At 69.9% G+C, this 112870-nt stretch carries 103 protein-coding genes, 15 pseudogenes and 2 riboswitches (2 of these 120 running past the window's edge); of the genes and pseudogenes, 78 read left to right on the top strand and 40 right to left on the bottom strand.

Annotation, left to right across the window (positions count from 1 at the left end; all coding sequences use genetic code 11):
- From rocD to BTZ20_RS07100, 10 genes and pseudogenes are all read left to right on the top strand, one after another.
- On the top strand, positions 1–689 hold the 3' portion of the coding sequence (rocD, locus tag BTZ20_RS07055) for an ornithine--oxo-acid transaminase (protein WP_077040867.1). 538 nt of this gene lie to the left of the window's left edge; the window shows 689 of its 1227 coding nt (coding positions 539–1227); its start codon lies off the left edge, out of view; the stop codon is at positions 687–689.
- Between the two features lie 240 nt (positions 690–929).
- Positions 930–1372 (top strand): annotated as a pseudogene (rplM, locus tag BTZ20_RS07060) (50S ribosomal protein L13).
- Positions 1369–1893: a 30S ribosomal protein S9 gene (rpsI, locus tag BTZ20_RS07065; protein WP_077040868.1), complete on the top strand. Its 525-nt coding sequence runs from the start codon at positions 1369–1371 to the stop codon at positions 1891–1893. The pseudogene rplM and the gene rpsI overlap by 4 nt, the downstream one beginning before the upstream one ends.
- A 118-nt stretch (positions 1894–2011) precedes the next feature.
- Positions 2012–3352 carry a phosphoglucosamine mutase gene (glmM, locus tag BTZ20_RS07070; RefSeq protein WP_077040869.1) on the top strand — a complete coding sequence of 447 codons (1341 nt, stop codon included), beginning with the start codon at positions 2012–2014 and terminating at the stop codon, positions 3350–3352.
- 184 nt (positions 3353–3536) lie between these two features.
- Complete coding sequence (locus BTZ20_RS07075) at positions 3537–3740, top strand: PspC domain-containing protein (RefSeq protein ID WP_077040870.1); 204 nt, start codon at positions 3537–3539, stop codon at positions 3738–3740.
- An 88-nt stretch (positions 3741–3828) separates the two neighbouring features.
- On the top strand, positions 3829–5661 hold the full coding sequence (locus BTZ20_RS07080) for an acyl-CoA dehydrogenase (RefSeq protein WP_077040871.1): 1833 nt from the start codon (positions 3829–3831) through the stop codon (positions 5659–5661).
- Positions 5662–5681: 20 nt separating this feature from the next.
- Positions 5682–5861 (top strand): hypothetical protein, encoded by a 180-nt coding sequence (locus BTZ20_RS27150; protein ID WP_189636608.1) that lies wholly within the window; start codon positions 5682–5684, stop codon positions 5859–5861.
- 77 nt (positions 5862–5938) lie between these two features.
- A complete protein-coding gene (locus BTZ20_RS07090; RefSeq protein WP_077040873.1) occupies positions 5939–6184 on the top strand; it encodes a hypothetical protein in 246 nt (81 codons plus the stop codon).
- The gene (locus tag BTZ20_RS07095; protein WP_077040874.1) at positions 6181–7416 is read left to right on the top strand and encodes a hypothetical protein; all 1236 of its coding nucleotides are present in this window, start codon (positions 6181–6183) and stop codon (positions 7414–7416) included. Before BTZ20_RS07090 ends, BTZ20_RS07095 begins: the two co-directional genes overlap by 4 nt.
- On the top strand, positions 7413–7604 hold the full coding sequence (locus tag BTZ20_RS07100) for a hypothetical protein (protein ID WP_077040875.1): 192 nt from the start codon (positions 7413–7415) through the stop codon (positions 7602–7604). The genes BTZ20_RS07095 and BTZ20_RS07100 overlap by 4 nt, the downstream gene beginning before the upstream one ends.
- Here the strand turns inward: BTZ20_RS07100 and BTZ20_RS07105 are convergent.
- Positions 7580–8404 (bottom strand): chlorophyllase/cutinase-like alpha/beta fold protein, encoded by an 825-nt coding sequence (locus BTZ20_RS07105; RefSeq protein WP_077040876.1) that lies wholly within the window; start codon positions 8402–8404, stop codon positions 7580–7582. The two genes, BTZ20_RS07100 and BTZ20_RS07105, sit on opposite strands and share 25 nt — an antisense overlap.
- 66 nt (positions 8405–8470) lie before the next feature.
- On the opposite strand from BTZ20_RS07105, the gene BTZ20_RS07110 reads away from it, so the two are divergent.
- The 3 genes from BTZ20_RS07110 to glmS all read left to right on the top strand — a co-directional run bounded on the left by BTZ20_RS07110 (position 8471) and on the right by glmS (position 12703).
- Complete coding sequence (locus BTZ20_RS07110) at positions 8471–9532, top strand: alpha/beta fold hydrolase (protein WP_077043545.1); 1062 nt, start codon at positions 8471–8473, stop codon at positions 9530–9532.
- A gap of 202 nt (positions 9533–9734) precedes the next feature.
- Entirely contained in the window at positions 9735–10769 is a 1035-nt protein-coding gene (locus tag BTZ20_RS07115; protein WP_223263666.1) for a sialidase family protein, read from the top strand.
- 68 nt (positions 10770–10837) lie between these two features.
- Positions 10838–12703 carry a glutamine--fructose-6-phosphate transaminase (isomerizing) gene (gene glmS, locus BTZ20_RS07120; protein WP_077040878.1) on the top strand — a complete coding sequence of 622 codons (1866 nt, stop codon included), beginning with the start codon at positions 10838–10840 and terminating at the stop codon, positions 12701–12703.
- 15 nt (positions 12704–12718) lie between these two features.
- Here the strand turns inward: glmS and BTZ20_RS07125 are convergent, their stop codons facing one another.
- Positions 12719–13063 carry a plastocyanin/azurin family copper-binding protein gene (locus BTZ20_RS07125; RefSeq protein ID WP_189636609.1) on the bottom strand — a complete coding sequence of 115 codons (345 nt, stop codon included), beginning with the start codon at positions 13061–13063 and terminating at the stop codon, positions 12719–12721.
- A 47-nt stretch (positions 13064–13110) separates the two neighbouring features.
- On the opposite strand from BTZ20_RS07125, the pseudogene BTZ20_RS07130 reads away from it, so the two are divergent.
- The 9 genes and pseudogenes from BTZ20_RS07130 (at position 13111) to BTZ20_RS07165 (ending at position 20080) form a co-directional block, all read left to right on the top strand.
- Positions 13111–14555 (top strand): annotated as a pseudogene (locus tag BTZ20_RS07130) (NAD(P)H-hydrate dehydratase).
- Between the two features lie 100 nt (positions 14556–14655).
- Positions 14656–15813, top strand: coding sequence for an alanine racemase (gene alr / locus BTZ20_RS07135; protein WP_077043546.1), 1158 nt, complete (start codon positions 14656–14658; stop codon positions 15811–15813).
- Entirely contained in the window at positions 15810–15956 is a 147-nt protein-coding gene (locus tag BTZ20_RS27155; protein ID WP_189636610.1) for a hypothetical protein, read from the top strand. The genes alr and BTZ20_RS27155 overlap by 4 nt, the downstream gene beginning before the upstream one ends.
- Complete coding sequence (locus BTZ20_RS07140) at positions 15956–16885, top strand: alpha/beta fold hydrolase (RefSeq protein WP_083742569.1); 930 nt, start codon at positions 15956–15958, stop codon at positions 16883–16885. The genes BTZ20_RS27155 and BTZ20_RS07140 overlap by 1 nt, the downstream gene beginning before the upstream one ends.
- Entirely contained in the window at positions 16878–17360 is a 483-nt protein-coding gene (tsaE, locus tag BTZ20_RS07145) for a tRNA (adenosine(37)-N6)-threonylcarbamoyltransferase complex ATPase subunit type 1 TsaE (RefSeq protein WP_083742570.1), read from the top strand. The genes BTZ20_RS07140 and tsaE overlap by 8 nt, the downstream gene beginning before the upstream one ends.
- Positions 17361–17375: 15 nt before the next feature.
- Positions 17376–18020, top strand: a complete 645-nt coding sequence (gene tsaB / locus BTZ20_RS07150) for a tRNA (adenosine(37)-N6)-threonylcarbamoyltransferase complex dimerization subunit type 1 TsaB (RefSeq protein WP_077040881.1) — start codon at positions 17376–17378, stop codon at positions 18018–18020.
- Positions 18017–18499, top strand: a complete 483-nt coding sequence (rimI, locus tag BTZ20_RS07155; protein ID WP_077040882.1) for a ribosomal protein S18-alanine N-acetyltransferase — start codon at positions 18017–18019, stop codon at positions 18497–18499. The genes tsaB and rimI overlap by 4 nt, the downstream gene beginning before the upstream one ends.
- A complete protein-coding gene (tsaD, locus tag BTZ20_RS07160; protein WP_077040883.1) occupies positions 18496–19548 on the top strand; it encodes a tRNA (adenosine(37)-N6)-threonylcarbamoyltransferase complex transferase subunit TsaD in 1053 nt (350 codons plus the stop codon). Before rimI ends, tsaD begins: the two co-directional genes overlap by 4 nt.
- The gene (locus BTZ20_RS07165) at positions 19538–20080 is read left to right on the top strand and encodes a potassium channel family protein (protein ID WP_077040884.1); all 543 of its coding nucleotides are present in this window, start codon (positions 19538–19540) and stop codon (positions 20078–20080) included. Before tsaD ends, BTZ20_RS07165 begins: the two co-directional genes overlap by 11 nt.
- 9 nt (positions 20081–20089) lie before the next feature.
- Here the strand turns inward: BTZ20_RS07165 and BTZ20_RS07170 are convergent, their stop codons facing one another.
- The 3 genes and pseudogenes from BTZ20_RS07170 to BTZ20_RS07180 form a co-directional block, all read right to left on the bottom strand.
- The gene (locus BTZ20_RS07170) at positions 20090–20533 is read right to left on the bottom strand and encodes an RrF2 family transcriptional regulator (RefSeq protein ID WP_077040885.1); all 444 of its coding nucleotides are present in this window, start codon (positions 20531–20533) and stop codon (positions 20090–20092) included.
- A gap of 43 nt (positions 20534–20576) precedes the next feature.
- Positions 20577–22305 (bottom strand): annotated as a pseudogene (locus BTZ20_RS07175) (TIGR03767 family metallophosphoesterase).
- Between the two features lie 96 nt (positions 22306–22401).
- Entirely contained in the window at positions 22402–22752 is a 351-nt protein-coding gene (locus BTZ20_RS07180; RefSeq protein WP_189636611.1) for a DoxX family protein, read from the bottom strand.
- 229 nt (positions 22753–22981) lie between these two features.
- On the opposite strand from BTZ20_RS07180, the gene groES reads away from it, so the two are divergent.
- Together groES and groL are read left to right on the top strand one after the other, a co-directional pair.
- A complete protein-coding gene (gene groES, locus BTZ20_RS07185; RefSeq protein ID WP_027501788.1) occupies positions 22982–23281 on the top strand; it encodes a co-chaperone GroES in 300 nt (99 codons plus the stop codon).
- 87 nt (positions 23282–23368) lie between these two features.
- Positions 23369–24985: a chaperonin GroEL gene (groL, locus tag BTZ20_RS07190; protein WP_077040887.1), complete on the top strand. Its 1617-nt coding sequence runs from the start codon at positions 23369–23371 to the stop codon at positions 24983–24985.
- A 72-nt stretch (positions 24986–25057) separates the two neighbouring features.
- Here groL and BTZ20_RS07195 read toward each other — a convergent pair whose 3' ends face one another.
- The 4 genes from BTZ20_RS07195 to BTZ20_RS07210 form a co-directional block, all read right to left on the bottom strand.
- Positions 25058–25798 (bottom strand): anti-sigma factor domain-containing protein, encoded by a 741-nt coding sequence (locus tag BTZ20_RS07195; protein ID WP_077040888.1) that lies wholly within the window; start codon positions 25796–25798, stop codon positions 25058–25060.
- Positions 25798–26448 (bottom strand): ECF RNA polymerase sigma factor SigK, encoded by a 651-nt coding sequence (gene sigK, locus BTZ20_RS07200; protein WP_411269110.1) that lies wholly within the window; start codon positions 26446–26448, stop codon positions 25798–25800. Before sigK ends, BTZ20_RS07195 begins: the two co-directional genes overlap by 1 nt.
- A 31-nt stretch (positions 26449–26479) precedes the next feature.
- The gene (locus BTZ20_RS07205) at positions 26480–27133 is read right to left on the bottom strand and encodes a fasciclin domain-containing protein (protein ID WP_077040889.1); all 654 of its coding nucleotides are present in this window, start codon (positions 27131–27133) and stop codon (positions 26480–26482) included.
- 126 nt (positions 27134–27259) lie between these two features.
- Positions 27260–27553, bottom strand: coding sequence for a WhiB family transcriptional regulator (locus BTZ20_RS07210; protein ID WP_027501783.1), 294 nt, complete (start codon positions 27551–27553; stop codon positions 27260–27262).
- Positions 27554–28037: 484 nt separating this feature from the next.
- Between BTZ20_RS07210 and BTZ20_RS07215 the strand changes: the two genes are divergently transcribed.
- The 4 genes from BTZ20_RS07215 (at position 28038) to BTZ20_RS07225 (ending at position 30516) form a co-directional block, all read left to right on the top strand.
- Positions 28038–28832 (top strand): hypothetical protein, encoded by a 795-nt coding sequence (locus BTZ20_RS07215; RefSeq protein ID WP_077040890.1) that lies wholly within the window; start codon positions 28038–28040, stop codon positions 28830–28832.
- A gap of 88 nt (positions 28833–28920) precedes the next feature.
- On the top strand, positions 28921–29499 hold the full coding sequence (locus tag BTZ20_RS07220; RefSeq protein WP_077040891.1) for a sigma-70 family RNA polymerase sigma factor: 579 nt from the start codon (positions 28921–28923) through the stop codon (positions 29497–29499).
- On the top strand, positions 29492–29887 hold the full coding sequence (locus tag BTZ20_RS27825) for an anti-sigma-D factor RsdA (protein WP_223263668.1): 396 nt from the start codon (positions 29492–29494) through the stop codon (positions 29885–29887). Before BTZ20_RS07220 ends, BTZ20_RS27825 begins: the two co-directional genes overlap by 8 nt.
- On the top strand, positions 29842–30516 hold the full coding sequence (locus BTZ20_RS07225) for a type IV secretion protein Rhs (protein WP_223263669.1): 675 nt from the start codon (positions 29842–29844) through the stop codon (positions 30514–30516). Before BTZ20_RS27825 ends, BTZ20_RS07225 begins: the two co-directional genes overlap by 46 nt.
- 73 nt (positions 30517–30589) lie before the next feature.
- On the opposite strand, the gene BTZ20_RS07230 is transcribed toward BTZ20_RS07225, so the two are convergent.
- Complete coding sequence (locus BTZ20_RS07230; protein ID WP_027501780.1) at positions 30590–30994, bottom strand: DUF5319 domain-containing protein; 405 nt, start codon at positions 30992–30994, stop codon at positions 30590–30592.
- A 225-nt stretch (positions 30995–31219) separates the two neighbouring features.
- Here BTZ20_RS07230 and guaB point away from each other — a divergent pair, with 225 nt between their 5' ends.
- The 4 genes and pseudogenes from guaB (at position 31220) to guaA (ending at position 37528) form a co-directional block, all read left to right on the top strand.
- Complete coding sequence (gene guaB / locus BTZ20_RS07235; RefSeq protein WP_077043548.1) at positions 31220–32743, top strand: IMP dehydrogenase; 1524 nt, start codon at positions 31220–31222, stop codon at positions 32741–32743.
- A 65-nt stretch (positions 32744–32808) separates the two neighbouring features.
- Positions 32809–33948: a GuaB3 family IMP dehydrogenase-related protein gene (locus BTZ20_RS07240; RefSeq protein ID WP_077040892.1), complete on the top strand. Its 1140-nt coding sequence runs from the start codon at positions 32809–32811 to the stop codon at positions 33946–33948.
- Between the two features lie 131 nt (positions 33949–34079).
- Positions 34080–35821: pseudogene (locus tag BTZ20_RS07245) on the top strand (GMC family oxidoreductase N-terminal domain-containing protein).
- Positions 35822–35941: 120 nt separating this feature from the next.
- The gene (gene guaA / locus BTZ20_RS07250) at positions 35942–37528 is read left to right on the top strand and encodes a glutamine-hydrolyzing GMP synthase (protein ID WP_077040893.1); all 1587 of its coding nucleotides are present in this window, start codon (positions 35942–35944) and stop codon (positions 37526–37528) included.
- 58 nt (positions 37529–37586) lie between these two features.
- On the opposite strand, the gene BTZ20_RS07255 is transcribed toward guaA, so the two are convergent.
- From BTZ20_RS07255 to BTZ20_RS07270, 4 genes are all read right to left on the bottom strand, one after another.
- Positions 37587–37991, bottom strand: a complete 405-nt coding sequence (locus BTZ20_RS07255) for a PspC domain-containing protein (protein WP_077040894.1) — start codon at positions 37989–37991, stop codon at positions 37587–37589.
- A 112-nt stretch (positions 37992–38103) separates the two neighbouring features.
- Positions 38104–39033: an aminoglycoside phosphotransferase family protein gene (locus tag BTZ20_RS07260; RefSeq protein WP_077040895.1), complete on the bottom strand. Its 930-nt coding sequence runs from the start codon at positions 39031–39033 to the stop codon at positions 38104–38106.
- Positions 39033–39248: a hypothetical protein gene (locus BTZ20_RS07265; RefSeq protein WP_077040896.1), complete on the bottom strand. Its 216-nt coding sequence runs from the start codon at positions 39246–39248 to the stop codon at positions 39033–39035. The genes BTZ20_RS07260 and BTZ20_RS07265 overlap by 1 nt, the downstream gene beginning before the upstream one ends.
- On the bottom strand, positions 39241–40626 hold the full coding sequence (locus BTZ20_RS07270) for a PspC domain-containing protein (protein ID WP_077040897.1): 1386 nt from the start codon (positions 40624–40626) through the stop codon (positions 39241–39243). Before BTZ20_RS07270 ends, BTZ20_RS07265 begins: the two co-directional genes overlap by 8 nt.
- A gap of 144 nt (positions 40627–40770) precedes the next feature.
- Here BTZ20_RS07270 and BTZ20_RS07275 point away from each other — a divergent pair, with 144 nt between their 5' ends.
- Positions 40771–42144 carry an ATP-binding protein gene (locus tag BTZ20_RS07275; RefSeq protein WP_083742573.1) on the top strand — a complete coding sequence of 458 codons (1374 nt, stop codon included), beginning with the start codon at positions 40771–40773 and terminating at the stop codon, positions 42142–42144.
- Complete coding sequence (locus tag BTZ20_RS07280) at positions 42141–42797, top strand: response regulator (protein ID WP_077040898.1); 657 nt, start codon at positions 42141–42143, stop codon at positions 42795–42797. Before BTZ20_RS07275 ends, BTZ20_RS07280 begins: the two co-directional genes overlap by 4 nt.
- 26 nt (positions 42798–42823) lie before the next feature.
- On the opposite strand, the gene BTZ20_RS28950 is transcribed toward BTZ20_RS07280, so the two are convergent.
- Both BTZ20_RS28950 and BTZ20_RS07285 read right to left on the bottom strand, forming a co-directional pair.
- Positions 42824–42952 (bottom strand): hypothetical protein, encoded by a 129-nt coding sequence (locus BTZ20_RS28950; protein WP_262982553.1) that lies wholly within the window; start codon positions 42950–42952, stop codon positions 42824–42826.
- Positions 42949–44028 (bottom strand): serine/threonine-protein kinase, encoded by a 1080-nt coding sequence (locus tag BTZ20_RS07285; RefSeq protein WP_083742574.1) that lies wholly within the window; start codon positions 44026–44028, stop codon positions 42949–42951. The genes BTZ20_RS28950 and BTZ20_RS07285 overlap by 4 nt, the downstream gene beginning before the upstream one ends.
- Before the next feature lie 210 nt (positions 44029–44238).
- On the opposite strand from BTZ20_RS07285, the gene BTZ20_RS07290 reads away from it, so the two are divergent.
- The 4 genes and pseudogenes from BTZ20_RS07290 to BTZ20_RS07305 all read left to right on the top strand — a co-directional run bounded on the left by BTZ20_RS07290 (position 44239) and on the right by BTZ20_RS07305 (position 49607).
- Positions 44239–45036, top strand: coding sequence for a hypothetical protein (locus tag BTZ20_RS07290; protein WP_077043549.1), 798 nt, complete (start codon positions 44239–44241; stop codon positions 45034–45036).
- Positions 45033–46598 (top strand): annotated as a pseudogene (locus tag BTZ20_RS07295) (DNA polymerase Y family protein). The gene BTZ20_RS07290 and the pseudogene BTZ20_RS07295 overlap by 4 nt, the downstream one beginning before the upstream one ends.
- Positions 46599–46650: 52 nt before the next feature.
- Positions 46651–48804: a copper-translocating P-type ATPase gene (locus tag BTZ20_RS07300; protein ID WP_083742575.1), complete on the top strand. Its 2154-nt coding sequence runs from the start codon at positions 46651–46653 to the stop codon at positions 48802–48804.
- A 59-nt stretch (positions 48805–48863) separates the two neighbouring features.
- Positions 48864–49607 (top strand): alpha/beta fold hydrolase, encoded by a 744-nt coding sequence (locus BTZ20_RS07305; RefSeq protein WP_145982453.1) that lies wholly within the window; start codon positions 48864–48866, stop codon positions 49605–49607.
- Positions 49608–49622: 15 nt separating this feature from the next.
- Here BTZ20_RS07305 and BTZ20_RS07310 read toward each other — a convergent pair whose 3' ends face one another.
- Complete coding sequence (locus tag BTZ20_RS07310) at positions 49623–50195, bottom strand: hypothetical protein (protein WP_077040899.1); 573 nt, start codon at positions 50193–50195, stop codon at positions 49623–49625.
- A 41-nt stretch (positions 50196–50236) separates the two neighbouring features.
- Positions 50237–50926, bottom strand: coding sequence for an AraC family transcriptional regulator (locus BTZ20_RS07315; protein ID WP_223263670.1), 690 nt, complete (start codon positions 50924–50926; stop codon positions 50237–50239).
- 155 nt (positions 50927–51081) lie between these two features.
- On the opposite strand from BTZ20_RS07315, the gene BTZ20_RS07320 reads away from it, so the two are divergent.
- From BTZ20_RS07320 to BTZ20_RS07335, 4 genes and pseudogenes are all read left to right on the top strand, one after another.
- On the top strand, positions 51082–51597 hold the full coding sequence (locus tag BTZ20_RS07320) for a hypothetical protein (RefSeq protein WP_077040900.1): 516 nt from the start codon (positions 51082–51084) through the stop codon (positions 51595–51597).
- 49 nt (positions 51598–51646) lie between these two features.
- A pseudogene (locus BTZ20_RS07325) lies at positions 51647–52250 on the top strand (YdeI/OmpD-associated family protein).
- Positions 52251–52271: 21 nt separating this feature from the next.
- Positions 52272–53159, top strand: coding sequence for a sucrase ferredoxin (locus BTZ20_RS07330; RefSeq protein ID WP_077040901.1), 888 nt, complete (start codon positions 52272–52274; stop codon positions 53157–53159).
- Positions 53160–53188: 29 nt separating this feature from the next.
- On the top strand, positions 53189–53365 hold the full coding sequence (locus tag BTZ20_RS07335; protein ID WP_077043552.1) for a DUF1737 domain-containing protein: 177 nt from the start codon (positions 53189–53191) through the stop codon (positions 53363–53365).
- A gap of 15 nt (positions 53366–53380) precedes the next feature.
- Here the strand turns inward: BTZ20_RS07335 and BTZ20_RS07340 are convergent, their stop codons facing one another.
- Together BTZ20_RS07340 and BTZ20_RS07345 are read right to left on the bottom strand one after the other, a co-directional pair.
- Positions 53381–55372 (bottom strand): SDR family oxidoreductase, encoded by a 1992-nt coding sequence (locus tag BTZ20_RS07340; RefSeq protein ID WP_077040902.1) that lies wholly within the window; start codon positions 55370–55372, stop codon positions 53381–53383.
- 80 nt (positions 55373–55452) lie between these two features.
- Complete coding sequence (locus BTZ20_RS07345) at positions 55453–57564, bottom strand: MMPL family transporter (RefSeq protein WP_077040903.1); 2112 nt, start codon at positions 57562–57564, stop codon at positions 55453–55455.
- Positions 57565–57686: 122 nt separating this feature from the next.
- Between BTZ20_RS07345 and BTZ20_RS07350 the strand changes: the two genes are divergently transcribed.
- On the top strand, positions 57687–58688 hold the full coding sequence (locus BTZ20_RS07350) for a zinc-binding alcohol dehydrogenase family protein (protein ID WP_077043553.1): 1002 nt from the start codon (positions 57687–57689) through the stop codon (positions 58686–58688).
- On the opposite strand, the gene BTZ20_RS07355 is transcribed toward BTZ20_RS07350, so the two are convergent.
- Positions 58678–59412, bottom strand: coding sequence for a DUF4386 domain-containing protein (locus BTZ20_RS07355; RefSeq protein ID WP_077040904.1), 735 nt, complete (start codon positions 59410–59412; stop codon positions 58678–58680). The two genes, BTZ20_RS07350 and BTZ20_RS07355, sit on opposite strands and share 11 nt — an antisense overlap.
- Positions 59409–60077: a DUF4386 domain-containing protein gene (locus tag BTZ20_RS07360; protein ID WP_077040905.1), complete on the bottom strand. Its 669-nt coding sequence runs from the start codon at positions 60075–60077 to the stop codon at positions 59409–59411. Before BTZ20_RS07360 ends, BTZ20_RS07355 begins: the two co-directional genes overlap by 4 nt.
- 89 nt (positions 60078–60166) lie before the next feature.
- Between BTZ20_RS07360 and BTZ20_RS07365 the strand changes: the two genes are divergently transcribed.
- The 5 genes from BTZ20_RS07365 to BTZ20_RS07385 all read left to right on the top strand — a co-directional run bounded on the left by BTZ20_RS07365 (position 60167) and on the right by BTZ20_RS07385 (position 68338).
- Entirely contained in the window at positions 60167–60838 is a 672-nt protein-coding gene (locus tag BTZ20_RS07365) for a TetR/AcrR family transcriptional regulator C-terminal domain-containing protein (RefSeq protein WP_077040906.1), read from the top strand.
- Between the two features lie 109 nt (positions 60839–60947).
- Positions 60948–64256: an error-prone DNA polymerase gene (locus tag BTZ20_RS07370; protein ID WP_077040907.1), complete on the top strand. Its 3309-nt coding sequence runs from the start codon at positions 60948–60950 to the stop codon at positions 64254–64256.
- Between the two features lie 60 nt (positions 64257–64316).
- Positions 64317–65717, top strand: coding sequence for a hypothetical protein (locus BTZ20_RS07375; protein ID WP_077040908.1), 1401 nt, complete (start codon positions 64317–64319; stop codon positions 65715–65717).
- A 64-nt stretch (positions 65718–65781) separates the two neighbouring features.
- The gene (locus BTZ20_RS07380) at positions 65782–66612 is read left to right on the top strand and encodes a DUF4349 domain-containing protein (protein ID WP_077040909.1); all 831 of its coding nucleotides are present in this window, start codon (positions 65782–65784) and stop codon (positions 66610–66612) included.
- Between the two features lie 88 nt (positions 66613–66700).
- The gene (locus BTZ20_RS07385; protein WP_077040910.1) at positions 66701–68338 is read left to right on the top strand and encodes an FAD-dependent oxidoreductase; all 1638 of its coding nucleotides are present in this window, start codon (positions 66701–66703) and stop codon (positions 68336–68338) included.
- A gap of 117 nt (positions 68339–68455) precedes the next feature.
- Here BTZ20_RS07385 and BTZ20_RS07390 read toward each other — a convergent pair whose 3' ends face one another.
- Both BTZ20_RS07390 and BTZ20_RS07395 read right to left on the bottom strand, forming a co-directional pair.
- Positions 68456–68770, bottom strand: a complete 315-nt coding sequence (locus BTZ20_RS07390; protein ID WP_077040911.1) for a hypothetical protein — start codon at positions 68768–68770, stop codon at positions 68456–68458.
- Between the two features lie 152 nt (positions 68771–68922).
- Entirely contained in the window at positions 68923–69357 is a 435-nt protein-coding gene (locus BTZ20_RS07395) for a MarR family winged helix-turn-helix transcriptional regulator (protein ID WP_077040912.1), read from the bottom strand.
- Between the two features lie 140 nt (positions 69358–69497).
- Here BTZ20_RS07395 and BTZ20_RS07400 point away from each other — a divergent pair.
- Positions 69498–70664: pseudogene (locus BTZ20_RS07400) on the top strand (MFS transporter); the annotation flags it as partial.
- A gap of 343 nt (positions 70665–71007) precedes the next feature.
- Here the strand turns inward: BTZ20_RS07400 and BTZ20_RS27830 are convergent.
- The 5 genes and pseudogenes from BTZ20_RS27830 to BTZ20_RS07425 all read right to left on the bottom strand — a co-directional run bounded on the left by BTZ20_RS27830 (position 71008) and on the right by BTZ20_RS07425 (position 74904).
- Complete coding sequence (locus tag BTZ20_RS27830; protein WP_077040913.1) at positions 71008–71481, bottom strand: hypothetical protein; 474 nt, start codon at positions 71479–71481, stop codon at positions 71008–71010.
- A 93-nt stretch (positions 71482–71574) separates the two neighbouring features.
- A complete protein-coding gene (locus BTZ20_RS07410; protein ID WP_077040914.1) occupies positions 71575–72414 on the bottom strand; it encodes an ABC transporter ATP-binding protein in 840 nt (279 codons plus the stop codon).
- Positions 72407–73176: pseudogene (locus tag BTZ20_RS07415) on the bottom strand (ABC transporter permease). Before BTZ20_RS07415 ends, BTZ20_RS07410 begins: the two are co-directional and overlap by 8 nt.
- The gene (locus BTZ20_RS07420) at positions 73154–74176 is read right to left on the bottom strand and encodes an ABC transporter substrate-binding protein (protein ID WP_411269111.1); all 1023 of its coding nucleotides are present in this window, start codon (positions 74174–74176) and stop codon (positions 73154–73156) included. The pseudogene BTZ20_RS07415 and the gene BTZ20_RS07420 overlap by 23 nt, the downstream one beginning before the upstream one ends.
- Positions 74173–74904, bottom strand: a complete 732-nt coding sequence (locus tag BTZ20_RS07425) for a TenA family protein (protein WP_148663859.1) — start codon at positions 74902–74904, stop codon at positions 74173–74175. The genes BTZ20_RS07420 and BTZ20_RS07425 overlap by 4 nt, the downstream gene beginning before the upstream one ends.
- A riboswitch (TPP riboswitch) is annotated at positions 74873–74969 on the bottom strand. (Overlaps the previous gene by 32 nt.)
- 110 nt (positions 74970–75079) lie before the next feature.
- Here BTZ20_RS07425 and BTZ20_RS07430 point away from each other — a divergent pair.
- Positions 75080–75349: a metal-sensitive transcriptional regulator gene (locus BTZ20_RS07430; RefSeq protein ID WP_027501746.1), complete on the top strand. Its 270-nt coding sequence runs from the start codon at positions 75080–75082 to the stop codon at positions 75347–75349.
- Between the two features lie 447 nt (positions 75350–75796).
- A complete protein-coding gene (locus BTZ20_RS07435) occupies positions 75797–76648 on the top strand; it encodes a hypothetical protein (protein ID WP_411269112.1) in 852 nt (283 codons plus the stop codon).
- Positions 76649–76695: 47 nt separating this feature from the next.
- On the opposite strand, the gene BTZ20_RS28955 is transcribed toward BTZ20_RS07435, so the two are convergent.
- Complete coding sequence (locus BTZ20_RS28955; protein WP_262982554.1) at positions 76696–77226, bottom strand: hypothetical protein; 531 nt, start codon at positions 77224–77226, stop codon at positions 76696–76698.
- 127 nt (positions 77227–77353) lie between these two features.
- Positions 77354–77782, bottom strand: a pseudogene (locus BTZ20_RS28960) (C4-dicarboxylate ABC transporter); the annotation flags it as partial.
- Positions 77783–77873: 91 nt separating this feature from the next.
- Here BTZ20_RS28960 and BTZ20_RS07445 point away from each other — a divergent pair.
- The 3 genes and pseudogenes from BTZ20_RS07445 to BTZ20_RS07455 all read left to right on the top strand — a co-directional run bounded on the left by BTZ20_RS07445 (position 77874) and on the right by BTZ20_RS07455 (position 79794).
- A complete protein-coding gene (locus BTZ20_RS07445) occupies positions 77874–78761 on the top strand; it encodes a LysR family transcriptional regulator (protein WP_077040915.1) in 888 nt (295 codons plus the stop codon).
- A gap of 8 nt (positions 78762–78769) precedes the next feature.
- The gene (locus tag BTZ20_RS07450) at positions 78770–79006 is read left to right on the top strand and encodes a DUF167 domain-containing protein (protein ID WP_077043556.1); all 237 of its coding nucleotides are present in this window, start codon (positions 78770–78772) and stop codon (positions 79004–79006) included.
- Positions 79007–79009: 3 nt separating this feature from the next.
- Positions 79010–79794 (top strand): annotated as a pseudogene (locus BTZ20_RS07455) (class I SAM-dependent methyltransferase).
- On the opposite strand, the gene BTZ20_RS07460 reads toward BTZ20_RS07455, so the two are convergent.
- Positions 79791–80255 (bottom strand): tRNA (cytidine(34)-2'-O)-methyltransferase, encoded by a 465-nt coding sequence (locus BTZ20_RS07460; protein ID WP_077040916.1) that lies wholly within the window; start codon positions 80253–80255, stop codon positions 79791–79793. The pseudogene BTZ20_RS07455 and the gene BTZ20_RS07460 overlap by 4 nt on opposite strands.
- 93 nt (positions 80256–80348) lie before the next feature.
- On the opposite strand from BTZ20_RS07460, the gene BTZ20_RS07465 reads away from it, so the two are divergent.
- Together BTZ20_RS07465 and BTZ20_RS07470 are read left to right on the top strand one after the other, a co-directional pair.
- Positions 80349–80759 carry a pyridoxamine 5'-phosphate oxidase family protein gene (locus tag BTZ20_RS07465; protein ID WP_077043557.1) on the top strand — a complete coding sequence of 137 codons (411 nt, stop codon included), beginning with the start codon at positions 80349–80351 and terminating at the stop codon, positions 80757–80759.
- Positions 80760–80843: 84 nt separating this feature from the next.
- Positions 80844–81452 (top strand): pentapeptide repeat-containing protein, encoded by a 609-nt coding sequence (locus tag BTZ20_RS07470; RefSeq protein ID WP_077040917.1) that lies wholly within the window; start codon positions 80844–80846, stop codon positions 81450–81452.
- A 15-nt stretch (positions 81453–81467) separates the two neighbouring features.
- Here the strand turns inward: BTZ20_RS07470 and BTZ20_RS07475 are convergent, their stop codons facing one another.
- Positions 81468–81989 (bottom strand): GNAT family N-acetyltransferase, encoded by a 522-nt coding sequence (locus BTZ20_RS07475; protein WP_189636612.1) that lies wholly within the window; start codon positions 81987–81989, stop codon positions 81468–81470.
- 31 nt (positions 81990–82020) lie between these two features.
- Here BTZ20_RS07475 and BTZ20_RS07480 point away from each other — a divergent pair.
- Positions 82021–82880, top strand: a pseudogene (locus BTZ20_RS07480) (bifunctional methylenetetrahydrofolate dehydrogenase/methenyltetrahydrofolate cyclohydrolase).
- A gap of 8 nt (positions 82881–82888) precedes the next feature.
- Positions 82889–83200 carry a DUF3017 domain-containing protein gene (locus BTZ20_RS07485; protein ID WP_077040918.1) on the top strand — a complete coding sequence of 104 codons (312 nt, stop codon included), beginning with the start codon at positions 82889–82891 and terminating at the stop codon, positions 83198–83200.
- A 79-nt stretch (positions 83201–83279) separates the two neighbouring features.
- On the opposite strand, the gene BTZ20_RS07490 is transcribed toward BTZ20_RS07485, so the two are convergent.
- The 3 genes and pseudogenes from BTZ20_RS07490 to BTZ20_RS07500 form a co-directional block, all read right to left on the bottom strand.
- Positions 83280–84440: a homoserine O-acetyltransferase MetX gene (locus BTZ20_RS07490; RefSeq protein WP_077043559.1), complete on the bottom strand. Its 1161-nt coding sequence runs from the start codon at positions 84438–84440 to the stop codon at positions 83280–83282.
- 307 nt (positions 84441–84747) lie between these two features.
- Positions 84748–85839: a homoserine O-acetyltransferase MetX gene (locus tag BTZ20_RS07495; RefSeq protein ID WP_077040919.1), complete on the bottom strand. Its 1092-nt coding sequence runs from the start codon at positions 85837–85839 to the stop codon at positions 84748–84750.
- Positions 85840–85927: 88 nt separating this feature from the next.
- A pseudogene (locus tag BTZ20_RS07500) lies at positions 85928–87237 on the bottom strand (bifunctional o-acetylhomoserine/o-acetylserine sulfhydrylase).
- A gap of 136 nt (positions 87238–87373) precedes the next feature.
- A riboswitch (SAM riboswitch) is annotated at positions 87374–87491 on the bottom strand.
- Positions 87492–87672: 181 nt separating this feature from the next.
- On the opposite strand from BTZ20_RS07500, the gene BTZ20_RS07505 reads away from it, so the two are divergent.
- The 5 genes and pseudogenes from BTZ20_RS07505 (at position 87673) to BTZ20_RS26670 (ending at position 91776) form a co-directional block, all read left to right on the top strand.
- Positions 87673–89064, top strand: coding sequence for an amino acid permease (locus tag BTZ20_RS07505; protein WP_077040920.1), 1392 nt, complete (start codon positions 87673–87675; stop codon positions 89062–89064).
- 77 nt (positions 89065–89141) lie between these two features.
- Positions 89142–89951 (top strand): annotated as a pseudogene (locus BTZ20_RS29725) (aromatic amino acid lyase); the annotation flags it as partial.
- Positions 89952–89979: 28 nt separating this feature from the next.
- Positions 89980–90686: pseudogene (locus BTZ20_RS29730) on the top strand (aromatic amino acid lyase).
- A gap of 104 nt (positions 90687–90790) precedes the next feature.
- On the top strand, positions 90791–91600 hold the full coding sequence (locus BTZ20_RS07515; RefSeq protein ID WP_189636613.1) for a DUF4231 domain-containing protein: 810 nt from the start codon (positions 90791–90793) through the stop codon (positions 91598–91600).
- Positions 91597–91776, top strand: coding sequence for a hypothetical protein (locus BTZ20_RS26670; RefSeq protein ID WP_145982243.1), 180 nt, complete (start codon positions 91597–91599; stop codon positions 91774–91776). Before BTZ20_RS07515 ends, BTZ20_RS26670 begins: the two co-directional genes overlap by 4 nt.
- Here BTZ20_RS26670 and hutG read toward each other — a convergent pair.
- Genes hutG through hutU form a run of 3 tightly spaced genes read right to left on the bottom strand, consistent with a single transcriptional unit; the run spans position 91773 to position 95588 of the window.
- Positions 91773–92735 (bottom strand): formimidoylglutamase, encoded by a 963-nt coding sequence (gene hutG / locus BTZ20_RS07520; protein WP_077040922.1) that lies wholly within the window; start codon positions 92733–92735, stop codon positions 91773–91775. The two genes, BTZ20_RS26670 and hutG, sit on opposite strands and share 4 nt — an antisense overlap.
- Complete coding sequence (gene hutI, locus BTZ20_RS07525) at positions 92732–93907, bottom strand: imidazolonepropionase (RefSeq protein WP_077043560.1); 1176 nt, start codon at positions 93905–93907, stop codon at positions 92732–92734. The genes hutG and hutI overlap by 4 nt, the downstream gene beginning before the upstream one ends.
- A gap of 10 nt (positions 93908–93917) precedes the next feature.
- Positions 93918–95588: a urocanate hydratase gene (gene hutU, locus BTZ20_RS07530; protein ID WP_077040923.1), complete on the bottom strand. Its 1671-nt coding sequence runs from the start codon at positions 95586–95588 to the stop codon at positions 93918–93920.
- 321 nt (positions 95589–95909) lie between these two features.
- On the opposite strand from hutU, the gene BTZ20_RS07535 reads away from it, so the two are divergent.
- The 15 genes and pseudogenes from BTZ20_RS07535 (at position 95910) to yhjD (ending at position 112053) form a co-directional block, all read left to right on the top strand.
- Positions 95910–97127, top strand: a complete 1218-nt coding sequence (locus BTZ20_RS07535) for an NADP-dependent isocitrate dehydrogenase (RefSeq protein WP_077040924.1) — start codon at positions 95910–95912, stop codon at positions 97125–97127.
- Between the two features lie 146 nt (positions 97128–97273).
- A complete protein-coding gene (locus BTZ20_RS07540; RefSeq protein ID WP_145982244.1) occupies positions 97274–97924 on the top strand; it encodes a hypothetical protein in 651 nt (216 codons plus the stop codon).
- Positions 97879–100326, top strand: coding sequence for a non-ribosomal peptide synthetase (locus BTZ20_RS07545; protein WP_077040926.1), 2448 nt, complete (start codon positions 97879–97881; stop codon positions 100324–100326). Before BTZ20_RS07540 ends, BTZ20_RS07545 begins: the two co-directional genes overlap by 46 nt.
- Complete coding sequence (locus tag BTZ20_RS07550; RefSeq protein WP_077040927.1) at positions 100323–101036, top strand: formyltransferase family protein; 714 nt, start codon at positions 100323–100325, stop codon at positions 101034–101036. The genes BTZ20_RS07545 and BTZ20_RS07550 overlap by 4 nt, the downstream gene beginning before the upstream one ends.
- A gap of 61 nt (positions 101037–101097) precedes the next feature.
- On the top strand, positions 101098–102147 hold the full coding sequence (locus BTZ20_RS07555) for a 3-oxoacyl-ACP synthase III family protein (RefSeq protein ID WP_077040928.1): 1050 nt from the start codon (positions 101098–101100) through the stop codon (positions 102145–102147).
- A 5-nt stretch (positions 102148–102152) separates the two neighbouring features.
- A complete protein-coding gene (locus BTZ20_RS07560) occupies positions 102153–103055 on the top strand; it encodes a hypothetical protein (protein ID WP_077040929.1) in 903 nt (300 codons plus the stop codon).
- Positions 103052–104746 (top strand): fatty acid CoA ligase family protein, encoded by a 1695-nt coding sequence (locus BTZ20_RS07565; protein ID WP_223263671.1) that lies wholly within the window; start codon positions 103052–103054, stop codon positions 104744–104746. The genes BTZ20_RS07560 and BTZ20_RS07565 overlap by 4 nt, the downstream gene beginning before the upstream one ends.
- Positions 104743–104994: a hypothetical protein gene (locus tag BTZ20_RS27835; protein WP_077040931.1), complete on the top strand. Its 252-nt coding sequence runs from the start codon at positions 104743–104745 to the stop codon at positions 104992–104994. Before BTZ20_RS07565 ends, BTZ20_RS27835 begins: the two co-directional genes overlap by 4 nt.
- Before the next feature lie 8 nt (positions 104995–105002).
- A pseudogene (locus BTZ20_RS07575) lies at positions 105003–106030 on the top strand (NAD-dependent epimerase/dehydratase family protein).
- Between the two features lie 36 nt (positions 106031–106066).
- Entirely contained in the window at positions 106067–106870 is an 804-nt protein-coding gene (locus BTZ20_RS07580) for an exodeoxyribonuclease III (RefSeq protein ID WP_077040932.1), read from the top strand.
- A 36-nt stretch (positions 106871–106906) separates the two neighbouring features.
- Positions 106907–109024 carry an MMPL family transporter gene (locus BTZ20_RS07585; protein ID WP_077040933.1) on the top strand — a complete coding sequence of 706 codons (2118 nt, stop codon included), beginning with the start codon at positions 106907–106909 and terminating at the stop codon, positions 109022–109024.
- A complete protein-coding gene (locus tag BTZ20_RS07590) occupies positions 109014–109409 on the top strand; it encodes a ribonuclease domain-containing protein (protein ID WP_077040934.1) in 396 nt (131 codons plus the stop codon). Before BTZ20_RS07585 ends, BTZ20_RS07590 begins: the two co-directional genes overlap by 11 nt.
- Complete coding sequence (locus BTZ20_RS07595) at positions 109409–109888, top strand: barstar family protein (RefSeq protein WP_077040935.1); 480 nt, start codon at positions 109409–109411, stop codon at positions 109886–109888. Before BTZ20_RS07590 ends, BTZ20_RS07595 begins: the two co-directional genes overlap by 1 nt.
- 77 nt (positions 109889–109965) lie before the next feature.
- Entirely contained in the window at positions 109966–111018 is a 1053-nt protein-coding gene (gene trpS, locus BTZ20_RS07600) for a tryptophan--tRNA ligase (protein ID WP_077040936.1), read from the top strand.
- A gap of 6 nt (positions 111019–111024) precedes the next feature.
- On the top strand, positions 111025–112053 hold the full coding sequence (yhjD, locus tag BTZ20_RS07605) for an inner membrane protein YhjD (RefSeq protein ID WP_077040937.1): 1029 nt from the start codon (positions 111025–111027) through the stop codon (positions 112051–112053).
- 39 nt (positions 112054–112092) lie between these two features.
- On the opposite strand, the gene BTZ20_RS07610 is transcribed toward yhjD, so the two are convergent.
- A protein-coding gene (locus BTZ20_RS07610; protein ID WP_077040938.1) for a D-alanyl-D-alanine carboxypeptidase family protein crosses the window boundary here: on the bottom strand, positions 112093–112870 show its 3' portion. It continues 521 nt past the right edge of the window; the window shows 778 of its 1299 coding nt (coding positions 522–1299); its start codon lies off the right edge, out of view; it ends in the stop codon at positions 112093–112095.

Consider the following 112870-nt stretch of genomic DNA (forward strand, 5'->3'; position numbering starts at 1 on the left):
ACGGCGACCTCGACGCGCTCGCCGCCGCGGTCACCCCGAACACCGTTGCCGTCCTGATCGAGCCGATCCAGGGTGAGGCAGGGGTGCTGGTCCCGCCCGACGGCTACCTCGCCGCCGTCCGGGCGCTGTGCGACGAGCACTCGATCCTCATGCTCGCGGACGAGATCCAGAGTGGGCTCGGCCGGACAGGTGACACCTTCGCCTGCGATCACGAAAACGTCGTTCCCGACGTCTACATCCTCGGGAAGGCGCTCGGCGGTGGGCTGATCCCGGTATCCGCCGTGGTGGCGGACCGGTCGGTGATGGAGGTGATCCGCCCCGGTCAGCACGGCAGCACCTTCGGCGGGAACCCGCTCGCCTGCGCGGTCGGCAGCGAGGTGGTCCGGCTGCTGGAGACGGGGGAGTTCCAGCAGCGCAGCCGCGAACTGGGCGCCCATCTGCACGATCTGCTCGGGCAGCTGCCTCAGGAACAGGTCTCGGAGGTGCGCGGGCGCGGGTTGTGGGCAGGCGTGCAGCTGGCGGCTGGTCAGCCGGGCGCGCGGGTCGTCTGCGAGCGCTTGCTCGCCCGCCGGGTACTCGCGAAGGACGCGCACGAGGGCACCATCCGGATGGCGCCGCCGCTCGTCATCGAGCGCGACGAGATCACCTGGGCGGTCGAGCAGCTGGCGGACGCGCTCGGCGAGCGGTGAGCCACCGGGTCGGTGGGCGGCGTCACACCGTCACCGGTGTGCGTTCCCCGCCGCGGTCCCGCCGTCGAGACCGACTTTGACCAGGCCCTGACCTGCGCGGTATGGTTCTACGTCGGCGTGCGGTACGGCGCGGCACTCACGTGCCCGTTGTAGTGCGGGTTCTCGGGTCTCCACTGGCCGCCGAGATCATCCGGACCACACGCTGTGGCCAGCAGCTACACGATATGACGAGGAAGTTCTGTGTCTACGTACACCCCGAAGGCCGGAGATGTGACCCGCACGTGGCACGTCATCGACGCCACTGACGTGGTGCTCGGCCGACTTGCCGTGCAGGCAGCGAACCTGCTCCGCGGCAAGCACAAGCCCACCTTTGCACCGCACGTTGACGGCGGCGACTTCGTCGTCATCATCAACGCCGACAAGGTCGCGATCAGCGGCAACAAGCGCGACGGCAAGCTCCTCTACAACCACTCCGGTTACCCGGGTGGCCTGCGGTCCCGCACCGTCGGCGAGGTCCTCGAGCGGACCCCGACCGCCTCGTGGAGAAGGCCGTCGTCGGCATGCTCCCGAAGAACAAGCTCGGCAGCGCCATCGCCGGCAAGCTGAAGGTCTACGCAGGCCCGAATCACCCCCACGCCGCGCAGCAGCCGGTTCCGTTCGAGATCAAGCAGGTGGCCCAGTGACCGAGCAGAACGAGACCGCTGAGGTCGTTGTCGAGGAGACCGTGGTGGAGGAGTTCGACTCCGCGGATCAGCCCGAGATCGTCGAGGAGTTCGAGGCCGAGGCGGCAGTCGCCCCCGCAGCCCCGATCTACATCGACCGCCCGATCCAGACCGTCGGCCGTCGTAAGGAGGCGGTCGTCCGCGTCCGCATGATCCCCGGCACCGGCGAGTTCAAGCTCAACGGCCGCACCATGGAGGATTACTTCCCCAACAAGGTGCACCAGCAGCTCATCAAGGCCCCGCTCGTCACCGTGGAGCGCACCGAGTCCTTCGACATCGTTGCCCTCCTGCACGGCGGCGGACCGTCCGGACAGGCAGGCGCCCTGCGTCTGGCCATCGCCCGCGCCCTGATCGAGGTCACCCCCGAGGATCGCCCCGCCCTCAAGAGCGCCGGCTTCCTCACCCGTGACGCCCGCGCCGTCGAGCGCAAGAAGTACGGCCTGAAGAAGGCCCGTAAGGCATCTCAGTACTCGAAGCGCTGATGTGTCGCCGATGCCGGCCCCCAGGGTCGGTATCGGCACCTGTTCACCAACAAGAGCAGGCGTCCAGCAGTACCGGACGCCTGCTCTTGTCGTAGCAAAGACAGAGGGGTCTGTTTACATGGGTCGGATGTTCGGTACGGACGGCGTGCGTGGCTTGGCGAACGCGGAGCTCGACGCCGAGTTGGCGCTGCGGATCGCGGGGGCGGCAGCCTCGGTGCTGGCGCTCTCCGAGCGGGGCGCGCCCCGACCGACCGCCGTCCTCGGACGAGACCCCCGCGCGAGCGGTGAGATGCTCGAGGCGGCCGTCACCGCCGGGCTCACCGCGGCGGGCGTCGACGTCATCAACGTCGGCGTGCTGCCCACGCCTGCCGTCGCCTTCCTCACCGGCGCCTACGACGCCGCGCTCGGCGTGATGATCTCCGCCTCGCACAACCCCATGCCGGACAACGGCATCAAGATCTTCGCGGCGGGCGGGCACAAGCTCGACGACGAGTCGGAAGACCGCATCGAGGCCGCCATCGCCGACCGCGACCTGATCCCGCGGCCCACCGGCGCCGGGATCGGTCGCGTCCGCACCGCGACCGACGCGGCCGAGCGGTACCTCGAGAACCTCGCTCGCGCCACCACCCACCGTGTCGACGGATTGACCGTGGTGGTGGACTGCGCGAACGGCGCCGCCTCGGCGGTTGGACCGGAGGCCTACCGGGCGGCAGGCGCGCGGGTCATCGCGATCCACGCCGATCCCGACGGCCTGAACATCAACGACGGCTGCGGTTCCACGCACCTCGAAGAGCTCCAGGCCGCGGTGCTCGCACACGGCGCTGACCTGGGCATCGCGCACGACGGGGACGCGGACAGGTGCCTGGCCGTCGACGCCACCGGCGCAGTGGTCGACGGCGACGCGATCATGAGCGTGCTCGCCCTCGCGATGCGCGAGTCCGGCGAACTGGCCCAGAACACCCTTGTCGCGACGGTGATGAGCAACCTCGGCCTGCACATCGCGATGCGTGAGGCGGGTATCGAGGTCCGCACGACGGCGGTCGGCGACCGGTACGTCCTCGAGGAGCTGCGCAGCGGTTCGTTCAGCCTCGGCGGCGAGCAGTCGGGACACGTGGTGCTGCCCGGCTTCGGGACCACCGGCGACGGCGTCCTCACCGGGCTCCGGCTGATGGGCCGGATGGCGCAGACCGGCAAGTCGCTGCGTGAGCTGGCGGCGGTGATGCGCACGCTGCCGCAGGTGCTGGTCAACGTCCAGGTCACCGACAAGGCCGCGGTCGCTTGCGCGCCCGCAGTGCTCGAGGCGGTTGCCGAGGCCGAGGCGTTGCTCGGCGAGGCCGGTCGCGTGCTGCTCCGCCCGTCCGGTACCGAACAACTGGTGCGGGTGATGGTCGAGGCCACCGAGATCGAGATCGCGCAGAAGCTGGCCGACGGGCTCGCGGACCGCGTCGCCTCGGTCTAGGGCGCAGCCTCCGCGGTCACGTACTAGGGGTGAACCCCGAACCGGACTGGGGTTTCGACTCATCCTCCAAGGGGATACCCCGAGGCCGAAATCAACCCTCAGCGCGATGCGGTGAGGACATCGACTCCCGAATAGTGGAGGACAACGCAGCGAGCCGCTGCACCGTCCGACGAAAGGGAGCACCATGACCACCCAGACCACCAGCCGTCGCCTGACCCGTGCCCGTACCGGGAACATCTTCGGCGGCGTCTGCGCCGGCCTCGCCCAGTATCTCGGCTGGAAGCCGTGGCTGGTGCGAGCACTCTTCGTCGCCTCCTGCCTGCTGCCGGGCCCGCAGTTCCTCATCTACCTGGCGATGTGGATCTTCATCCCGAAGAGCGAGTTCTGAGCGGGGGTCCCGCTACCTACGGTTGCGTACTGAATCTCTTGTCGGGCAGGCTTCTTTGCGAATCGACGACTAGGGAGGGTTCGGCGAGATGGGTCACTACAAGAGCAACGTGCGCGATATTGAGTTCAACCTGTTCGAGGTGCTCGGGATCGGAAAACTGCTCGACGGTGGTGCCTACGGTGACCTCGACGCCGACACCGTGCGCAACATCCTCGCGGAGGTCGCGAGGCTGGCAGAGGGCCCGGTCGCCGCGTCCTTCGCCGACGCGGATCGCCATCCCGTCGAGTTCGACGCCCAGAATCACGCGATCGTCGTCCCCGTTCCACTGCGCAAGACGGTCGAGGCGGTGAACGAGGCGGGGTGGTCGCGACTCGGCCTGCCCGAGGGCATGGGCGGTGTGCCCGCTCCGGCCCCGCTGGTCTGGGCGATCGGCGAGATGCTGGTCGCCGCGAACGGGTCGGCGAGCTTCTTCAACATGGGACCGTTGATGGCCAGCGTGCTCTACACCGTCGGGACCGAACGGCAGAAGCATTGGGCCAAGGCCGGATTCGAGCGTGGGTGGGCCGGCACCATGGTGCTGACCGAACCGGACGCCGGATCCGACGTCGGTGCGGGCCGCACGAAGGCGATCCAGCAGGCCGACGGCACCTGGCACATCGAGGGCGTCAAACGGTTCATCTCCGGCGGCGACGTCGGTGACACCGCCGAGAACCTGTTCCACCTGGTGCTGGCCCGTCCCGAGGGTGCGGGCCCGGGAACCAAGGGGCTGAGCCTGTTCTACGTCCCGAAGGTCCATTTCGATCCGGACACCCTCGAACTCGGCGAACGCAACGGCGTGTACGTCACCGGTGTCGAGCACAAGATGGGCATCAAGTCCTCACCCACGTGCGAGCTGACCTTCGGAGCCACCGTACCGGCCGTCGGCTGGCTCGTCGGCGACGTACACGATGGCATCGCCCAGATGTTCCAGGTGATCGAGAACGCTCGAATGATGGTGGGCACCAAGGCAGCAGGGACGCTGTCCACCGGATACCTGAACGCCCTGGCCTACGCCAAGGAGCGCGTGCAGGGCGCGGACCTCACCGAGATGACGGACAAGTCCGCACCCCGGGTGACCATCACCCACCATCCCGACGTCCGCCGCAGCCTTGCCATGCAGAAGGCGTACGCGGAGGGCCTGCGCGCCGTGTATCTCTACACCGCGGCGCATCAGAACGCCGATGTGGCCGAGTTGGTGTCCGGTGCCGACGCCGAGCTCGCCGAGCGGGTGAACGATCTGCTGCTGCCGATCGTCAAGGGCGTCGGCTCCGAGAGGGCCTACGAGCTGCTCACCGAGAGCCTGCAGACCCTCGGTGGTTCCGGCTACCTGCAGGACTATCCGATCGAGCAGTACATCCGCGATGCCAAGATCGACACCCTCTACGAGGGCACAACGGCGATCCAGGCACAGGACTTCTTCTTCCGGAAGATCGCCCGCGACCGCGGGGTCGCGCTCGCCCACGTGGCGGGCCAGGTGCGCCAGTTCATCGACAGCGCCGCGGGCAACGGCCGCCTCAAGACCGAACGGGCGTTGCTCGAGACCGCGCTGACCGACGTGCAGGAGATGGCGGGGATCCTGACCGGCTACCTGATGGCCTCCCAGCAGCAGCCGTCCGAGTTGTACAAGGTCGGACTCGGCTCGGTGCGCTTCCTGTACGCCGTGGGAGACCTGCTCATCGCGTGGCGTCTGCTGGCGCAGGCCGAGGTGGCGCTGGCCGCCCTCGACGGCGACGCACCGGCCAAGGACCGGTCGTTCTATCGCGGCAAGGTCGCGGTCGCGTCGTTCTTCGCCAAGAACGTGCTGCCGCACCTGGCCGCGACGAAGGTGATCCTCGAGACGATCGACAACGAGATCATGGAGCTGGAGGAAGAGGCGTTCTAGAGCCATCGGCAGGAGGCGTGATGCCCGATCGGCTGATCACCGTCACGGCGCCGACCAAGGCCGCGCGCTTCGCCCACCCCGAGCAGTCGTCCTCCGACGTCGTATACGCGCCGTTGCACGATCTGGTGGGTGGCGCGACGGCTCGCTATCTTTGTGCCCGCATGAGCAGCCCGGCGGGTACCGCGACGCTCGAGTTGTGAGCCTGCCGCCGGAGGGAACCGAACGGGCCTCGGCTGCGTCTGTACTCCTGACAGGTGTATTCGGCGGGGGAGTCGTGGTGGGGGAACGCTTCGAACTGGACGCGGCGGCGCTGCGAACCGTCACGGCGGGGTTCCTCACCTCCGCGGCAGCGCTGGACGCGGCGGTGGCGGCGCTGCGGAGCCGTGACGAACGGCTCGCCGGTCCCGTGCTGGCCTGGGCGGAGGCGACGAGGTCGAACGCGCACCGGCTGGAACGGACGACCGCAGCGTATGCGTGGCAGGAACGAGAGAACGCCTGCACCGTCGGCGGGGCGGACCGATGAATCCGGCCGCGTCGGACGAGCTGGCGTACTTCGCCCGGTTCCTGCCGCGGCTGGGGTCCGTGACCGAGCCGTCGATCGACTATCACCAGCTCAGCGAGCGGTATTTCGGACTCACCGTGAGCGATCTCGCGGCGCTGCGCGCGGACGCGGACGTCGTCGGGGCCGCGGTCGACACGATGCGCGCGCAATGCGACGCCCAGCATCAGCTGATCCTCGGCCTCGCGGCCGGGTGGGAGGGCGCCGCTGCCGACGCGGCGCTGGCGTCGCTCCACGCCGACCTCGATCGCGCCCGCGCCAGCACCGAGGCCATGGCAGGCGTGCACGCCGCCCTGCTTGCGGCCTCCGATGTCATCGCGACGGTGGTCGCCGCGAACGCCACCGTGATGGGCGAACTCGACGCGACGCAGATCGGCGGGCGCACCCCGGCGGAGGTCGACCTGATGATCGCGCTCGCGCGGCTCGAGCCCGGCGACCACGCGTGGGGTCTGTTGCGGCAGGCAGCGGGTCTGTTCTCCGAGCTGACCCCGATGATCCCGTCCGTGATGCGATCCGGGGCGCTGGTCGGCGACCGGCTTCTCGACGTCGCCGTCGACCTTGCCTCGACGTGGCTGAGTGAGGTGTTCGTGCCGCACGTGCAGGCGCAGCTCGCGGGCGTCCTCGAGCTGTGCGACGCGACGGCGAGGGCGATCGACGGCGCGCACCGGTTGGTCTCGGACGCAATGGAACTCGCCGTTTCCGATCCGGACGGATTCGGTGCGGTCGACCGGGTGGCCGATCCCGTCGCCGGATTCACCCCTGCGGCTCCCGCGCAGTCGCCCGTTGCGCTGGTGACGGCCGCCGAACCGACGGTGACGATGGTCGTCGTCGAGACCGCCGAGGGCCAGACCCTGCAGCTGGTGCGGGACGATGGCGAGCCGAGGACCTTCCGTGTCGAGATCGGCGCCGACGGTGAGCCGTACCTGTGCGAATGCGGTTCGCGGGCACACGAATCCGCGCCGCTCACGGACCCGCAGGAACCGCATGCGTCCCCCGATCTCGCCGCGGACCAGGAGGATCACCCGGTGCCCGAATCCCCGGTGTCGGAGGCCCCGGCGCCCGCATTGCCGCCCGCACCCACCCCGCGTGAGGCCCGCGACGGCAGGTCGAAGGCCCCCGCGTCGACCATCGACGAGCACCCGGCAGGCCCGGTGCCGGAATCGGGGGCCGAACTGGCCGAGGCCGGTCCGCTGTGAGGAACCGGCTCACGGCGGAGTCGGTGCTCGCCGAGCATTCCGCCGCGCTCGAGCGGATCCGGGGCGGCATCGCGGACGCGAACCTCGCAGCCGAGGCGCGTTCGCGTCAATTGTGTTCCGCGGCAGTGGGCTCACCGGCCGCGGAGACGGATCCGGCCGACGGCTACCCGGTGAGCTGGCTCGTCTGATCGGCGGCCAGCTCGACGGCCAGGGAGCCGGGGAGGTGGGCGCCGGGCAGCGCGAACTGTTCGTACTGGGTCTCGCCGAGCAGGTGGTAGAGCAGGTATCCGGTCAGCAGCGCGCGGGTCGTCTTCTGCGTCCTGCGCTCGGATCCGCCGAGCCCGAGCGCGCCGAGCAGCCTGCGGCCCTCGGGGAGGCCGCTGGCGGAGCCGCCGTCGACCGTCCGCAGGATCGCTTGACCGCCCCAGGCCTCGGCGATCGAGCGGGCATTGCAGTTCAGCGAATCGATGTCCTCGTCGCCCGCGATGATCAGCCCGGGACCGGCGAGTGCGGCGGCAGATTTCTCGGCCGACGGCGAGGTCGGTGCCGGGAACAGTGCGGCGACGGCCGCGGCGGGGCCGTGCTGGGCGGCCGCGATCACCGCCGCGCTCGCCCCCATGCCGTGGCCGGCGTAGGCGACCCGGGTCGCGTCGACGCTGATCTTCCCGGGGCCGAGGCGGACGCCCGCACAGATGTCGACCGCGGTCCGCAGATCCGCGGCGAGGCCAAGGTGTGAGGGGACCGGCGTGCGCTGGGTGGCGGGTGCGGCCACGACCAGGCCCCAGGACGCGAGGTGGGTGAGGGTCTGGGCGTACCGGTCGACGCCGGTCATCCAGCCGTGTGCGAACGCGACCGCGGGCAGCGAGAAGCCTTCCGCCGGTGTGTACACCACGCCGGGCTGACCCGCGAGGGAGAGGTCGCCGCGCAGCACCTTGTGCGGACCGCGCTTAGATAGCTGAGAGGCCAGGGTCTTAGGAGTCGGCGCCACGAGGATGACCGTATCCGATGGAGAACCACGAGGGAGAAGCGACAAGTGTTTGGCATTCCGGTACCGGTGCCGCGCGATCTGCCGCGCGCGTTCGAGAACGTGTGCGCTCGGCTCGGGTCGAACGGGCTGGCGGACCTGCGGCCGACACCGTCGGAGGTCGTGGACTCGAACGCCGAGCGCACGATCCGTCGGTTCCGCTCCGCCGACCGTGCGGCGACGGGCGCGCCCCTGCTGTTGGTGACGCCGCTGGCGGCCACCTCCGTCGCCTTCGACCTGCGCCGCGGCTGCAGCGTCGTCGAGTACCTGATGGAAACCGGTCGTGACGTATATGTCGTTGACTACGGCCCGGTGAACTTCCAGGACCGGACCCGCGGCTTCGAGCACTGGGTGGACGATGTGATCCCGGATGCGGTGCAGGTGGTCAGTGACGACGCGGGCGGCGCATCGGTGCATCTCGCCGGCTGGTCGCTGGGTGGGATCTTCGCCGTCTATGCGGCCGCGGCGCATCCGGAGCTGCCGCTGGCCTCACTGACCCCGATCGCCAGCCCCTTCGACCTGCGGCAGGTTCCGTTGTTCGCGACCCTGCGTCCGCTCGACCGGCTGTTCGGTCCCTATACGGTCGCGCCTCTCTACAGGGCGCTCGGGAACATCCCGGCCCCGCTGACCAGCCTCGGCTTCAAGGCGGCGAGCGTCGACAAGTACCTCACCAGGCCGTTCACCGTTCTCGCGAACCTCGACGACAGGGACCACCTCGAACAGCTCGAGGCGGTGGACCGCTTCATGAACAGCATGTACGCGTACCCGGGTCGCACATTCGGCCAGCTCTATCACGTGGTGATGCGGTCGAACGAGTTCGCGACCGGCCACATGGAGATCGGTGGCAGGCGGGTGAGTCTGAGCGACATCGACGTACCGACCATGGTCATCGCGGGCGCTGGCGACGGGCTCGCGCCCGTGAAGGCGGTCCATCACCTCACCGAACTGCTCACCGGGGCGCCATCGGTCGACTTCGGCGCTTTCCCTGGCGGGCACCTCGGCGTGCTCACCGGCCGCGCGGCCCGCGAGACGATGTGGCCCGCACTCGCCGACTTCCTGGCCAGGTCCGAGCCGGATATCACAGCACAATAACTACCGGTTGCGCACCGGAATCGGAATGTCGCGAAAGCATCACGATCGGGGGTTCCGGTCTGTTTGAATTCGCGGGACTTCCCGACTATCCGGACGGTGCACCTTGCGCAGAGCAGCATATTGTCTCGCACTCTCGTTCCTGTTTCTCCTGGTCGCCGGTCCCACCCCCGCCGTAGCGCAACCGGGTCCCTCGGTGCTCGGGGTGGGGGAGTATCCGCGCCTGGTCCGGCTCAAGCAGTCGGGAACGATCCTGGCGTCGATGACCAGCCGCGATGCGCAGGGTTACTTCTCGCCGATCCTCGAGAGCACCGACGACGGCGCCAGCTTCCATCCGATCGGCGCGGTCCGTGACCCCGAGGCCAACTCGGGGCTGTGCTGCAGCACCCTCTACGAGGTGCCGCAGCAGGCAGGGCTGCTGCCGCCGGGAACGTTGCTGTGGGCGGGCACGGTCGGGTACGAGGCGGGCCGCGATCGGCGGATCGCCATCAAGGTGTGGGCGAGCTGGAACGGCGGCCGGGACTGGGTGCCGCTCGGCGTCGCGGCCCGATCCCCGAACCACGAGGGCGTCTGGGAGCCCGAGTTCGTCGTCGATGCGGCGGGCACCCTGTGGCTGTACTACGCCGACGAGACCGAGATGCCCCGGCACTCGCAGGTGCTGAGCAGGGTCTCCTCCGTCAACGGCCTGGACTGGGTCGACAAGCAGGTGATCCTCGCGCGTGATCCGCAGCGCGTGCGTCCCGGCATGGCCGTGGTGACCCGGCTGTCCGACGGGCGGTTCGCCTCGACCTACGAGATGTGCAACTTCGGCGCCGAGTACTGCAGCCCGTACGTCAAGGTCTCGCACGACGGCGTCAACTGGGGCGCGACGACCGACCCGGGGGTCCGGGTGACCACCGCCGACGGCAGTTATTTCCAGCACTCGCCCTACCTGCAGTCCGTGCCGGGTGGCCCGAACGGCACCCGACTGGTGCTCGGCGGCCAGACCTACGTAGGCAAGGACGGCAAGCCGTCGGCGAAGAACGGCAGGGTCCTGCTCGCCAACGACAACTTCGGGGCGGGCAACTGGTTCGAGATCCCGGCGCCGGTGGCGGCGCCGAGCGCGAAGAACAAGACCTGTGCGAACTACAGCTCTCCGTTGCTGCCGGTCGCGGGCGGGTCCAGGGTTCTGCAGGTCGCCGTCGAACTGCACAACGGGGTGTGCACGGCGTTGTTCGGCACCGGGCCGGTCGCACCGTGACCCAGGTCACCCAGCACCCACGCCCTCCCGGTCGGCAGGGGTTCGGCAGCCCAGTACCCTGGTGACCCATGTGCGGAATCGTGGGATACGTCGGCCACCGCCAGGCGCTGGACGTCGTGGTGGAGGCGCTGCGCCGGATGGAGTATCGCGGCTACGACTCGGCGGGCATCGCGGTCCTCGACGGTGCCGGCGGCGTCGCGATCGAGCGTAAGGCGGGCCGGCTGGCCAACCTCGAGGCCGAGCTCGCGGAGACCGGCACCGAGCGCTTCGTCGGCACCACCGGCATGGGCCACACCCGCTGGGCGACGCACGGCAGGCCCACCGACCGCAACGCGCACCCGCACCGGGATGCCGGCGGCAAGGTCGCGGTCGTGCACAACGGCATCATCGAGAACTTCGCGCCGCTGCGTGCCGAGCTCGAGAACGACGGCGTCGAGTTCGCATCCGACACCGACACCGAGGTGGCGGTGCACCTGGTCTCGCGGGCATACGCCTCCGGTGACACCGCCGGAGACTTCGTGGAGAGCGCCAGGACGGTGATCCGCCGCCTCGAGGGCGCCTTCACCCTGGTGTTCACGCACGCCGACCACCCCGACACCATCGTCGCGGCCCGCCGGTCCACCCCGCTGGTGATCGGCGTCGGCGAGGGCGAGACCTTCCTCGGATCCGACGTCGCGGCCTTCATCGAGCACACCCGCGATGCGGTCGAGCTCGGTCAGGACCAGGTCGTCGTCATCACCGCCGACGGCTACACGGTGACCGACTTCGACGGGAACGAGGACGTCCCCACGCGTCCGTTCCGGATCGACTGGGACCTCGCCGCCGCCGAGAAGGGCGGCCACGACTACTTCATGCTCAAGGAGATCGAGGAGCAGCCGGCCGCGGTGGCCGACACCCTGCTCGGGCACTTCGATGCCGGTCGTATCGTGCTCGACGAGCAGCGGCTCTCCGATCAGGAGCTCCGCGACGTGGACAAGGTGTTCGTCGTCGCCTGCGGCAGCGCTTACCACTCCGGCCTGCTCGCCAAGTACGCGATCGAGCACTGGACGCGGCTGCCGGTCGAGGTGGAACTGGCGAGCGAATTCCGTTACCGCGACCCGGTTCTCGACCGCTCGACGCTCGTCGTCGCGATCTCGCAGTCCGGTGAGACCGCTGACACCCTCGAGGCGGTGCGGCACGCGAAGGACCAGAAGGCGCGCGTGCTCGCGGTGTGCAACACCAACGGGTCCCAGATCCCGCGCGAGGCCGACGCCGTCCTCTACACCCGGGCCGGACCGGAGATCGGTGTCGCGTCCACCAAGGCGTTCCTGGCCCAGGTGACCGCGAACTATCTGGTGGGGCTGGCGCTGGCGCAGGCGCGCGGCACCAAGTACCCGGACGAGGTGGCCAGGGAGTATCGCGACCTCGAGGCCATGCCGGAGCTGGTCGCGCGCGTCCTGCAGACGGTCGAACCGGTCAGGGCGCTGGCGCGGGAACTGGCGCACTCGCCGACCGTGCTGTTCCTCGGACGTCACGTCGGGTATCCGGTGGCGCTCGAGGGCGCGCTCAAGCTCAAGGAGCTCGCGTACATCCACGCCGAGGGATTCGCCGCGGGCGAGCTCAAGCACGGGCCGATCGCGCTGATCGAGGAGGGTCTTCCGGTCATCGTCGTGATGCCGTCGCCGAAGGGCCGCGCCGTCCTGCACTCGAAGCTGGTTTCCAACATCCAGGAGATCAAGGCGCGCGGCGCGCGGACCATCGTGATCGCGGAGGAGGGTGACGAGGCGGTGCGCGCGCACGCCGATCACCTCATCGAGATCCCGGCGGCGCCGAGCCTGCTGCAGCCGCTGCTGTCCACGGTCCCGCTGCAGGTGTTCGCGGCCGAGGTCGCGCAGACCCGCGGCTACGACGTGGACAAGCCGCGCAACCTGGCGAAGTCGGTCACCGTCGAATAGATGCGCGTGGCGCCGTCATCGCACGATGACGGTGCCGCCCATCTGCGGGTGCAGGGTGCAGACGTAGGGGTAGGTGCCCTGCCTCATGAACGTGTGGCTGAAATCGCCCTCGGACATCGTCTCGCTGGCGAAGTTGTCCTGCGAGGTTGCTCGCGCGGTCGCGGTGACGTTGTGCTCCACGCCTTCGTCGGTGAACTCCCAGGTGACGGTGTCACCCATGAGTATCCGGGCGGTGGACGGCCAGAACGCCATGTTGTTGATCTCGACGACCTTGGTTCGCGCCTGCGCCGGACCAGCTGTTCCCGCGAGAACCGACGCGACCAGAAGTCCCGTTGCGATGGTGGCGCCGAGTGCGCGCATGGATAAAGGGTAGCCCCGAACGACGGCCATGGCGATACGGTGATTCGATGCGCGACTACTTCACGGTCGACCAGGTGCGGGCCGCGGAGGCCCCGCTGCTCGCCGCGCTCCCCGACGGCGCCCTGATGCGCCGCGCCGCGTACGGACTGACCGCCGTGGTGGCGTCCGAACTACGTTCGCGCACTGGAGGTGTCGCGGGCAGGCGGGTGACCCTGCTCGTCGGCTCCGGCGACAACGGCGGGGACGCGCTGTGGGCGGGAGCGATGTTGCGCAGGCGCGGGGTCGCGGTGTGGGCGGTCCTGCTCGACCCGGACAGGGCCCATGCGGCGGGGCTGGCGGCGTTGCGGGCCGTCGGCGGGCGGGTCGAGGTGGGCGCCGACGCCGATCTGGGCGAGCCCGACCTGGTGGTCGACGGCATCGTGGGGATCTCGGGCCGGGGACCGTTGCGGCCGCCCGCCGCCGTGCTGGTGGCCAGGGTCGGCGTGCCGATCGTCGCGGTTGACCTGCCCAGCGGGGTCGATCCCGACACCGGGGTCGCGGCGGGGCCCGCCGTGACGGCCTCGGTCACGGTCGCATTCGGGGCGCTCAAGCCGGTGCACGCCCTCGCGGCCGCGCACTGCGGCCGGGTGGAACTCGTCGACATCGGCCTCGATCTCCCAGACGCATCGGTCCGGACACCGACCGCGGCCGAGATCGGCGCCCGCTGGCCGATGCCGGGGCCTGCGGACGACAAGTACAGCCAGGGCGTGGTCGGGGTGATCGCGGGCAGCGCGCGCTATCCCGGCGCGGGCGTGCTGTGCGCGGGAGCCGCGGTCACCGCCACATCCGGCATGGTTCGGTACGCGGGAACCGCTGCACCGCAGGTTCTCTCGCGCTGGCCGGAGGTTGTCGCGGTGGACGGGTTCGACGCCGCCGGCCGGGTGCAGGCCTGGGTGGTCGGCCCGGGGATGGGCGTCGACGAGGAGGCGCTGACGGTGCTGCGCGCGGTCCTCGGGACCGACCTGCCGGTGCTGGTGGACGCCGACGCACTCACGCTGGTGGCCGCGGACCCCGGGCTCGTCGCGGGCCGGTCGGCGCCGACGTTGCTGACCCCGCATGCCGGGGAGTTCGCCCGGCTCACCGGGCGCGATCCCGCGGCCGACCGGGTGGCGGCGACCCGCGGTCTCGCGGCCGAGTGGGGGACCAGCGTGCTGCTCAAGGGCGGTGCACGGTCGTCGCCGATCCGGACGGATCGGTCCTGCTCAACGAGGCCGGTGGCTCCGCAGCCGCGACCGCAGGCGCAGGGGACGTGTTGTCCGGCGTCGTCGGGGCCCTCATGTCGACCGGTCTTGCACCGCTGACCGCCGCGGCGATGGGTGCCCGTGCACACTCGCTTGCCGCCAACCTGGCCGCGGGGCAGGGCTCGGTCATGGCCGCACCCATCTCGGCCGATGCACTGTTGTCCCAGGTCAGGGCCGCGGTGAGGGTGCTTCGTGCCCAAGCGGTGCCCTAAATGTGACCTCGTTAGTGATGGAAATCATTTGGCCTTTCGGCGGTCAATGGCAGGATCGTGGATCGTGACCTCCGACTTGTCCGTATGGGACGATCTGCGCATGACTTCCGCGGTTGGCCCGTCCGCGCCGCAAGCGGAAGCGCTGATCGATCTCGATGCGATCGCCCACAACGTCCGCCTGCTGTGTGAACACGCGGGCGACGCCGCGGTGATGGCCGTGGTCAAGGCCGACGCCTACAACCACGGTGCGGCGGCGGTGGCGCGCACGGCGCTCGCGTCGGGGGCCGCCGAGCTGGGGGTCACCACGGTCGGCGAGGCCCTGGAACTGCGGGCCGAGGGCATCGACGCACCGATCCTGTCCTGGCTGCACACTCCGGACACCGACTTCACCGCCGCGATCGCCGCAGGCATCGAACTGAGCGTCTCCTCGCCCCGGCACCTGCGATCGGTGGTCGCGGCGGCCCGTGCGCTCGGGTCAACGGCGACCGTCTCCCTCAAGGTCGACACCGGACTGGGGCGCAACGGTGTCTCGCCGTTCGAACTCGAGGACACCCTCCACGATCTGGCCAGGGCGGAGGCCGAGGGTGCGGTGCGGCTGCGCGGGATGTTCTCCCACCTGGCGCATGCCGACCAGCCGCACCACCCGGTGATCGACATCCAGGCCGCCCGCCTGAAGCACGCCGTCGCCGAGGCCAAGCGGGTGGGACTGCGTCCGGAGCTGGTGCACCTGGCGAACTCGGCCGCCGTGCTGACCCGGCCGGACCTGCGTTTCGACATGGTCCGTCCCGGAATCGCGATCTACGGCCTCTCACCGGTGCCGGAACTCGGCGGATTCGGACTGCGGCCCGCCATGACACTGCAGGCGCGGGTGGCGCTGGTGAAGAAGATCGCCGCGGGCGAGGGCGTGTCCTACGGGCACACCTGGATCGCGCCCCGCGATACCAATGTCGCCCTGCTGCCGGTCGGCTACGCCGACGGCATCCCGCGCGCCCTCGGAGGCCGCTTCGAGGTGCAGATCGGTGGTCGGCGCCACCCGCAGATCGGCCGGGTGTGCATGGACCAGGTGGTGGTGGACCTCGGACCGGATCCCGCGGGGATCGCGGAGGGCGATGTGGCGGTGCTGTTCGGCAGCGGCGACGACGGCGAACCGGTGGCCCAGGACTGGGCCGACGCACTCGACACCATCCACTACGAAGTGGTGACCGGGGTTCGGGGGCGAATCGTCCGGGGCTTCACCGGCAGGGAGGGCCTGCGATGAATCCGTTCGGGAAGGCGGGCCTCGTCGGCGGTGCGGTCAGCGCCGCCGCGCTCGGCGCGCTCGCGGGGTCACCGTCGGGCACCGTCCGGTCGCCCGCCGCGGTGGCAGGCGAGATCGGTACGCCAAGGAGGACTTCCGGTTGATGAGCGCCGACCGTGGCAGCATCGTCGCGGCCGAGGACGGCACGGCGCTCGCGGTCCGGGAGGTCGGTCCCGCCGACGCCCCCGTCACGGTGGTGTTCGTGCACGGCTACTGCCTGCGCATGGAGTCCTGGCATTTTCAGCGGCGCCAGCTCGAGAAGCGTTGGGGCAAGGCCGTTCGGATGGTCTTCTTCGATCAGCGCGGGCACGGCCGGTCCGCGGTCCCTGCGCCCGCGAGCTGCACCATCGGTCAGCTGGGTCGGGATCTCGATGTGATCCTCCAGGCCGTCGCGCCCAGGGGCCCCGTGGTGCTCGTCGGACACTCGATGGGCGGTATGACGATCCTGGCGCTGGCGAGGCAGGTGCCGGAGTTGTTCGGCACCAAGGTGATCGGGGTCGGTCTCATCTCCACCGCGGCCGAGGGCCTGAACAAGACCGGGCTGAGCAGGAACCTGCAGAACCCCGTGATCGACGCGTTCCGGCTCGCGGTCCGCACCTCGCCGGGCCTGGTCCAGTTCGGGCGCGGCGCCGCTCGCATGCTGATCTCCCCGATCCTGCGCTCCGCCTCGTACGGCACCGATGTCAGCCCGTCGCTGATGCGGTTCTCCGAGTGGATGCTCAACCAGACGTCGGTGACCACGATCGTGAACTTCCTCAAGTCCCTTGAGCTGCACGATGAATCGGCCGCCCTGCCGGTCATCGCCGAGCTGCCCTCGCTGGTGCTCTGCGGCGACGCAGACATGATCCTGCCCTTCTCCCAGTCCGAGGCCATGGCGGCCGAGCTGCCGGAGTCCGAGCTGGTGCGCGTGGTCGGCGGCGGGCACCTGGTGCAGCTCGAGTTCCCGATCCGGGTGACGGACGCGATCGACCGACTTGTCGGCCGCTCCATCGCCGAGCAGGGCGATTCCGAACGGACGGTTGTCGGTGGCTGACCACGATCCGCGCACGATCCACCTGCCGACGGCCGAGGACACCGAGGCGTTCGGCAGGCGCCTCGCCCTGGAGCTGAACGCGGGCGACCTGGTGGTGCTCGACGGCCCGCTCGGTGCCGGCAAGACCGCGCTCTCGCGGGGAATCGCGGCCGGGCTCGGCGTGCAGGGCCGGGTCAGCTCGCCGACGTTCATCATCGCCCGCGAGCATCGCGCGGGCGGCGAGCGTCCCGGTGGCGGTGAGCCGGTGGCGATGGTGCACGTCGACGCGTACCGGCTCGGCATCGGCGCCGATCCGGGACAGACCTTCGACGAACTGGACGCCCTTGACCTGGACACGGACCTCGCGGGTGCCGTCGTGGTGGTCGAGTGGGGCGAGGGCGTCGTCGAGCACCTGGCCGAGCGGCATCTGCTGGTGCGGTTGCGGCGCGAACCGGAGTCGGACGTGCGCACGGCGCAATGGGCCTGGGTCTCCTAGGTATCCTCGGTAACCGTGCTCGTACTCGCGGTCGATACCGCCACGCCTGCCGTAACAGCCGGGGTGGTGCGCCTTGAGGGCGACACCCCACGAACCCTGGCGACCAGGATCACGGTCAACGCGCGGGCCCACGCGGAGGTGCTGACCCCGCACATCCTCGAATGCCTCGCGGAGGCAGGCATCGCCCCGGCGGACCTCGACGCCGTCGTGGTCGGGTGTGGCCCCGGCCCCTTCACCGGCCTGCGGGTAGGCATGGCCACGGCAGCCGCGTTCGGTGATGCCCTCGGGATTCCCGTGCACGGTGTCTGCAGCCTGGACGCGATCGCGATCGAGGCAGCGCTGGGACGGGATCTGCTGGTGGTCACCGACGCCCGCCGCCGCGAGGTGTACTGGGCGCGCTACAGCGGCGGTGCCCGCGTGCAGGGCCCGGAGGTGAACAAGCCGGCCGACCTGGAGCCGACTCCTTCCCAGGCGATCGCGGGATCGGCCGGTCACGTCGACCTGTTCGACCTGCCCGTCGAGCCGGTCGAGACGCCGTCGCCTGCGGGTCTGGTCGCGGTGGCCGCGGCAGCGCTGCGTTCCGGCGCGGAGCCCGCGCCGTTGGTGCCGCTGTACCTGCGTCGCCCCGATGCGGTCGCGATCGCGGACCGGAAGAAATGACCGCGCGGATCGTCGGGATGACCGCGGCCGACGCAACCCGCTGCGAGGAGCTGGAGACGGTGCTGTTCCCCGGCGACAGCCCGTGGAGCGCGGAGGCTTTTCGTTCGGAGCTGACCGGGCCGCACAACCGCTACTTCGTCGCCCGTGACGAGTCCGACGCGATGCTCGGCTACGCGGGGATCGCGTTGCTGGGCCGCGGGGCCGACGCCGAGTCCGAGGTGCACACCATCGGGGTCGATCCCGCTCACCAGCGACGGGGCCTCGGTGCGCAACTGCTCGACGCGCTGCTGCGGGAGGCCGATGAACACGGCGGCCCGGTGTTTCTCGAGGTCCGCACGGACAACGAGCCGGCCATCGCCCTCTACCGGGGAACGGGTTTCGAGATCGTCGGGACCCGAAGGAACTACTACCAGCCCAGCGGCGCCGACGCGTACACCATGCGCAGGCCCGCCGCCCGGGTCGAGGGGCAGCTGTCATGATCGTGATGGGGATCGAGAGCTCGTGCGACGAAACGGGCGTCGGCATCGTCCGATGGCACGAGGACGGCACCTGTGAGCTCCTGGCCGACGAGGTGGCCTCGAGCGTCGATCAACACGCTCGCTACGGAGGCGTGGTGCCCGAGGTGGCCTCGCGTGCGCACCTCGAGGCGATCGTCCCGACCATGCGGCGGGCCCTCGCACAGGCGGGGATCGCGAGGCCGGACGCGCTCGCGGTGACCATCGGACCGGGCCTGGCTGGGGCGCTGCTGGTCGGCGCGGCCGCCGCGAAGGCGTACGCCGCGGCATGGGATGTGCCGTTCTATGCGCTGAACCACCTGGGCGGGCACGTCGCGGTGGACACCCTCGAGCACGGCCCGATGCCGCCGTGCGTTGCGCTGCTGGTCTCGGGCGGGCACACCCACCTGCTGCATGTCGAGGACCTGGCGCGGCCGATCGTCGAACTCGGCACCACGGTGGACGACGCCGCGGGCGAGGCGTTCGACAAGGTGGCCCGTCTGCTCGGACTCGGATTCCCAGGCGGCCCGGCACTGGATGCGGCCGCGCAGGAGGGGGATCCGCAAGCCATCGCATTTCCTCGCGGCATGACCGGACCGCGCGACGCCCGTTACGACTTCTCGTTCTCCGGGCTCAAGACGGCGGTCGCGCGCTTCGTGGAGTCGAAGGAGCGGGCGGGGGAGGAGCTCCCGATCCCCGATATCGCGGCGTCCTTCCAGGAGGCGGTGGCCGACGTGCTCACCATGAAGGCGGTCCGGGCGGCCACCGACGTCGGCGTCGACACTCTGGTGCTCGGCGGCGGCGCGACCGCGAATTCACGAATCCGTTCGCTCGCCGAGGAGCGTTGCGCCGCGGCCGGTTTGACCCTTCGCATCCCCAAGCCGCGTTTGTGCACCGACAATGGGGTGATGATCGCCGCGTTGGGAGCACACGTCATCGCCGGGGGCGCCACGCCTTCTCCGCTGACGGTCGCCACGGATCCGGGCCTCTCGGTGACCGTCAGCCAGTCACGGACGGCGAGCGATGGCCGATGAGACGTTCGAGAACCTGCCGAAGGAGCAGCGGCGCAGCCTGATCCGGCGCGCCGCGTACCGCCCACTCCTGAGTGCGGCCGCGTTGGTGTTCGTGTACTTCGTCATCCCGATGGAGAACCTGGAATCTGCCTCCGCGATCGGCGGGCTGGTGCTTGGGCTGGTCTTCGTCGGTGCGCTCTTCGCCTGGCAGATCCGGAAGATCGTGCGCGCGGAGCATCCGGGACTGCAGGCGATCGAAGGCCTCGGGCTGATGCTTCCCGGATACCTGCTCGCGTTCGCGACGCTGTACCACCTGATGTCCCTGTCGGGACCGGAGAACTTCAACGAGCCGCTGACGAAGGTGGATTCGCTGTACTTCACGCTGGTGTGCTTCTCGACGGTCGGGTTCGGGGACATCACCGCGACCACCGAGGTCTCCAGGGCCATCGTCTCGGCGCAGATCGTGGGGAACCTGTTCCTGATCGCGGTCGGAGTCCGTGTCATCACAGCCGCGGTGCGGTTGGGACAGCGTCGCAAGGGCGCCGCGACGTGAGCTCGCGCGTCAGGCCCTGACGGGGGCGGACAACTCCAGCAGGGTCAGCCCGGTCGGCGCCCGGAGTAGGTCGTCGATCGTGACCCCGTCGAGCGAGTCGTAGAACGCGATCTGGGCGCGGCGCAGTGCGCTACGGAGACGGCAGCCGTTGCGCAGCGGGCACGGATGGTCGCCCTCGCAGTTCACGACCTCCTCGTCGCCCTCGAGGGCGCGGGCGAGCGTGCCCACCGAGGTGTGCCTGCCCGCCTCGGTGATCGTGAGCCCGCCGCCCCGACCGCGGCGGGCTTCGACCATGCCGAGTTCGCGTAGCCGGACAACGACCTTGGCCGTGTGCGTGTACGGAATCGACATCTGATCCGCCACCTGACTTGTCGTCAGGCCACCGCCTCCAGGGGAGGCGGCCAGGCGCATCACCACGCGCAGCCCAAGGTCGGTGAAACGCGTCAGCTGCACGTTCCGACCGTATGATACTTGCATCTGAGATGCAACATAACCGTCATGCCCGCGGCGAGACCAGCACCAGTTCGGTGTTGTGATCGACGGATCCGCCCAGCAGCTTCGGGTCGGCGTGGATGTCGTTGAAGGACAACTCGCGGTACAGCGAGGCCAGGCCCTCCTGGCTGAAGTCCCCGTGCCGGACCTCGTACGGGCTGTCCGACTCGACCAGCGTGGTCAGCAGCGAGAGCGTGCCGTCGGTGTTGTCGACAACCTCGATCAGCCGCGCGTGCTGCGGGAAGTCGATGTGCGAGGCGGTGTTGATCTCCCAGAAGCCCTGCGCGGCAGTGGCACCCGGGTGCGGCGTGATCTTGTTCTCGTGGGTGTGCCCGTTCACCCAGGCGAGCACGTTCGGGAAGCGGTGCAGCAGGTCCAGCAGCTCGGCGCCCGAGTGGCGGCGCTCGCCGGGATTCTCGGGTCGGGGATCAGGTTGTCCATCGTGCCGCTGGTGTGGTGGCTGAACAGCAGGAAGTAGGTGTCCTGCCGCGACTGCGTCACCGGGCGGCCGCCCACGTCGAAGAAGCGGCTGCTGCCCGCCTGCAGGGTCTGTTCGATCCAGCGGAACTGGGCCTCGCCGAGGGAGCCGTCGACGAACCCGGCGCGGTTGGTGGAGTCCATGCTGATCCCGATCACGCCAGGCGCGATCTCGAACGAGTAGAAGCCGATGCCGGTCTCGCCCGCGTCGGGGGCGAAGCCGTGCCCGACGGGTCCGGGGCCTGCGTTCCTCGGGTCGAGGTGGGCGGCGATGTACTGCCGCGGGGTGAACGGTGCGCGGTTGCCGTCGGGCGTGACGATGCGCGGCGGGGTGGTGACAGCGGCGAGGATGCTCGGCAGCGCAGCCGGATCCGAGCTCGCGGCGCTGCCGATCGCGCGGGCATGCTCGGAATCGGGCGCCTCGATCTTGATCGAGCCGGTGTACATGGCCTCGAGCGGTCCGATTCCGCTGGGGATGGTGCCCTGGATCGAGTCGTCGTGGTTGCCGAACACGCTGTACCAGGGGGTGCGCAGGCCCGGGCTCGTGACGGGGGTGAGGGCCGCCGCGCCGAGCAGTCCCGGCATCTCCGGGAAGCCGGCCTTCTTGTAGATGTCGCGGATCGGTGACTCGGGGTTCCAGTACAGGCCCGCTCCGGAGTTCTGCACGCCCTCATAGCGATCCGCGGCACCGGTGTTCGGGATGAAGGTGCCGCCGTTGAGCGCGGTCAGCAGCCAGCCGAGCTCCGCGTGCTCCTTGTTGTCGGTGTTGTCGCCGGTGGTCACCACGGCGTCGAACGCGCGGCGGGTGTGCGGGCCGCCGGGCAGGGAGTTGATCCGCGACACGAGCGAGACCAGGCCCTGCGTGGTGAGCGTCTCGTGCGGTCGGAACGCCGACCCGTTGAGCGGATGCACGTACTCGAATCGCATGGGGGACTGGGCGTCGAGGATGTGCAGGTCGGTCAGCTGCACCACAGACGCGAGGGCGGTCCTGCGCTCCTCGCGGCCCGACCGTGCCTCGGCGAGCTCGCCCCGCACGATCATCGGCCACCCGGGGCCCGCGGTGAGCGTCCGGTAGCCGGATCCGCCGACCGGGGTCGCGACGGCTTCGAGCGTGGTGCCTGCGAAGGAGGCGGGCAGCGGGTCGGCCGCGGCGTACCAGGTACCCCACGGCGCCCGTCCGAATGCGCCGGCCCGAGGGTGCCCGCGGCTCCGAGTCCGGCCAGTCCGATGAATGCGCGCCTGCTGATGTTTGCCACGGCGACGACTCTAGGTCACCCGCCGTACACCTTGGATTCACACCGCCGCTTCCTTGCCGTCTCGCTGCCGTCGGCCGCGGCTGCGCGGCCGGGCGATCAACTCGACGCGAGGCGAAGAACGAGCGCGGCGACGGCGAGCGCCGCGTACGTGAGCGGGACGGGGAGGTGCTTCGCGTCGTGAGCGCGGATGTGGACGATGACGGCTCCGAGGAAGTAGCAGATCACCCCGATCGCGGCGGCGACGCCGAGCGGGGCCAACGCCAGGCCGAGGATCAGGCCTGCGGCGCCGGTGAGGAGGACTCCCGCCAGCGAGTTCAGGCGGTTCTCGGGCACTCCGAGCTCGGCGTACTCCCGAACCACCGGGTCCCGGTGGCTCAGCTTCCGGATGGCCGCGAACCCGAGGAGCGCGGCGAGCAGAACGGTCACGATGACGGTGGCGACGAACATGGTGAACTCCGGTCCTGACCCCCAATCCACACAATTCTCGCATCGAGCACCTAAGTACCCGCCGACCTTGAGCGCTGGCACTCGCATGTATAGAGTGCTAGTTGGCGCTGACCGAGCCTCGGCACCCGCGACGACGGGGCTCGAGTGAGATGCCGCAAGCGAACGAACACACCATCACGTCCTGGGAACAGCCCTGGACGCATACACCCCTGAAAGTGGAGGGCTCATCGTGGCGAGCGTGAACATCAAGCCGCTCGAGGACAAGATCCTCGTCCAGGCCAACGAGGCCGAGACGACGACTGCCTCAGGCCTGGTCATCCCCGACACGGCCAAGGAGAAGCCCCAGGAGGGCACCGTCGTCGCCGTCGGCGAAGGTCGCGTGACCGACAAGGGCAACCGCATCCCGGTCGACGTCAAGGAAGGCGACACCGTCATCTACAGCAAGTACGGCGGAACCGAGATCAAGTACGCCGGCCAGGAGTACCTGATCCTCTCGGCACGTGACGTGCTGGCTGTCATCTCCAAGTAAGCCACTTGCGATCCGCCCCGGCGTCCCACACATGGGCCCGGGCGGATCGCGTTGCGGACCCTCCCAATCCAGGAGTAGCTGAGCAATATGTCCAAGGAAATCCAGTTCAACGAGACCGCGCGCCGGGCTCTCGAGCGCGGCGTCGACACGCTGGCGGACGCGGTCAAGGTCACCCTCGGCCCCCGCGGTCGGCACGTGGTGCTCGCCAAGGCGTTCGGCGGCCCCACCGTCACCAACGACGGCGTGAGCATCGCCCGTGAGATCGATCTCGAGGACCCGTTCGAGAACCTCGGCGCCCAGCTCGTCAAGAGCGTCGCCACCAAGACCAACGACGTCGCGGGCGACGGCACCACCACCGCCACCGTGCTCGCCCAGGCGCTGATCCACGGCGGTATGAAGAACGTCGCTGCCGGCGCCAACCCGATCGCACTCGGTGTTGGCATCAGCCAGGCCGCGGACGCGGTGTCGGAGGCTCTCATCGCCGCCGCCACCCCCGTCGAGGGCAAGGAAGCGATCGCTCAGGTCGCCACCGTCTCCTCGCGCGACGAGGAGATCGGTGAGCTGGTCGGCGAGGCCATGACGCGGGTCGGCGTCGACGGCGTCGTGACCGTCGAGGAGTCCTCGACCCTGCAGACCGAGCTCGTCGTGACCGAGGGCGTGCAGTTCGACAAGGGCTACCTCTCGCCCTACTTCGTCACCGACATCGATGCGCAGCAGGCGATCTTCGAGGATGCGCTGATCCTGCTCTTCCGCGAGAAGATCAGCTCGCTGCCCGACTTCCTGCCGCTGCTCGAGAAGGTCGCCGAGGCGGGCAAGCCGCTGCTGATCATCGCCGAGGACGTCGAGGGCGAGGTGCTCTCCACCCTGGTGGTGAACTCCATCCGCAAGACGATCAAGGCCGTCGCGGTGAAGGCGCCGTTCTTCGGTGACCGGCGCAAGGCGTTCCTCGACGACCTCGCGGTCGTCACCGCGGGCACGGTCATCAACTCCGATGTGGGCCTGACCCTCAAGGAGGCCGGACTGGAGCTGCTCGGCAGCGCCCGTCGGGTCGTCGTCACCAAGGACGAGACGACCATCGTGGACGGCGCGGGCACCGAGGCGGACATCGAGGCCCGTGTCGGTCAGCTGCGTCGCGAGATCGAGAACAGCGATTCCGACTGGGACCGTGAGAAGCTCGAGGAGCGTCTCGCCAAGCTGTCCGGTGGCGTCGCGGTGATCAAGGTCGGTGCCGCAACGGAGACCGAGCTCAAGGAGCGCAAGTTCCGCGTCGAGGACGCGGTCAACGCGGCCAAGGCCGCGGTCGAGGAGGGCATCGTGCCCGGCGGCGGCTCCGCGCTGGTGCAGGCGGGTCAGACGCTCGGTGCGCTGGCAGCATCGCTCTCCGGCGACGAGGCGACCGGCGTCGAGGTCGTGCGCGCGGCGCTGTCGGCCCCGCTGTTCTGGATCGCCACGAACGCGGGCGTCGACGGCTCGGTCGTGGTCAGCAAGGTCGCCGAGGCGCCCAAGGGCCACGGCTTCAATGCCGCCACCCTCACCTACGGCGACCTGCTCGCCGACGGTGTGGTGGACCCGGTCAAGGTGACCCGTTCCGCGGTGGTCAACGCGGCCTCGGTCGCCCGGATGGTGCTCACCACCGAGGCCACTGTCGTCGAGAAGCCGGTCGAGGCCGCCGATGCGGATCACGGCCACGGCCACAGCCACTAGCTCCACCGTCGCCCCGGGTGACAGCAGCGACAGGCCCCGGACGGATCCCCGTCCGGGGCCTGTCGCTTTCTCCTATCCCAGTGGCAGCGAGGCGAACACGTCCGTGGTCGGCCGCTCGGAACCGCCCGCGGGTTCCACCGTGAAGGCCAGCAGTGAGGCGCCGTCCAGGTCGTCGAGCACGGCCACGGTCGAGGGCGACACCTGATCGGGCGACATCATGCCCGCCGAGACCGGCGCACCGGTGCCCGCGATGAGCCACATCTGATAGACCGACTCCGGTGCCGGCGGGGTGACGTCGTTCATCATCAGCACCGCTGCGTCGGTCGACCGGGAGTAGACGGCGGTCGCCGAGCCGCCGCCGGGCACCTCCGTCGAGGAGGTCCGGACGTCCGGGGCGCTCATCACCTGGGCCGCCACCGGTTGCTCAGGCGTCGGTTCGCGCAGCTGCTGGCCGATGACCACGCCGCCAGCGAGCAGCGCGACGGCGGCCGCCGCGGCGCCCACCAGACGCCACCGGGTGGTGGTGCGCCGCCGATCGGCGAGCGAGACCGGCGCCGCCTCCCGACCCTGGCCGGTGCGGGGCTCCCGCGCGATCTGCGTCAGCAGGCCTTCGCGGATGTGTGCGGGCGGCGCGGTCGCGTTCGCGGCGGCGGTCGCCGCCAACGTCTCCCGGCACCAGCGCACCACCGCCTCGAATTCGGCCCGCAGCTTGTCGTCGGAGGTCGCGAGCAGCTGCTCGACCGCGCGGCGTTCGTCCGGGTCGAGGGCGTCGAGGGCGTAGGCGTGGGCCAGGTCGATCTGGTCGTCGTCCATCACGCCACCCCCAGACATCCTCTGAGCCGGACCAGCCCGTCCCGGATTCGGGTCTTGATGGTCGGCAGCGCGACCCCGAGCTGTGCGGCGACCTCGCGGTAGGTGCGTCCGCCGTAGTAGGCGAGCGAGACCGACTCGCGCTGCACCGAGGTGAGGGAGTCGAGGCAGTCGATGACGGCCTGCCGGTCCAGGCGCCCCGAGACCTCCTCGGCGACCTCGTCGAATTCGCTGCCGCGGTTGCGTGACTCGTAGACCACCTCGCGGTTCGAGTGCGACTGTTCCGACCGGACCCGGTCGACCGCCCTGCGGTGCGCGAGGGTCATCAGCCAGGACACCGCGGAGCCCCTTGTCGCGTCGAAGTCGTCGGCGGTGCGCCAGAGCTGGAGGTAGACCTCCTGGGTGGTCTCCTCGGCGAAGCCCGGATCGCGCAGCACCCGGAGCACCATTCCGTAGACGCGGGCGCAGGTCCGGTCGTACAGCTCGGCGAACGACCCCGAGTCGCCGGCGGCGGCGCGGGTCAGCAGGGCGGCCAGCTCGGCCGCCTCGGCCGCGCGCACGGCGAGGGCCTGCCCGACGTCCGCCGGGCAGGCCGCCTCGCCGATGCCGTGATCGGGCTCGGCGCCGGAACCCGTGGACCCCGGGTCCGTCACGACTGTCCGATTCCCTTCATCGACAATCACGTTACTGCGGCATCAACACGGAATCGATGAGGTAGACGGTGGCATTCGCGGTGCTCACACCGCCGCAGATGACGTTCGCGTCGTTGACCTTGAGGGCGTCTCCCGACCCCGTCACGGTCACCGCGGCGCCCTCGACCGTCGGGTGCTGGCCCGCGATCTCGCTCGGCGCGATCTGGCCGGGCACCACGTGATAGGTGAGGACCTTCGTCAGCAGCGCGTCGTCGGTCTTCAGCGTGTCGATGGTGGCCGGATCCACCTTGGCGAACGCGTCGTCGACCGGCGCGAACACGGTGAACTGCCCGCCGTTGAGGGTGTCGACGAGATTGACGTCGGGGTTGAGTTGACCCGAGACCGCGGCCACCAGGGTGGTGAGGAGCGGATTGTTCGAGGCGGCGACGGCCACCGGTTCCTCGGCCATGCCCGAGATCGAGCCGCCGCCCTGCGGCACGGCCTCGGCGTAGTCCGCGCAGCCGGGTCCGACCAGGTTCGCGGCGGGGTCGGCCGTCATCTCCTGCGACATCTGGTCACCGGAGGTGGGGGAGGAGGGCGCGGAGTCGTCGCTGTTCGCGGAGGAACACGCCGAGACGCCGATCAGGGCGACCGACGCGGTGGCCGCGATGGCGAGGGAACGGATACGGGTGGTGCTGATGCTCATGGGACTGCCTTCCCGAGTGTTGTGCGAGTGCCGTCGGGAAGGCATTCGGAGCGGGTGGTGCGGAGGATGGGTCACGCATCTCGGCGCGGCCCAGGAAGCCGGGGCCGCGCCGAAATGCGATGAGATTTATACCGCGATGCGGTGGCGGCCCCTGCGGGCGTGCATCTCACGTTCGGTCTCGGACATGCCGCCCCAGATCCCGTACGGCTCGCTGACGCTGAGGGCATGGCTGCGGCACTGCGCGAGCACGGGGCATTGACGGCACATCTCCTTGGCGCGGGTCTCACGCTGGGTGCGGGCCCGGCCCCGCTCGCCGTCCGGATGGAAGAACATCGCGGAGTCGACTCCGCGGCACAGGCCGTGCATCTGCCAGTCCCAGATATCGGCGTTCGGTCCGGGGAGGTGATTCGGCTGAGGCATGCCATCTCCTGTCCATCCATACACCTGAAGAGCCTCCAGGTCTGAAATCAATTCGTCTCGGCAACGTTAGAGGTTTTGCGGAAAACGAGTCAATAGTTCTTCAAGTGGGGATTTCCATAGTGTTCGCACGAGAATTTAACGTTCCGTTCATAGACAAGGACATGTAGCCGTGATCGGCTGACGCTGCTACGGTGCCCCGGCTCGGCCACGGTGTCCCGTAATGGGTGCTGACGAGTGCTTTTGCTGGTCCGATGCGGTCGGGGGGCGTGGTGCGCGCCCTGTCAGCGTGCGGACCGGCGTTGAGATTCTTGGTTAACGCAATTGCCACAAACCGGACTCTGAATCAGTTGCCTGATTCAATCTTTGATTCAACCTTGAAATACGTCGAGTGTCCGTAACTCTCGACAAACGCGATCCGAATGGGTATTCGGGCGCGGGTGGGTGCGGCGCAGGGGCGCGCGCGGGCCGGCCCTACTCTTGGCCTGTGGGGACACTGATCAACGCCGCATTCGGCGACGAACCCGGGTTGGCCCCGTTGCCTGCCGCCGTCGACAACCAACAGCGCTGGCTCAGGGCGGTGGCTCTCGGTGGGCAGGGGCGTTACGCCGCGGCGCGGACCGAACTCCTGCGCATCGCGCGTGGGCGCCCGAGCCGGGACGTCGCCTCGCTCGCGCTGAGCACGGAGGCCTCGTTGCTCAGGCAACTCGGGTGGCATCAGCTGGCGGCGGGCTTCGACGGACGCGCGCTCGCGGCACTCGGCGGCCCGGCGGGCGAGGAGGAGCAGGCGCTGACCGCCGCTCGATGCGACGCACTGACCGGGCTGGCTGCGGATGCGCTCGGATGCGGTCGGCTCGCGCTCGGTTCCGCCCTGCTCGAGCGGTGCGCGCCGCTCGTCGGGAAGGACCAAGGGCTGTGGCGACAGCGCATCCGCCTGAACTGGGTGACCGCCGAGATCGCGTTGGCGTCGGGGGATCCCGTCACGGCGCGTCGGCACGCGAGCGCGGCCGTCGAACTCGCCCGGGACGTCGACTCGGTTCGGCACCAGGTGAAGTCGGACCTCCTGCTGGCGGCCGCCCACAGTGCAGGCCCGGACCCCGCCGCGGCGCTTGATCTGGGCGAACAGGTGTTGGACCGGTGCGCCGAGCACGGGTTGTTGCCACTGCGCTGGGCCGCGGCGATGCTTGTCAATGGAGTCCGTCCCGGTGCGGATGCGGCGGCGATCCGGGATGAATGTCGACGGCAAATCTCCGACCGCGGTGGCCGATTCAGGGATCTGTGAGTGTCTGTCGCTATCCTTCAAACGTTCCACCGCCAGGTGGGAGCGCTCTGGAGCGGGCGCCACTGTAACGCCAGGAATCACTCTGACGATGACTAATACGAGCGAGGAGTTGGACTCAGCCGTCGCTGCGGCAGCGCAGGGCGATCGAGTTGCCTTGTCTCGAGTGCTCGAGAGTGTTCGACCCTTGGTTGTGCGTTACTGCCGATCACGGGTCGGAGCCGCGGAAAGGGGACAACTGTCCGCGGACGACGTGGCGCAGGAGGTATGCCTGGCAGTGATGACCGCATTGCCGCGGTATCAGGATCAGGGCCGCCCATTCATGGCATTCGTGTATGGCATCGCCGCGCACAAGGTGGCAGATGCCCATCGGAACGCCGGGCGTAACAAAGCCGAGTCGATGGCCGAGGTACCAGATGTCATCTCCACCGACGAGGGACCCGAGAAGCTCGCTCTGGACTCGGAGACCACCCGGCAGATGAGCGCGCTACTGGGAACGCTCCCCGAGAAGCATCGGGAGATCCTGGTCTTGCGTTTGGTCGTCGGTCTGTCGGCGGAGGAGACGGCGCTTGCCGTCGGAAGCACGGCCGGAGCAGTACGGGTCGCCCAGCACAGGGCGCTCGCGAAGTTGAAGAACGAAGTTGCGAAAGCGGGTGAGATGTATGGCTAGGGGCAGCAAGCGTGGTGGGGACCACGAGGGAACGCAGCGGGACACGTCCGGTGCCGATCTCACCCCGGACGCGTCGTCCCTCGGCGACGAGGAATCCGCCGATGCGACCGCCGTCGATTTCGCCGCCATCGCGCGGGACGACGCCCTCATCGACGCGATCGCCGGTGACGGCCCGATCGCGACGAACAGCCCCGAGGAGTTCGAGCTCGCGACCCTGCTGACCGCATGGCGCGCCGAGATCCTCGCCCCGCCATGCCGGCCGAGCCCGATCTCGACCAGGTGGCCGCCGCCGTGGACCGGGAACTCGCGACGATCGGCTCGCCCCGCCGCTCGAATCTGCGGTTGCTCCGGCCCATCGCTGGCGCTGCCGCTGCCGTCGCCGTCGTGATGGCCGGACTGACGGTCTTCTCCTACAACGCCGTACCGGGCGATCCGCTGTGGAAGGTCAAGGAGGTCGTGTTCACCGAGCGCGCCAACTCGACCGTCGCGGGTATCGACACGACCACCAACCTGGAGGAGGCCGAGCGCCTCATCCGCGCAGGCGATCCGCAGGCGGCGCTGGTGGTGTTGGAGTCCGCCCGCAAGCGGGTCGACGACGTGAACGAGTCGGCCAAGCACGACGAGCTGACGGCCTGGAGGGATCGGCTGGTGGCCGACGCCGCCAAGACCCCTCCGACGGCGACCACGCTGCCCTCGGCGGCCGGGACGACCCCCGGACTGCCCGTGGTGCCGGGCGTGACGCTGCCCGGCGACACGGTGACCGCGCCGGTGCTGCCCACCACAGGGCCGACCGTTCCGAGCCTGCCGACCGTCCTGCCGATCGAACCGGGGGTGCCGCCGACTCAGGTGCCGCCGATCACGATCCCGCCGGTCGTCACGACGGTCCCACCGGTTGTCACCAGCCCGCCGGTGGTGCCGACGACGGTCCCGCCCGTGCCGACCACCACACGGGTCGAGCCGCCGACCCAGGACACGCCGACGCCGCGGGACCTGACGTCGAACGTGACCCCCGGCTGATCCGAGCCCAGACGCGAAACGGCCCGACAAGGTGAATTCCTTGTCGGGCCGTTTTCGTCGTATCGGGTTCGGCTCAGGCGTCGAAGCCGTCGCCGTGCAGCGCCTCGTTCATCGACGCGTCCGCGTAGCCGCGGCAGTAGTCCCACGTGACGTAGGCCTCGGGGACCGGGTCGTAGGCGGGCTCGTGCGGGCGCACGGTGCCGTCCACGAGCAGCTGCAGCAGGTTGGCGCGCAGCATGTCCCAGTCGTGGTAGTGATCCTGCTGGCAGTCGTCGCAGCACACGACGAGCCCGCGGATGCCGCGGTGGCCGAGCAGGGCCTCATAGACAGCGAGGTCCGCGAGGTCTTCTTCCACGGCCAGTCGCTCATGGGGGTCGAGGGGCTGACCCGGCTCGATCGCGTCCAGCGCGGCCGACGGATCGGAGGGGTCGCCGGCGAACGGATCCGGCGGCAGACCGGGGGGCAATTGATCACGCACAGGTCCACGGTACGCAGCGCATGCGGGTCTGCGCCAGCCGTCACACGAACCGCGTTCGCTCGCACCCGTGTCCAGCCGATACCATGGTGGACGGGCTGAGGGAATAGTTCGCCCTCGACCGAGCATTCTTCTCAGTCCCGAAGCAATCACGACTTGACCGCGCCGCGGGGATTCGACGCCCCGCACGGCGGCGCACCACAGTTCCAGGAAAGGGTCCCGAGCCGCATGAGTATTTCCGGAGGACACGTGCGTACCGGAGGGGACCGCCCCGACAAGGTTGCCATGCTGGGACTCACCTTCGACGACGTGCTGCTGCTGCCTGCAGCGTCCGACGTGATCCCGAGCCAGGTCGACACCTCGAGCCAGCTGACCCGGGAGATCCGGCTGCGGGTGCCGCTGGTCAGTTCGGCGATGGACACGGTGACGGAGTCGAGGATGGCGATCGCGATGGCGCGCGCCGGCGGCATGGGTGTGTTGCATCGCAACCTCTCACTCGAGGCCCAGGCCGGCCAGGTCGAGACGGTCAAGCGGTCAGAGGCGGGCATGGTCACCGATCCGGTCACCTGTAAGCCGACCGACACCCTCGCCGAGGTCGACGCCACCTGCGCACGCTTCCGGATCTCCGGACTCCCGGTCACCGATGACGCCGGCCAGCTGGTCGGCATCATCACGAACCGGGACATGCGCTTCGAGGTGGACCAGAATCGGCCGGTCGCCGAGATCATGACCCCGGCGCCGCTGATCACCGCGCGCGAGGGCGTCACCGCGGAGGCCGCGCTCGGGTTGCTGCGCAGGCACAAGATCGAGAAGCTCCCGATCGTCGACGGTCAGGGCAGGCTGACCGGCCTCATCACCGTCAAGGACTTCGTCAAGACCGAGCAGCACCCGAACGCCACCAAGGACCGCGACGGTCGCCTGCTGGTTGGCGCGGCTGTCGGTGTCGGCGACGACGCCTGGAACCGCGCCATGACCCTGGCCGATGCAGGCGCCGATGTGCTTGTCGTCGACAGCGCGCACGGCCACTCGATCAACGTGCTCGAGATGATCACGAAGCTCAAGGGTGAGATCGGCGACCGCGTCCAGCTCATCGGCGGCAATGTCGCCACCCGCGCAGGCGCCCTCGCGCTGGTCGAGGCGGGCGCGGACGCCGTCAAGGTGGGCGTCGGGCCCGGCTCCATCTGCACCACCCGCGTCATCGCCGGTGTCGGCGCCCCGCAGATCACCGCGATCCTCGAGGCCGTCGCCGCCTGCAAGCCCCTCGGGGTGCCGGTGATCGCCGACGGCGGGCTGCAGTTCTCCGGCGACATCGCCAAGGCGCTGGCCGCCGGTGCGTCCACCGCGATGCTCGGTTCGCTGCTGGCCGGTACCGCGGAGTCTCCCGGTGAGCTGATCCTCGTCGGCGGCAAGCAGTTCAAGAGCTACCGCGGCATGGGCTCGCTCGGCGCGATGCAGAGCCGCGGCCAGGGCAAGTCCTACTCCAAGGACCGATACTTCCAGGACGACGTGCTCTCCGAGGACAAGCTGGTGCCCGAGGGCATCGAGGGGCGGGTGCCCTTCCGTGGCCCGCTGTCTCAGGTCACCCACCAGCTGACCGGCGGCCTGCGTGCCGCGATGGGGTACGCAGGCGCCTCGACCATCGAGGAACTGCAGGAGGCGCAGTTCGTGCAGATCACCGCCGCGGGTCTCAAGGAGAGCCACCCGCACGACATCACCATGACGGTGGAAGCGCCGAACTACGCTGCGCGGTAGCCGCCCGGGATAGATTCCAGCGAAGATCCAGGCAAGCATCAGCCACAACGAAGAAAGGGGCGCGCGTGCGCGACCTCGTTGAAATCGGCATGGGCAGAACCGCCCGTCGCACCTACGAGCTGGACGACATCGACATCGTCCCCTCCCGCCGGACCCGGTCCTCCAAGGAGGTGTCGACGGCCTGGCAGCTCGATGCGTACCGCTTCGACATCCCGGTGCTCGCGCACCCGACCGACGCCCTGGTCTCGCCCTCGTTCGCGATCGAGCTCGGCAAGCGCGGTGGGCTCGGCGTGATCAACGGTGAGGGCCTGTGGGGTCGGCATGCCGACGTCGACGCGAAGCTCGCCGAGCTGGTGCACCTCGCCGAGACGGACGAGGACCCGGACGCGCCGATCGCCCGGCTCCAGGAGCTGCACGCGGCGCCGATCCAGCCGCACCTGCTCGCGGCGGCCGTCGCGCAGGTGCGTGACTCCGGTGTCACCACCGCGGTCCGGGTCAGCCCGCAGAACGCCCGCGCACTGACGCCTGAGCTGGTGAAGGCCGGGATCGACCTGCTGGTGATCCACGGCACGATCATCTCCGCCGAGCATGTCGCGCACGGTGAGAGCGAGCCGCTGAACCTCAAGACGTTCATCTCCGAGCTCGACGTCCCGGTGATCGCGGGCGGCGTGAGCGATCACCGCACGGCGCTGCACCTGATGCGCACCGGTGCCGCTGGTGTCATCGTCGGTTACGGCTCCACCGAGGGCGCCACGACCACCGGCGAGGTGCTGGGCATCGGGGTGCACATGGCCACCGCGATCGCGGATGCCGCGGCCGCGCGTCGCGACTACCTCGACGAGACCGGCGGTCGCTACGTGCACGTCATCGCGGACGGCGACATCACCACCTCGGGCGACCTGGCCAAGGCCATCGCGTGTGGCGCGGACGCAGCGGTCCTCGGCGCGCCCCTCGCGGTCGCGGCGGAGGCACCGGGCGGCGGCTGGTACTGGCCGTCGGCCGCCGCGCACCCGTCTGTGCCGCGTGGCGCGATGCTGCCGGTCGCCTTCGGTGACCGCCCGTCGCTCGACACGGTCCTGACCGGACCGTCGGCCGATCCGTACGGTTCGCTGAACCTCGTCGGTGGACTGCGTCGCTCGATGGCGAAGTCCGGCTACTCGGACCTCAAGGAGTTCCAGAAGGTCGGCCTGACGGTGCGCGCCTGACGTCGCTTCGGCGATATTCCGCCTGTTCCTGATACCTGTCGTTACAGTTAGGCAACCCTTGTGGCATCGGTCACAGGGATCCGGTGCATACTGACGAGTAACTAATCCAGGTTCATGGTGGAGGTGTCCAGATGGGCAAGCGTGCAACGGACTTCGATGTCCTGATCGTCGGATCCGGCTTCGGGGGCAGCGTGACGGCGCTGCGGTTGGTGGAGAAGGGGTACCGGGTCGGCATTCTCGAGGCCGGCCGTCGGTACGCCGACGCGGACTTCGCGAAGACCAGCTGGGACCTCAAGCGGTTCCTCTGGGCGCCCGCGCTCGGCTGCTACGGCATCCAGCGCGTGCACCTGCTGCGCGACGTGCTGATCCTCGCGGGTGCGGGCGTCGGTGGTGGATCGCTGAACTACGCCAACACCCTCTACAAGCCGCCTGCCTCTTTCTTCGAGGACCCGCAGTGGCGTGACATCACCGACTGGCACGACGAGCTCAGCCCGTACTACGACCAGGCCCGCAAGATGCTCGGTGTCGTGCAGAACCCGCACATGACCCCGCGGACGAGGTCATCAAGTCGGTGGCCGAGGACATGGGCGTCGGCGACACCTTCATCCAGACCCCGGTCGGCGTCTTCTTCGGCGAGCCGGGCAAGACCGTCCCTGACCCCTACTTCGGCGGCGCGGGCCCGGACCGCACCGGATGCATCGAGTGCGGCGAGTGCATGACCGGGTGTCGGCACGGCGCGAAGAACACCCTGGTGAAGAACTACCTCGGACTCGCCGAGAAGGCCGGGGCCACGATCATCCCGATGACCACGGTGACCGGGCTGCACGAGGCCTCGGACGGCAGCTGGGACGTCGTGACCCGGCGCACCGGCGCCAAGATCCGCAAGAACCACAAGACCTACACCGCGCAGAATGTCGTGCTCGCCGCAGGCACCTGGGGCACCCAGCATCTGATGCACGAGATGAAGGACAGCGGCTCGCTGCCGCGCCTGTCCGACAAGCTCGGCGAACTCACCCGCACCAACTCCGAATCGATCGTCGGCGCGGGCAAGCTGAAGGTGGACCCGGCGATGGACCTGACCAAGGGCGTCGCCATCACCTCCTCGTTCCACCCGACCGCGGACACCCACATCGAGCCGGTGCGCTACGGCAAGGGCTCGAACGCGATGGGTCTGCTGCAGACGCTGATGACCGACGGCGGCGGCACCACCCCCCGCTGGGTGAAGTTCCTCGGCGTGGTCGCGAAGAACCCGATGCAGATGCTGCGCATGCTCACGGTGAAGAACTGGAGCGAGCGCACCATCATCGCCCTTGTCATGCAGAACCTGGACAACTCGATCACCACCTACACCAAGCGCGGTGTCTTCGGCCGCAAGGTCACGAGCAGGCAGGGGCACGGCGAGCCGAACCCGACGTGGATCCCGGCGGGCAACGACGCCACCCGGCGGATCGCCGAGAAGATCGACGGCGTCGCGGGCGGCACATGGGGCGAGATCTTCAACATCCCGCTGACTGCGCACTTCCTCGGTGGCTGCGCGATCGGATCGGACCGCGAGCACGGCGTCATCGACCCGTACCACCGCGTGTACGGCTACCCGACCCTGAGCGTGGTCGACGGGGCGTCGGTGTCGGCGAACCTGGGCGTGAACCCGTCGCTGACGATCAGCGCGCAGGCCGAGCGTGCGGCGTCGCTGTGGCCGAACAAGGGCGAGCAGGATCTGCGTCCGGCGCAGGGCGAGGGCTACCGGCGGATCAACCCGATCGCGCCCAACAGCCCGGTGGTGCCCGCGAGCGCCCCCGCCGCCTTGGTGCTGCCGATCGTGGAGATCCGCACGGGTTCGGCGCAGGAGAAGACCGGAACCGGCGCGGCCTGACCGCCGTTCGACTCCCAGGAGGCCCCCGACCCATGTGGTCGGGGCCTCCTGCGTTCGGGGCAGGCGTAGCCGGTGATGGGGTGCGCGGGGCGGGGGAGCTGGGCCGATTAGACTGGCCACGTGGCAGATACCCAGCACTCCGGCCCAGCTCAGCAGCAGCCCGTTCTCGTCGTCGATTTCGGGGCGCAGTACGCGCAGCTGATCGCTCGCCGGGTGCGGGAGGCGAACGTCTACTCGGAGGTGGTCCCGCACACGGCGACCATCGAAGAGATCGTCGAGCGCAAGCCGCTCGCGGTGATCCTCTCCGGCGGACCGTCGAGCGTGTACGAGGAAGGCGCCCCGCAGCTGGACGCCCGGCTCTTCGACCACGACATCCCGGTGTTCGGGATCTGCTACGGATTCCAGGCGATGGCGGGCGCGCTCGGCGGCACCGTCACCCACACCGGAACCCGCGAGTACGGACGCACCCAGCTCAGCGTGGACGGCGGCGTGCTGCACGAGGGCCTGCCCACCACCCAGCCGGTGTGGATGAGCCACGGCGACGCGGTCACCGATGCGCCCAAGGGCTTCGAGGTGACCGCCACCAGCGCGGGCGCGCCCGTCGCCGCGTTCGAGGACCGCGCCCGGCGCCTCGCGGGCGTCCAGTACCACCCCGAGGTGCTGCATTCCCCGCACGGTCAGCAGGTGCTGAGCCGCTTCCTGCACGAGATCGCGGGCATCCCGTCCAGCTGGACCGCCGCGAACATCGCCGAGTCGCTGATCGAGCAGGTCCGCGAGCAGGTCGGCGACGGCCAGGCGATCTGCGGGTTGTCCGGCGGCGTCGACTCCGCGGTGGCGGCGGCGCTCGTCCAGCGCGCGATCGGCGACAAGCTCACCTGTGTGTTCGTCGACCACGGCCTCCTGCGGGCGGGCGAGCGCGAGCAGGTCCAGCAGGACTTCGTGGCCGCGACCGGCGCGAAGCTGATCACCGTCGACGCGGTCGACACCTTCCTCGGTGAGCTCGCGGGCGTCTCCGATCCGGAGACCAAGCGCAAGATCATCGGCCGCGAGTTCATCCGTAGCTTCGAGGGTGCGGTCTCCGAGGTGCTCGGTGAGAGCGCCGCGCACGGCGAGACCGTCGACTTCCTGGTCCAGGGCACCCTGTACCCGGACGTCGTCGAGTCCGGCGGCGGCACCGGCACCGCGAACATCAAGAGTCACCACAACGTCGGCGGTCTGCCGGAGGACCTGCAGTTCAAGCTGGTCGAGCCGCTGCGGCTGCTGTTCAAGGACGAGGTCCGCGCGGTCGGTCGCGCGCTCGGCCTGCCGGAGGAGATCGTCGCCCGGCAGCCGTTCCCCGGCCCCGGTCTCGCGATCCGCATCGTCGGCTCGGTCGATCAGGACCGGTTGGAGACGCTGCGTCAGGCGGATTCCATTGCGCGCGAAGAGCTGACGGCCGCGGGCCTGGACGGTCAGATCTGGCAGTGCCCGGTGGTGCTGCTCGCCGACGTGCGCAGTGTCGGTGTGCAGGGCGACGGCCGCACCTACGGTCACCCGATCGTGCTGCGCCCGGTCTCCAGTGAGGACGCCATGACCGCGGACTGGACGCGGTTGCCGTATGACGTGCTCGAGCGGATCTCCACCCGCATCACCAACGAGGTGGCCGAGGTGAACCGGGTGGTGCTGGACGTGACCAGCAAGCCGCCGGGCACCATCGAGTGGGAGTAGGCGGCTCCGCCGCCCTGTGCGCGTGTTGCACCCCGACCGGGGTGCAACACGCGCACAGTCATTTCCGGCCGTCCAGGTACAGGTAGCCGCCGACCAGCGCGATCATGCCGAGCAGGCCCGCACCGACCGGGAGGGCGCAGCCGACCGCGGTGATGACGGTCGCGGTGGCCAGCACGATCGGCATGGTCTTGGGCTCGCCTGCGTCCGTGCTGAGCAGCGACTCGCCCATCGACCTGGTCTCGTTCGGCTTTCGCATGAGCAGCCAGGCGGCAAGGTAGACGGGGACACCCGCGCCGGCGAGCAGCAGCGAGAGCAGCAGCGCCAGCCGGACGCTCGTCGTGCTCACGTCCAGTCGGCGCGCGATCCCGACGCTGACGCCCGCGATCAGTCCTTCATCGGGCAGTCGCTGCGGAAGGTCCTGGAGGAAAGTGCTTTTCGGCGTCGCGGTCTCGTTCGTGGTCATGCGATCAATACTGTCGACCGGCCGCGGCGTGCACCATCGGGAAGCACCCCGATCTTTCGTCGGGAGGACTCGGGCCGTGTCAGGGTCGCTGCGCAGGCTCCGCTCCGGCGTCTCAGGGTGCGGCCAGCGCGGCCGGGTCGACATGAGGGTCCTCGCGTCCGGACAGCGCGGTCGCGACCCACAACGAACGCTGCGCGTCCGCGGCCTCGCCGTTCCTCAGATAGTCGAGATGGTTGTCCACCTCGCGCGCGATCGACCATCGCCGCGCCAGTTCCCTGTCGAGCCCGGCCGAGTCGGCGAGGTCGTCACAGCGTGCCCGCAGGCCTGCGCTGCGCCGGCCGTCCAAGTCCGCCAAGCGATTCCACAGCATCGGTGCGACCGCGAACTCGCCGATCGCGGACAGCGGCTTGGGGTCGATGGCCCGCCAGTCGTCCGTGCCCGCGAGGACGTTCTCGAAATGCAGGTCCGTGTGGACCAATACCGCACTGCCCGCCGGTTCCCGGCGCACAGCGACGGCGTCCTCGATGAGCCACTGCGGGCACGGACTGTCGAGGCGTCGCCACAGGTCCGGCAGCTCCTGCTCCCAGCGCGCGGCCAGGTCCGGCAGGGTGTCGAACTCGCCGTCCGGCACGACGTTCGACAGTCCGCGCATCAGCGCACCCCAGATCGGGATCGCTTGCGGCACAGGAATGCTCAGCAGCGACCGGGTCGGATCCAGGCGTTCGAGCAGGATCGCCTGCCGTGCGGGGTCCGCGCGCAGCATGCGGACCGCGCCCCTGCCGTCCCAGCGCGCGAGCGCTACCGACTCCATCGCGGACTCGATGCTCGGGTACGACACCTTCAGAGCGGCAGGCGTGCCGTCGGGCAACAGGACCGGGATCACGAGGGCGACGTTGCCGTGCCAGAGCTGGGAGCCGTCCCTGGAGAGCCCCCACTCGTCCAGCAGGCGCGCGATCAGCCCGGGCAGTCGCCGCAACCACTCCTCGGCGTCCGCGGCGTAGGAACGCACCCGGGCGCCGTAGGAGTCGGGGATCGTGAGCACTATTTGCGGCGGCCGGGCGCGAAGACCAGGCCCAGGCCGGCGACCACCGCGGCGATCACGATGATCCACCGGAACTGAGCGTCCCCGAGGGACTCGAAGTGGAACGGCCCGATCAGGGCCCACACGCTGACCAGCAGCGCTGCCAGTCCCGAGAGCAGGAGCAGTGCCGAGGGACGGCGCCCCGACTTGTCTGTGGTTTCGGTGTTCTCAGCCACGATCCACCCGCATCTCTCCGAACGTTCCGTCCATGTTGAGTGTCAGTACGGGGCCTCCGGTTCCGTCGGCCCCACCGTTGATGCCCTCGGGCAGGCAGTTGGCCTCCCCGAACGCCATCGAGCACGTGTTCTTCACGTCCATGTTCGCGGGGACGAGAACCGTGAACGAACCCAAGTTCAGGTCCACGTCCACCGTTCTGTCCTTGTCGAGTTGGACGGAACGCAGGTCGAGCGTGAAATCTCCCATCCGGCCCGAGTATTCGGGTTGGAGGTCGGCGGCCGTGGGTGTCCAGGTCTTGTCGCCCATGTTCTCGGCGTTCCAGTCGATGGGCCCGATCAGCGAGGCCAACAGCACGAAGCCGATCAGCGGCCCGGTCACGACCAGCAGTCCGTAGCCCCTCCGCAGGAAGGCTCCGATGAGCATTCCGATGCCGATCACGGCGAGCGCGACGGCCCCGATCCGGGCGGGGGTCAGCCACTCCGCGTTGGTGGCCGAGCTGACCGCCCAGGTGGCCGCGGCCGCGATGATGGCCAGGCCGAGCACCGTGGTGGTCAGGCGGGACTTCGGTGGTTTCGGGAGCACGGGCGGTGCGGGCGGGGTGGGCTCGGGCAGATCCCAGGCGAAGGGGGCGACACCGAGCGGGTCCCAGGCCGGGGGCTGGGGGACATCGGTCGTGACCCCGCCGGTGTCCGTGCTCGCGCCGGGAGCGGCGGCCACGTCCTCGGGAGCCGGAGCTGCGGGCTCGGCCGCGTCGGCGGGTGTGCCTGCCGCTGTCGGCTCCGGGATGGGGGTGGTGGGCGGCGTCGAGGGCTCGTAGGTCTGCGGCAGCGTCGTGTACGCGCCGACCGTGTACGGCGCCGACGACGGGAACGTGGTCGACGGGAACGTGCTCGGCGGGAACATCACGCCGGCGTGAGCGGTCGCCGGATGAGCATCAACGGGCAGCGCCGGTGGCACCGGTGTGCGCTGGTAGAGCAGCCACAGGCCACCGAGCATCAGCGCGAGGCTGATCAGGCCGGAGCCGCCCGCCCCGACACCGACGGGACCGAGCGTGCTGAGTGCGATGATCAGCGCGACCGCGAGCACCACGGTCTTGGTGCCGGACTCCGAGCTGTGTCCACGGCCGACGAGTGATTCCGCCGCGGACGTCTGGTCGCCCGCTTGGGGGAGCAGCAGCCAGCCGGCGAGATAGAGGACGATGCCGACCCCGCCGAAGAGGGTCGACACCGCGAAAGCGACCCGGATCAGCACGGGATCCACGCGGTAGCGGTGGCCGATTCCCGCGGCGACGCCCGCGATCGGCCCCTGCCTGGGCAACCGCACCGGACGGGTGCGCCACAACTCGTGCAGCTGTTCCTGGAAGTTCGGATTGCTCATGATGACAATCGTCGTCGGCGCAGGCCGCCGTGCACATCGGGAGAAACCCTGATCTTTCGCCGCGGACCGGGTCGGGGTGCCCGCGGTCGGTTCAGGGTCGGACCCTGATGCGCGTCGGGCGGTCGGCGTGCCACCATCGATGTTGTGCAGCCGGTCCCGCGTGCCCTCCCCACAGGAGAGGCGCCCTACTCCCGCCTCGAGCGCCGTGTCGGCGGTCGGGTGGTCGGTGGTGTCGCGGGCGGGATCGCCGACCATCTCGGTATCGACGTCCTCAAGGTGCGGGTGGCGTTCGTGTTCCTCGCCGCGCTGGCCGGGGCGGGCATCGTCGCCTACGGGCTGCTGTGGATCTTCACCCCTCCCGGCTCGGACACCGAGCCGCCGAGCCCCATCGAGCGACGCCGGGCCCTCGGACTCGCGGTGATCGGACTGGCGCTGTCCGCGTCGTTGGCCTGGCTGTTCAGCGGTAGCGCGGCGTCGGTGATAGCCCCGGTGATCGTGGTGGCGGTCGGTGCTGCGCTGGTGTGGCGCGAGTTCGATTCGGGCGGGCCGCGTTCGGCGCTCGGGCTGCCACAGCGGCCGACGGTGCTGACCTGGGCGAGGGTGCTCGGCGGTGCCAGCCTCATCGTGATCGGCCTCGGCGTGGTGGTGATCGCGCGGGTCGACCTGAACTCGCTGCGGTCGTCGCTGCTGGCCGTGTTGGTGACGCTGATCGGAGCCGGGCTGCTGACCGTGCCGCTGTGGCTGCGGATGTGGCGGGATCTCGGTGACGAGCGGGCCGCCCGGATCCGGAACGAGGAGCGCGAGGAGATCGCCTCGCACCTGCACGATTCGGTGCTGCAGACGCTGGCGCTGATCCAGAAACAGGCCGACCGCCCCCAGGAGGTCACGCGCCTCGCGCGCGGCCAGGAACGCGAGCTGCGCAAGTGGCTGTTCGACGGCGGGGAGGCCGCGCACGCCAGTCTGGCCGAGGCGCTGCGGACCATCGCGGGTGAGGTCGAGGACCAGCACGGCATCACGGTGCGCCCGGTCACCGTCGGCGATGTCCGGCTCGACGTCGGCCCGGCCGAGTCGGGGCTGTCGAAGGAGAGCATCACGGCCTTGCTGGGCGCCACCCGTGAGGCACTGGTCAACGCCGCAAAGCATTCCGGCGAGACGAATGTCGACCTGTTCGCGGAGGCGGAGGCCGACGAGGTGAATGTGTTTGTGCGCGACCGCGGTACCGGCTTCGACGTGGACGCGGTGCCGGAGGATCGGCAGGGCCTGGCCAAGTCGATCAGGGCCCGGATCGAGCGCCGCGGCGGCGCGGTGGAGGTGCGTTCCACGGTGGGACGCGGCACCGAGGTGCGGATTCAGATGCCCCGCAACGGCAATGGGCACGACGGGCCGCCGAGCGACGAGGGTGCGGGGCCCACCGCGGAGGAGGTCGCTGTCCTAGAGTGGTCGCGACAGCTGATGCCGCATCCCGAGATCCAGCCCGAGTCCGATCCCCAGTCCCATCCCGAGGAGCAGCCCAGGTGAGCACCCCCACCGCCGCGTATCGCGTATTCCTGGTCGACGACCATGCCGTGTTCAGGTCCGGGGTGCGGGCCGAGCTCGGCTCGGAACCGGACATCGAGGTGGTCGGCGAGGCGGGCGGCGTCGCAGAGGCGATCGCAGGCATCAACGCGACGACGCCGGATGTGGTGCTCCTGGACGTGCACATGCCGGACGGCGGCGGGGTGGCCGTGCTCGGTGGCATCGCGGCGGGTCCGGTGTGCCTGGCGCTGAGCGTGTCCGATGCGGCAGAGGATGTCATCGCGGTGATCCGGGCGGGCGCGCGTGGCTACGTCACCAAGACCATCTCCGGATCCGAGCTCGCGGACGGGGTGCGCCGGGTGGCCGGTGGCGACGCGGTGTTCGGACCCAGGTTGGCGGGTTTCGTGCTCGATTCCTTCACGGGGAAATCGGCCGCCCCGGAGCCCCCGCTCGATCCCGAACTGGACTCGCTGACCCCGCGTGAGCTGGAGGTGCTACGGCTGCTCGCCCGTGGCTACACCTATCGCGAGATCGCCGAGGATCTGGTGATCTCGGTGAAGACGGTCGAGACCCACGCCTCGAACGTGCTGCGAAAGACCCAGCAGTCCAACCGGAATGCGCTCACCCGGTGGGCGCACCGGCGTCAGATCGACTGACTCGAGGCGAGTCAGTCGACCGGCGGTCACATCGTGATCAGTGCGATGGTCAGGACCACGACGGCGATGGCGGCGATCGCGATGAGCGTCAGCACGAGCGCCATCGGCGGGGTGGGGACGGACCGGCGCGACGGCGCCGGGGCCGACGGGTTCACGGCCAGGCTCGGCGGCCCGGGCACCCGGGGCCGGGGCGGGGGACATTGCCGAGCGGGACGTTCTGGTCGACCGCGGGCAGGCCAGCTATGGTGCTGGTTGGCAGCCGGTTCGAGCGGCGCACCTGCCCACCCGCGGCGCCGCGCCTGGCCCAGAACGGGACCGTGCCGTCGGCCTCGAGCAGCGGCGAGGCGAGGACGTAGGCGAGGTTGCCGCCCGCGCCTGCCGCGAGTGAGGCGAGAAGGTCGCGGGCCTCGCTCATGGTGGGCCTGCGGGAGGGGTCCGGCTCGAGCATGTGCAGCAGCGCGTCGGTGATCTCGGCGCTCTTGACCGGCCGCATGATCTCCGCCCTCGCCACCCGGTGCAACAGGGCGATGGAGTCCTCGTCGATGCCGAACGGCGGCTGTCCCTCGGTGGCCGTGTACAGCGTGGCGCCGAGCGAGAACACGTCCGAGGCCTCGGTGGGATCGCCTCCGCGCGCGACCTCCGGCGCGAAATAGGCCGGGGTGCCGGTGATCACGCCGGACTGGGTGGGGGTGGCGTCGCCCTTGGCCCTGGAGATGCCGAAGTCGCTGACCTTCACGGTGCCTGCCGCCCGTCCCCGGTCGGCGATGAGGATGTTGCCCGGCTTGATGTCGCGGTGCACGATGCCGGCCGCGTGCGCGTCGACAAGGGCGTCGGCCACCTGCGCCCCGATCTGCGCGACCTGGAGCGGCGGCAGGGTCTCGGTGACGTTGAGGGCCTGGGCCAGGCTGCGTGAGGGCAGGTACTCCATGACCAGCCAGGGGTCGCCGTGTTCGAGCGCGACGTCGTACATGGCGATCGCGTGGTCGTGCGACAACTTCGCCGCGATCCGGCCCTCGCGCATGGCCCGCGACCGGATCTCCTGCGCGGCCTCCTCGGTCAGCCCGGCCGTCGAGGTGACCTGCTTGATGGCGACCTCGCGGTGCAGCAGCGTGTCCTGTGCCAGCCAGACCGCGCCCATGCCGCCGCTGCCCAGCTTGGAGCGCAGTCGGTAGCGGCCAGCCACCAGGTAATCCGGTCCGACGCTCCGCTTCGACTGCTCTTGCTCCGTCACATCCGAGAGGTTAGTGGAGGGCTCGGCGGGTCGCCTCGAGCGGACGCTGAACTGGCGGTTTCCCCTCGTCTTGACGGATGTCGGGAGGAGGGTCTTTACTGAGAAGAGTTCGAATGCATGTTCGATGACCACGTCTTCCCCGTGGGTGATCGGCCGGCCGTGACGGCGGTGGAGCGAAGGTGGGAGACGGTGGTGTCGGTGGTTGGTGCGATGGCCGAGGTGGCCGATTCGGGACGGTCGGATCTGGCCGGGTTGTCGAGGCAGGAACGGCTCGAGCAGCTCCGGCGCCGGATGGCGGCCGTGCCAGCGCGGGGAGAATCGGTGGCCGCCCGGTCCGTGCCGCAGCCGGCCGAGGACCAGGGGCTCCCGCAGCAGGCCGGGTCAACGGGCATCCTCCCCGTTCCGCCCGCGCTGGCGTCGCTGCTGCCGCGCGGGGGGCTGGCGCGGGGCTCGGTGGTGTCCGTGTCGGGGGCGGGCTCGCTGTTGCTCGGCCTGCTCGCCTCGGTGACGGAGGCCGGCGGTCACGCGGCGGTGATCGGCCTGCCCCGGCTCGGTTTGCTGGCCGCCGCGGAGATGGGGGCCGAGCTGGGCAGGCTCGCGCTGATCCCGGACCCGGGGCCGGACCCGGTGGAGGTCGCGGCTGTCCTGCTCGACGGGCTGGACCTGGTGGTGCTGGGTCTCGGCGGGCTCGCGGTGCCGCCCTCTCGGGCGCGTGCGGTGGTGGCGCGGGCGCGGAGCAAGGGCTCGACCCTGGTGGTGACGGACGGGCACTGGGACGGCGCCGAGGTCCGGCTCGAGGCCAGGGTGTGCGGCTACGACGGGATGGGGCAGGGCGCCGAACTGGGGCGCGGGCGGCTGCGCGCGCTCCGGCTGGCGGTCAGCGCGAGGGGCCGGGCGTTCCAGCCCCGCACCACCCGTCTCGATCTGCGGCCGGTTCGCGGCCGGGTGGAGTGGACGGCGGAAACGGTGCGGCAGCCAGGGGTGTTCCCGGAAGCGGTGTCGCTGTGACCCCCGGTGAATCCGCGCGGGTGCTGGCGCTGTGGTGTCCCGACTGGCCCGCGATCGCGGCCGCGGCGGCGGCGGATCTGCCCCCGACGGAACCCGTCGCGGTGACGCTGGGCAATCGTGTCGTGGCCTGCTCGGCGACGGCACGGTCCGAGGGGGTGCGCAGGGGATTGCGCAAGAGGGAGGCGCAGGGGCGCTGCCCGGGGCTGCACGTGTTCCTGGTCGACGTGGGCAGGGACGCCCGGCTGTTCGAGCCGGTTGCCGCGGCGATCGACGCGGTGGCGCCGGGCGTGGAGGTGCTGCGGCCGGGGTTGCTGGTGCTCGCCGCGCGCGGGGTCAGCCGCTATTTCGGCTCCGAGCCCGCCGCCGCCGAGCGGCTGATCGACGAGGCCTCGGCGGCGGGGGTGGAGTGTCAGGTGGGGATCGCGGACGAGTTGTCCACCGCGGTGATCGCCGCCCGCAGGGCCGCCCTGGTCCCCCGGGGGCGGGTGCCGAGTTCCTCGCCCCGATCCCGGTGGCCGAGCTCGCGGCGGAGCCGAGCCTGGCGGCGAAGGGGCGCGCGGACCTGGTCGATCTGTTGCACCGGTTGGGTCTGCGGACCATCGGCGACTTCGCGGCGTTGACCCCGGTGGCGGTGGCGTCCCGGTTCGGATCCGACGCGGTGTCAGCGCACCGCAGCGCGCGGGGGAGCCCGAGCGTCCGCCGTCGGCGCGGCGGCTGCCACCGGACCTGGACGTCGAACAGCGCTGTGATCCACCGATCGAGCGGGTGGATGCGGCGGCCTTCGCGGGGCGGGCGCTGGCCGAGCGGCTGCACGCCAAGCTGTCCGCCGCGGCGGTCGCATGCACCAGGCTGCTGGTCCACGCGAGCACCGGTAACGGGGAACATCTTTCGCGGACCTGGCGGTGCGCGGAACCGCTCACCCCGAGGGCACGGCGGACCGGGTGCGCTGGCAGCTGGACGGCTGGCTCACCGGACGCAGCGAGTCGCGGCCGACGGCAGGCATCGAGGTGTTGCGCCTCGAGCCCGTGGAGGTGGTCGCGGCCGGCGCGCTGCAACTGGGATTGTGGGGCGGGGTCGGCGCCGAGGACGAGCGGGCCAGGCGGGCGCTGGTGCGCGTGCAGGGTCTGCTCGGGGGTGACGCGGTTCAGGTGGCGGTGCTCAGCGGCGGCAGGGGGCCGTTCGAGCGGGTCACCCTGTTGCCGCTCGGGGATGAGCTGAGACCGGCCGCGGACCCCTCCGCGCCCTGGCCGGGGCGGCTGCCCGAACCGTCGCCCTCGGCCGTGCTGTCGGGCCGGCCGCGGGTGGCGTTGGAGGGGGCGGACGGCGCGGCCGTGCTGGTCACCGAGCGCGGTGCGTTCAGTGTGGCGCCGGTCCGGCTGCGCTGGGGCAGGCGGGAGTGGGAGCTGCAGGGCTGGGCGGGGCCGTGGCCGGTGGACGAGCGTTGGTGGGATCCGGCGGCGGCGCAGCTGGCGGCAAGGGCGCAGGTGCTGCTGGACGAGCCGAGGGCGTTGCTGCTGATCTGTGCCGAGGGGGTCTGGACCGTGGAGGGCGTGTACGAGTGAGGTCCTCGTGCGCCACCTTGTCGGGTACCCCCTATGGGTATATGGTCGGATCATGACTTCGGATCGCGGAACTCATGCCGGACATCAGGCACCCGCCGAATATGCGGGGCACGGACACGATCAGGCGACGGTCGTCGGCGGCCACGAGGTGCACGATCACGGCCGCAACGGCCACGAAGGTCATGGTGGCCAGGACGGACAGGGAGGTCACGCGGGCCACGCCGGTCACGCTGATCACGTCGGGCAGTTCCGGCGGCTGTTCTGGATCATGCTCGCGATCGCCGTTCCTGTGGTGCTCGCCAACGCGATGTTCGCCGACCTGATCGGGTACACGCTGCCGCACAGCGGACCCGTCACCTGGATCTCGCCGGTCCTCGGCACGGTGATGTACGCCTGGGGTGGCAAACCGTTCCTCACCGGCGCGGTCGCCGAGATCAAGGCCCGCCAGCCCGGGATGATGCTGCTGATCGCGCTGGCCATCACCGTTGCGTTCATCGCGTCCTGGGGTGCGAGCCTCGGAATCCTGAACCACGAGTTGGACTTCTGGTGGGAGCTCGCGCTCCTCATCGTGATCATGCTGCTCGGACACTGGATCGAGATGCGCTCGCTGGGGCAGGCGTCGAGCGCGCTCGAATCCCTCGCGGCACTGCTGCCGGACGAGGCGGAGCGGCTCGACGGCGACGAGCCGGTCACCGTGCCGACCTCCGCGCTGACGACCGGCGACCTCGTCATCGTCCGGCCCGGCGGCCGGATCCCGGCGGACGGCACGGTCGTCTCCGGCGCGGCCGACGTGGACGAGTCGATGATCACCGGCGAGTCGGCGGCGGTCCGCCGCGCGGTGGGCGACCGGGTCGTCGCGGGCACGGTCACCACCGATTCGGCTCTGCGCGTGCAGATCACCGCGGTCGGGGACGACACCGCGCTCGCAGGCATCCAGCGGTTGGTGAGCGAGGCGCAGAGTTCGTCGTCGCGGGCCCAGGTGCTGGCGGACCGGGCCGCGGGCTGGCTGTTCTGGTTCGCGCTCGGCGCCGCGGTGCTCACCGCCGTCGCCTGGCTGATCCTCGGCACCCCCGAATCCGCGGTCACCCGCACCATCACGGTTCTCGTCATCGCCTGCCCGCACGCGCTCGGCCTGGCGATCCCGCTGGTCGTCTCCATCGCCACCGAGCGGGCGGCCCGCGCCGGTGTGCTCATCACGGACCGCAGGGCCCTCGAGTCGATGCGCACGGTCGACGCCGTGCTGTTCGACAAGACCGGCACCCTCACCAAGGGGGAGCCCGCCGTCGTCTCCGTCGCGGCTGCGCCTGGGCACACCGAGGACCAGGTCATCGAGCTGGCCGCCGCCGTCGAGCGCGACAGCGAGCACCCCCTCGGCCGGGCCATCGTCGCCGCGGCCGAGCAACGCGGACTGGTCGTACGGGCGGCCACCGCCTTCCATGCGCGCAACGGGGTGGGGGTCACCGGCACGGTCGCGGGCGCGGAGGTCAGCGTCGGTGGACCGGGAATGCTCGCGAGCCACGGCCTCGCCGCTCTGGCGCAGGCTGACGAGTGGTCGGGTCAGGGTTCGACTGTGCTGCACGTGATCCGGGACGGTGCGGTCGCCGGGGCTGTGGCCCTCGCCGACGAGATCCGCCCCGAATCGAAGCAGGCCATCGACGCCCTGCACGAGCGTGGCGTGCACGTCGCCATGATCACAGGGGACGCGGAGGCGGTTGCTCAGTCGGTCGCGCAGCGACTGGGAATCGACGAGGTCTTCGCCGGTGTCCTCCCTCAGGACAAGGGCGCCAAGGTCAAGGCCCTGCAGTCCGCAGGCCGCAAGGTCGCGATGGTGGGGGACGGCGTCAACGACGCGCCCGCGCTGGCACAGGCCGACGTGGGGATCGCGATCGGTGCGGGTACCGATGTGGCCATCGCGTCCGCGGGTGTCGTGCTCGCCAGCGACGACCCCCGCTCGGTGCTGTCGGTGATCGAACTCTCCCGTGCGACCTACCGGAAGATGATCCAGAACCTGAGCTGGGCGGCGGGGTACAACCTGATCTCGGTGCCGCTCGCGGCCGGGGTGCTCGCGCCATGGGGGTTCACCCTCCCGATGGAGGTCGGCGCGCTGTTGATGTCGGCCTCGACGGTCGTCGTCGCGATCAACGCGCAGCTGCTGCGGCGGCTGGACCTACGGCCCTCGGCCGTCCTCGCGAAGCGGCCTGGGTAACCTCACCACGTGGCCGCGGACGGGATGGCCGAGGCTTCGAAGGGCGGTTGCGCACGGTGATGCTGATGACCGCCACGACCGCCGACGACGTCGAGCTCTCCTTTCGCGATTCCGGTGGCGCCGACCCGGTTCCGGTGATCCTGGTGCACGGCATGGGCGGCGACAGTCACACCTGGGACCGGTTCGCCAGGACCCTTGTCGGGAGTGGGCGTCGGGTCATCGCCCTCGACCTGCGTGGCCACGGCCGCAGCGCGCACGCGCCGTCCTATCTGTTCCCCCAGTTCGGTGCCGACCTCCTGCATCTGTGCGACCACCTCCTTCTCGAACGGGTGGACCTGGTCGGGCACTCGCTCGGCGGGCACACGGCCTCGCTGGTCGCGCAGGCCCGCCCGGACCTGGTACGGCGGCTGGTCCTCGAGGAGGCGCCGCTCCCGCTCCGGACCGGCGAAACGCTGGGGCGGATGAGCAGCAGGCTGCCGACGCCGGTCGAACTCTGGCATGCCGTGACCGGGGTGATCCGACACCCGCGCGCGGTCCTCGCGTTCGACCGGTCGATGACCCGCAGCGCGCTGGCCCAGTTCCGCGAACCGAACCCGGTGTGGTGGCAGAACCTGTCCGAGATCACCGCCCCGACCCTCGTGATCAGCGGCGGTCCGGGTGGGATGGTCGATCCGGACCGGCTGGCCGCGGCAACGGCCGCCATCCCGCGGTGCGAGGCCATCACCATCAAGGTCGGCCACAGCGTGCACCGCGACCGGCCGAACCAGTTCGAGGCCGCCGTCACGGCGTTCCTCGCGGACTGATCGCCTGCCTCGGGGTCACCACCCCGCGCTGAACGAGTACCAGGGGCCGCGCAGGTGCCAGACCTGCACGCCCTCGCCCACCGGGTCGGGTGTCGCGGGCTCCCCGTCCGGCAGATAGGCCACACCGTCGTCGTCGAGGAAGCCGCTGTCGGAGACCACGAAGTAGACGTTGTCCCCGTGCGTGCGGACGTCCCGGACGTCGTAACCGCCGATCCGGCCGTCGAAGTCGGTCCGGTCGGTGCCGGACCGGATCTCCTCGACGGCCGCCGCGAAGTCCGACTGCGAGAGTTGCCACCGCGCCTGCAGTGGTGCGCCGAACACCAGCAGCGTGATGCTGCTCAACGTCACGAGCGGCACCGCGAGGATCCAATGGGACCAGGCATTGCGGCGCACGAGGAAGGTCGCGGTCTTGGCGGTCCAGCAGATCGCGATCAGCGCCGCGGGCCAGAGACAGAACAGGATCAGGATCCAGCTGTTCGGCGTCGGAAAGGTGAACGCCCACAACGCCGCCCCGCACACCAGCGCGGTGGTGGCCAGTAGCGACCATCCCGGCGGCCGATCCCAGAACGTCGCCCACCACTGCCGCATCCGCAGCCCCCCGTCGTCGGCCCCGACCCGAAACCCGGAGCCTACCCGCGGGGCCGCCAGCTTCCGGCTTGTCGCGCATAGGTGGCGGGTGGGGTCCCGACCGCCGCGGTGAACGCGCGGATCAGGTGCGCCTGGTCGCTGTACCCGAGCCGGTCGGCCAACTCCGCCCACACCACGGGGTGTCCGCTGTGCGCCTGCTCGGCGGCGTCGAGCAGGCGGTGGCGCTGGATCACCCATTTGGGCCCGATGCCGACGTATTCGGTGAACATCCGTTGCAGACTGCGCACGCTCATCCCGGCCAGCGCGGCCACCTCGTCGACCCGGTGAATGCTCGGGTCGTGCTCGATCCGCTCCATCAGCGCGGCGACGCGCTCGGCGGACGGATCGCGTTCCGGCCGCACGGCTTCGAGGTAGTCCTCGACGAGCGTGGTCATCTCGTCGTCGTCGACCGTGTCGAGCGCCGCGGCCGCGACCGGGCCGTCCTCCCGACCGAGGAGGTCCCCGGCGGGCAGCACGGTGCCCTCGAGCGCGCCGACGCTCGACCGTAGGAACGGACGGAATCCGCCCGCCAGGAACGCCACACCGATCACGTGCCCGGTTCCCAACAGCTTCCTGCTGAACGGATCGCGGCTCACCCCGTGCACGAGCAGTCGGCCGTCCTCGGCGGCCATGTGGATCCTCGGCTGCGGGAGCACCTGCTGTTCGTGCGCGCCGTCGACGGCCCAGTGCACGATCCAGATGTACTCGACGAAGGGTGCCAGCGACTCTCGGGGTGCCGCCGCGCGACGGTGAACCGCTCAGCGGCCTCGTCGGGGTGCAGCACCGCCTCCGGTGTGCCGTGGGGTGGGGTCGATTCGGTCATCGCCCTCGATCCTACGATCGGGATATGACACTGACTGCGCTCGACGGCAAGCTCATCGGCTGGTCCGCCGCGTACCTGATCTCGCAGGCCAACATCGCGCGATTGCTCGGCCCCGCCGGGTCCAAACTCCTCAAGACCCAGACCGCGCTGTCCGCGCGGGCCTATCGGGACGTCCTCGACAGCATGGACGAGGCGGAGACGGCCCGGTTCCGCAGTCATTTCGGGCCGGACATGATCCATCCGGTCATCTACGGGGTCGCGCTGTGCACGGGGGCCAAGCGGCTGGGCCAGCTCACCGAGCTGTCTCCGGCCACCCGCCGCGCGCTGTACGCGGCCCCGGTCGTCGCCGCGGCCGCGGACTACGTGGAGAACGTGGTCGACCTGTACCTGCTCGACCACCGCGACCGCATCACCGACCCGGTGGTGCGCGCGACGTCGACGGTCAGCATCACCAAGTGGGTGCTGAGCCTCGGTACGCTCGCGTACCTGTCGCAGCGCTTCGTGCGGGTGTGGGCGGGCATGGCGACCGGTCGCCGGTAGCGGCGCGTTTGTTCAAGACCCTGTCGGGGTCGCCGCCTACGGTCGGACCATGGCAGGAAACACCCCCAGTCGCTCCGCTCTCCCCGCAGAACGCAGCATTGAGCACTTCCCGGACCAGGCGAGCTTCCGCGAGTGGCTGGCCGCGCACCACGACAGCTCACCCGGCATCTGGCTCAAGTTCGCGAAGAAGGGGTCGGCCCAGACCAGCCCCAGTTGGGACGAGGCCGTCGAGGTCGCGCTGTGCTTCGGCTGGATCGACGGTCAGGCCCGCAAGTGCGACGACGACTTCTCGCTGCGCGGTTTCACCCCCGGCGTAGGCGCAGCCCGTGGTCGAAGCGGAACCGGGAGAAGGCCGAGCGACTGATCGCGGAGGGAATGGTGCAGCCGTCGGGGCTGGCGGAGATCGAGGCGGCCAGGGCCGACGGCCGCTGGGAGCGGGCCTACGACGGGCAGTCCACCGCGACCGTGCCGCAGGACTTCCTGGACGCGCTGGCCCTGGTCCCGCGGCGGAGGAGTTCTTCGGCACCCTGAACAAGGTCAACCGCTTCGCGGTCTGCTACCGCCTGCAGGAGGCGAAGAAGCCGGAGACCCGCACCCGCCGGATCGAGAAGTTCGTGCAGATGTTCGCCGAGGGCAAGAAGATCCATGGGTGACGCCGCGGGCACAATGGTCGGGTGACCGCTCCAGCCCCCGCACCGACCTGCTCCGCGCTCTCCGCGACGGACGAGCCGCTTCCCGGGACCGCGGCGCACGTCACCGGCTGGCTGTGCCTCGAACACCCCGGCGCCTGGGGCCGCGACGTGCTCGGCGGTGAGGTGCTCGGGCCCGAGCTGTCGGCGGAACTGGAACGACGGACCGAGGCCGCGGGCGTTCGGCTGCTGCTGATCCGCAGGCCGGGCCGGGCCACGGCCCCGCCGGCAAGGCGCACCGTGCTGATCGGGCGGTCGGATCCGTCCGGTGCCTGGTGCGAGCGGCTGGAGGTGGCCGATCCCGCCGCCCTGCTGGACCTCGATCTCGAGCTGCCCGCGTCCGCGCCGGGTGTCGGGCGGCCGGTGACCGACCCGGTGACCCTGGTGTGTGCGCACGGCAAGCGCGACCAGTGCTGCGCGGTGCTCGGCAGGCCGATCGCGGCGGAGCTGTCGGCGCGGTTCGGGGATTCGGTGTGGGAGTGCTCGCACACCGGCGGTCACCGGTTCGCGCCGTCGATGATCCTGCTCCCGACCGGGTACACCTACGGACGGCTCGGCGCGCGACAGAGCGTCGAGGCGGTGCTCGCGGCCGGTCGCGGTGAGGTCCAGCTCGAGGGGCTGCGCGGCCGGAGCTGCTGGGACTCGGCCGGGCAGGTCGCAGAAATCGCGGTGCGGGAGCAGGTTTCGGCGAGCGCCTCGGACCTCACGGTGGACGAGTCCGGCGCGCTGCCGGTGGTCCGCCACCGCGACGGGCGGGCCTGGGTGGTCGAGCTGTCGCGGACCGAACTGCAGGCGCGCCCGCCGAGCTGTGGCGCCGCGTCGAAGGCCGTCGTCGCGCTGGTCGCGGAATCGGTCCGGCCGCTTGCCGCGTGATCGCCGCTGTCCCTGCGACACTGGGGTGCATGTCCGAGAACAGTGAACTGCCGCGGTACCGCGTCCTCACCGGGCCCGACGACGCCGAGTTCTGCCTGCGGGTCAGCGCCGCCCTCGACGCCGGCTACGACCTGCACGGATCGCCCGCCGTCACCTTCGACGGGGACCGGGTCATCGTGGCGCAGGCGCTGATCCGTCCGCGCTAGCCCGACCGCCCCGCCTCACCAGTGGGTGCCGGGCACCACGCGGGCGATCCGTCGTCCCACCTTCGAGACGGTGGAATGCCTCGGTTTCGCCGCGGGTGCCGCCGCGGGCGGTGCGACGGGGACGGCACCGCCGTTCTCGGTCACACCCTTGGCGGCGGGGGAGTCCGGGAACGCCCGGTACATCCGGTGCAGCACCCGGTCCTTGACGCCGGGCGCGAACAGCTGCCCGTACTCGCCGAGGGTGCCAAGCGGGTCGTCGATCCGCTTGGGGCGCTCGATCAACCCGCGAACCACCATCGCCGCGGCCTTCTCCGGGCTGATGACCTTGCCGATGTTCGCCTTCCCGGACGGGGTGATCATGGGGGTCTCGACGAGCGGCATGTGGATGGTGGTGAAGGTGATGCCTGCCGAAAGTGTCTCGGAGGCAATGGTGTCGGTGAACCCGTCGAGGGCGGCCTTGCTGGCGACGTAGGCGGAGAACCGGGGCGTGTGGCTCTGCACGGCGGCGCTGGAGATGTTCACGACATGCCCGAAGCCGCGCTCGCGCATCTGGGGGAGCAGCGCCAGGACCAGCCGGACCGCGCCGAAGTAGTTGACGGCCATGGTGCGTTCGTAGTCGTGCAGCCGGTCGGTGGAGGCGAACACGCTGCGGCGGATCGATCGGCCGGCGTTGTTGACCAGCATGTCGACGTGGTCGTGCTCGTCGAGGATGGTCTTGACGGTCTGGTCGACCGATTCCCCGTCGGTGATGTCGCAGGGGTACCCGAACGCGGCGCCGCCCTCGGCCCGGATCTCGGCGACGGTGGCCTCGAGTTCCTCGGCGCCGCGGGCCAGCAGCAGCACGGTCGCGCCCTTGGCGGCGACCGCGCGCGCCGAGGCGCGCCCGATCCCCGATGACCCGCCGGTGATCATCACGTGCCTGCCGGCCAGGGGGCCGGGCCTGCGGTTGCGGGCCGGGTCGAGGTTGCGTTCCCAGTAGGACCACAGGGTGCCTGCGTAGGAACCGAAGGGCGGCACGGTGATCCCGGTGCCGCGGAGCGCCTCCTGGGTCTTGGCGGAGTCGAAGGTGGTGGGCAGCGTGAGGTGGTCGAGGATGACCGGCGGGATGCCGAGCCTGCCAAGCACCACGTTCCTGGCGGCCTTGACGCTGCGCAACGGCGGTCGCATCACCGGGGCTGCGACGACGCCGGGCAGGTCGGCCACCGGGTGCGGGGCGCCCGAGGCCTGGGCCAGGGCCGCGTACACCTCGCGCATCTGCTGCGGTTCGGGGTTCACCAGGTGGAACGCCTCGCCGTCGTGGCCGGGCGCCAGCATCAGCGCGACGATGGCCTTGGCCACGAAGTCGACGGGGACCAGGTTGGTGGCGCCGAGGCTGGGCACCGCAACCGGGAGTCGGGAGGGCAGCTTGGCGAGCCCGGCAATGGCGGGGAACAGGTAGTACGGCCCGTCGATCTTGTCCATCTCGCCGGTGGTCGAATCCCCGACGACCGCGGCGGGGCGGTACACCCGCCAGGTCAGCCCGGGAGCCTCGCGCACGAGCTTCTCGGCCTCGAACTTGGTCCGGTGATACGCGGTGGGGAAGCCCTGGCCGAGATCGAAGTCGTCCTCGGTGAACGTGCCCCTGTAGTCGCCGGCGATCGCGATCGAGGACACGTGGTGCAGGGTGGCGCCGGTGCGCCGGGCGAGCTCGATGACCGACCTGGTGCCCTCGACATTGGTGCTCGCCTGCTCGTCGCCCGCGGTCATGTCGTAGATCGCGCCGAGGTGCAGGAGGTGGTCGGCAGAGGGCGGTGCGGCGGCGAGGCCGAGCCCGGGCTCGGTGAGGTCGCCGATCAGCGGGTGCACCCGGTCGCCGCCCTCCCAGCCGGCGGCCAGGCGCTCGAGCCGGTCCGCCGAGGCCGGTCGCACCAGCACGTGCACCTGGGCGTCGGGGTCGCGGCGCAGCAGCAGCGCGAGCACGTTGCGGCCGAGGAACCCGGTCCCGCCGGTCACGATGTAGGTCGACATCAGCTCTCCTCCTGCATAGGGCTACGCCAGTTAACTTACTCCGAAGTAAGAACGTGCGAAAGGCCCTGACGGAGGGAACTTCAGTGCCCGATGCCGACCTTCTCGTGCAGCTTGCGCATCCAGGCCGGTGCCCACCAGTTCGCATCGCCCATCAGCTTGACCAGCGACGGGACCAGCAGCATCCGGACGACGGTCGCGTCGATGATCAGCGCCAGGATCATGCCGACGCCGAGGAACCGCATGATCGACAGCCCGGAGATCGTGAAGGCGCCGGTCACGATGATCAGCAGCGCCGCCGCTGTGGTCACGATCCGGCCGGTTCGCTCGGCGCCGAACCGCACGGCCTCCTCGGTGGTCGCCCCGTTCGCCCTCGCCTCGACCATCCTCGACATGAGGAACACCTCGTAGTCGGTGGAGAGGCCGAACACCACCGCGAGGATCAGGACCACGAAGGTCGCCTCGAGCGGAGCCGGGGTCACGTCGAGCAGTTCGGCGCCGTGACCGTTCTGGAAGATCCAGGTCAGCACGCCGAACGTGGCGGCCATGCTCAGCCCGGCCATCGCCACCGCCTTGATCGGCAGGACCACCGACCCGAACGCGAGGAACAGCAGCACGAGGGTCGAGCCGACCATGATCGCGAGCATCAGGGGCAGCTTCGCGGTGACCGCGGCGTTGCCGTCGTCGACGAGGGCGGCGCCGCCGCCGACCAGCACGTCGACGCCTGCCGGGGCAGGGATGGCCCGCACATCGCGGACGACCTGGCCGGGAGTTGCCCCCTCGGCGTAGGTCGCGGACAGGACCGCGAAATCGTCGGCCGCCGCGACCATCCGCGCCGCGGCAACACCGTCGACGGCCCGCACCTGCGCGCCGACCTCGCTGAGCTGGGCGGTGGTGGGCGGCGCCCCGTTCTCGCCGCGCACCATCACCGTCGCGGCCTCACCGGTGGTGGGGAACTCGGTGGACAGCGTGTCTGCCGCGGTGCGGGCCGGGTCGTTCGGCGGCAGGGCGGTGTAGGTGACCTCGCCGAGGCTCGCGCCGAACAGCGGGGCGGCCAGCAGCAGCAGGCCCGCGGTGATGGTCACCGCCACCGTGGCCGGCCTGCGCATCACCTTGGTGACCACACCGCCCCAGAACTTGCGGGCCCGCTCCTCGCCGCGTTCGACGGTTCCGCGCCGCCACGCGAGCGAGTTGATCCGGTGGCCGAGGACCGCGAGCAGCGCGGGCACCGCGGTGAGGGAGAGCACCGCGGCCCCGGTCACGGCGGCGATTGCACCGAAGCCGAGCGAACGGATGACCGCCTGCGGGAACACCAGCATGCCTGCGAAGGCGCAGACCAACAGCAATCCGGAGAACATCACGGTGCGGCCGGCGGTGTCGACCGTGCGGCGCACCGCGGCGCCCGGTTCGGTGCCCGATGCCAGCTCCTCTCGGAAGCGGCTGACGATGAACAGGCCGTAGTCGATGGCCAGGCCGAGACCGAGCAGGGAGGCGACGTTGATCGAGAACGAACTGACCTCGGTGACGGTGGTGAGCAGCCGCAGGATCGCCAGCGCGCTGAGCACCGCGAGCATTCCGACGAACACCGGGACGGCCGCGGCCGTGACGGTGCCGAAGACGACCACCAGGAGCAGCAGGGTGATCGGCAGCGCGATGGCCTCCGCGCGCACCAGGTCCTCCTGCAGATGGACGTTGAACGAGTACCCGACGACGGTGCCGCCCGCGAACTCGGTGTCGATGCCGGGTGGGGTGAGCGCCGCGGTCATCTTGTCGAGCTCGGTGAACTCCGCGCCCGCGTCCCAGTCGATCGAGATCGTCGCGAGGGCCTTGGTGCCGTCGTTCGAGGTCATCAGCTTCGCGGTGTTCGGGTCGACGGACCAGTACGACGCGGTGGCGAGGGTGGGTACCTGGTCGCGGAAGGCCGCCAGGTTCTGTTCGACCTCGGGGCCGATGTCCGCGAGGGTCTTGCCCTCGGGCGCGGTGTAGATCGCGACGATGTCCGGCGCCTGCGGGCCGAACTTCTCGTTGACCAGCGAGCTGACCTGTGCCGCTTCGCTGTTCGGGTCGATGTAGCCGCCCTGGCTGAGCTTGCTGAACACCCCGAGTCCCCAGAGTCCGCTGATCACGACGGCGAGCACCGTCAGGATCAGGACCCACCATTTCCGGGAGACGACGAATTTGGCCCAGCGCGTCATGTAGGACTCTCTCGGATCAGGGGGTCGGATGCGCCCCGACTCTACCGATGGCCCGCGTGGGGCTTCCCCTGGTGCCCGGCCGCCGAAACGCGGAGAGTGGACCCATGGGCATTCCGGATGTCATGTCGGGATGGCGGGTCCGCGAGCCCGGGCCGATGCGCGGCGAGCCGGTGGAGCTCGCGGAGCTACCGGTGCCGGAACCGGGCCCCTCGGAGCTGCTGGTGCGGGTGCGGGTGTGCGGGGTCTGCCGCACCGACCTGCACGTGGTCGAGGGCGATCTGCCCGTGCATCGCCACCACGTGGTGCCCGGCCACGAGGCGGTGGGCGAGGTGGTCGGGTGGGGCGACGAGGCCGGCTCGGACTTCGGTCTCGGCGACCGGGTCGGGATCGGGTGGCTCCGGCGGACCTGCGGCGAGTGCCGGTACTGCCGCCGGGGTCGGGAGAACCTCTGCCCGCACTCGCGGTACACGGGATGGGACGTCGACGGCGGGTACGCGGAGTTCGCCACCGTGCCCGCGGCGTTCGCGCACCGGCTGCCCGACGGCTACCTGGACGAGGAGCTGGCGCCCCTGCTGTGTGCCGGGATCATCGGTTACCGGGCGTTGACGTGTGCGGACGTGCCGGCGGGCGGACGTCTGGGCATCTACGGCTTCGGCGGCAGCGCCCATCTCGCGGCGCAGGTCGCGTTGGCTCGGGGCGCCGAGGTCCACGTGATGACGAGAGGGGAGCGGGCCAGGGAGCTGGCGCTCGAGCTCGGCGCCGCCTCGGCCTCCGGCGCCGCGGATCCGCCGCCGGTGCCGCTCGACTCGGCGATCCTGTTCGCCCCGGTCGGCGATCTGGTCCCGACCGCGCTGGCGGCCCTGGATCGGGGCGGGACGCTGGCCGTCGCGGGCATTCACCTCTCCGACATCCCGCCTCTGAACTATCAGCGGCACCTGTTCCAGGAGCGCACGCTGCGATCGGTCACGGCCAACACCCGCGCCGACGCCCGCGAGTTCCTGGAGTTCGCGGGGACACATCGGCTGCTGGTCAGTGCGATGGGGTACTCGCTCGACGAGGCCGACCGGGCGCTGTCGGACCTGAAGGAGGGACGGGTGACCGGCGCGGCGGTGCTCATCGTGTGAGGCCTTGTCTCTGCCTTCTGCCCGGCCCGGCCACGAGCCAGATCGCAAGCAGGAGCTCGCCGATGAAGGTGAACGCACCTATCTTCTGGAGGGAACCTCCGGACAGCACCGCGGCGACGCTGTCGAAGGCGTAGCCGAAGCCCGCCACGGCCACCAGGACCGCCAGGGATCTGGGCACGAAGCCCGACCGGAAGGCCAGCGTGCCGAACGCGAGCAGGTGCAGGCCGAAGAAGAACAGACCGATGTCCCAGATGTCGTGGAACGCCTCGACTCCCAGGAGCACCTGGGCATCGCGCTGGTCGGCGCCCAACGCGGCGGCCGAATCGGCGTCGAGAAGTCGGAGCACTCCGACGAGCTGGGCGACGGCGACCAGGAACACCCCCGCGTATCCGAGTCGGAACATCGCCGCCAGCATCGAGATCGCCCTATCGGCCGGGAGCAGCACCGCATAGAGCGCCCACGCGACCACCACGTCGAGCGCGGCCACCAGGACCAGGCTCACGATCCCGAGCCGGAACGCACCCGCCGAGTCCGTGAGGTCCCTGGCCGTCTGCGTCGCGTCGCCTGGGGTCACCAGGCCGTCGACGGCGACGGGAATGGCGAACGCGGCGAGCGCGGCCATGAGCAGCAGCCCGACCCCCGCGACGAGGCAGGCGCGGCGCCACGACTGGTCCTGCGCCGCCGCTACGCCCTCGTGCGGGAGGGCGGCGCGGACGCTGGTCATGCGCCCACCGAGGTGACGGGCTCGCGGTCCGGTCCGGCCGCCCGCGTCGAGGGAGTGTGGAATCCCTTGGCGATCAGGAGGATCGGCAGGATCAGCTCGAACAGACCGCCGGGGACGTACATCAGCATCCCGGGACCGGAGTCGAGAGTGGCGATGTCGAGCAGGCCCGCCGGGATGGCGAGGAGCAGGACGCCGTAGCCGACGAGGCCGAGCCAGGCGAGCCAGACGGGAACGAGCCGGGCCCGGAGCAGGACGAAGGACAGGACCAGTCCTGCGATGCCGGAGAAGAGGTAGACGAGCAACTCGTACTGCTCGAACAGCGACTTCGTGGCGAGGAGGTAGACGCCCACCGCACCGATCGCCAGGCACTCGAGGCACCGGGCGACCAGGTAGGCGGTGGCGAGGGTCGTGCTGTACCGACCAAGGGTTCGCCGCAGGGCGAGGCCGATGCCGACGACGGCGAGGCCACAGAGGGTCTGGAGCAGTACGCCCGCGACCAGGCTGCCGGTCCTGCCGGTCCCTGTGGAGAAGTACGCCTGGATCAGGGCGTCGCCGACCAGGAACGTCGCGGTGGAGAAGAGGAACAACGCGCCGACCGTGCGGGCGGTACCTCTGCTCGTTGTGTCGGTGCCATGGCGGTCGCGGTGTGTGTGGGTTGTCGTCATGACGTCTTCCTCGGGAATGGAGAGGTGAGACTTACGGTGTAAGTAGTTCTACGCTTACAGGGTAAGTGCGTCAAGGGAGAGGGGGAGGCATGGCACCTCAGGGGACTGCGCGCGGGACACGTGGCCGGCTGAGTCGGGACGAGGTGCTACGGGCCGCCGTCGCGTACGCCGACGAGCACGGGATCGCGTCACTGAGCATGCGCAAGCTCGGCGAGGCGCTCGCCGTCGAGGCGATGTCCCTCTACAACCACGTGGCCAACAAGGACGACCTGCTCGACGGGATGGTCGACCACGTCTTCGGCGAGATCGTGATGGACCCGGGCGCATCCGGCTGGAGGCAGGCGATGCGACTGCGCGCGATCTCGGCACGCGAGGTGCTGTCGCGTCATCGTTGGGCGATCGGGCTCCTGGACTCGAGGAGCAGTCCCGGCCCGGCGACGCTGCGGCATCACGACGCCGTCCTCGGGAGTCTTCGAGCAGGCGGCTTCTCGGTTCCGATGGCCGCGCACGCGTTCGCCGTCCTCGACAGCTACATCTACGGTTTCGCGTTACAGGAGGCCGCTCTTCCCTTCGAGGGTCCGCAGGAGACCGAGGACTTGGCGCAGGCCATTCTGGAAGGAATGCCTGCCGACGAGTTCCCGCACCTCACCGAGCTGGCCGTGGAGCACGTGCTGCAACCCGGCTACGAATTCGGCAGCGAGTTCGAGTTCGGCCTCGACCTGATCCTCGACGGCCTGGAGAGGGCTTCCGTTGCCGGTTGACTCCTGCGCCCAGCTCGGATCATAATAGAACACACGTTCGATGCGACTTCCCCGCTCGGGCTCCGGCGCCGAATCCTCGGCGGCCGGATGCGCAGGGAAGGTGAATGCGATGGGCTGGGGAAACGGGCCGCCGACATGGTCGGAGATGGAGCGGGTGCTCTCCGGCAGGCCGGGACGGAACCCGCCGGAGGCGATGTACCCCGGCGACGGCAGCGACAGCCCGGCCTGGTCCCGTAAACGCGGCGAATACCGCGCAGGCCCGATCTCCCGGGACGAGACGCCGACCGTGCCCTACGCGGAGCTGCACGCCCACTCCGCCTTCAGCTTTCTCGACGGCGCGAGCCCGCCCGAGGAACTGGTGGAGGAAGCGGTCCGGCTGGGGCTCGAGGCGATCGCGCTGACCGACCACGACGGGCTCTACGGGGTGGTGCGGTTCGCGGAGGCGGCCAAGGAGCTGAACATGCGCACCGTCTTCGGAGCCGAATTGTCCCTGCCGTCACCCGATGCGGACTCGGCCGGTTCGCGGACCGGGACACCGGACCCCGGCGGCACCCATCTGCTGGTGCTGGCGCGCGGGCGGGAGGGCTACCGGCGGTTGTCGCGGCAGCTCGCGGCGGCGCACCTGGCGGGCGGCGAGAAGGGCAAACCGCGTTACGACCTGGACGAGCTGACCGAGGCGGCAGGTGGGCACTGGCAGATCCTCACCGGCTGCCGCAAGGGGCACGTGCGCATGGCGCTCGACTCCGGGGGCATCTCGGCGGCGGAGGCGGAGCTGCGCGGACTGACCGAGAGGTTCGGAAGGGACAGGGTCACCGTCGAGCTCACCCACCACGGTGTTGCCGAGGACGACGAACGCAACGGCGCGCTGGCCGAGCTCGCCAGGGCCGCGGGGCTGCCCGTCATCGCCTCCACCGCAGCACATTTCGCCGGCCCGCCGCGCCGACGCCTTGCCATGGCGATGGCGGCGGTCCGCGCCAGGCAGAGCCTGGACGAGGCGGCCGGATGGCTGGGACCGACCGGCGGCGCGCACCTGCGGTCCGGTGCGGAGATGTCCCGGCTGTTCGCCGCGCATCCCACCGCGGTGCCTGGCGCTGCCGAGCTGGGTCGCGAGTGCGCCTTCGACCTGCGGCTGATCGCGCCCGAGCTACCGCCGTTCGAGGTGCCCGAGGGCCACGACGAGAACAGCTGGCTGTGCGAGCTGACGATGGCGGGCGCCCGGCGGCGCTACGGCACCCCCGAGCAGCGGCCCGACGCCTACCGGCAGATCGAGCACGAGCTGACGATCGTCGCCCAGCTCGGGTTCCCGGGCTATTTCCTGGTCGTGCACGACATCGTGTCCTTCTGTCACCGCAACGACATCCTCTGTCAGGGCAGGGGATCGGCGGCGAACTCGGCCGTCTGCTACGCGATCGGCATCACCAACGTCGACCCGGTCGGGAACAAGCTGCTGTTCGAGCGGTTCCTCTCGCCCGAACGAGACGGCCCACCCGACATCGACGTCGACATCGAATCGGATCGCCGTGAGGAGGCGATCCAGTACGTCTACAACCGCTACGGCCGCGCCTATGCGGCGCAGGTCGCGAACGTCATCACCTACCGCGGCAAGATGGCGGTGCGGGACATGGCTCGGGCACTTGGCTTCTCGCAGGGTCAGCAGGATGCGTGGAGCAAGCAGGTCAGCCGATGGACCGGCGTCGCCGGCGAAACCGGCACCGATATCCCGCCCGCCGTGCTGGAGCTCGCGGGCCAGATCGAGGGCCTGCCCCGGCATCTCGGCATCCACTCCGGCGGCATGGTGATCTGCGACCGTCCGATCGCCGACGTGTGCCCGGTGGAATGGGCGCGGATGGAGAACCGGAGCGTTCTCCAGTGGGACAAGGACGACTGCGCGGCGGTGGGGCTGGTCAAGTTCGACATGCTCGGACTCGGCATGCTCTCCGCGCTGCACTACATGATCGACCTGGTCGCCGAGCACAAGAACCTCGAGGTGGATCTGGCCAGGCTGGACCTGTCCGAGGATGCGGTCTACGAGATGCTGCAGCGAGCCGATTCGGTCGGGGTGTTCCAGGTGGAATCCCGCGCCCAGATGGCCACCCTGCCGCGACTGAAGCCGCGCAACTTCTACGACCTGGTGGTGGAGGTGGCGCTGATCCGGCCCGGGCCCATCCAGGGCGGCTCGGTGCACCCGTACATCCGGCGCCGCAACGGGATCGAGCCGGTCACCTACGACCACCCGTCGCTGGAGAAGGCCCTGGCGCGGACCCTGGGGGTGCCGCTGTTCCAGGAACAGCTGATGCAGATGGCGGTCGACGTGGCCGGGTTCACCGCGGCCGAGGCCGACCAGCTGCGCCGGGCGATGGGGTCCAAGCGGTCACCGGAGCGGATGGAACGGCTGCGCGGCCGGTTCTACGACGGGATGCGCGACCTGCACGGCGTCACAGGAGAGGTGGCGGACCGGATCTTCGAGAAGCTGTACGCCTTCGCGAATTTCGGTTTCCCTGAGAGTCATTCGCAGAGCTTCGCCGCGCTGGTGTTCTACTCGGCCTGGTTCAAGCTGCACCACCCGGCGGCGTTCTGTGCCGGCCTGCTGCGGGCCCAGCCGATGGGGTTCTACTCCCCGCAGTCGCTGGTCGCCGACGCCCGCAGGCACGGGGTCCGGGTGCACGGGCCGGACGTGAACGCCAGCCTGGCGCACGCCACGCTCGAGGGCGAGGGGCTGGAGGTCCGGCTTGGTCTCGGGGAGGTGCGGCACATCGGTGCGGCACTGGCGGAGAAGATCGTGGCGGCCAGGTGCGAGGGCGGGCCCTACACCTCCCTGCTCGACCTGACCGGTCGGGTGGAACTGACCACCCCGCAGGCGGAGTCGCTGGCCACCGCGGGCGCGCTCGGTTGTTTCGCCGGGTCGCGCAGGCAGGCGCTGTGGGCGGCGGGGGCGGCCGCGGGGGAGCGGCCGGGACGGCTGCCGGGCATGGGCGCCTCGACCGTCGCGCCCACTCTGCCCGGGATGAGCGACGTCGAGCTCGCGGCAGCGGATGTGTGGGCGACCGGGGTCTCGCCGGACTCCTATCCCACCGAGTTCCTTCGCCCCCAACTCGAGGCGCTGGGCGTGACCCCGGCATCGGGGTTATTGGCGGTGCCCGACGGCGACAGGGTGCTGGTCGGGGGAGCGGTCACCCACCGCCAGCGCCCGGCCACCGCGGGCGGGGTCACCTTCATCAACCTCGAGGACGAGACGGGGATGGTGAACGTGGTCTGCTCGGTGGGGCTGTGGGCCCGCTACCGCACGCTCGCGCACACCGCGCCCGCGCTCCTTGTCCGGGGGAAGGTGCAGAACGCGGAGGGTGCGGTGACGGTGGTGGCGGACCGGCTGCAGCGGATGGACCTACGGATGGCGGGCAGGTCGAGGGATTTTCGGTGAGTGCCGGACCGCCTGTGGCTATGGTGGACTCATGCTTGCACTCGACACGACGAAAGGCGCATGAGCGCCGGGTTCGACAGTTCTTCCTCTCAGCACTCGACCTCCATCGGTCATTTTGGCGGCACGGCCAGGGCCTTCCGCGCCGGTTCGATGGCGGGACACGGGTCGGTCCTCTGGTTACTCGACGTCAGCCATCCGGCGCTCGTACGCCGCGCGGGCGACGGATCGATCACCACCCACGAGGTGCCGGGGCCGGTGCGTGGTTCCGGGATTGTGGGATCGAAGATCCGGTGGCTACACGCAGACGACGCGGGGTGCTGGATCGTTGGACCGGACGGTATCGCGCACTGTGACCACGCCGGCACGGTTCGAGTGCTGGACGAGAATCCGGTTTCGGTGTCTGCTCTGGCGGGTGGAACGCTCGCCACGGTAAGCCGCGCGCGGAAACTGGGCACATGCGTGGTGGAACTCCGGACCAGCACGGGCCCGACCGCGGTGGTGCCGATGCCCGCCGACGTCGAGAGCATGGGGCCCGCTCCTGATGGGTTTCTCGTCTTCATGAGAACCGAGGCGCACGGCCGACCTTTTGCACAGACCGACCGCGGGCCATGGTGCGGTCGAATCGGTATCGACGGATCCCGCACCCTCAGAACCGCATGGCCGCGGGCCTACTGGAGCGTTGGCGACGTAAACCTCGTCGATCTCGGCACTCCCATTGCGGTGTGCCGGTCGGGCTGCTCCCAAGTCCTGGGTGAGCGGTTGTTGCCCGTCACGGCCGTTCCGATCGAATCGGACTTCGGTCCGTGGCCGGTGCCGACCGGGCCCTGGTTCACCCTGCGTCCGAGCGCAATGGAATACCGCTGGCGCGACAGCGCCTTCAGCGAAGAAGGCGGCCGAGACTCGAATCGCTTCACCTACTTTCGCGTCGACCCCCATCTGCTCAGGCCGTCCGTGTGGGCATCCGCATCGGGGTTTCCGAAAGACCTTGCGCTGCTGCCGGACCTCGGGCAGCTGTGGGTCTCGACGACCGACGGACTGTTCGCCACCGATCTCGGCGCCGTCGACCGGGGCGGTGCGCTCGCCCTCATCGAGATGGATGCCGCGGCGCTGTCCGGACTCGACATGCCGGTGACGCCGCCGCCCGAGATGGGAGATCCGGACCGGTGGGCACTGCGGGAACGCGAGCGGCTGATCGCGGAGAACATGGACGAAGGGCTGCTCGACGTCGAGATCGACGGGTGGTTCCCCACGGCCGGCATCATCGTGACGTTCAGGCATCCGGAATTGCCGCGCACGGTGTGCGCCCGGCGCTATCCGTTGTTCACCCGGGACGGCACGTCCGCGCTGTGGCGGGGCGCACCGACGCTCATGGAATCGATCCTGATGGACATCGACGAGTCCGGCGGGGTCGAGTGTGTGAGATCAACGGCGCCGGGACCATTCGGATGGACCTGGGTGTGATGGTGAAGGCTGAGCGGCGTGTCGGAGCTCCGTCCGCCGACCGCCACCGGCCTAGCATCCCGGTATGAAGGCACCCGCGCTCGCCACGATCCTGATCCTGACTGCGTTGTTGGCGGGGTGCGGTGGCGGCGAACCAGAGCAGTCGCAGACCGAGTCACAGTCGTCCCTCACGGCCGGTGCCGATGCAGGCATCGCACCCGATGCGAAGTTCGCCCCGGCGCCCGCGGAGGGTTCCGTCGAACGCCAGGAGGTCACCACCGGCACGGTCTCGCTCACCGCGGCCGATCCCGTCGACACCGGCCACACCGTCGTGCGCATCGTCGAGGACGCGGGCGGCCGGGTCGACGACCGGACCGAGCGGCCGCGGACCGACGACACCGAGCCGAGTAGCTCGCTGACGGTTCGGATCCCGGCGGACCGTCTCACCGCCACCCTCGACGAGATCTCGGAGCTCGGCGAGGTGACCGGGGTGAGCGTCAGCAAGAGCGATGTCACCATGCAGACCCAGGATCTCGACGCGCGGATCGGTGCCCTGCAGGCCTCGGTCACGCGGCTGCAGGGGCTGATCGCGACCGCCGCGAACACCGCGGATCTGATCGAAGCCGAGAACGCGCTCTCGGAGCGGCAGGCGGAACTCGACAGCCTCGTCGCGCAGCGGCGCGCGCTGTCCGACCAGGTCGAGCTCGCGACCATCTCGATCGACATCACCACCGACGGGCCGGACAGTGCGGACCCGGACAGCTTCTGGGACGGCGTCGTGGCCGGGTGGCACGCGCTGCTGTCCGCGCTCCACGGACTGATCGTCTTCCTCGGCCGGGCGGTCCCCTGGGTGGGCTTCGCCGCGCTGGTCGTCCTCGTCGGGTACGCCGTCGTGCGGCTGATCCGCAGGCGATGACCCTCGGCGTCCCGGGGTGTGACCGGTCACGTCCACGGGCTACCTATATACCCTAGGGGTATAGTCTGGTCGACTGAGAGGAGTCGCCGTGAAGGTCGTCATCGTGGGTGGGGTCGCAGGAGGGATGTCCGCCGCGACCAGGTTGCGCCGCCTGGACGAGGAGGCGGAGATCGTCGTCTTCGAGCGCGGTGCGCACGTGTCGTTCGCCAACTGCGGGCTGCCCTACTACGCGGGTGGGGTCATCGAGGACCGGGAGGCGCTGCTGCTGCAGACCCCCGAAAGCCTCGCCGCCCGGTTCCGCCTCGACGTCCGGGTGCGCACTGAGGTGGTCGCCGTCGACCCCGCCGCCGGGACCGTCACCGTCCGCGATCTGCGGACCGGCGACGAGACCGCGGAGTCGTACGACTCGCTGGTGCTCAGCCCCGGCGCGAGCCCCATCGTCCCCGACATCGAGGGGGTCGGGCGTGCCCTGGTCCTGCGCGACGTCGAGGACGTGGACCGGTTGGTCGGCGCGCTCGACGCCGACGCCCGCACCGCGGTGATCGTCGGGGCCGGGTTCATCGGCGTCGAACTCGCCGAGAACCTGCGACGCCGCGGACTCGAGATCACCGTCGTCGAGCTGGCCGACCAGGTGCTGGCCCCGCTCGATCCCGAGATGGCGTCGCCGGTCGCGGATGAGCTGCGCGGCAACGGCGTCCGGCTCGAGCTCGGCACCCAGGTGACCGGGATCGGCGCGGACACCGTGACCCTCGCCGACGGCCGACTGGTCCCGGCCGACGTCGTCGTGATGGCCATCGGGGTGCGGCCGGAGACCGCGCTGGCGGTCGGCGCGGGCATCGAGGTCGGGCCCCGCGGCGGCATCGTGGTCGACGCGAGCATGCGCACCTCCGCGGCGGGCGTCTACGCGGTCGGCGATGCGGTCGAGAAAACCGACGCACTCACCGGCGGCGCAGGACTGGTCCCGCTGGCGAACCCCGCGAACCGGCAGGGCCGACTGGTCGCGGACGTGATCGCGGGCAGGCCGGTGCGGGCGCGCCCCGTCGTCGGCACCGCGATCGTCGGGGTGTTCTCGCTGATGGTGGCCGCGGTGGGCTGGAACGAGAAGCGGTTGCGCGCCGCAGGTCGCGGGTATCGGGCCATCCACACGCACCCGCAGTCGCATGCCGGCTATTACCCGGGCGCGCAGGGCATGTCGCTCAAGCTGCTCGTCGACCCGGACACCGACGCGATCCTCGGCGCCCAGGGCGTCGGCGGTGACGGCGTGGACAAGCGCATCGACGTGATCGCCACCGCCATGGTCGGCGGCATCACCGCCGCCGAACTGGCGGACCTCGAACTGGCCTACGCACCACAGTTCGGTTCGGCGAAGGACCCGGTGAACATGCTCGGCTACATCGCCGACAACCTGCGCACCGGCACCACCGCCACGGTGCAATGGCACGAGCTGCCCGCGCTGGTCGAGGCCGGTGCGGTGCTGGTGGACGTGCGCACCCCGGCCGAGTTCGCTTTGGGGTCGATCCCCGGCGCGGTCAACATCGAGCTCGACCAGTTGCGCTCGCGCGCAGCCGAATTGCCGGAGGGTGAGCTGATCGCGGTTTGCCAGGTCGGTCAGCGCGGCCACACGGCGACCCAGCTGCTGCGGCAGCTCGGGCGCAGCGTGCGCAACCTGGACGGCGGTTACCGCACCTGGCAGGCCGGGCGGACGCCGGTCGCCGAGTTCGTCTAGCGGTGTCGGTACAGGACAGCATGGTGCTGGGAATGGCCGAACAGTCCTAGCTGACCGAGACCCGGACGGCCACGACATCGTGGCGGCGGACTACGCGGACTGGTCCGCGCGCTGCTGTCAGACCAGCCGTACGATCGCGCCATGCTCGCCTCCTTCGCCGAGCTCGTGCAGGCCGAGAAAAGGCCCCTGGCTGATTTCGGGTGCGGGCCGGGCCGGTGACGGCACCTGCATTCGTTGGGGCTCAGCGTGTTCGGCCTTCCTGTCACCCGCGATGGTGGCCGTGGCCCGCCGCGACCACCCGGTCCTGCGTTTCGGCGAGGGACGATCACGGCGCTGAACCTCACGGACGGCGGCGAGGTCGGCGGCACCTGCCTCATGCTCGATCATCCACACCCGCCCGAGCGACTGCCGTCGGTGCTCGCCGAGTTCCACCGGGTGCTGGGGGAGGGTGGTTCGCTGTTGACTGCCTTCAGGTCGGCGGCGAGTGGAAGCACCTGCTGCACGTGTGGCCACGCGGTGTCTCGCCCGGGCGCGGAGGTCCCTCGCACTCGAAGATCGAGGCCGCGGGGTTGGCCACCGGGCGTTTACCTCGGCTGCGCGGTGAACGCAGACTCACTCGCGGTCCTCCAGAAGGGAGCGGTGAGTTGGTCTTCGTTGACCACTTGCCGAAGCTCACTGTTTACCGTGTCGGTGGCGTTGCGGAATGCTCTTCTACCGCTTGAAGTGAGGCGCACACGGGAACCACGGGCATCGGCGGGATCCCGCTCGCGGTCGATGTACTCGGCGTCGAGCATCTGAGTGATCAGCCGCGAGACCTGGGACTGGCTTCGTGAGACGTTGTGGGTGAGGTCCGTGACTCGAACCCAGCCGCCGGCGGCATTCATGCGCTCCATGAGTTCGTAGGCACTGACGCACAGGTGGTGGTCGCGGGCGAGGGCCCGCTCGATCCGCGCGGTCGATGCTTCACAGGCCCGCACAAGGGCTAGCCAGCGGTCCGCCAACAAGATGTCCTCTTCCACCGGGACAGGGTACCTCAACTCCCTAGTTACAATGCATGCACATGCATTATATTTAGGTCCGAAAGGAGCTCCTCATGACCAATGCAATCCACCTGAGCAGTGCAGAAGAGTCCGAAAACGCCTCCATTGGCTGGGCCCCTATGGCCGTCATCGGAATCGCGCAGCTGATGGTCATGCTCGATGCGACCGTGGTCAACGTGGCCGTCCCGAGCATCGGGCGTGATCTGTCCACCACCACCGCCGCACTCCAATGGGTGATCAGCGGCTATGTCCTGATGTACGGCAGCCTCCTGCTGTTCGGCGGACGCGTGGCCGACATCCTCGGCCGCCGCCGGGCCTTCGTCGCAGGACTGACCCTGTTCGCCGCCACCAGCGTGTGGTGCGGCGTATCGACCAACGCCGCCTCACTCATCGCCGGCCGCATCGCCCAGGGCGCAAGCGCAGCCGTTCTGTCGTCCGCCGCGCTGTCAATTGTGGTTGCCACCTATGTCGCGGCCAACCAGCGCCGCATCGCACTGACCGCCTGGAGCGGTCTGGGAGTGGTCGGCGCCACCCTCGGCGTCGTACTCGGCGGCCTGATCGTCGATCTGTTGAGCTGGAGGTGGGTGTTCCTGATCAACGTGGTCTTCGCCATTGGCGCCGCGATCGCCGCATACCGCGTGGTCCCGCCGATGCGCACCGCCGATGTCCGCCCACTGCGCTTCCCGACCGCAGTGCTGGTCAGCGGCGGCCTAGCCGCCCTGACCTACGCCCTGATCGAACTGCAGAACGGGCCCGACGAACCCAACGTGTGGATCTTCCTGACGATCGCCGTCGTGATTCTCGGCGCCGTCGGCGCCCTGGAAGCCCGATCCGCTGATCCGCTCCTGCCTCTCTCCCTCCTCCGTATCCCGACCTACCTCGCCGCAAGCATCGGTCTGATGCTCGCGGCCGCGGTCATGATCAGCAGCTCTTACCTTGGCAGCATCTTCTTCCAGGACGTCCACGCGATGAGCCCCCTGCTCGCCGGCCTCAGCCTGCTCCCGATGGGACTAGCCTCCCTCGTCGTAGCGGTCGTCCTACCGAAGATCATCGCCAGCCAAGGCCCGGCCCGTGTATACCTCGGTGGCGTCGCCGCACAGCTGATCGGCGCCGCGGCTCTAGCCACCGGAATCGACAACATTGCCGCAGTGATCGCACTGCTCGCCATCATCGGCGCCGGACTGCCCAGCGCCTTCGTCCCGCTCTACGGAATCGGCGCAAGCCATGTCGCGCTCAAGGACTCGGGTGTCGGCTCCGGTTTGCTCAACACCTTCAACCAGACTGGCGGCGCACTCGGAATCGCCGTCGTTGGAACGACCATGGCCATCGTCATCAGGGACCACCCCGATGCCGCCGCAGCGGCGACTCTCGATGGCGTCAGTGCAGGCTTTCTCGCAGTTGCGATCTGCGCCGTCGGCGGCCTCATTGTCGCCCTAGTGCTGCGCATGCTCACGTGCCCGGCAAAGGGGAATGACAATGACATCGACAAGAATCGCCGATGCGGTCGACACCGCCGCAGCACGCCAGCAACAAAGCGACCGGCTTGGAGTGTTCGCGACACCGCTCTACGAGCAGGCCCGGGCCGCCGGGTGACCGCCCGGGGACCCCTGCGCACAAGCCGACGCGACGCTAGCTCTCGTCGTCGGTGGGTGCCCGGCCGGTGTCGCCGGTCGGGTTCTCGTCCGCGGAGTCAGCCGAGGCCGCAGAGGCCGCAGAGCCGGAGGCATCGGCGGTGTCCTCGTCGAGCACGCTCACCGTCACCCCGTACGGCAGGAACCGCACCAGCCGCCGCGGGTCGGTGTTGTTCTTGTGAATCCGCAGCGCCTCGAGCTCCGTCGCGAACACCTGGTCCACCCGGGCGGACCCGTCCTCGTCGACGGTGTAGATGGCCCACACGCCGTCGCCGGCATCACCCGTGGTCTCCGGTCGCGGTCGGGGCCAGGACGTGCTGGTTCCCACATTGAACGAGTGCGAGTAGGGGATGCCCGCATCGTCGAGGAACCTGCCGAATTTCTCGGCCGCGTCGCGCAGTCCCGCACTGGCCTCGCGGGCGATGCGCTCTATGTCTTCCGGATCGATGCCGAACGGTCCCCTGCTACCCATGGCAATTCTCCTGCGGTGTCGCCCCGGCTCGTCGTCGCCCCGGGAGTCAACTCCAGTGTGGCCGCAGCGCGTCGGTGGCGCCAGGCCCGCGGGTCATCGCGGCGCGGACTCCTGTTCGGCGAGCGCGCGGCGCGACTCCTCGTGCAGCACCTCCAGCAGCTCCTGCTCCAGTGCGACGAACTCGGGCGAGGTGACGACGGACAGCTCACGGGGCCGCGGCAGGTCCACCCGCACCTCCCGGCGCACGGTGGCTGGCCGGGCCGACAGCACGATCACCCGGTCGGAGAGGTAGACCGCCTCGCGGATGTCGTGCGTGATCATCAGGACCATCCACCGGTATCGCTGCCACACCTGCTGCAGCCAGTCCTGCATCTCGGTGCGGGTCAGCGAATCGAGCGCACCGAACGGCTCGTCGAGCAGCAGTAGTTCGCGGTCCTGGACGACCGTGCGCAACATCGCGGCGCGTTGGCGCATCCCGCCCGACAGCTGGAACGGGCGGGCATCCTCGAACCCGGCCAGGCCGAAGATCGGGAACAGCTCGCGGGCGCGGCGCCTGGCCTCCCGCTTGTCGATCCCCTGTACCTCGAGCCCGAGCGCGGTGTTGTCGAGAACCGTTCGCCACGGGAACAGCAGATCCTTCTGCGGCATGTATGCGCAGTGCGGAGTTCCCGACGCGGCCCCGTCGCCGACGAGCACCCGGCCCGAGTCCGGCGAGTCCAGCCCGGCGAGGATGTTGAACACCGTGCTCTTGCCGCAGCCGCTCGGGCCGATGACGGAGACGAACTCGCCGGGGGCGGCGTCGAAGGACACCCGGTCCAGCACGAGGCGGGAACCGGTGCCGCGTCGATGGGCGGTACCCCCGCCGCGGCCGGGCAGCGGATACGACTTGGTGATCGCCTCTAGCGCGATCCTCGATCCCCGTGCCTCACCCATGGCCGTGCTCCATCCGGGACCACGGGGCGACGACCCGCTCCACCGCGAACGTGAGCAGGTAGAGGGCGATGCTGATGACGGCGGTGACCAGCACCGCGGCCAGCACCAGATCGGTGCGGAACGAGTTCTTCTGCAGACTCATGTAGATGCCGAGTCCCTTACTGGCCCCGACGTACTCGGCGAACACCGCGCCGACGACGGCGTAGGTGATGCCGATCCGCAGCGCGGTGAAGAACCGCGGCAGCGCCGACGGCAGCCGGACATACCGGAACACCTGCCAGCGCGAGGCGCGCATGCTGCGCAGCAGCGCGCCCGCCTCCCGTTCGGTCGAGGCGAAGCCCTCGATCAGCCCGATCGCCATCGGGAAGAAGGTGGCCAGGGCGATCACCAGGACCTTCGGCAGCAGACCGAACCCGAACCAGATGATCATCAGGGGGCGATCGCGATGATCGGCAGCGTCTGCGAGGCCACGAACAACGGCACGAACGCGCGGCGCAGCCACGGCGAGAAATCCACCAGGATCGCCAGCGCCCACGCCAGGACCAGCGACACCGAGAACCCGATCAGGGTCACCGTCAGCGTGGCGCCCGCGTGCACGGCGATCTCCTCGCGGTGCCCCCAGCCCTGCTGCGCGACGCGCACCGGTGAGGGCAGCAGCTGCGGACGGATCCCGCTGACATCGACATAGACCTGCCAGGCGACGACCAGCGCCGCCACCACCACCAGGGCGGGGGTCAGTCTACGAAGGGCCGAGGTAGTCATTGGTGAAGTACGTCGACCAGTCGGGTTCGGTGGTCAACGTGTTGCCGTCCGGGCCGGCGAGCAGTCCGTGCTGGTAGAGGAATCCGGAGTTGCCTGCCCATTGCGGCAGGGTCTGGGTGCCGACCTTCCCGGTCGCGTCCTTCATGTACTGCGAGGCGAGCATCCGCTGGCTCTCGATCACCAGTGACTCGTCGTTGAAGGCGCCCGGGTTGGCCTCGATGAGGATCTTCGCGGCCTCGTCCGGGTTGTCCGCGGCGAACTGGTAGCCCCGCTGCAGCGCCTGAACGAACTTGCCGGCCTGCTCGGGGTGCGATGCGAGCCAGTCCTCGTTGCCGTCGACCACGATGGCGTATGCATCGGGGAACCCGTAGTCGGTGTAGCGGAAGTACCGCATCGGGGTGCCCGCATGTTCGGCCTCGATGCCCTCCCACGCGAAGTACGAGACGGTGAAGTCGGCCTTGCCGGAATAGACGGCCTCGTAGGCGGACGTGCCGAGGGTGACCGAGTTGAAATCGCCGGTGCCACCGTCGTTTCGGATCACCTGGCGGAGCGTCTCGTTCTCGCCCGGATCGCCGAACCCGGCATAGGTCTTGCCGTCGAGGTCCTTGGGGCTGACGATGTCGGCCCGGTCGGCGCGGACGCCGATCGCGGTCGCCCAGTGCTGTAGCGGTGCGAGGACTGAGACGGTGTGCGCGCCGGAGGCGCGGGAGAACGTCGACGCGTCGTGGGTGCTGATCCCGAACTCGGCGTTGCCGGAGTCGACGAGGGTGTCGACCGCGGTGTTGTTGTACGGCAACACCTCCACGTCCAGCCCGACGTCGGCGAAGTACCCCTGTTGCTGCGCAACGAAGAGCCCGGTGTGGTTGGTGTTCGGCGTCCAGTCGAGGGCGAACCGGATGGTCTCCCCGGAGTCGGTGTCGGAGCCACACGCGGTGAGCAACGACAGTGAGGACAGCGCGACGACGGCGCCCGCGAGCGCGCGGCGGATCCGGGCGCTCACGGCGCGGGCCAGGGCTGCGGGTGGAGCGCGGTGTCCCAGAACAGCAGTTCGTACCGCGTCGCGACGGTGAATGCCTCGACCATCGCCTCGCGCTCGCCCGGTGTGGCGGCGGCCGCGGCCGCGTCGACCAGGGTGCGGGCGGTCGCCGCGGAGGTCTGGAACTCCTCGGCGTCGTAGGTGGACACCCACTGTGCGTAGGGATGTCCGGGATCGGCGGCCAGCACCTTCGCCGCGCTCGCGGCCAGGTCGCGCCCGACCTCGGCGTAGATCCAGAAGCACGGCAGGATCGCCGCCGCCGCGACAGGGTACGGCTCGGTGGCCGCGGCCGCGATCAGGTACGAGACGTAGCCGAGGCAGGTCGGGGAGTGCCGGGGTTCCTGCTCGGCGGGCGGCAGCACCCCGCCCGACAGCAGATCCTCGTGCAGGGAGGTCTCGACCACGGCCGCGCTGGCGGCGGAGGTGGCCCAGAAGGCGGCGGACGCCGGGTCGGGTGCCCGCGAGGCGAGGATGGCCAGCGCCTTGGCGTACCCGCTCAGATACAGCGAGTCCTGCTCGACGTAGAAGCGGAAGACGTCCAGCGGCAGGCTGCCGTCGCCGAGACGGCGGAGGAACTCCAGCTCGTCGATCGCGACGCGCAGCGCCTTGGTGTGATCCCACAGGTGTTCGGTGAAGCGGTCGGTACCCCCGTGGTGGGCGTATGCGAAGCCATGACATCCCTTCGTCAGCATTACCTGGCCAGGTTCTCGGGTCTGCTCTCAGCCCCGCGACTTGCGGAGCACCCCGTGTCTCAACACGGCGACATTAGCATCTGTGCAGGCCAGGGCCGCACCCGCCCGCGCTCAGATACCCCGGCGGGTACCATCGGAGTTGACGAATCCGGACGTGAGAACAGGGAGTGGCGCAATGACGGGTGACGAGGAGAGCATCGCGTTGGTGCTCAACAGGCTGCGGCGCGCGCAGGGCCAACTGGCGGGCGTCATCTCGATGATCGAGAGCGGCCGCGACTGCAAGGACGTGGTGACCCAGCTCGCCGCGGTCTCGCGGGCGTTGGACCGCGCCGGCTTCAAGATCGTCGCGACCGGCCTGCGCGATTGCCTGTCCGGAACCAATCGAGACAACCAGGAGCCGATGACCGAGGCGGAGCTCGAGAAGCTCTTCCTCGCGTTGGCCTGATCCCGCGCCGCGGGGCCGGCGGTCCTCGGACCCGGAGCGCCCGCTCGATGCGTCGCAAAAAATGGGAACCGGACGCTCTGGCCGTCGTGTCGCGCGCCCACCTGAACGTCGGCATAGCAAGATGTAACCCGGCCGCGCGCTGAATGATTCGGCGCGTGGACGGTGATCTGTTCATACCGAATGAGGTGTTGGCGTGTCCGTGGGAATTGGGCTCAGGGTGGGCAGCATCGTGTCGCACACGGTGATCGCGTCGAACGGCGTGGGAACCCCGGACCCCATAGTCATCGTCCGCGACACGGTGCTGCATGTTGGCTCCGACGGGAGCACCGTGCTCGGCGGTGTCGGGCAGGACGGTGGGACGGAGCACACGCTGTCCGGGTTCCTGTCGAGGGTCGGCGACCCGAGGGGGTCGCGGCGAGCGACGGCACCCGGTATCGGGCGGAGGACGTGGTCGCGACGGCGATCAGCAGCCTGTTGCACGAGTGTGAGCCGCTGCCGGACCACGGTGGTCGGGACGGCGGCACGCCGCACGTCTGGGCGACCTACCCGTCCAACTGGGACTCCGAGTCCGTGGCGGACCTCCGTGAATCGCTCGACTACGGCGGCATGCCGCAGATCACGCTGGTGTCCGACGCGGAGGCGACGTGTGCCTGGTTCGAATCCGAGGTCGCGGAGACGCCGGGCCAGCTGATCGGGACGTATCACGCGGACGACGCGGGAACGACCGTGAGCCTGGTGCGCTCGGGTGTCCTGGTCGGTCGCTCCTTCCGGTTCCCCGCGGGCAGCGGGACGTCGCCGACCGCGCAGCTCTCCACCGCGCTCGGAGCCTTCGGCTGGTTGCCCTCGAACCTCGACGCCGTGATCGTGACCGGGGACGGACTGGTGGCGCGTGACACTGTTGCCATGAAGGGCGTCGCGACCGCGCTGACCGACCGGCTGGGGGTGCACAGCGTGGTGGGCCCGGGCCCGGAGCAGGCCGCCGCGCTGGGTGCGGCGATCCTGGCTGCCGGATTCCAGACCCCGGCGATGGCGATCCGACGGATCGGCCTGCCGCCGTCGTACGACGTCACCGAGGTGATCAGCGCGATCCCGGGTTCGGTGCGCGAGGTGCGCGAGGTCACCGACGCCCACGAACGGTCGAGCCTGCTCACCGCGTCCGCGGTCGGGGCGATCCAGGCCGTTCGGGACGTCGACACGGACGGCGATCCGGAAGACGACCCCGACGCCGACGCCCCCTCGGGAGGGGCAGGCCACTGCTGCTGGCAGGCGCGCTCGCGCTCATCGCGGCGGTCGCCCTGATCGGCGCGGTGCTGGTGTTCCTGCTCTGACGGCGGCGCGCGACGGGCTCAGGGGACGGGGACGAACAGTGCTCTCGTCCACACCCCGCGCGCGGTGTTGGCTGCGACCACGGCCCAGATGCCGAGCAGCACTGCGAGCATGGCCACGGAAAGCCACTGGACGGCAACGGAATCGGTCGCGATCCCCAGCGCCCCGGCGCCGACGGCGCAGGCGCCGAGCGGGAAGGTGAAGCTCCACCAGCTCATCGAGAAGCGGAGCCCGCGGCCGGCGGCCCTTGCGGTGAGCAGGCAGGCGTACCCGAGGACCAGCACGCCCACACCCGCCATCACGGTGCCGTAGGCGATGCCGAACGCGCGGAGCCCGGCGGCTGCCTCGGACGAGACCGCGGTGTCGGAGACGCGGCCGAGCATGTTCGCGGCGGCGATCGACTGCCCGATGATGCCCAGCGGAATCCACATGGTCGGGATGGCCTGTACGGCGGGCAGTCCGGTGCGGGCGAGGTGCCCGATCACCAACGTCATGGTCACGATGGCCGCGGTCAGCGCCATCCCGAACAGGGCGTAGCAGCCGAGCAGCATGGCGAGCCTGGCCTGCCCTCCGGCAGGTGGTGGATGAGCGCGGCCCCGGTCGCGGCGGACACCATCGGGGCACCACCGGCATCAGCCACACGGGACTGGGAGTGCCGCCGGACAACATGCGCGGCGGCACGATGACGGCCGCAGCAACCCCGGCCACGGTGCCGAGCGCCCACAGGGCTGCGGCGACCACGATGGCCGACGGGCCGAAGATCTCGGTGCCGACGGCGGCGGTGCCTGCGCCCACGGTCAGTACCGCCATCGGCAGTGCGCCGTAGAAGGGGGCCATCGCCGGGTTGCGTGCGTAGCCGAGTGCCTGCTCGCGATGGCGCATCCAGTGGGCCGCAAAGGCGACCGAGAGGAGCAGCAACGCGGCGGTCGCCAGCACCCAGAAGCCCCGCGCGATCGAGTCGCGGCCCGGCAGATCCACCGGGAGCGAGGCCGCGCCCACCGCGATGATCCCGGTGCCCATCACCACCGCGAACCAGTTCGGCGTCAGGTGTGCCAACGCGGGGCTGCGGCGGGCGGCTGTGGCGGGGGCGGGGGCGGTCGTGAGCATGATTAAAGACTGCCGTCCGGACGTCGGCGCCGGTAGACGGCTTGTCGTTGGCTTGTCACAACTGCAGGTTGTGGCGGCCTATTCTGTTGGTATGCCGTTGTCCCCGCGCGTCCCCGAACTCGCCGCCCTCGACGTCCTGGTCTCCGTCGCCCGGCTCGGCAGTATGGGGGCCGCGGGTCGCGAACACGGACTCAGCCAACAGGCCGTCAGCGCCCGGATCCGTTCGGCCGAACGGCTGCTCGGGATCAGGGTGTTCGACCGTGCCACCACCGGTGTCACCCCGACCTACGAGGGCGGGCTGGTGCTGGAGTGGGCGGCCGGCACGCTCGCCGCCGCCGAGGAGCTGGCGTCGGGGATCTCGGCGCTGCGCGGCGAGCGCGAGGCCAACCTGACGGTGGCGGCGAGCATGACGATCGCCGAGTACCTGGTGCCGGGCTGGACGGTGACCATGCGGCGCAAGAACCCGACCGTGGTGACCTCGGTGCGGCTGCTGAACTCGACCGATGTCGCGGCCCAGGTGCTGGCGGGGGAGGCGGACCTCGGCTTCGTGGAGGGGCCGGACGTGCCGGCCGGACTCCATGCGCGGGAGGTGGCGCGCGACGAGTTGGTGGTGGTCGTCCCGCCCGGGCACCCGTGGGCGAGCGCGGCGCCCATCACCCCGATCGAACTCGCCAGGACGCCGCTGATCCAGCGCGAGTTCGGTTCGGGTACCAGGAACACGCTCGAGAATGCCGTGCCGGGGTGCGTGGACCCGCTGCTCGAGCTCACCTCGTGCACGGCGGTCAAGGCCGCCGTCGTCGCGGGCAACGCGCCCGCCGTGGTGTCCTCGTTGGCGGTGGCGGCGGACCTGACGGACGGACGGCTGGTGTCCGTCGAGGTGCAGGGCCTTCGGCTGCCGCGCCGGCTGCTCGCGGTGTGGTCGGCTGATCGTGGCCTGCGCGGGCCCGCGCGCGACTTCCTCGACATCGCCGCGGGGTGAGGGCGCCGGTGTCCGGACCCCGCGTCGTCGCCGCGCAGATCAAGCCGAACAGCAAGAAGGGGCCGCTGGTCGAGGTCCTCGAGGACGGCACCCTGCTGCTGTACGTGCGCGCACCTGCGGTCGAGGGCAAGGCCAACAAGGCCGCCGAGGAGTTGCTCGCCGCGCATCTGGGCCTGTCGAAGAGGTCGGTGCGGCTGATATCCGGGCAAACGTCCCGCCACAAGCGCTTCGAGGTGCAGGATTGATCCGTGTCCGAATGGGACGGTGAGGGGTACGCAGAGGTCAGTGGCCTGCAGCGGACGCTGGCCGAGAGGTCGCTGTCCGGTCTCGAGCTGACCGGCGCCGAGCGCCTGCTCGACGTCGGGTGCGGCGACGGGTTCATCACGCTCGCCCTGGCCGGGCGGCTGCCGCGGGGGTCGGCGGTCGGTGTCGACGTCTCGGCGAAAATGATCGACAAGGCCCGGTCCAGGCCGGTGCCCGACGGGGCGTCCGCGACCTTCCTCGTCGCGGACGCGCGCGAGCTGCCGTTCGAGGACGAGTTCGACGTCGTGGTCTCGTTCAACGCGCTGCACTGGGTGAGCGAGCAGCGCCGAGCACTGGCCGGCATCGCCCGCGCCGCGCACCCCAGCGCGCGGGGATCATCCAGATGGTGTGCGCGAGCGAGCGGCCGAGCCTCGAGTCGGTGGCCATGCGCGTGTGCCGGGAGCAGGCCTGGGCCGCGTCGTTCGTCGAGTTCGAGGCGCCGTTCACCCACGTCGACCCGGCCGTCTATCCGGAGCTGGCCGCGTCGGCAGGCCTCGTCGTGACCGACCTACGGACCTCGGATCTCGACTGGGACTTCGGATCGCGGGACGAGTTCTCCCGTTGGTGCGCGGTGGGTTTCGCGGCCTGGACCGCCCGGCTGGACGAAGATCGGGTGCCGCGGTTCGTCGACGACGTGGTGCGCGCCTATGAGGAGGTCTCGGGCGGCCCCGGCCTGTTCCGGTTCACCCAGATGCGGGTGGCGTTCGCCGTGGCGACCGCGCCCCGCTAGCTCCCGCCCGCGAAGCCGTGCTGGCGCCAGGCCTCGTATACGACGACGGCCGCGGCATTGGACAGGTTGAGCGAGCGCCTGCCCGGGACCATCGGGATCCGCAGTTGGGCGGTGACGTGCGGGTCGGCGAGGACCTCTTCCGACAGCCCGGTCGGCTCGGGGCCGAACAGCAGCACGTCACCCGGTTGGTACTCGACGTCCGCGAACGAGGTCTGCCCGTGCGCGGTGAACGCGTACACCCGCTCGGGTGCCAGCGCGGCCCACGCCGCCTCGAGGTTCTCGTGCACGGTCACCGAGGCCAGGTCGTGGTAGTCCAGCCCCGCCCGGCGCAGCTTCGGCTCGGACAGGTCGAAGCCGAGCGGGCCGACCAGGTGCAGCTCGCACCCGGTGCCCGCGACAAGTCGGATCGCGTTGCCGGTATTGGGTGGGATGCGAGGCTCGTGGAACATCAGTCGGAACACCGCATCAGCTTGCCACCGGAGGTGGCGGGCCGTTCAGTGCCCTGGGCCGCCGAGAGGTCGTATCGTCGAGACAGACCCCGATTGGAGGCCGACATGGACATGCCGCCCGAGGCTCGTCGCCACATCGCAGAGGATCACATCGCCTGGTTGACCACCGTCACCGACAGCGGAGCTCCGGCACCGAACCCGGTCTGGTTCGTTCCGGACGGCGACGATCTGGTGGTGTTCAGCGCCCCGGGATCGCGGAAGGTGCACAACATCGCCGAGCGACCGACGGTCACCCTGAATTTCAACTCCGATCCGCACGGTTCCGACATCGTCGTCATCAACGGCACCGCGTCGGCGACGCCGAACAAGAAGTCGAGCGGCCTGCGTGCCTATCTCGACAAGTACGAGGCGAGCATCACCGGCGAGCTGGGGACGACGGTCGAGGAGATCGACCGGGTCTACAGCACCGAACTGCGGATCACGCCGACCCGCGTGCGTTTGACGCCTCCCGCCTGATCGGCGCCGAGTAGCAGACCGGGTACGGCAGGCGCTCGGCCACCGGCCCGCCGACCCGTCGGTGGGTGGGGGCAGGATGGCCACATGTCACCGGAACACCCCGAGGAATTCGTCGGCGAGGACTTCTCGGATGCGCGTTTGCCGCGTCAGAATTGGCAGGATCGGCACTACACCGGCTGCAACTTCCGGGACGCGGACCTGAGCGAGCTGCGCACGGAACGTGTCGTGTTCACCGACTGCGACTTCACCGGCGCGGACCTGTCCGGTTCGCATCACACCGTGACGGCATTCCGGTCCTGCACCTTCACTCGGACGCGGCTGTGGCACAGCGTGTTCCGGAGTTCCAGCCTGCTCGGCTCCAGCTTCCAGGACTGTCGCATCCGGCCGATCGAGTTCGACGAGGTGGACTTCACGCTCGCCTCGCTCGGCAAGGCCGACCTGCGCGGGGTCAACCTCACCGACTGCCGGCTGCGCGAGGCCAACCTCGTCGACGCAGACCTGCGGCAGGCCGTGCTGCAGTCCGTTGACCTGTTCGGTGCCCGCACCAGCGGCCTGCGGCTAGAGGGTGCGGACCTGCGTGGTGCGCACGTCGACGCCGCGCTGTGGACCAGTGCGAAGCTGGACCAGGCGAAGATCGAGATGACGCAGGCGATCGCGATGGCCGCCGCGCACGGATTGATCGTCGAGCCGTGACGGGCCGGGCCTGCCTCAGCGCACGAACTCGCGCGCCAGCAGGTCCATCAGCAGCCCGTCGTCCCAGGTGCCTTCCTTGTTCTTCTCGTACTCGCGCATCACCCCGACGTCCTTGAAGCCCACCTTGCGGTAGCAGGCGATCGCGGGGGTGTTGGCGAGCTTCGGGTCGATGACCAGCCGGTGGAACCCGTGGTCATCGATCAGATGAGCGCAGATGACCCGCACCACCTCGGTGCCGAGGCCCCGGCCCTGCGTCCCCGACGAGAGGAACAGGTCCAGCCCGGCGTGCCGGTAGTCGGGGTCCGGTTCGCAGTACCACTGGGCGAACCCGATGACCTGGTCATCCTCCAGCACCGTGTACTTGACGGTGTCCTGCTCCTCGACCTCGGGCCAGTCGTCGTCGGGAATCTGCCACCATCTGCGGACGTCGGGCTGGCGGTGGATCTCGCGCAGCCGGTCGCGGTGTTCGGGGCGGATCGCGGTCAGCACCACCCTCGGGCCGACGAGATCGGGTGCCTGATCGGGAGTCGTTGCCATGCCATCCAGTCATACCTGAAACAATGGCGGCGTGACTGCGACGATCCTGGATGGCAAGGCAACCCGCGACGAGATCTTCATCGATCTCAAAGCCCGAGTGGATGCGCTCAAGGCCAAGGGCATCACGCCCGGGCTGGGCACCGTCCTGGTCGGCGACGACCCCGGATCCGCCGCCTACGTGCGCGGCAAGCACAACGACTGCGCCAAGGTGGGGATCACCTCGATCCGGCGTGACCTGCCCGCCGACATCACCCAGGCCCAGCTCGAGGCCACCATCGACGAGCTCAACGCCAACCCCGAGTGCACCGGGTACATCGTGCAGCTGCCGCTGCCCAAGCACCTGGACGAGAACGCCGCGCTCGAGCGGATCGACCCGGGCAAGGACGCCGACGGGCTGCACCCGGTGAACCTGGGCCGACTGGTGCTGGGCAAGGAGGCGCCACTGCCCTGCACCCCCGCGGCATCGTGCACCTGCTCCGTCGCTACGAGGTGCCGATCAACGGTGCGCACGTGGTGGTCGTCGGCCGTGGCATCACCGTTGGCCGGCCGATCGGTCTGCTGCTGACCCGTCGCAGCGAGAACGCCACGGTCACCCTCTGCCACACCGGAACCAAGGACCTCGCGGCCGAGGTCGAGCGCGCCGACATCATCGTCGCGGCGGCCGGGGTTCCTGGGCTGATCACGGCGGACATGGTCAAGCCGGGCGCCGCGGTGCTCGACGTGGGTGTCAGCCGCACCGCCGATGGTCTGCGCGGCGACGTCGACGACAGCGTCAGGGAGGTCGCGGGGTTCATCTCACCGAACCCGGGCGGCGTCGGGCCGCTGACGCGAGCCTTCCTGCTGACCAACGTCGTGGAGCGCGCGGAGCGGCTCGCAGCGGGCTCCGAGTAGAACCCGCGATGACCGCTCAGACGTCCGCACCGACGGCGAACCGTTGGGTGCGTTTCGCCCGTAAGAACCTGCCGCTTCTGGCGGTGTTCGCTGTGGTGCTCGTCGCGGTGGTCTTCGTGCTCGCCGACCGGTGGCGGCGCGGTGCCTTCGTCTTCGGGCTGGCCACGCTGCTGGCCGCCGGATTCCGGCTGTGCCTGCCCACCGAACGGGTTGGGCTGCTCGCGGTCCGGGGTCAGCGCTTCGACGTGGGGGCTCTGACCGCGGTCGGTGCCGCGATCGTGTGGCTGGCGGTCTCGATCGATCCGTTGGGCACCGACTGAGGGGTGCCCTGATCGCGGCGCCCGTGGTTGCGGGTGCGCGCGAACGCGGTGCTGCCGCCGTCACGGCGGCAGCACCGCATCACGCCACTGCGGTGCTGACCCTGCTGGCCCTGGCCAGCGTCAAGGTCTCGTCGACCAGCGAGGTGACCCAGTCGACCTCGGTGAGGAAGCCGTCGTGCCCGGCGTCGGACCGCGCCACCCGCAGGCCGGCACAGCCCGGCAGCAGCTCCGCCATGGCCTGGAGTTGGCGCAGCGGCATGATCCGGTCCGAGTCGATGGCGCCGACGACCACGGGGACCTGGCACGAGCCGAGCGCGGCCGCGATCCCGCCGCGACCGCGACCGACGTCGTATCGGCTGACGGCCTCGCTCAGTGCCACGTAGGAGCCGGCGTCGAAGGTCGTCACCAGCCTGTCCGCGCAGTACTCGAGGTAGCTCTGCACCGCGAACCGGCCGCCGCGCCAGATGTCCTCGCCGTGCTGGGTCGCGTTCTCGAACTGCAGGTCGAGGGCGGCCTCGCCGCGGTACGACAGGTGCGCGAACCGGCGGGCGATGCTCAGTCCGGAGTCCGGGCTCCTGCCGGTGCCGTGGTAGTCGCCGCCCTGCCAGTTCGGATCCGTGGTGATGGCGTCGATCTGGGTGGTCTGGCCGCCGATCTGGTCCGCGGTCGCGCGCGGGCCGATCGCAAGGGCCAGGGCCGAGCCGATGCGGTCGGGGTGGCCGATCGTCCATTCGAGGACGCGCATGCCGCCCATCGACCCGCCGACGACGGAGGCGAATTGCCTGATGCCGAGCGCGTCGGCCACGGCGACCTCCGCCGCGACCTGGTCGCGGACGGAGATCAGGGGGAAGCGTGATCCCCACGGCTTCCCGTCGGGTGCGAGCGAGCTCGGCCCGGTGGTGCCGCGGCAGCCGCCGAGCACGTTGGTCGCGAGCACGCACCATTCGTTGGTGTCGATGGGGGCATCGGCGCCGACCATGCCGTTCCACCAGCCCGGCGACGGGTGCTCGTCGTCGGCGGGGCCTGTGACGTGCGAGTCGCCGGTCAGCGCGTGCTCGACGAGCACGATGTTGTCGAGCTCCGGGCTGGGGGTGCCCCAACACTGCAGGGCGACGGTGACGTCCGGTAGGACGCCACCGCCCTCGAGCTGGAGCGTGCCGATGCGGATCTCGGTCAGACGCCCGTCAGTCGGCGGAAACGCGACGACGCTGCGGGTGACCGGCTCAGCGGTGACCGCCATCAGGGTGGCGTCGGTCGCGAGCTGCTCGACGGGGGTGCTGAGGTTGATCGTTGGTGTTGACACGGCGGGAATGTTATCGATCAAGCGTCCAGGATGAGGGCAATCCGAAAACTTTTCGCTGCTCTGATCCGGGTTGCCCGGCCGCGGCCCCGATGCTGTCGATTTTGGCCAGATCCCGCGGTCTCGCGGAGTAGCTTGGTGACCCATTCGGCCTCGATGCCGTCACGGCCGTGACCGACGTCGTGACGGTACGTCGCCGCGGTGAGGTGGCCGACAGTCCATCCGTCTCGGCCCTGTGAGATTCGACCTACCGGGCGGAGCTACGGCCCGCCCGGGCCAGCGCCATGGTCTCGCCGAGCAGCTTGGTGACCCATTCGGCCTCGGTGAGGAAGCCGTCGTGGCCGTATCGGGAGTTCACCACGCGCAGCCCGTCGCACCCGGGCAGATGCTCGGCGAGTTCCTCCTGCTGGCGCAGTGGGTAGAGCCGGTCGGAGTCGACGCCGCCGACGATCACCGGGACGGGTGTGGAGGCCAGGGCGGCCTCGATGCCGCCGCGGCCACGACCGACGTCGTGACGGTTCATCGCCTCGGTGAGCAGCACGTAGGTGCCGGGGTCGAAGCGGGTGACCAGCTTTTCGGCCTGGTGCTCGAGGTAGCTCTCCACCGCGTACCGGCCGCCCTGCCAGGTGTCCTCGCCTGGTTGCGGGGCGTTGCCGAACCGGGTGTCGAGTTCGTCCTCGGTGCGGTAGGTCAGGTGCGCGATCCGTCGGGCGATCCCGAGTCCGGCGCGTGGCACCCGTCCCGTGCCGTGATAGTCGCCGCCCTGCCAGTCGGGGTCGGCGGTGATCGCGGCGATCTGGGTGGTCTGGGTGCCGATCTGGTCTGCGGTCGCCCGTGCCCCGACCGCGAGGATCAGGGCGGACCGGACGCGGTCGGGGTGGCCGACAGTCCATTCGAGGGTCCGCATGCCGCCCATCGAGCCGCCGACCACCGCAGCGAACCGGTCGATGCCCAGCGCGTCTGCCAGCGCGAGTTCCGCCTCGACCTGGTCGCGGATCGAGATCTCCGGAAAGCGTGATCCCCAGGCCCGGCCGTCCGGGTCGAGCGAGGCGGGCCCGGTCGTGCCACGGCAGCCGCCGAGGACGTTGGTGGCCAGTACGCACCATTCGTTGGTGTCGATGGGCGCGCCGGGGCCGATCATCCCGTTCCACCAGCCCGGCGACGGGTGCTCGTCGTCGACGGGACCGGAGACGTGCGAGTCGCCGGTCAGCGCGTGCTCGACGAGCACGATGTTGTCGAGGTCGGCGTTCGGCTCACCCCAGGCCTGCACGGCGAGGGTGACATCGGGCAGGACGACGCCGCTCTCCAGTCGGAGAGCGCCGATACCGATGCCCGTCAACCGCCCGTTCGGCGGCGGGAACCCCGCGAGGGCCGGTAGGGCCCCCGCGGAGGCCGCGCCGAACGGGCGTCTGACTCGGAGCGCACTGTCAAGATGCCGCCGCCGCGAGACCGGCCTCGAGATCGGCGATGATGTCGTCGATGCCCTCGATGCCGACGGCGAGCCGCACCAGGCCGGGGGTCACGCCCGACGCCAGCTGCTCCTCGGCGGTCAGCTGCGAGTGCGTCGTGGAGGCGGGGTGGATGACGAGCGAACGCACGTCGCCGATGTTGGCGACGTGGCTGTGCAGGGTGAGGGCGTTGACGAAGTTCTTGCCCGCGTCGACCCCGCCGGCCAGCTCGAACGCCACGATCGCGCCCGCGCCCTTCGGTGCGAGCTTCTGGCCGCGCTCGTACCAGGGCGAGGAGGGCAGGCCGGCGTAGGCGACCGAGGTGACCTCGGGCCGGGCCTGCAGGAACTCGGCGACCCGCTGGGCGTTCTCGACGTGTCGCTCGATGCGCAGGCTCAGCGTCTCCAGGCCCTGGCTGATGAGGAAGGCATTGAAGGGCGAGACCGCTGCGCCCACGTCGCGCAGGAGCTGCACGCGGGCCTTGAGCGCGAATGCGGGCGCGCCGAGGTCGGCGAACACCGCGCCGTGGTAGCTGGGATCGGGCGTGGTGAAGTTCGTGTGCCTGCCCTGGGTCCAGTCGAAGTTGCCGCCGTCGACGATGACGCCCGCGATCGCCGTGCCGTGCCCGCCGAGGTACTTGGTCGCCGAGTGCACCACGATGTCCGCGCCGTGCTCGAGCGGCCGGATCAGGTACGGGGTGGCGACCGTGTTGTCCACGATCAGCGGGATGCCGTTCTCGTGCGCGACCGCCGAGACGCCGGGGATGTCGAAGACGTCGTTCTTCGGGTTGGAGATGGTCTCGCCGAAGAAGGCCTTGGTGTTCGGCTGGATGGCCGCACGCCACTGCTCGAGGTTGTCGGGGTCCTCCACGAAGCTGACCGTGATGCCGAGCTTGGGCAGCGTGTAGTGGAAGAGGTTGTAGGTGCCGCCGTACAGGCGCGGGCTGGAGACGATGTGGTCGCCTGCCTCGGCCAGGTTGAGGATGGCGAAGGTCTCGGCGGCCTGACCCGAGGCCAGCAGGAGCGCCGCGACACCCCCTCGAGCGCGGCGATCCGCTGCTCGACCGCGTCCTGGGTGGGGTTCATGATCCGGGTGTAGATGTTGCCCGGCTCGGCGAGTCCGAACAGCGCCGCCGCGTGGTCGGTGTTGTTGAACGTGTACGAGGTGGTCTGGTAGATCGGCAGAGCCCGGGCGTTGGTGGTCGCGTCGGACGTCTGGCCCGCGTGGATCTGCTTGGTCTCGAAGCTCCAGGCCGCGGTCGGGTCGGTGACGGGGGTGTTCTCGCTCATGTGTTGTCTACTCCAAGAAATTGGGGGAGATCGGCGCAGCTCAGGCGCCAGGGGGCAAGAGTGGGTCCTATCTGCGACAACAACACATGGTGAACCTCCGGTGGGTCGTGGCCCGGTTTGTGGGTCCGTCCCGACGGACCCGCGCTTGTCATCCGAACTGTTTCTCGGACAACCCGGTCATCACCCGGGGCACCCCACCGCGGATGGAGGGTTGCCGACCAGCTAGCCGGGGCTTGATGCTGGTACTCATGACCGCCCCGATATTAGCGGCTCGGATCGAAGGGTTGATAGCTAGGGCGGCGTTTCGGTGTGACCGAGGCCCCTGCGGGACCCGGCGACGGCGGGTGACCTGCATTACAGGGCTAGGCTCCTGGTCGCAATCATCAAGTTCTTGGCATCGCCCGAGTATTCGAGTACCTCGCAGGGAGACCGATAGTGAAAGCCGCCGCCACGGCGCTGACCCGAGGTCTCACCGCCCGGCACATCCGGTTCATCGCACTCGGCTCCGCGATCGGGACGGGACTCTTCTACGGCTCCGCCGCGGCGATCCAACAGGCCGGTCCGTCGGTGTTGCTGGCCTACCTCATCGGTGGCCTGGCGGTGTACATCGTGCTTCGCGCCCTCGGCGAGATGGCCGTGAGTAACCCGGTGTCGGGCTCCTTCGGCGAGTACGCGAGCAAGCACCTCGGGCCGCTCGCCGGGTTCATGACCGGCTGGACCTACACCTTCGAGATGATCGTCGTCTGCCTCGCGGACGTGACAGCATTCGGCGTCTACATGGGGTTCTGGTTCCCCGACGTGCCGCGGTGGATCTGGGTACTGGCGATCGTCTTCTTCATCGGCGCGATCAACCTGCTCAGCGTCAAGGTGTTCGGCGAGCTCGAGTTCTGGTTCACGTTGATCAAGGTCGCGGCGATCGTGGCGATGATCGCCGCGGGTGTCGCGATCCTGATCTTCGGTTTCGGGATCCACGACACCAGCACGGGGATCAGCCAGCTGTGGTCCGAGGGCGGGTTCTTCGCGACCGGCTTCGGCGGCTTCGTCGGTTGCTTCGCGATCGTCGTCTTCGCCTTCGGCGGGACCGAGATCATCGGTGTCACGGCGGGCGAGGCGCAGGATCCCGAGCGGACCATCCCCCGCGCGGTCAACACGGTGCCGATCCGGATCATGCTGTTCTACGTGCTGACCCTCGCCGTCATCATGGCGATCAACCCGTGGCAGAGCATCGGCACCGACGGCAGCCCCTTCGTTCAGATCTTCGAGGGCCTCGGCATCGGGCCCGCCGCGACCGTGCTGAACATCGTGGTGATCACGGCGGCGCTGTCCGCGATCAACAGCGACATCTTCGGCGCGGGCCGGATGATGTTCGGCATGGCCGAACGCGGGCAGGCGCCCGCGATCATGCGGCGGGTCTCGCGCAACGGCGTGCCGTGGATGACGGTGGTCATCATGACCGTGGCCCTGCTGGTCGGGGTGCTGCTGAACTACGCGATCCCGGAGTCCGTCTTCCTCGTGATCGCCTCCATCGCCACCTTCGCCACGATCTTCGTCTGGCTGATGATCCTGCTGTCGCAGTACCGGTCGCGGCGCCGGATGAGCGCGGAGGAGACGGCGGAGCTGAAGTTCCCTGTGCCGTTCTGGCCGTACGGGCAGATGTTGGCGATCGCCTTCCTGGTCTTCGTGATCGTCGTCCTCGCCTTCTCCGCGGACACCAGGGTGGCGCTGGTGGTCGGGGCCGTGTGGCTGATCCTGCTCACCCTCGCCTACGTCCGCTTCGTCCGTCCGCAGCCGGAATCGGAGCCGGAACTCGTGCATCAGCCGTCCTGACGGCGATTCCCCCGCGCCGCGCCCGATTCGGCGGGAGGATGTGAGCAGCAGCTCGCTTCCCGACGGAGGAGCCCGCGGTGGACAGTCACGGACCGGTCTTGGTCGGCGTCGGCCCCCTGACGCCGGGACAGGTGCTGCGTGTGGCCCGTTCCGGCGCTGCGGTGGGACTGTCGGATCAGGCCGTTTCGGCCATGGCGTCGACCAGGGCGCACATCGAGGCGCTCGCGCGGGACTTCGGTCCGGTGTACGGAGTGTCCACCGGTTTCGGCGCGCTGGCCACCCGGCACATCCCGCCGGAGCTGCGGGCCCAGCTACAACGCAGCCTGATCCGTTCGCACGCCGCGGGGAGCGGACCGGAGGTCGAACGCGAGGTGGTGCGCGCGATGATGCTGCTGCGCCTGGCCACGCTGGCGACCGGTCGCACCGGCGCACGACCCGCGGTGGCGCACACCTATGCCGCGTTGCTGTCGGCCGGGATCACGCCCGTGGTCCCCGAATTCGGCAGCCTCGGCTGCTCGGGCGACCTCGCGCCGCTCGCGCACACGGCGCTCGCGGTGACAGGGGAGGGCCTGGTCCGAGACGCCGCGGGGGAGCAGTTGCCTGCCGCCGACGCGCTGGCCGCGGCGGGGATCTACCCGCTGGTCCTCGAGGAGAAGGAGGGCCTCGCGCTCATCAACGGCACCGACGGGATGCTCGGCATGCTGGTGCTCGCCTGCGACGACCTGCGCCGGTTGTTGCCGCTGGCCGACATCACGGCGGCGATGAGCGTCGAGGGGCTGATGGGCACGGACCGCGTGTTCGCCGCCGATCTCCAGGCGTTGCGCCCGCATCCCGGGCAGGCCGCGGCGGCGGCGAACATGGTCCGGCTGCTGGCGGGCTCGGAGATCGTCGCCAGTCACGCCACCCCGACTGCCCTTGGTCCAGGACGCCTACTCGCTGCGGTGCGCGCCACAGGTCGCGGGCGCTGCCCGGGACACCCTCGCGCACGCCGAACGGGTCGCGGCGTGCGAGCTCGCGAGTGCCATCGACAACCCGGTGGTGACCCTCGACGGCCGGGTCGAGTCGAACGGCAACTTTCACGGCGCACCGGTGGCATACGTGCTGGACTTCCTCGCCATCGTCGTCGCGGATGTGGCGGGCATGAGCGAACGCCGAACCGATCGGTTCCTCGACACCGCGCGCAGCCACGGCCTGCCCCCGTTCCTGGCCGCCGACCCGGGGTGGACAGCGGGCACATGATCGCGCAGTACACCCAGGCCGCGATCGTCTCGGAGCTCAAGCGGCTGGCGTCGCCTGCGAGCGTGGACTCGATACCCTCCTCGGCCATGCAAGAGGATCACGTGTCGATGGGATGGTCGGCCGCGCGCAAGCTCCGCCGGTCGATCGACGGTCTGACGAGGGTGCTCGCGATCGAGGCGCTCACCGCGGCGCGGGGGCTCGACCTGCGGGCACCGCTGCGTCCGTCGCCTGCGACTGCCGCGGTGCGGGACGCGATCCGGGCCCGCGTCGGCGGACCCGGCCCGGATCGGTTCCTCGCCCCCGAGATCGGGGCCGCCGTCGAGCTGGCGGCCTCGGGTGCGCTGCTGCGCAGCGCCGAGATGGTGGTCGGGGACCTGGCCTGAGTCGACCGGGATCGGGTAGCCGACTACTCGTGACCCGCGCGGCGCCGGGGCACAGGATGGGTACGCGGGCGAACCCGACTGTCGTTGTGAACGAGGTGGTCGTCATGGCTGTTTCCCGCGCCGTGCCGAGCGAGCGCGCGGCGAGCGATGAGGAAGCGTTGGTCGCCTCGATCTGGGCGACGCGCGTTCGCTGGTCCCTCCTAGCCGACCGTCTCAAGAGGCGTATCGACATCGCACGCGCGGCCGTGCTCTACCTAGGCGCCGCGGGCGCGATCGCGGCGACGGCGACCGCGACCCTACTGAGGACGGCGGACGTGGCCAGGGTCCCGGTGGCGGCCTTCGGCGCGGTGTGCCTTGCCATCGCGACCGTCGTGACGACCCTCCTGCTCACGCCCGACGCGGTCCGTCGCTGGACCAGGGCCCGGGCCGCCTCGGAGGGCATCAAGCAACTGGTACTGAGGTTTCGGGCCGGTGCGGCTCCCTTCCGCGGCGCGGAGGCGCCTGCGCGACTGGCAGCGGAGGTCGCGGAGATCGAGGAGGCCGTCGACGACCTGTTGGCCCACGTCGCCGAGATCGACGAAGACGATGCGGATGTCCGCGACGCCGTGGTTCCTGGATCCATGACACCGGGGGACTACGTCCGGGATCGGGTGCAGAGTCAGATCACCGACTACTACCGACCCCGGGCTCGCGAGTACGCGGGGCGGGCTCGGCGCCTGCGACGGGCGGCGCTCGGGTTGAGCGTGGCGACCGCGAGCGTCGCCGCCGTTGTCACGGTTCTCGCCGGCGATGCGGGCATCTCGGCTGGCGGCCAACAGTCATCCGGCCTCGCACCGTGGGTGGCCGTGCTGACGACTCTCGGGGAGCGATTGCGGCCCACCGGGCCGGCAGCAGATACGACTACCTTGCGATGAGCTACTCCGCCTGTGCGGGTCGGCTGGGCAGGCGGGTGAACGAGTGGCGGACAAGCGGATCACCCACCGAGCCCGCCGCGTGGAAGGCCTTTGTCGATGACTGTGAGGGCGCGATCTCGGCGGAGAACGCGAGCTGGATGGCCAAGTGGTCCGAGCGAAGACCCGCAGTCGACTAGGCCTCGGCGGGCGGCGCCCGCCAGGTGACGACGCGATGGATCAGCCTCGCCGCGGTTCGTGCGGTCCGGTTGTCGAAGTCGAGCTTCGGATTGAGCTCCGCGACGTCGAGCAGTGCGAGCTTGCCGCTGCGCGCGACGATGTCGCACACCCGCTGGACCACCTCGAGCGGCACCCCGAACGCCGCGGGGGCGCTGACGCCGGGTGCGACGGACGCGGGCAGGACATCCAGGTCGATGGTCAGGTGCACCAGGTCGGCCGTCCGGAGGAACTCGTCGACGAACGACTCCACGGCGGGCAGGTTCGCCGTGCCGCAGTCGTCGTCGAGGAGGTACCGCACGCCGAGTGACACGGCGCGCGTGAACAGCGCCGCGGTGTTGCTCGGCTGCGCGATGCCGAGCACCGCGTAGTTCAGCAGCCGACCGCGCTCCGCCTCGGCGTCGGCCATCTGCCGGAACGGTGTCCCGGAGGTCGGAGCGGGGTCGTCGCGGAGATCGAAGTGCGCGTCCAGGTTCAGCACCCCGAGACGCGCGCCGGACGTGCCGGCCGCAGAGGCCGACAGCCCGAGATAGCTTCCGTAGGCAACCTCGTGCCCGCCGCCAAGCACCGTGACGAAATGGCCGGCGTCGAGTAGTCCGGCCACCACGTCGCCGAGCCGCCGCTGGCCGTCCTCGAGGTAACCGACGGCGACCGCCACATCGCCCGCGTCGAACACCCGGATCGGCGTGGCGAGTGCCATCGAGGTCAGCGCGTGACGCAGGGCTGTCGGACCCCTCGCTGCCCCCGGCCGTCCCTTGTTTCGCCGCACCCCCTCGTCGCTGCGGAAGCCGACCAGAACGGTTGCCCCTGGCGCGATGTCGGCCTTGAAAGGGGACATCGCCGAATGCCAGCGCAGGTGCTCGGGGCCGGGGCCGTCGTCGCGTCCCGACCAGGCGCCGGGAATGAGATCCACCCTCGTCATCGTCGGTACCCGTCCTTCCACACCTCGTGGACCAGCGGCACACCCGGCCGGTAGGCCAGGTGCAGGTGTGTGGGCGCGTCCAGCGCGATCAGGTCGGCCCTGGCCCCGACACGAATGTGTCCGATGTCGTTGCGCCGCAGGGCCGCCGCGCCGCCCGCCGTCGCGGCCCACACCGCCTCGTCCGGACTCATGCGCATCTCGCGTACCGCCAGGGCGATGCACAGCGGAATGCTGGTCGTGTAACTCGTGCCAGGGTTGCAGTCCGCGGCCAGGGCGACGGTGACACCGGCATCGAGCAGGGCCCGGGCATCGGGATACCGGTTGCGGGTGGAGAAGTCGGCGCACGGCAGCAGCGTCGCGACCGTCTCGCCCGATGTCAGCGCGTCGACGTCCTCGCCGGTCACGAAATTCACGTGATCGACGGAGGCCGCGCGCAGCTCGACGGCGAGCCGGACCCCGGGGCCGGGGCCGAGCTGGTTGCCGTGCACCCGCGCCGTGAGGCCGGCGGCGATGCCCGCCTCGAGCACAGCCCGCGACTGGTGCTCGTCGAATGCCCCTGTCTCGCAGAACACGTCGATCCACCTGGCGTTCGGCGCGCACGCCGGGACCATCTCCGCACACACCATCCGCACGTATGCATCGGTGTCGCCTTCGAACTCGGGCGGGGTCAGGTGCGCGGCCAGCAGCGTCGTCTCGGGCGTGACCTCCGCGGCCACCTCGAGGCTCCGCAACTCGTCGACGACCGACTGCCCGTACCCCGACTTGCATTCGATCGTCGTGGTGCCCGAGCGGACGGATTCGGCCACCAGTCGCGCTGCGTTCACGCTCAGCTCGGCGTCCGTCGCGCCGCGGGTCGCCGCGACGGTGGTGCGGATGCCGCGCGCGGCGTAAGCGGTGCCCGCCATCCGGGCGGCGAACTCTTCGGCCCGTTCGCCGCCGAAGACGAGATGCGCGTGGCTGTCGACGAATCCGGGCAACGCCGCCCGGCCGTCGAGGTCCACGGTGGCGTCCGCGCTGCCCTGGGGGATGCGGGCGCGCGCGCCCACCCACTGGATGACGCCGTCACCCAGAACCACGGCGGCGTCACGGATGAGCCCGAGCCTGCCCTCGCCGGCCTCCGGGTCGTTGGTGACCAGGGTGCCGATGTTGTCGACGACCACCCAGGGGCTGATGCTCACGGCGCTAGCCCTCCCACATCGGGACGCGCAGGCCGCGGGCCGCAGCCACCCCGGCCGCGGCGGGGTAGCCGGCGTCGACGTGCCGTATGACGCCGGTGGCCGGGTCGTTGGTGAGCACCCGCTCGAGCTTGCGTGCGGCCAGTTCGGTGCCGTCGGCGATGCACACCTGGCCGGCGTGGATGGACCGTCCCATGCCGACGCCGCCGCCCTGGTGGATGGACACCCACGAGGCCCCGGAGGCCGTGTTGACCAGCGCGTTGAGTAGCGGCCAGTCGGCGATGGCGTCCGATCCGTCGGCCATCGACTCGGTCTCCCGGTACGGGGACGCCACCGAGCCGGCGTCGAGGTGGTCGCGGCCGATGGCCAGCGGCGCGGACACCTCGCCGGACGCGACCATCTCGTTGAATCTCAGGCCGGCCCGGTGGCGTTCGCCGTATCCGAGCCAGCAGATGCGCGCGGGCAGGCCCTCGAAATGGACCTTCTCGCCCGCGAGTGTGATCCACCGACGCAGGTGTTCGTCGTCCGGGAACAGGTCGACGACGGCCCTGTCGGTGGCCGCGATGTCGGCGGGGTCGCCGGACAGCGCGACCCAGCGGAACGGGCCACGACCCTCCTCGAACAGGGGGCGGATGTACGCGGGCACGAAGCCGGGGAAATCGAATGCCCTGTCGTAGCCGCCGCGCCGGGCCTCGTCGCGGATCGAGTTGCCGTAGTCGAAGACCTCGGCGCCTGCGTCCTTGAACCCGACCATGGCCGCGACGTGCGCGGCCATCGACTCGCGGGCCTCGGTCGTGAACCAGTCGGGGTCCTTCGCGGCCATCCGGTGCCAGTCCTCGACGGCGATGCCGACCGGCAGATAGCTCAGCGGGTCATGGGCGGAGGTCTGATCGGTGACGATGTTGATCGGCGCGTTCATCGCGAGCAGTCGCGGCACCACCTCGGCCGCGTTGCCGAGCAGTCCGATCGACAGCGGGCGACCCTCGTGGCGGGCGAGGACGGCCATCTCCAGCGCCGATTCGACGCTCTCGGTTTTCGCGTCGAGGTAGTGATGCGCGATGCGGCGATTGATCCGGTCCGGGTCGCACTCGACGCAGATCGCGACACCGCCGTTCATGGTCACCGCCAGCGGCTGCGCCCCGCCCATGCCGCCCAGCCCGGCGGTCAGGGTGATCGTGCCCGCAAGCGAGCCCCCGAACCGCTTGCGGGCGACCGCGCCGAACGTCTCGTAGGTGCCCTGCAGGATGCCCTGGCTGCCGATGTAGATCCAGGAGCCTGCGGTCATCTGGCCGTACATGATCAGGCCGAGCGCCTCGAGCCGGCGGAACTCCTCCCAGTTCGCCCAGTCGCCGACCAGGTTGGAGTTGGCGATCAGGACCCTCGGCGCGCATTCGTGGGTGCGCAGCACCCCGACCGGCTTGCCCGACTGCACCAGCAGCGTCTCGTCGTCGGCCAGCGTCCGCAGCGTCCGCACGATCGCGTCGAAGCACGCCCAGTTGCGGGCGGCGCGGCCGGTGCCGCCGTAGACGACCAGGTCGTCGGGGCGCTCGGCGACCTCCGGATCCAGGTTGTTCATCAGCATCCGGAGGGCGCCCTCCTGCTGCCACCCCCGGCAGGTCAGGGTGTTGCCGCGCGGGGCGCGGACCGGTCGTGGACCGGCGTCGGCACGTTCGGTCATCTCGATCTCCCCTCGATGACGTCCGCCCACTCATCACACTCCGTCGGAACCTGGTTGGCCAGAGTTCGGTGGAATCGGCGCCGAGGTCACGGCCCGAATCCGCGCTTGAGCTGCGCAAAGCTACCGATCGGTAGGTTCGCCGGGGCCGGGCCAGCGGTTGCGCCCGAGTCGCTTAGCAGTACGCTCGTCTTGTTTGGTGCGGATCGACCCGGTTCGCACGGGTTGTATAGATTACTGATTGAGTCGTTCGTGGTCTCGCTCACAAAGCGGGGCCCGAGCCGTGTGACCAGGGGAAACTTCCTAGGAGGACGCGAATACCACATGTCCAAGATCAAGGTTGAAGGCACTGTCGTCGAACTCGACGGCGATGAGATGACCCGCATTATCTGGCAGTTCATCAAGGACAAACTGATCCATCCGTACCTGGATGTGAATCTCGAGTACTACGACCTCGGTATCGAGTACCGCGACAAGACCGATGACCAGGTCACGATCGATGCCGCGAACGCGATCAAGAAGCACGGCGTCGGCGTCAAGTGCGCCACCATCACGCCGGACGAGGCCCGCGTCGAGGAGTTCGGCCTCAAGAAGATGTGGCGTTCCCCCAACGGGACCATCCGCAACATCCTCGGCGGCACGATCTTCCGCGCGCCGATCATCATCTCGAACGTTCCGCGACTGGTTCCGGGCTGGACCAAGCCGATCATCATCGGCCGTCACGCGTTCGGTGACCAGTACCGCGCCACCGACTTCAAGGTGCCCGGCCCCGGCAAGGTGATGATCACCTACACGCCCGAGGACGGCAGCGAGCCGATCGAGCACGAGCTGGTGAACTTCCCCGAGGGCGGCGGCGTCGTCCAGGGGCAGTACAACTTCACCAGGTCCATCGAGGACTTCGCGCGGGCCTCGCTCAACTACGGCCTGCAGCAGAACTACCCGGTGTACCTCTCCACGAAGAACACCATCCTCAAGGCGTACGACGGCGCGTTCAAGGACATCTTCCAGAGCGTCTACGAGACCGAGTTCAAGTCCGAGTTCGACGCGGCGGGCCTGACCTACGAGCACCGCCTCATCGATGACATGGTCGCTTCCGCACTCAAGTGGGAGGGCGGCTACGTCTGGGCATGCAAGAACTACGACGGTGACGTCCAGTCGGACACCGTCGCCCAGGGCTTCGGCTCGCTCGGCCTGATGACGTCGGTGCTGCTGACGCCGGACGGAAAGACCTGTGAGGCGGAGGCCGCGCACGGCACCGTCACCCGGCACTTCCGCCAGCACCAGCAGGGCAAGCCCACCTCGACCAACCCCATCGCGTCCATCTTCGCGTGGACCCGGGGTCTCGAGCACCGCGGCAAGCTGGACAACACCCCCGAGGTGATCGCGTTCGCGCAGCAGCTCGAGGACGTCGTCATCAAGACCGTCGAGGGCGGTCAGATGACCAAGGACCTCGCGTCCCTCGTCGGCGGCGACCAGGGCTACCTCACCACCGAGGAGTTCCTCGGTGCGCTGGACGAGAACATGCAGAAGGCCAGCCGATAGCGGCGGCCACATAAAGCCGGAAAGTGGGACCAGCCCCAGGTCGGGGCGGGTCCCACTTTTTGTTTGTCGGGGACCGACTCGATCAACCCCATGCAGAGTCACCGTCGAACCGTTACTATTCCGGCACCCCCTGGCTAGGAGCGACGTTGTCTTCCGTTGTGCCCCTTTTCGAACGATCGATCTCACCCACCGAGCGTCTGTATCTGGCGATGCAGACGCTGGCCCCGCCCTTCGCCATCCAGTTGGTGATCCAGGGGACGGGCTCGGTCGACGAGCGGGACCTCGCGGTCGCGGTCGCAGGTGCGTCCGAAGCCTGCCCCGGTGCCCGGCTCGTGCGGCGCGGCGAGCGATGGGTGGACAGCGGCATCGCGCCCCCGGTGGTGGTGGCCACGGAACACTCGTTGGTGGACACCCCGCTCGACGACCATCCGATGCTGAGTCGTCCGCTCGACCCGGAGCGCGGACCCACCTGTGAGGTCCTGCTGCTCGGAGGCACTCGGAATACGCTGGTGTTCAGGGCATTTCATGGCGTGATGGACGGAAAGGGTCTGCATCTGTGGGCGGCCGAGGTGTTCCGCCTGCTGCGAGGCGAACGGACGGTCGGCGCGCGGGACGCGATCGCCGACCACAGCCTCGTCGAGTCGCTCGGGATCGACGGCAAGCCGACCGCGCTGATCCCCACCGCGCGTTCGCCGTTCGGGCGGGCCCGCCCGGCCCCGGCGAGTCGGACTTCCTCTGGCGCAGGCGCACCGTGGAGGGAACCTCGCCCGCGGTGGTCGCCCGGATCGCCGAGCTGATCACGGCTGCGGTCGGGGGAAAGACCCGGATCATGGTCCCCGTCGATCTGCGTCGGCACGACAAGGACCTGCGGTCGACGGCCAACCTGGCGCTGCCGCTGTTCCTCGACGCGACGCCGGGGGACAGCTGGTCGCGTATCCATGCCCAACTGCTGCGCGGAATGGTGGAGTCCCGCGAGCTCGGTGAGATGAACAACGGTGGGCTGCAGCAGATGCCGGTGTGGATGGCGCGGTCCATCCTGCGCGCCGGCATGTCCATCGGCACCCGTACCGGGGGAAACCTGGTGTCGGCGATCGTCTCCCATACGGGGACAGTCGATCTCGACGAGTTGAGCTTCCCCGGATTCGCCGCCACCGAGGTGTGGGGCCTGCCGGTCCACACTGGCATGGTGCCGCTCTCGATCGCGGTGATGGAGGCCCGCGACCGCACCGAACTCGTGGTCTCCTGCCGCAACGGTGCGGGGATCGCGTCTCGACTCGAGCGACTGCTGGACGATATCGCCACCGCACTCGGAGCGCAGGGGCAGCCGCGGACGATCGGGGCGCAGGCCACCCGGCCGGGGCGAACGGTGACGAGCATCTTCGACGGCCTGGTCAGGAGCGCGCCGGACGCGCCTGCCGCGATCGGCCCGGACGGTCAGCTCAGCTATGCGGAGCTCGACGCTCGTGCCGACGTGGTGGCCGCGGAACTGCACGGCCGGGGTGTGCGGCACGGCGACGTCGTCGCGGTGCTGGCGCGGCGGACGCTCGACGCCGTGGTGGGACATCTGGGAATTCTCAAGGCAGGCGCCGCTTTTCTCGCACTCGACCCCAAGCACCCGGACGAGCGGATTCTCGGAATCCTCGCGGATTCCGGTGTGCGCCACTGCGTGACCGAGCGGGCATCGAAGGGGCGAGCGGCGTTCGGCGAGACCGATGTCCTGGTGGTCGACGACCTGCCGCATTCCGGTGCCGACAAGCTGCCGGACCTCGCCACTGCCGACGACCTGGTCTACGTCACCTACACCTCGGGTTCGACCGGACGGCCCAAGGGCGTCCAGATCGAACACCGGGGCATCGTGAACCTGATGCGCTCGGCGACCGACTGGTACCGGCTCGGGCCCGAGACCCGCTACGCGCACTATCACACGCAGGCGGCGGACATGGCGTGCGCGGCGCTGCTGCTCCCGCTGCTCAGCGGCGGTGCGGTGGTGTTGGTGCCGGACGACATCAATCACCTGGTCTTGTCGGAGATGCTCGAGGGTTCGACGGTGAACACGATGATGGTGACGCCGAGCCTGCTGGAGGTGATGGTCCGGCTGGAGCTGCGGCCGGTGGGGATGCGGGCGGTGAGCATCGGAGGCGAAGCGCTGCACGGGCCGCTGGCGGCGCGTGCGCGCGAACTGTTCGGCCCGGACTGCCGGCTGCTCAACAGCTACGGGCCCGCGGAGATGTCGATCGTGTGTACCGCCCTTGTACTGGACGATGAGCCGTCGGCCGCGCCCCAGCCGGTGCCGATCGGCGGGCCTGCCGCAGACACCACGGTTCATCTGCTCGACCCGGATCGCCTGCCGGTGCCCGACGGAGAGATCGGTGAGCTGTACTTCGGCGGCCCCCAGGTCGCGCGCGGATACCTGAACCGGCCGGACGTCACCGCCGAACGCTTCATCACCCTGTCGACGGGCGAACGGTGCTACCGGACCGGTGACCTCGCCCGCCGACTTCCCGGAAACGCGCTCGAGTTCGCCGGTCGCGTCGACAGTCAGGTGAAGATCAGGGGCAATCGCGTGGAGCCCGGCGAGGTGCAGGCCGCCATCGAGCAGCATCCCCTGGTCGGCAGGGCCGCGGTGGCGGCGGTCCGTCGCGCGGAGCGCGGCGACAACGTCCTGGCCGCATACGTGGTTGGCGGTACCGAGACGGGAGCGACTGACGGGCAGGAGCGGAGCCCGCGGAGCGACCAGATGGCACAGCAGCTCCGGGACTTCCTTGCGCAGAAGGTGCCCGCGTACATGATCCCGGCGGAGATCCACATCGTCGACGAGATTCCGCTGACCGCCAACGGGAAGCTCGACAGTGCGGGACTGAGCGTCACCGACGCGGTGGTCCGGGAGCAGGCGACCGATACCGCGGAGGGCCCCGGATCGGCCGATTCCGACCGGCGGATCGAGGACGAGATCGCCGCGATCTGGGCGAAGGTCCTCGTTGTCGACGTGAGCACCCTGCGCGCGGATTCGGATTTCTTCGCCCTCGGCGGGGATTCGCTGGCGTCGGTGGAGATGCTCTCGCAGGTCTCGCGCACGGTGGTCGGACGCGCAGGCGAAGCGGCGTTCGTCGCCGAGCTCGAGGACTTGGTGCACCAGCTCACCCTCGGCAGGGTGTGCGCCGCCGCAGTCCATGCGAAGCTGGCGGGGGAGCTCGGGTGATTCTGGTGGGAAGCGGCGCATTGCTCTGGCGCGCTGCGCGATTCGCGTCCGCATCGGGTGTCACGGTTGACCTGGTGTGCACCGGGCCCGGCGATGCCGCGCCTGCTGGGCTCGAGGGACTCGCGCACCTGGAGACCACGGATGTCGATGCCGAGGCCGCGATGCTCGCCGAGGCCTGCACCGACTCGGTGGTGTGGTCGATCAACAACCCGATGATCTTCGGACCCGCGCTGGTGAACTCCGACCTGCGGATCTACAACATCCACAACGGCCCCTTGCCGGAGTTCCGTGGACTGCCCGCCGCCGCGATCGTGCACGCGATTCTCCAGGGCCGAGACGAGTATGCGGCGACGCTGCACCGGGTCGATGCGGGCATCGACACAGGAGCCGTGGTCGACGTCGAGCGGTTCGCGATCGCACCCGACGATCGCTTCCAGGATGTCATGATGAACGGACTGCGCGCCTGCCACGAGTTGTTCGAGCGGAGCCTGCACGCGGTGATGACCGAACCGGAACCGTCCGCGCCCGTAGCCGTCGTCCCCGGCGGCTACTACGGTGCGGCGAGCATTCGCGAGCTGCCGGGGCATCGCGGCAACGCGAACTTCGAGCGGGCAACCGCGCTCGGTGTCTTCGCTCCTCGCTACCCGGCGATCGCGGCCGCGGCGGCAGGCAGCGTCGTGTCGGATCTCGAGGCCGCCGCACTGATGTGACGCTCCACCAAGAGAACGCCGAACCACCAGCCAGATCTACCGACTCCCAAGAGGATCCAAGATGACCCAGTCGAGGTTCGAATCGATAGGCGCGTACCTCCCGTCCGCGGTGCTCAGCACGAAGGACCTGCTCGCCAAGCTCGCCGTGCCGCCGAGCTTCGATCTGCAAGCGATCACGGGGGTGGTGGACCGCCGGGTGTACGACTCCAGCGCGGACAACTACGAGGATTCGTTCACGCTGGCCTGCAACGCCGCCCGTGATGCGCTGTCCCGCTCGAGCTACGAGGCGGGCGATCTCGACGTGATCATCTCGACCTCGATCTCGCGGAGCAAGGACAGGGACTTCATGTACCTGGAGCCGTCCTTCGCGTCGATGCTCGGCAAGGAGCTGGGCGTCAAGGGCGCCATCCATTTCGATCTGTCCAACGCCTGCGCGGGGATGCTCAGTGGCGTCTACGTGCTCGACCGGATGATCCGCTCCGGTGCGGTCCGTAACGGGATGGTCGTGAGCGGCGAACACATCACGCCGATCTCGGAGACCGCGGTGCGTGAGATCTCGGAGAAGTACGACCTGCAGTTCGCCTCGCTGTCCGTGGGTGATTCGGGCGCTGCAGTGATCATGGACCGGTCCGTCGACGACGCCGACAAGATCGACTACATCGAGCTGATGACGGCGTCGGAGTACTCCGACCTGTGCATGGGTATGCCGAGTGACCAGTCGCCGGGCATCGCGCTCTACACCGACAACCGCAAGATGCACAACGAGTCACGGTTCCTGCTGTGGACGAACGCGCAGCGGGAGTTCCTCGCTGCCCGCGGCCAGACCTTCGCCGACGAGGAGTTCGACTTCGTCATCCATCACCAGTTCGGCGCCTCGGCCGTGGTGTACATGAACGCGCTCGGCGAGAAGGAGTTCGGCACTCCGATGCCGCCCGCGCTCAATGTGGTGGAGAAGTACGGCAACACCTCCAGCACTTCGCATTTCATCGTGCTGCACGACCATCTGAAGGACAAGGCTGTCCCGAAGGGATCGAAGATCCTGATGGTTCCTGCGGCATCCGGCATCGTCACCGGCTACGTGTCCGCCACGATCACGTCCCTGGAGGTCTGAGCAACATGGGTATCTCGATCAAGTCCACCGGGATGAGCGTGGCCACGGCGACGACGAGCGCAATCGAGCATTCCGCTCGCGCGGCGCGCGGCGCCATGAGCAGCGCAGGCATCGAGCCCGAGCAGGTGGGCGTGCTCATCAACACCGGCGTCTACCGCGACTCGAACCTGTTCGAGCCGGCGATCGCGGCGCTGATCCAGCGCGAGGCGGGCATCGGCCTCGAGTATCCGGAGGGCGTGAGCAGGTCGTTCTCGTTCGACCTGATGAACGGGGCCTGCGGCGTGCTCAACGCGGTACAGGTGGCAACCGCCCTTCTCGAAACCGACAGTGCGCAGTACGTTCTCGTCGTCTCCGGGGACACCCACCCTTCGCTCCAGCGACGCAGGCCCGCCGCGGACTTCCCGTTCGTCACGGCGGGGGCGGCGATGCTGCTCGAGAAGACCGACACCCCATCGGGATTCGGCCCCGTGCACGTCGCGGAGCTGGAGGGGACCCCGGCGACGAGGGGTTTCGCCAATATCGCCGAGATGGGTGTCCACGGCCGCTCGCTGGTGACCGTGGAGCGCGAGGACGGGTTCGAGGGGCGTCTGCTCGAGGTGGCAGGTGTCGCCGCGGGTAAGGCGATCGGATCGCACGAGGGCGGGCTGGACCTGTCTCGGACCGCGCTGATCAGCTCTCGGCCGACCGCGGGGTTCCCGGCCGCGCTGGCCGCGCAGCTCGGTATCGCACCGGAGGCGGTGCTCGGCAGCGGTGTGGTCGAGGGTGATGCGCACACCGCCGCGCTGACAGCGGCGTATCACCAGGTGGACGAGGCGATTCTGGCCGGCTACGACACCGTGCTGTTCGTGGCCGCGGGCGCCGGGCCGAGCGCGGCCGCCACCGTGTACCGGCTGGCACCGACGGCGTGAGCAGGGCGACGACCACTACTGCGGTGCCCGCCCGCCCGGCGGCGCACTGCGGATCGGTGGAACGGATCCGGGCGATCGCGCGGGCGCACCCGGATCTGGAGGCGGTGATCTCACCGGACGGCAAGGGCGAGGCGGGTGTGCCCACCTACGGGCGGCTGACCTATCGGGAGCTCGACGACTGGTCCGATCTGCTCGCCCAGCGGTTCGAGGAGATCGGGATCCGGCGCGGGGTGCGAACCCTGCTGCTGGTCACCCCGGGGCCCGAGTTCTACGCCATCATGATCGGTTTGCTGAAGGTGGCGGCGGTGCCCGTCGTGATCGACCCGGGCATGGGACTGCGTCCGATGCTCACCTGTCTGAAATCCGTTTCCCCACAGGCGTTCATCGGCATCTCGAAGGCGCACCTGCTGCGGTTGGTGTTCCGTTCGGCGTTCGCGACGGTGGGGGTCAAGGTCACCGTCGGGCGCAAGCTCTGGGGCGGCCATTCCCTTCGGGCCTGGGGCCGGACCCCGGACCGGCCGGTTGCGCCGAGCCAGGAGGCACCGGCGGACGAGGTGATGATGATCGCCTTCACCACGGGTAGCACCGGACCCGCCAAGGCCGTGAATCTCACCCACGGCAATCTCGCCGCGATGCTGGACCAGGTCGATGACGCCCGCAAGCGGGTGCCGCCCGAGACGTCCCTGATCACGCTGCCGATCTTCGGGGTGCTCGACCTGATGCTCGGCTCCCGTTGCGTGCTGCCGCCGATCGTGCCGGGGGAGGTGGGCTCGACGGATCCCGCGCACGTGGTCGACGCGATCCACCGGTTCGACATCCGGACGATGTTCGCGTCGCCTGCCGTGCTCGTTCCGCTGGTGCGGTACGCGCAGTCGCACGACGTGCGGCTGCCGTCCGTGCGGTCCATCTACTCCGGCGGCGCCCCGGTACCGGACCACGCCATCGCGGCGCTGCGCGCGATCCTGCCCGCCGAGGCCGAGGTGACCGCCGGCTACGGGTCGACGGAGGCGCTGCCGATGTCCTCGATCGAGTCGCGCGAGCTGCTCGGCGAGTTCGTCGCCAGGGCCCACGCAGGAGCGGGAACGTGCATCGGGCGCCCGGCGCTCGGCCTCGAGGCGAGGGTCGTCGGCATCACCGACGAGCCGATCCCCACCAGGTCCGACGAGACGGCCGCGGGTGGGATCGGCGAGATCGTGGTGGCCGGGCCGAACGTGAGTACCAGTTACGCCTGGCCGGAGGCGGCGAACGCGCTCGGCAAGATCAGGGACGGCGACCGTATCTGGCACCGGACGGGTGACCTGGGCTGGATCGACGAGGGCGGCCGGATCTGGTTCTGCGGGCGCAAGAGTCAGCGGGTCCGCACCGCGGACGGAGCGCTGTTCACCGTCCAGTGCGAGCAGATCTTCAACACGGTCCCGGAGGTGTTCCGGACCGCGCTGGTCGGTGTCCGTGGTGACAGCGACACCCGCCCGGTGCTCTGTGTCGAGCTGATGCCGGGGGTCCGGAAGAGCGAACGGGCGCGGATCGAGGAGGAACTGCGTGAGCTCGGGGCACAGAGCCACACCACCGACCGGATCCACGACTTCCTCTTCCATCCCGGCTTCCCGGTCGACATCCGGCACAACGCGAAGATCGGACGCGAGAAGCTGACGGTCTGGGCGGCATCGCAATTGGTGAAGGCGGAACGATGAGTACGAGGGTCATACTGCTGCGTGCCATCCCGGTATTGGGATGGATCTACCTGGTGGCCGGGCTCATCCGGCCCTCCGGCAACCGTCTCGCGCGGGCGCTGTGGTGGATCGACGTGGTGCTCAGTGTGGGCGCGCACGCCGCGCAGATCCCGGCCGCACTGAAGGAAGGCCGCGCAGGGGGGCATTCGGATGTGAAGATCGCCGCGATGACGATGTTGCTCGGCGCGACCTGGTGGCGGACCCAGTGAGGGCACTGGTGACCGGTGCGAGCGGATTCCTCGGTGGCGCGCTCGCCCGTCGACTGGTTGCGGACGGCGAGATGGACGTCTCCGTGTTGGTGCGCCGCACCAGCAATCTCACCGATCTCGGCGACACCTCGAAGTTGACTCTCGTCTACGGCGATCTCACCGACCGTGACTCCCTGTTCGAGGCGACCAGGGGGTGGACGTGGTGTTCCACAGCGCCGCCAGGGTGGACGAACGTGGTGTCCGCGAACAGTTCTGGAACGAGAACGTGCAGGCGACCGCCGACCTGCTGGAGGCCTCCCGCAGAAACGGGGTGTCGCGCTTCGTGTTCATCTCCAGCCCGAGCGCGTTGATGGAGTACGACGGCGGCGATCAGATCGACGTCGACGAGTCGGTCCCGTACCCGAGCAGGTACCTCAACCTGTACTCCGAGACCAAGGCGGCCGCCGAGCGGCTCGTGCTGGAGGCGAACGGCCCCGACCTGATCACCTGCGCGCTGCGGCCGCGGGCGATCTGGGGTGCGGGCGACCGGTCGGGTCCGATCGTCCGGCTACTCGCGAAGGCGTCCGAGGGCTCCCTGCCGGACATCTCCGGCGGCAAGGACGTCTACGCCTCGCTCTGCCACGTCGACAACATCGTCGACGCGTGCGTGCTGGCCACCGGCTCGGACCGGGTCGGTGGCAGGCCGTACTACATCGCGGACGCCGAGACCACCAACGTGTGGGAGTTCGTCGGGGTGGTGTCACGGATGTTCGGGTTCGCCCCGCCCAGCCGCAGACCAAACCCTCGGGTGCTGGCCGCGGTGGTGGCGGTCGCCGAGGCGATCTGGCGGGTGCCGTACATCGCGAAGCGCTGGTCGCCGCCGTTGTCGCGGTATGTGATCGCGCTGATGACGCGCAGCGCGACCTTCGACACCGGCGCTGCTCGGCGCGACCTCGGCTACCGGCCGGTGGTGGACCGGGACAAGGGGCTCGCCGCCTTCAAGGACTGGGTGGACGAGCAGGGTGGGCTCGAGGCGCTGGCGGCCCCGCTGCGATAGCGGCGCTGTCGGCCAGTTGGGCTACGGTTCCTACCCGTGCCGCACATCATCACCACCGTCAACGTCAACGGGATCCGCGCCGCAGCCAAGAAGGGCATGTTGGAGTGGATCGAGGCCACCGAGGCGGACGTCATCTGTCTCCAGGAGACCCGCGCCGACGACAAGCAACTCGCCACCACCCTGGCCGCTGTCCTCGAGGCCGGCTGGCACCTGGTCTCCGCTCAGCCGTCTGCCAAGGGCCGCAACGGGGTGGCGATCCTGTCGCGCAGGCAGGCGGACGCGGTGCGGATCGGGCACGGGGACGAGGAGTTCGCCGAGGCCGGGCGGTACATCGAGGCCGATTTCGACGACCTCACGGTGGCCAGCCTGTACCTCCCGTCCGGCGAGGTGGAGACCGAGCGGCAGGTGGAGAAGGAACGGTTCCTCCGATCCTTCGGACCGTATCTGGCGGCGACGGCAGCGGCGGCCGAGCGGGCGGACCGGCACGTGGTGGTGTGCGGCGACTGGAACATCGCACACACCGAGCTGGACCTGAAGAACCACAAGGGCAACAAGAAGAACTCCGGCTTCCTGCCGAACGAACGCGAGTGGATGGGCTCGGTGTTCGGCGAGTTCGGCTGGGTGGACGTGATGCGCCGGCTGCACCCGGACCTGGAGGGTCCCTATACCTGGTGGTCCTACCGCGGCAAGGCATTCGACAACGACTCGGGCTGGCGGATCGACTACCAGGTCTCGACGCCCGTGCTCGCGGAGCGGGCGAAGCAGGCCGTCGTCGAGCGGGCCGCGTCCTACGACCTGCGATGGTCGGACCACGCGCCGGTCACCGTCCAGTATCGCTAGTCGGATTCCGCAGTCGGATACCGCTAGTCTTCCACCGTGACGCGGTGGACATCGTTCGTGCTGGGGCGCCGTTGGGCCGTGCTGACGGTCGTGGTCGGCGCCATGCTCCTCGGGGGCTTGTGGGGATCCGGCGTGCTGGACCGGCTCAGCCAGGGCGGTGACATCGACCCGTCCAGTGAGGCGGCGCTGGTCGACGAGCTGCTGGCCGAGCATTTCGGGATCCGCAGCCCGGACATCATCGCGATCTACCGTGCCCCCGACGGCAAGACCGTCGACGACATCGGCCCCGCGGTGTCGGCCCGCCTCGCCGAGGTCGATCGGGGCCTGCTCGCGGAGCCGATCGAGGACTACTGGAGCGCAACGGGCCCGATCCGGTCGTTGCTGCGCAGCGGCGACGAATCCACCGCGCTGGCAGTGGTTTTCGTGGCGGGCAGCGAGAGCGAGCGGATCGCGTCGTTCACCGAGCTGGAACCGCAGCTGACCGTGCCGGGGGTGTCGACCGAGCTGTCCGGGTTCAGCGCGATCGCGGACGAGGTCAACAAGGAGTCCAAGCGCGACCTGGTGGTCGCGGAGATGGTCTCGTTGCCGGTCACCTTGCTGGTGCTGGTGCTGGTCTTCGGCGGGCTGGTCGGCGCGGCGATCCCGGTCGCGATCGGGGCGCTCTCGATGCTCGGCGCGTTGGCCGCGCTGCGCCTGCTGTCGATGTTCCTCGAGGTCAGCGTGTTCTCGGTGAACATCGCCTCGCTGCTCGGGCTCGGCATGGCGATCGACTACGGACTCTTCATCGTCAGCCGCTATCGCGAGGAGCTGGCGGCAGGGGCGGGAACCGACGAGGCGGTCACCGCGACGATGGCCTCCGCGGGCCGCACGGTCGCGTTCTCCGCGGTGCTCCTGCTGTGTGCGTTTGCGGGCACCCTGGTGTTCCCGCAGCAGATGCTCAAGTCGCTCGGGTTCGGCGCGATGGCCGCGGTCGCGCTGGCCGCAGTGCTCTCGTTGACGGCGCTGCCCGCGCTGCTCGCCATCCTCGGCCCGCGGATCGACGCGCTGACCTGGCGCCGCGGGGCATTCGAGCGGGGTGAGGCTCGCGCGCAACGTTTCTGGGGCGCGCTCGCGACCGCCGTGATGCGAAGGCCGGTCGTCATCGCCGTCACCATCGTGACCGTGCTGTTGCTGTTGACGCTGCCGCTGTTGGGGACCCGTTTCGGCGATGTCGACCACACCGCGCTGCCGCCGGGCAACGAGACGCGCACGACGGTGGAGCAGCTCACCGCGCAGTTTCCGATCGCGAGCAGCGGCGCCACCGTCGTGATCCGCGGCGAGGACGGCGCGCCACCCGACGACGCGGCGGTCACCGAGGTGATCGGGGCGGTCGGGGCGACCGACGGCGTCCAGCAGGCCATCACGGTGGGTACCGCCGATGGGATGGTCGCGGTCCGCGCGGTGCTGGACGACCCCGACCGGTCGGTTGCCGCGGTCGACACCGTCCGCAGACTCGACGAGATCGAGGCGCCCGCGGGCACCGAGTTGCTGCTGGGCGGGATCACCGCGTTGTCCGTCGACAGCGTGAACTCGGTCCTGCACTATCTGCCGGTGATGATCGCGGTGATGGTGATCGCGACGCTGGTGCTGATGTTCTTCGCGTTCGGGTCGATCGTGCTGCCGATCAAGGCGGTGCTGATGGCCGCGTTGAGCCTGGGCGCGACCTTCGGCATCCTCACCTGGATCTTCTACGACGGGCACCTGACGGGTCTGCTCAACGTCACCCCGGGGCCGCTGATCTCGGGGATGGTCGTGCTGATCATCGCGATGGTCTTCGGTCTCTCCACCGACTACGAGGTGTTCCTGATCTCGCGGATGGTCGAGGCGCGGCGGGCCGGGGCGACCACCGAGGAGGCCGTGCGCATCGGCGCGGCCAAGACGGGGCGGGTGGTGACTGCGGCCGCGACCTTGTTGATCCTGGTGACCGGCGCCTTCACCCTCTCCGACCTGTCCGTGATGCGGTTCATCGGGGTCGGGATGATCGTCGCCCTGATCATCGACGCCACCGTGGTCCGGATGTTGCTGGTGCCCGCGCTGGTGAAGCTGATGGGCGAGGCCAACTGGTGGGCGCCCGCGTCGATGGTCCGGCTGAGGGAGCGGGTCAATGTCCACTAGGTCCCGCGGCGTGATCGCCGCGGCGGTGCTGGTGTTCGTCGCGATCGTGGCGGCACTGCTGCTGACCACCGGTCGGGACCAACCCGGCTCGTCCACGCAGGCAGGGGTCCCCGCGGCCGCCGTCGCGACCCTGCAGAAGATCGACGAGGGTACCTGGCCGGACTCTGCCGGGGCGCCGGGCACCAAGGGCGGTGACCGCTTCGGCAACAGGGAGCGGCAATTGCCAACCGCGGACGCGTCGGGTCGGGCCGTCGGGTATCGCGAGTGGGACGTGAACCCGAAGCAGCGCGGAAAACCGAGGGACGCGCAGCGCATCGTCACCGGTAGTGACGGTTCGGCCTGGTACACCGGTGATCACTACACGACATTTGTGAGGATGCGCTGATGACAACGGTGGACGGATTCATCACCGATCGAACCGGTCCGGTGGCGGGCATGCTGACCGGTACCGCGCCGGTCGGCGACACCCTCGCCTATGCGCTCTCCGAGCGCGGCTACACCGTGCGGGTGGTGCGTGCCCCGAAGATGCGGACCACGGATGCCCTGTTCGACGAATTCGCCGCGGCGCTGCAGTTCCCGTACTACTTCGGTGCCAACAAGGACGCGTTCGACGAGTGCCTGCGCGACGCCGACGACTGGTTGGGCGAGTCGCCCGGACTGGTGCTGATGGTCCGCGACGCGGCGGACCTGCTGGCCGACGAGCCCGGGGAGTTGGGCTGGTTCGTCGATGCCGTCGAGGATGGGGCGAAGGACCGGACCGACGGCCTGTTGCGGGTGATCCTGCAGGCGGATCGGCCGTCGGCGAGCGCGTTGGCCCGCCGCTGGACGTCGGCGGGCGGGGAGCTCGCATGGGTGGAGCCCTGATCGAATTCCAGGTGGGTGACCGGGCATGAAAGGATCGGGGCCATGTCGAGTTCCGCATCGTCGCCGTCCGCACCGTCATCGGACACCGCCCCGGTGAACACCGCCCCGCCGCGCCCGGCACCGCCGCCCGGCAGCGGGTCCTCTCGGGCATCCAGCCCACCGCCGACTCGTTCCACCTCGGCAACTTCCTCGGGGCGCTGCAGCAGTGGGTGCCCCTGCAGGACGATTTCGACGCCTTCTACTTCATCCCCGACCTGCACGCGATCACGGTCCCGCAGGAGCCCAAGGAGCTGCGGCGCCGCACGAAGGTCGCCGCCGCGCAGCTGCTGGCGCTCGGCATCGACCCGGACCGGTCGACGCTGTTCGTGCAGAGCCAGGTGCCCGAGCACGCGCAGCTCGCGTGGGTACTGAACTGCATCACCGGCTTCGGCGAGGCCAGCCGGATGACGCAGTTCAAGGACAAGTCCGCCAAGCAGGGCACCGAGTCGGCGACGGTCGGCCTGTTCACGTATCCGGTGCTGATGGCCGCCGACATCCTGCTCTACCGACCGCAGCGGGTCCCGGTGGGCGAGGACCAGCGCCAGCACCTGGAGATGGCTCGTGACCTGGCGCAGCGGTTCAACACCCGGTTCGGCAAGGCCTTCGTGATCCCCGAGGCGCAGATGATCAAGGGCACCTCGAAGATCTACGACCTGCAGGACCCCACGTCGAAGATGAGCAAGTCGGCGGCATCCGCGGCCGGGTTGATCAACCTGCTCGACGACCCGAAGGTGTCGGCGAAGAAGATCAAGTCCGCAGTCACCGACAACGAGCGCGAGATCCGCTTCGACCGGGAGAACAAGCCCGGCGTGAGCAACCTGCTGACCATCCAGTCCGCGCTGTCCGGCACGAGCGTCGAGGACCTGGAAAAGGGTTACGAGGGCAAGGGCTACGGCGACCTGAAGTCCGATACCGCCGAGGTGCTCGTGGAGTTCGTGACCCCGCTCCGCGCGAAGGTCGACGCGTACATGGCAGACCCGGCCGAGCTGGACCGCATCCTGGACGCGGGCGCGCTGCGGGCCCGCGAGGTGTCCGAGCGGACTCTGGCGACGGTCTATGACAAGGTGGGGTTCCTGAAGTACAAGGGGTGATCCGCGGTGCCGGACGTCAAAGCGCTTCTCGAGCGTCTCCGTGCGGCGCGGCCGTGGCTTGATCACCTGATCCGTGCGGGCGGGCGGTACCAGGCGCAGAAGGGCGACTACTTCGCGGCCGGGATCACCTACTTCAGCGTGTTCGCGCTGTTCCCGTTGTTGATGGTCGGCTTCGCGGTCACCGGTTTCATTCTGGTCGGACATCCCGAGCTGCTCACCTCGATCCACGATGCGGTCAGCAAGGCGATGCCGGGCAACCTGGGCGACCAGATCAACCAGCTGATCGACGCGGCGATCGCCGCGCGAACCACGGTGGGTGTCATCGGCCTGATCGTCGCCGCGTATTCGGGCCTTGGGTGGATGGCGAACCTGCGCGAGGCGCTCAGCGCGATGTGGGACCAGCGCCATCCCACCGCGGGGTTCCTGCGGACCAAGCTGAAGGATCTCGCGAAGCTGGTGGGTCTGGTACTGGCCCTGATCATTTCGGTTGGCCTGTCCATGATCGGTGAGGGCAGCACCACCGGGCGGGTCCTGGAATGGCTCGGCATCGACGACATCGGCTGGGTGGGGACCCTGGTGCGGCTCCTGTCGAGCGTGCTCGCCGTGGTGGCGACATGGGCACTGTTTGTCTGGGTCATCGCCCGGTTGCCCCGCGAACCGATCACCCTCCGCAGCGCGGCGAAGGCGGCGCTGTTCGCGGCGGTGGGGTTCGAGGTCTTCAAGCGGCTGGGCGTGATCTATCTGAGGGCGGTCACCAACGGGCCCGCCGGCTCCACCTTCGGCCCGATCATCGGCCTGCTGGTGTTCATCTACTTCACGGCGCGGTTGGTGCTCTTCTCCACGGCGTGGGCGGCGACAGCGCACGAGAACGAGGTGAAGGCGTTTGTGCCGCCGCCGGATCCGGCGATCATCGAGGTGAAGCAGGCGCCTGCGAGGGGGCCGACGATGTCCGAGGCGCTTGCCCTTGTCGGGGTGGGCGCGGCGGCCGCGGTCGGGCTCGGCGGATTGATGCGGCGGCGCAGGCGCCGCGACTGACCCTCGGCCCGGCCGGCCCGGCCGGCCCGGCCGGCCCGGTCAGCGCCGGCGCCGGCGCCGGAGCCGCGCGGCTGCCACGAGCAGCATGCCGACGATCGCCGAACCGACCACCGCGACAGCGGTTCTCGATAACCCGGGAGTGGAGTCGGCCGGCGGGCCCGCGGCGATCGGACCGCCGACCGGACTGGCCGGTGGCGCGGCCAGGGTCACCGGCGCCGCCGCCTGAGCCTCGGCCGAGTCGGTCAGGGTGCCGACCGATTCCGATGCCGGGAGCGCGAAGCCGTAGTCGAGGAGTCGGGCGGCCTGTTCCCACGGGCGAATCGGTTTGACGTCACCCGCCATCAGGGTCACCACGAGCGTTCGGCCGTTGCGTTCGGCGGCACCGACGAAGGTCTGCCGCGCATCGTCGGTGTACCCGGTCTTGCCCCCGAGTGCCCCGTCGTAGTTGTAGAGCAGCTTGTTGTCATTGGCGAGTGTGAACCCGGGATGGTCCTTGTCCTCCGGGTCGGTGGGGTCCTTCGGGAATCCAGGGAACGGTACCGACTCGGTGCGGATGAAATCAGAGAAGGTCTTGTCCCGCATCGCTTCACGGAAGATCACCGCGAGATCGTAGGCGGAGCTGGACATTCCGGGACCGTCCAGGCCCGACGGGGTGGCGGTGCGGGTGTCGAGGGCACCGAGGGAGCGGGCCAGCTCGTTCATCTTCTCCACGGTGCGCTCGTCCCCGCCGAGCTGCGCGGCGAGCGCGTGCGCGGCATCGTTGCCCGAGGCCATCACCAGGCCCTGCATGAGCTGGCGGTTGGTGTACCGCCCGTCC

The sequence above is a fragment of the Rhodococcus sp. MTM3W5.2 genome (assembly GCF_001984015.1).
Classification (GTDB): domain Bacteria; phylum Actinomycetota; class Actinomycetes; order Mycobacteriales; family Mycobacteriaceae; genus Rhodococcus_G; species Rhodococcus_G oryzae.

Coding starts and splice junctions, on each gene's coding strand:
- glmM (WP_077040869.1), top strand. CDS start 2,012: ATGGGTCGGATGTTCGGTACGGACGGCGTGCGTGGCTTGGCGAACGCG.
- BTZ20_RS07075 (WP_077040870.1), top strand. CDS start 3,537: ATGACCACCCAGACCACCAGCCGTCGCCTGACCCGTGCCCGTACCGGG.
- BTZ20_RS07080 (WP_077040871.1), top strand. CDS start 3,829: ATGGGTCACTACAAGAGCAACGTGCGCGATATTGAGTTCAACCTGTTC.
- BTZ20_RS27150 (WP_189636608.1), top strand. CDS start 5,682: ATGCCCGATCGGCTGATCACCGTCACGGCGCCGACCAAGGCCGCGCGC.
- BTZ20_RS07095 (WP_077040874.1), top strand. CDS start 6,181: ATGAATCCGGCCGCGTCGGACGAGCTGGCGTACTTCGCCCGGTTCCTG.
- glmS (WP_077040878.1), top strand. CDS start 10,838: ATGTGCGGAATCGTGGGATACGTCGGCCACCGCCAGGCGCTGGACGTC.
- BTZ20_RS07125 (WP_189636609.1), bottom strand. CDS start 13,063: ATGCGCGCACTCGGCGCCACCATCGCAACGGGACTTCTGGTCGCGTCG.
- alr (WP_077043546.1), top strand. CDS start 14,656: ATGACTTCCGCGGTTGGCCCGTCCGCGCCGCAAGCGGAAGCGCTGATC.
- BTZ20_RS27155 (WP_189636610.1), top strand. CDS start 15,810: ATGAATCCGTTCGGGAAGGCGGGCCTCGTCGGCGGTGCGGTCAGCGCC.
- BTZ20_RS07140 (WP_083742569.1), top strand. CDS start 15,956: ATGAGCGCCGACCGTGGCAGCATCGTCGCGGCCGAGGACGGCACGGCG.
- rimI (WP_077040882.1), top strand. CDS start 18,017: ATGACCGCGCGGATCGTCGGGATGACCGCGGCCGACGCAACCCGCTGC.
- tsaD (WP_077040883.1), top strand. CDS start 18,496: ATGATCGTGATGGGGATCGAGAGCTCGTGCGACGAAACGGGCGTCGGC.
- BTZ20_RS07165 (WP_077040884.1), top strand. CDS start 19,538: ATGGCCGATGAGACGTTCGAGAACCTGCCGAAGGAGCAGCGGCGCAGC.
- BTZ20_RS07180 (WP_189636611.1), bottom strand. CDS start 22,752: ATGTTCGTCGCCACCGTCATCGTGACCGTTCTGCTCGCCGCGCTCCTC.
- groL (WP_077040887.1), top strand. CDS start 23,369: ATGTCCAAGGAAATCCAGTTCAACGAGACCGCGCGCCGGGCTCTCGAG.
- BTZ20_RS07195 (WP_077040888.1), bottom strand. CDS start 25,798: ATGGACGACGACCAGATCGACCTGGCCCACGCCTACGCCCTCGACGCC.
- BTZ20_RS07205 (WP_077040889.1), bottom strand. CDS start 27,133: ATGAGCATCAGCACCACCCGTATCCGTTCCCTCGCCATCGCGGCCACC.
- BTZ20_RS07210 (WP_027501783.1), bottom strand. CDS start 27,553: ATGCCTCAGCCGAATCACCTCCCCGGACCGAACGCCGATATCTGGGAC.
- BTZ20_RS07220 (WP_077040891.1), top strand. CDS start 28,921: ATGACTAATACGAGCGAGGAGTTGGACTCAGCCGTCGCTGCGGCAGCG.
- BTZ20_RS27825 (WP_223263668.1), top strand. CDS start 29,492: ATGGCTAGGGGCAGCAAGCGTGGTGGGGACCACGAGGGAACGCAGCGG.
- guaB (WP_077043548.1), top strand. CDS start 31,220: ATGAGTATTTCCGGAGGACACGTGCGTACCGGAGGGGACCGCCCCGAC.
- BTZ20_RS07255 (WP_077040894.1), bottom strand. CDS start 37,991: ATGACCACGAACGAGACCGCGACGCCGAAAAGCACTTTCCTCCAGGAC.
- BTZ20_RS07270 (WP_077040897.1), bottom strand. CDS start 40,626: ATGAGCAATCCGAACTTCCAGGAACAGCTGCACGAGTTGTGGCGCACC.
- BTZ20_RS07290 (WP_077043549.1), top strand. CDS start 44,239: ATGGCCGAGGTGGCCGATTCGGGACGGTCGGATCTGGCCGGGTTGTCG.
- BTZ20_RS07300 (WP_083742575.1), top strand. CDS start 46,651: ATGACTTCGGATCGCGGAACTCATGCCGGACATCAGGCACCCGCCGAA.
- BTZ20_RS07305 (WP_145982453.1), top strand. CDS start 48,864: ATGCTGATGACCGCCACGACCGCCGACGACGTCGAGCTCTCCTTTCGC.
- BTZ20_RS07310 (WP_077040899.1), bottom strand. CDS start 50,195: ATGCGGCAGTGGTGGGCGACGTTCTGGGATCGGCCGCCGGGATGGTCG.
- BTZ20_RS07320 (WP_077040900.1), top strand. CDS start 51,082: ATGACACTGACTGCGCTCGACGGCAAGCTCATCGGCTGGTCCGCCGCG.
- BTZ20_RS07335 (WP_077043552.1), top strand. CDS start 53,189: ATGTCCGAGAACAGTGAACTGCCGCGGTACCGCGTCCTCACCGGGCCC.
- BTZ20_RS07340 (WP_077040902.1), bottom strand. CDS start 55,372: ATGTCGACCTACATCGTGACCGGCGGGACCGGGTTCCTCGGCCGCAAC.
- BTZ20_RS07345 (WP_077040903.1), bottom strand. CDS start 57,564: ATGACGCGCTGGGCCAAATTCGTCGTCTCCCGGAAATGGTGGGTCCTG.
- BTZ20_RS07350 (WP_077043553.1), top strand. CDS start 57,687: ATGTCGGGATGGCGGGTCCGCGAGCCCGGGCCGATGCGCGGCGAGCCG.
- BTZ20_RS07355 (WP_077040904.1), bottom strand. CDS start 59,412: ATGACCAGCGTCCGCGCCGCCCTCCCGCACGAGGGCGTAGCGGCGGCG.
- BTZ20_RS07360 (WP_077040905.1), bottom strand. CDS start 60,077: ATGACGACAACCCACACACACCGCGACCGCCATGGCACCGACACAACG.
- BTZ20_RS07365 (WP_077040906.1), top strand. CDS start 60,167: ATGGCACCTCAGGGGACTGCGCGCGGGACACGTGGCCGGCTGAGTCGG.
- BTZ20_RS07370 (WP_077040907.1), top strand. CDS start 60,948: ATGGGCTGGGGAAACGGGCCGCCGACATGGTCGGAGATGGAGCGGGTG.
- BTZ20_RS07375 (WP_077040908.1), top strand. CDS start 64,317: ATGAGCGCCGGGTTCGACAGTTCTTCCTCTCAGCACTCGACCTCCATC.
- BTZ20_RS07380 (WP_077040909.1), top strand. CDS start 65,782: ATGAAGGCACCCGCGCTCGCCACGATCCTGATCCTGACTGCGTTGTTG.
- BTZ20_RS27830 (WP_077040913.1), bottom strand. CDS start 71,481: ATGGGTAGCAGGGGACCGTTCGGCATCGATCCGGAAGACATAGAGCGC.
- BTZ20_RS07410 (WP_077040914.1), bottom strand. CDS start 72,414: ATGGGTGAGGCACGGGGATCGAGGATCGCGCTAGAGGCGATCACCAAG.
- BTZ20_RS07425 (WP_148663859.1), bottom strand. CDS start 74,904: ATGCTGACGAAGGGATGTCATGGCTTCGCATACGCCCACCACGGGGGT.
- BTZ20_RS07430 (WP_027501746.1), top strand. CDS start 75,080: ATGACGGGTGACGAGGAGAGCATCGCGTTGGTGCTCAACAGGCTGCGG.
- BTZ20_RS28955 (WP_262982554.1), bottom strand. CDS start 77,226: ATGCTGCTCGGCTGCTACGCCCTGTTCGGGATGGCGCTGACCGCGGCC.
- BTZ20_RS07445 (WP_077040915.1), top strand. CDS start 77,874: ATGCCGTTGTCCCCGCGCGTCCCCGAACTCGCCGCCCTCGACGTCCTG.
- BTZ20_RS07465 (WP_077043557.1), top strand. CDS start 80,349: ATGGACATGCCGCCCGAGGCTCGTCGCCACATCGCAGAGGATCACATC.
- BTZ20_RS07470 (WP_077040917.1), top strand. CDS start 80,844: ATGTCACCGGAACACCCCGAGGAATTCGTCGGCGAGGACTTCTCGGAT.
- BTZ20_RS07475 (WP_189636612.1), bottom strand. CDS start 81,989: ATGGCAACGACTCCCGATCAGGCACCCGATCTCGTCGGCCCGAGGGTG.
- BTZ20_RS07485 (WP_077040918.1), top strand. CDS start 82,889: ATGACCGCTCAGACGTCCGCACCGACGGCGAACCGTTGGGTGCGTTTC.
- BTZ20_RS07490 (WP_077043559.1), bottom strand. CDS start 84,440: ATGGCGGTCACCGCTGAGCCGGTCACCCGCAGCGTCGTCGCGTTTCCG.
- BTZ20_RS07515 (WP_189636613.1), top strand. CDS start 90,791: ATGGCTGTTTCCCGCGCCGTGCCGAGCGAGCGCGCGGCGAGCGATGAG.
- BTZ20_RS26670 (WP_145982243.1), top strand. CDS start 91,597: ATGAGCTACTCCGCCTGTGCGGGTCGGCTGGGCAGGCGGGTGAACGAG.
- hutG (WP_077040922.1), bottom strand. CDS start 92,735: ATGACGAGGGTGGATCTCATTCCCGGCGCCTGGTCGGGACGCGACGAC.
- hutU (WP_077040923.1), bottom strand. CDS start 95,588: ATGACCGAACGTGCCGACGCCGGTCCACGACCGGTCCGCGCCCCGCGC.
- BTZ20_RS07535 (WP_077040924.1), top strand. CDS start 95,910: ATGTCCAAGATCAAGGTTGAAGGCACTGTCGTCGAACTCGACGGCGAT.
- BTZ20_RS07555 (WP_077040928.1), top strand. CDS start 101,098: ATGACCCAGTCGAGGTTCGAATCGATAGGCGCGTACCTCCCGTCCGCG.
- BTZ20_RS07560 (WP_077040929.1), top strand. CDS start 102,153: ATGGGTATCTCGATCAAGTCCACCGGGATGAGCGTGGCCACGGCGACG.
- BTZ20_RS27835 (WP_077040931.1), top strand. CDS start 104,743: ATGAGTACGAGGGTCATACTGCTGCGTGCCATCCCGGTATTGGGATGG.
- BTZ20_RS07590 (WP_077040934.1), top strand. CDS start 109,014: ATGTCCACTAGGTCCCGCGGCGTGATCGCCGCGGCGGTGCTGGTGTTC.
- BTZ20_RS07595 (WP_077040935.1), top strand. CDS start 109,409: ATGACAACGGTGGACGGATTCATCACCGATCGAACCGGTCCGGTGGCG.